This is a genomic window from Pseudomonas sp. FW305-25 (genome assembly GCF_017351415.1).
Classification (GTDB): Bacteria; Pseudomonadota; Gammaproteobacteria; order Pseudomonadales; family Pseudomonadaceae; genus Aquipseudomonas; species Aquipseudomonas chlororaphis.
On the sequence record NZ_JACNDE010000023.1, the window covers coordinates 1 to 103,926 of the forward strand.

General features: G+C 63.9%; 97 protein-coding genes. 44 read left to right on the forward strand and 53 right to left on the reverse strand.

What is annotated here, in order from left to right:
• The 5 genes from J4E58_RS20445 to J4E58_RS20465 form a co-directional block, all read right to left on the reverse strand.
• Window positions 1-1,337, reverse strand: a 1,337-nt coding sequence (locus J4E58_RS20445; protein WP_207255326.1) for a type I secretion system permease/ATPase, incomplete at its 3' end; no start/stop codon positions are given.
• Window positions 1,338-1,555: 218 nt separating this feature from the next.
• Entirely contained in the window at window positions 1,556-2,176 is a 621-nt protein-coding gene (locus tag J4E58_RS20450) for a heme acquisition protein HasA (protein WP_007928863.1), read from the reverse strand.
• A gap of 81 nt (window positions 2,177-2,257) precedes the next feature.
• Complete coding sequence (locus J4E58_RS20455; protein ID WP_087091923.1) at window positions 2,258-4,942, reverse strand: TonB-dependent receptor; 2,685 nt, start codon at window positions 4,940-4,942, stop codon at window positions 2,258-2,260.
• A gap of 132 nt (window positions 4,943-5,074) precedes the next feature.
• Complete coding sequence (locus J4E58_RS20460) at window positions 5,075-6,079, reverse strand: FecR family protein (RefSeq protein ID WP_087091922.1); 1,005 nt, start codon at window positions 6,077-6,079, stop codon at window positions 5,075-5,077.
• A gap of 63 nt (window positions 6,080-6,142) precedes the next feature.
• Complete coding sequence (locus J4E58_RS20465) at window positions 6,143-6,661, reverse strand: RNA polymerase sigma factor (protein ID WP_007928868.1); 519 nt, start codon at window positions 6,659-6,661, stop codon at window positions 6,143-6,145.
• A gap of 256 nt (window positions 6,662-6,917) precedes the next feature.
• Between J4E58_RS20465 and aroQ the strand changes: the two genes are divergently transcribed.
• Window positions 6,918-7,367: a type II 3-dehydroquinate dehydratase gene (aroQ, locus tag J4E58_RS20470; protein ID WP_053262762.1), complete on the forward strand. Its 450-nt coding sequence runs from the start codon at window positions 6,918-6,920 to the stop codon at window positions 7,365-7,367.
• Window positions 7,364-8,218, forward strand: coding sequence for a shikimate dehydrogenase (locus tag J4E58_RS20475; protein WP_087091921.1), 855 nt, complete (start codon window positions 7,364-7,366; stop codon window positions 8,216-8,218). The genes aroQ and J4E58_RS20475 overlap by 4 nt, the downstream gene beginning before the upstream one ends.
• 86 nt (window positions 8,219-8,304) lie before the next feature.
• On the opposite strand, the gene J4E58_RS20480 is transcribed toward J4E58_RS20475, so the two are convergent.
• Window positions 8,305-9,504, reverse strand: a complete 1,200-nt coding sequence (locus J4E58_RS20480) for a benzoate/H(+) symporter BenE family transporter (RefSeq protein ID WP_087091920.1) — start codon at window positions 9,502-9,504, stop codon at window positions 8,305-8,307.
• A 134-nt stretch (window positions 9,505-9,638) separates the two neighbouring features.
• Here J4E58_RS20480 and J4E58_RS20485 point away from each other — a divergent pair, with 134 nt between their 5' ends.
• Window positions 9,639-11,126 carry a PLP-dependent aminotransferase family protein gene (locus J4E58_RS20485; RefSeq protein ID WP_087091919.1) on the forward strand — a complete coding sequence of 496 codons (1,488 nt, stop codon included), beginning with the start codon at window positions 9,639-9,641 and terminating at the stop codon, window positions 11,124-11,126.
• Window positions 11,127-11,130: 4 nt separating this feature from the next.
• On the opposite strand, the gene J4E58_RS20490 is transcribed toward J4E58_RS20485, so the two are convergent.
• Together J4E58_RS20490 and quiC are read right to left on the reverse strand one after the other, a co-directional pair.
• Window positions 11,131-11,808, reverse strand: coding sequence for a TetR/AcrR family transcriptional regulator (locus J4E58_RS20490; protein ID WP_007928882.1), 678 nt, complete (start codon window positions 11,806-11,808; stop codon window positions 11,131-11,133).
• Window positions 11,809-11,912: 104 nt separating this feature from the next.
• Complete coding sequence (gene quiC / locus J4E58_RS20495; RefSeq protein WP_087091918.1) at window positions 11,913-13,820, reverse strand: 3-dehydroshikimate dehydratase QuiC; 1,908 nt, start codon at window positions 13,818-13,820, stop codon at window positions 11,913-11,915.
• 646 nt (window positions 13,821-14,466) lie between these two features.
• On the opposite strand from quiC, the gene J4E58_RS20500 reads away from it, so the two are divergent.
• Window positions 14,467-15,804, forward strand: a complete 1,338-nt coding sequence (locus J4E58_RS20500) for an MFS transporter (RefSeq protein ID WP_087091917.1) — start codon at window positions 14,467-14,469, stop codon at window positions 15,802-15,804.
• A 116-nt stretch (window positions 15,805-15,920) separates the two neighbouring features.
• On the opposite strand, the gene J4E58_RS20505 is transcribed toward J4E58_RS20500, so the two are convergent.
• The 4 genes from J4E58_RS20505 to J4E58_RS20520 all read right to left on the reverse strand — a co-directional run bounded on the left by J4E58_RS20505 (window position 15,921) and on the right by J4E58_RS20520 (window position 19,812).
• Window positions 15,921-16,799, reverse strand: a complete 879-nt coding sequence (locus tag J4E58_RS20505) for a DMT family transporter (RefSeq protein WP_087091916.1) — start codon at window positions 16,797-16,799, stop codon at window positions 15,921-15,923.
• A gap of 130 nt (window positions 16,800-16,929) precedes the next feature.
• A complete protein-coding gene (locus J4E58_RS20510) occupies window positions 16,930-17,745 on the reverse strand; it encodes a sugar phosphate isomerase/epimerase (RefSeq protein ID WP_087091915.1) in 816 nt (271 codons plus the stop codon).
• A 2-nt stretch (window positions 17,746-17,747) separates the two neighbouring features.
• Window positions 17,748-18,803 (reverse strand): Gfo/Idh/MocA family protein, encoded by a 1,056-nt coding sequence (locus J4E58_RS20515; protein WP_087091914.1) that lies wholly within the window; start codon window positions 18,801-18,803, stop codon window positions 17,748-17,750.
• A gap of 232 nt (window positions 18,804-19,035) precedes the next feature.
• Window positions 19,036-19,812, reverse strand: coding sequence for an IclR family transcriptional regulator (locus J4E58_RS20520; protein ID WP_087091913.1), 777 nt, complete (start codon window positions 19,810-19,812; stop codon window positions 19,036-19,038).
• Between the two features lie 210 nt (window positions 19,813-20,022).
• On the opposite strand from J4E58_RS20520, the gene J4E58_RS20525 reads away from it, so the two are divergent.
• Window positions 20,023-21,750, forward strand: a complete 1,728-nt coding sequence (locus tag J4E58_RS20525) for an FAD-dependent oxidoreductase (RefSeq protein ID WP_087091912.1) — start codon at window positions 20,023-20,025, stop codon at window positions 21,748-21,750.
• A gap of 210 nt (window positions 21,751-21,960) precedes the next feature.
• Here J4E58_RS20525 and pcaG read toward each other — a convergent pair whose 3' ends face one another.
• The 3 genes from pcaG to pcaQ form a co-directional block, all read right to left on the reverse strand.
• Complete coding sequence (pcaG, locus tag J4E58_RS20530; protein WP_009045754.1) at window positions 21,961-22,566, reverse strand: protocatechuate 3,4-dioxygenase subunit alpha; 606 nt, start codon at window positions 22,564-22,566, stop codon at window positions 21,961-21,963.
• A 10-nt stretch (window positions 22,567-22,576) separates the two neighbouring features.
• A complete protein-coding gene (gene pcaH / locus J4E58_RS20535; RefSeq protein WP_087091911.1) occupies window positions 22,577-23,296 on the reverse strand; it encodes a protocatechuate 3,4-dioxygenase subunit beta in 720 nt (239 codons plus the stop codon).
• A gap of 103 nt (window positions 23,297-23,399) precedes the next feature.
• Window positions 23,400-24,329, reverse strand: coding sequence for a pca operon transcription factor PcaQ (pcaQ, locus tag J4E58_RS20540; protein ID WP_087091910.1), 930 nt, complete (start codon window positions 24,327-24,329; stop codon window positions 23,400-23,402).
• Window positions 24,330-24,468: 139 nt separating this feature from the next.
• Here pcaQ and J4E58_RS20545 point away from each other — a divergent pair, with 139 nt between their 5' ends.
• Both J4E58_RS20545 and J4E58_RS20550 read left to right on the forward strand, forming a co-directional pair.
• On the forward strand, window positions 24,469-25,365 hold the full coding sequence (locus J4E58_RS20545; RefSeq protein WP_007928902.1) for a neutral zinc metallopeptidase: 897 nt from the start codon (window positions 24,469-24,471) through the stop codon (window positions 25,363-25,365).
• Window positions 25,365-26,351, forward strand: a complete 987-nt coding sequence (locus J4E58_RS20550) for a hypothetical protein (protein WP_087091909.1) — start codon at window positions 25,365-25,367, stop codon at window positions 26,349-26,351. Before J4E58_RS20545 ends, J4E58_RS20550 begins: the two co-directional genes overlap by 1 nt.
• Before the next feature lie 111 nt (window positions 26,352-26,462).
• Here J4E58_RS20550 and J4E58_RS20555 read toward each other — a convergent pair whose 3' ends face one another.
• The 3 genes from J4E58_RS20555 to J4E58_RS20565 all read right to left on the reverse strand — a co-directional run bounded on the left by J4E58_RS20555 (window position 26,463) and on the right by J4E58_RS20565 (window position 28,593).
• Window positions 26,463-27,056 carry an HAD family hydrolase gene (locus tag J4E58_RS20555; protein WP_087091908.1) on the reverse strand — a complete coding sequence of 198 codons (594 nt, stop codon included), beginning with the start codon at window positions 27,054-27,056 and terminating at the stop codon, window positions 26,463-26,465.
• A complete protein-coding gene (gene tesB / locus J4E58_RS20560) occupies window positions 27,053-27,922 on the reverse strand; it encodes an acyl-CoA thioesterase II (RefSeq protein ID WP_007928905.1) in 870 nt (289 codons plus the stop codon). Before tesB ends, J4E58_RS20555 begins: the two co-directional genes overlap by 4 nt.
• 101 nt (window positions 27,923-28,023) lie before the next feature.
• Window positions 28,024-28,593 (reverse strand): GNAT family N-acetyltransferase, encoded by a 570-nt coding sequence (locus tag J4E58_RS20565; RefSeq protein WP_007928906.1) that lies wholly within the window; start codon window positions 28,591-28,593, stop codon window positions 28,024-28,026.
• A 74-nt stretch (window positions 28,594-28,667) separates the two neighbouring features.
• On the opposite strand from J4E58_RS20565, the gene J4E58_RS20570 reads away from it, so the two are divergent.
• Together J4E58_RS20570 and J4E58_RS20575 are read left to right on the forward strand one after the other, a co-directional pair.
• On the forward strand, window positions 28,668-29,588 hold the full coding sequence (locus J4E58_RS20570; protein WP_007928907.1) for a histone deacetylase: 921 nt from the start codon (window positions 28,668-28,670) through the stop codon (window positions 29,586-29,588).
• A 746-nt stretch (window positions 29,589-30,334) separates the two neighbouring features.
• The gene (locus J4E58_RS20575; protein WP_087091907.1) at window positions 30,335-31,576 is read left to right on the forward strand and encodes a TIGR03862 family flavoprotein; all 1,242 of its coding nucleotides are present in this window, start codon (window positions 30,335-30,337) and stop codon (window positions 31,574-31,576) included.
• A gap of 178 nt (window positions 31,577-31,754) precedes the next feature.
• Here J4E58_RS20575 and J4E58_RS20580 read toward each other — a convergent pair whose 3' ends face one another.
• Entirely contained in the window at window positions 31,755-33,089 is a 1,335-nt protein-coding gene (locus J4E58_RS20580; protein WP_009045762.1) for a DEAD/DEAH box helicase, read from the reverse strand.
• 213 nt (window positions 33,090-33,302) lie between these two features.
• Between J4E58_RS20580 and J4E58_RS20585 the strand changes: the two genes are divergently transcribed.
• The gene (locus J4E58_RS20585) at window positions 33,303-33,758 is read left to right on the forward strand and encodes a hypothetical protein (protein ID WP_087091906.1); all 456 of its coding nucleotides are present in this window, start codon (window positions 33,303-33,305) and stop codon (window positions 33,756-33,758) included.
• Between the two features lie 69 nt (window positions 33,759-33,827).
• Here the strand turns inward: J4E58_RS20585 and yedA are convergent, their stop codons facing one another.
• On the reverse strand, window positions 33,828-34,742 hold the full coding sequence (gene yedA / locus J4E58_RS20590) for a drug/metabolite exporter YedA (RefSeq protein ID WP_087091905.1): 915 nt from the start codon (window positions 34,740-34,742) through the stop codon (window positions 33,828-33,830).
• Between the two features lie 161 nt (window positions 34,743-34,903).
• On the opposite strand from yedA, the gene J4E58_RS20595 reads away from it, so the two are divergent.
• Window positions 34,904-35,356, forward strand: coding sequence for an Lrp/AsnC family transcriptional regulator (locus tag J4E58_RS20595; protein WP_087091904.1), 453 nt, complete (start codon window positions 34,904-34,906; stop codon window positions 35,354-35,356).
• Between the two features lie 123 nt (window positions 35,357-35,479).
• Here the strand turns inward: J4E58_RS20595 and J4E58_RS20600 are convergent, their stop codons facing one another.
• The 3 genes from J4E58_RS20600 to J4E58_RS20610 all read right to left on the reverse strand — a co-directional run bounded on the left by J4E58_RS20600 (window position 35,480) and on the right by J4E58_RS20610 (window position 37,523).
• Entirely contained in the window at window positions 35,480-36,091 is a 612-nt protein-coding gene (locus J4E58_RS20600) for a PolC-type DNA polymerase III (protein WP_087091903.1), read from the reverse strand.
• 32 nt (window positions 36,092-36,123) lie between these two features.
• Entirely contained in the window at window positions 36,124-36,603 is a 480-nt protein-coding gene (locus J4E58_RS20605) for an NYN domain-containing protein (protein WP_007929138.1), read from the reverse strand.
• Window positions 36,604-36,740: 137 nt separating this feature from the next.
• Window positions 36,741-37,523, reverse strand: coding sequence for a DUF2076 domain-containing protein (locus J4E58_RS20610; RefSeq protein ID WP_007929140.1), 783 nt, complete (start codon window positions 37,521-37,523; stop codon window positions 36,741-36,743).
• 179 nt (window positions 37,524-37,702) lie between these two features.
• Here J4E58_RS20610 and J4E58_RS20615 point away from each other — a divergent pair, with 179 nt between their 5' ends.
• On the forward strand, window positions 37,703-38,362 hold the full coding sequence (locus J4E58_RS20615; protein ID WP_087091902.1) for a hypothetical protein: 660 nt from the start codon (window positions 37,703-37,705) through the stop codon (window positions 38,360-38,362).
• Window positions 38,363-38,452: 90 nt separating this feature from the next.
• Window positions 38,453-39,532: an endonuclease/exonuclease/phosphatase family protein gene (locus J4E58_RS20620; protein ID WP_087091901.1), complete on the forward strand. Its 1,080-nt coding sequence runs from the start codon at window positions 38,453-38,455 to the stop codon at window positions 39,530-39,532.
• A 132-nt stretch (window positions 39,533-39,664) separates the two neighbouring features.
• Here the strand turns inward: J4E58_RS20620 and hrpB are convergent, their stop codons facing one another.
• Window positions 39,665-42,196: an ATP-dependent helicase HrpB gene (gene hrpB, locus J4E58_RS20625; RefSeq protein WP_087091900.1), complete on the reverse strand. Its 2,532-nt coding sequence runs from the start codon at window positions 42,194-42,196 to the stop codon at window positions 39,665-39,667.
• 117 nt (window positions 42,197-42,313) lie between these two features.
• Between hrpB and J4E58_RS20630 the strand changes: the two genes are divergently transcribed.
• Both J4E58_RS20630 and J4E58_RS20635 read left to right on the forward strand, forming a co-directional pair.
• Entirely contained in the window at window positions 42,314-42,733 is a 420-nt protein-coding gene (locus J4E58_RS20630; RefSeq protein ID WP_087091899.1) for a polyribonucleotide nucleotidyltransferase, read from the forward strand.
• Window positions 42,734-42,764: 31 nt separating this feature from the next.
• A complete protein-coding gene (locus J4E58_RS20635; RefSeq protein ID WP_087091898.1) occupies window positions 42,765-43,661 on the forward strand; it encodes a cation diffusion facilitator family transporter in 897 nt (298 codons plus the stop codon).
• Here the strand turns inward: J4E58_RS20635 and J4E58_RS20640 are convergent.
• Window positions 43,655-44,662 carry a DUF6515 family protein gene (locus J4E58_RS20640; RefSeq protein WP_087091897.1) on the reverse strand — a complete coding sequence of 336 codons (1,008 nt, stop codon included), beginning with the start codon at window positions 44,660-44,662 and terminating at the stop codon, window positions 43,655-43,657. The genes J4E58_RS20635 and J4E58_RS20640 overlap by 7 nt on opposite strands.
• A 443-nt stretch (window positions 44,663-45,105) precedes the next feature.
• On the opposite strand from J4E58_RS20640, the gene J4E58_RS20645 reads away from it, so the two are divergent.
• Entirely contained in the window at window positions 45,106-45,585 is a 480-nt protein-coding gene (locus J4E58_RS20645) for an Lrp/AsnC family transcriptional regulator (RefSeq protein ID WP_009045772.1), read from the forward strand.
• Between the two features lie 213 nt (window positions 45,586-45,798).
• Window positions 45,799-46,008 carry a DUF2788 domain-containing protein gene (locus J4E58_RS20650; protein WP_007927060.1) on the forward strand — a complete coding sequence of 70 codons (210 nt, stop codon included), beginning with the start codon at window positions 45,799-45,801 and terminating at the stop codon, window positions 46,006-46,008.
• On the opposite strand, the gene J4E58_RS20655 is transcribed toward J4E58_RS20650, so the two are convergent.
• From J4E58_RS20655 to J4E58_RS20670, 4 genes are all read right to left on the reverse strand, one after another.
• Window positions 46,003-46,644, reverse strand: coding sequence for a pseudouridine synthase (locus tag J4E58_RS20655; protein ID WP_053262786.1), 642 nt, complete (start codon window positions 46,642-46,644; stop codon window positions 46,003-46,005). The genes J4E58_RS20650 and J4E58_RS20655 overlap by 6 nt on opposite strands.
• Window positions 46,645-46,714: 70 nt before the next feature.
• Window positions 46,715-48,187 carry an AMP nucleosidase gene (gene amn / locus J4E58_RS20660; RefSeq protein WP_162270017.1) on the reverse strand — a complete coding sequence of 491 codons (1,473 nt, stop codon included), beginning with the start codon at window positions 48,185-48,187 and terminating at the stop codon, window positions 46,715-46,717.
• Window positions 48,188-48,352: 165 nt separating this feature from the next.
• Entirely contained in the window at window positions 48,353-50,002 is a 1,650-nt protein-coding gene (locus tag J4E58_RS20665; RefSeq protein WP_062824498.1) for an acyl-CoA dehydrogenase family protein, read from the reverse strand.
• 75 nt (window positions 50,003-50,077) lie between these two features.
• Window positions 50,078-52,459, reverse strand: coding sequence for a hybrid sensor histidine kinase/response regulator (locus J4E58_RS20670; protein WP_087091896.1), 2,382 nt, complete (start codon window positions 52,457-52,459; stop codon window positions 50,078-50,080).
• A 292-nt stretch (window positions 52,460-52,751) separates the two neighbouring features.
• Here J4E58_RS20670 and J4E58_RS20675 point away from each other — a divergent pair, with 292 nt between their 5' ends.
• From J4E58_RS20675 to J4E58_RS20690, 4 genes are all read left to right on the forward strand, one after another.
• On the forward strand, window positions 52,752-53,549 hold the full coding sequence (locus tag J4E58_RS20675) for a hydroxymethylpyrimidine/phosphomethylpyrimidine kinase (protein ID WP_007927070.1): 798 nt from the start codon (window positions 52,752-52,754) through the stop codon (window positions 53,547-53,549).
• A gap of 17 nt (window positions 53,550-53,566) precedes the next feature.
• Window positions 53,567-54,184 (forward strand): thiamine phosphate synthase, encoded by a 618-nt coding sequence (gene thiE, locus J4E58_RS20680; protein ID WP_009045778.1) that lies wholly within the window; start codon window positions 53,567-53,569, stop codon window positions 54,182-54,184.
• 24 nt (window positions 54,185-54,208) lie between these two features.
• On the forward strand, window positions 54,209-55,492 hold the full coding sequence (gene hemL / locus J4E58_RS20685; protein ID WP_007927075.1) for a glutamate-1-semialdehyde 2,1-aminomutase: 1,284 nt from the start codon (window positions 54,209-54,211) through the stop codon (window positions 55,490-55,492).
• Window positions 55,493-55,707: 215 nt separating this feature from the next.
• Window positions 55,708-56,262, forward strand: a complete 555-nt coding sequence (locus J4E58_RS20690) for a tetratricopeptide repeat protein (protein ID WP_007927077.1) — start codon at window positions 55,708-55,710, stop codon at window positions 56,260-56,262.
• A gap of 57 nt (window positions 56,263-56,319) precedes the next feature.
• Here J4E58_RS20690 and J4E58_RS20695 read toward each other — a convergent pair whose 3' ends face one another.
• The gene (locus tag J4E58_RS20695; RefSeq protein WP_007927079.1) at window positions 56,320-56,646 is read right to left on the reverse strand and encodes a DUF1820 family protein; all 327 of its coding nucleotides are present in this window, start codon (window positions 56,644-56,646) and stop codon (window positions 56,320-56,322) included.
• Window positions 56,647-56,781: 135 nt separating this feature from the next.
• On the opposite strand from J4E58_RS20695, the gene miaB reads away from it, so the two are divergent.
• The 5 genes from miaB to lnt all read left to right on the forward strand — a co-directional run bounded on the left by miaB (window position 56,782) and on the right by lnt (window position 62,172).
• Window positions 56,782-58,110 (forward strand): tRNA (N6-isopentenyl adenosine(37)-C2)-methylthiotransferase MiaB, encoded by a 1,329-nt coding sequence (gene miaB / locus J4E58_RS20700; protein WP_162235145.1) that lies wholly within the window; start codon window positions 56,782-56,784, stop codon window positions 58,108-58,110.
• A 178-nt stretch (window positions 58,111-58,288) separates the two neighbouring features.
• Window positions 58,289-59,308: a PhoH family protein gene (locus J4E58_RS20705; protein WP_007927082.1), complete on the forward strand. Its 1,020-nt coding sequence runs from the start codon at window positions 58,289-58,291 to the stop codon at window positions 59,306-59,308.
• A complete protein-coding gene (gene ybeY / locus J4E58_RS20710; protein ID WP_087091895.1) occupies window positions 59,301-59,795 on the forward strand; it encodes an rRNA maturation RNase YbeY in 495 nt (164 codons plus the stop codon). Before J4E58_RS20705 ends, ybeY begins: the two co-directional genes overlap by 8 nt.
• A 5-nt stretch (window positions 59,796-59,800) precedes the next feature.
• Complete coding sequence (locus J4E58_RS20715; RefSeq protein WP_007927086.1) at window positions 59,801-60,640, forward strand: HlyC/CorC family transporter; 840 nt, start codon at window positions 59,801-59,803, stop codon at window positions 60,638-60,640.
• An 8-nt stretch (window positions 60,641-60,648) separates the two neighbouring features.
• Window positions 60,649-62,172: an apolipoprotein N-acyltransferase gene (lnt, locus tag J4E58_RS20720; protein WP_087091894.1), complete on the forward strand. Its 1,524-nt coding sequence runs from the start codon at window positions 60,649-60,651 to the stop codon at window positions 62,170-62,172.
• 85 nt (window positions 62,173-62,257) lie between these two features.
• Here lnt and J4E58_RS20725 read toward each other — a convergent pair whose 3' ends face one another.
• Together J4E58_RS20725 and J4E58_RS20730 are read right to left on the reverse strand one after the other, a co-directional pair.
• The gene (locus J4E58_RS20725; protein ID WP_087091893.1) at window positions 62,258-63,025 is read right to left on the reverse strand and encodes a YdcF family protein; all 768 of its coding nucleotides are present in this window, start codon (window positions 63,023-63,025) and stop codon (window positions 62,258-62,260) included.
• Between the two features lie 127 nt (window positions 63,026-63,152).
• The gene (locus tag J4E58_RS20730; protein WP_009045783.1) at window positions 63,153-63,473 is read right to left on the reverse strand and encodes a hypothetical protein; all 321 of its coding nucleotides are present in this window, start codon (window positions 63,471-63,473) and stop codon (window positions 63,153-63,155) included.
• A gap of 260 nt (window positions 63,474-63,733) precedes the next feature.
• On the opposite strand from J4E58_RS20730, the gene leuS reads away from it, so the two are divergent.
• From leuS to J4E58_RS20755, 5 genes are all read left to right on the forward strand, one after another.
• A complete protein-coding gene (leuS, locus tag J4E58_RS20735) occupies window positions 63,734-66,340 on the forward strand; it encodes a leucine--tRNA ligase (protein WP_087091892.1) in 2,607 nt (868 codons plus the stop codon).
• An 88-nt stretch (window positions 66,341-66,428) separates the two neighbouring features.
• Window positions 66,429-67,034 (forward strand): LPS assembly lipoprotein LptE, encoded by a 606-nt coding sequence (gene lptE, locus J4E58_RS20740; RefSeq protein WP_053262795.1) that lies wholly within the window; start codon window positions 66,429-66,431, stop codon window positions 67,032-67,034.
• A 39-nt stretch (window positions 67,035-67,073) separates the two neighbouring features.
• Entirely contained in the window at window positions 67,074-68,111 is a 1,038-nt protein-coding gene (holA, locus tag J4E58_RS20745) for a DNA polymerase III subunit delta (RefSeq protein ID WP_087091891.1), read from the forward strand.
• A gap of 155 nt (window positions 68,112-68,266) precedes the next feature.
• On the forward strand, window positions 68,267-68,428 hold the full coding sequence (arfA, locus tag J4E58_RS20750) for an alternative ribosome rescue factor ArfA (protein ID WP_007927093.1): 162 nt from the start codon (window positions 68,267-68,269) through the stop codon (window positions 68,426-68,428).
• Window positions 68,429-68,489: 61 nt separating this feature from the next.
• Entirely contained in the window at window positions 68,490-69,812 is a 1,323-nt protein-coding gene (locus J4E58_RS20755; protein ID WP_087091890.1) for a lytic murein transglycosylase, read from the forward strand.
• Between the two features lie 78 nt (window positions 69,813-69,890).
• Here J4E58_RS20755 and J4E58_RS20760 read toward each other — a convergent pair whose 3' ends face one another.
• The 13 genes from J4E58_RS20760 to J4E58_RS20820 form a co-directional block, all read right to left on the reverse strand.
• Complete coding sequence (locus tag J4E58_RS20760; protein WP_087091889.1) at window positions 69,891-70,838, reverse strand: LD-carboxypeptidase; 948 nt, start codon at window positions 70,836-70,838, stop codon at window positions 69,891-69,893.
• Between the two features lie 168 nt (window positions 70,839-71,006).
• The gene (gene lipA / locus J4E58_RS20765) at window positions 71,007-72,029 is read right to left on the reverse strand and encodes a lipoyl synthase (RefSeq protein WP_007927101.1); all 1,023 of its coding nucleotides are present in this window, start codon (window positions 72,027-72,029) and stop codon (window positions 71,007-71,009) included.
• A 1-nt stretch (window position 72,030) separates the two neighbouring features.
• Entirely contained in the window at window positions 72,031-72,678 is a 648-nt protein-coding gene (gene lipB, locus J4E58_RS20770; protein ID WP_025807692.1) for a lipoyl(octanoyl) transferase LipB, read from the reverse strand.
• A complete protein-coding gene (locus J4E58_RS20775) occupies window positions 72,678-72,953 on the reverse strand; it encodes a DUF493 domain-containing protein (RefSeq protein WP_007927103.1) in 276 nt (91 codons plus the stop codon). Before J4E58_RS20775 ends, lipB begins: the two co-directional genes overlap by 1 nt.
• A gap of 80 nt (window positions 72,954-73,033) precedes the next feature.
• Window positions 73,034-74,191 (reverse strand): D-alanyl-D-alanine carboxypeptidase family protein, encoded by a 1,158-nt coding sequence (locus J4E58_RS20780; protein WP_007927104.1) that lies wholly within the window; start codon window positions 74,189-74,191, stop codon window positions 73,034-73,036.
• Between the two features lie 185 nt (window positions 74,192-74,376).
• Entirely contained in the window at window positions 74,377-75,378 is a 1,002-nt protein-coding gene (locus tag J4E58_RS20785) for a septal ring lytic transglycosylase RlpA family protein (RefSeq protein ID WP_087091888.1), read from the reverse strand.
• Window positions 75,378-76,391 carry a lytic murein transglycosylase B gene (gene mltB / locus J4E58_RS20790; RefSeq protein WP_009045789.1) on the reverse strand — a complete coding sequence of 338 codons (1,014 nt, stop codon included), beginning with the start codon at window positions 76,389-76,391 and terminating at the stop codon, window positions 75,378-75,380. The genes J4E58_RS20785 and mltB overlap by 1 nt, the downstream gene beginning before the upstream one ends.
• A gap of 17 nt (window positions 76,392-76,408) precedes the next feature.
• Window positions 76,409-77,512, reverse strand: coding sequence for a rod shape-determining protein RodA (rodA, locus tag J4E58_RS20795; protein ID WP_051003959.1), 1,104 nt, complete (start codon window positions 77,510-77,512; stop codon window positions 76,409-76,411).
• 31 nt (window positions 77,513-77,543) lie between these two features.
• Window positions 77,544-79,439, reverse strand: coding sequence for a penicillin-binding protein 2 (gene mrdA / locus J4E58_RS20800; protein ID WP_007927109.1), 1,896 nt, complete (start codon window positions 79,437-79,439; stop codon window positions 77,544-77,546).
• 12 nt (window positions 79,440-79,451) lie between these two features.
• Window positions 79,452-79,919: a 23S rRNA (pseudouridine(1915)-N(3))-methyltransferase RlmH gene (gene rlmH / locus J4E58_RS20805; protein WP_003185785.1), complete on the reverse strand. Its 468-nt coding sequence runs from the start codon at window positions 79,917-79,919 to the stop codon at window positions 79,452-79,454.
• A 9-nt stretch (window positions 79,920-79,928) separates the two neighbouring features.
• Window positions 79,929-80,351, reverse strand: coding sequence for a ribosome silencing factor (gene rsfS / locus J4E58_RS20810; protein WP_007927111.1), 423 nt, complete (start codon window positions 80,349-80,351; stop codon window positions 79,929-79,931).
• 60 nt (window positions 80,352-80,411) lie between these two features.
• Entirely contained in the window at window positions 80,412-81,056 is a 645-nt protein-coding gene (gene nadD, locus J4E58_RS20815; RefSeq protein ID WP_007927112.1) for a nicotinate-nucleotide adenylyltransferase, read from the reverse strand.
• On the reverse strand, window positions 81,056-82,321 hold the full coding sequence (locus J4E58_RS20820; protein WP_087091887.1) for a glutamate-5-semialdehyde dehydrogenase: 1,266 nt from the start codon (window positions 82,319-82,321) through the stop codon (window positions 81,056-81,058). The genes nadD and J4E58_RS20820 overlap by 1 nt, the downstream gene beginning before the upstream one ends.
• A 176-nt stretch (window positions 82,322-82,497) precedes the next feature.
• Here J4E58_RS20820 and J4E58_RS20825 point away from each other — a divergent pair, with 176 nt between their 5' ends.
• Both J4E58_RS20825 and J4E58_RS20830 read left to right on the forward strand, forming a co-directional pair.
• Entirely contained in the window at window positions 82,498-83,184 is a 687-nt protein-coding gene (locus tag J4E58_RS20825; RefSeq protein ID WP_007927114.1) for a DNA-3-methyladenine glycosylase, read from the forward strand.
• A 95-nt stretch (window positions 83,185-83,279) separates the two neighbouring features.
• Window positions 83,280-84,596 (forward strand): bifunctional DedA family/phosphatase PAP2 family protein, encoded by a 1,317-nt coding sequence (locus J4E58_RS20830; RefSeq protein WP_087091886.1) that lies wholly within the window; start codon window positions 83,280-83,282, stop codon window positions 84,594-84,596.
• Window positions 84,597-84,756: 160 nt separating this feature from the next.
• Here the strand turns inward: J4E58_RS20830 and J4E58_RS20835 are convergent, their stop codons facing one another.
• From J4E58_RS20835 to J4E58_RS20845, 3 genes are read right to left on the reverse strand one after another with little or no spacing between them, the layout of a single operon-like run.
• On the reverse strand, window positions 84,757-85,347 hold the full coding sequence (locus tag J4E58_RS20835; protein WP_007927116.1) for an LON peptidase substrate-binding domain-containing protein: 591 nt from the start codon (window positions 85,345-85,347) through the stop codon (window positions 84,757-84,759).
• A 10-nt stretch (window positions 85,348-85,357) separates the two neighbouring features.
• Window positions 85,358-86,074, reverse strand: a complete 717-nt coding sequence (locus J4E58_RS20840) for an LrgB family protein (protein ID WP_007927117.1) — start codon at window positions 86,072-86,074, stop codon at window positions 85,358-85,360.
• Window positions 86,071-86,433 carry a CidA/LrgA family protein gene (locus J4E58_RS20845; RefSeq protein ID WP_009045794.1) on the reverse strand — a complete coding sequence of 121 codons (363 nt, stop codon included), beginning with the start codon at window positions 86,431-86,433 and terminating at the stop codon, window positions 86,071-86,073. Before J4E58_RS20845 ends, J4E58_RS20840 begins: the two co-directional genes overlap by 4 nt.
• A gap of 183 nt (window positions 86,434-86,616) precedes the next feature.
• On the opposite strand from J4E58_RS20845, the gene J4E58_RS20850 reads away from it, so the two are divergent.
• The 3 genes from J4E58_RS20850 (at window position 86,617) to J4E58_RS20860 (ending at window position 89,564) form a co-directional block, all read left to right on the forward strand.
• Complete coding sequence (locus tag J4E58_RS20850; RefSeq protein ID WP_087091885.1) at window positions 86,617-87,072, forward strand: MaoC family dehydratase; 456 nt, start codon at window positions 86,617-86,619, stop codon at window positions 87,070-87,072.
• Window positions 87,073-87,175: 103 nt separating this feature from the next.
• On the forward strand, window positions 87,176-88,894 hold the full coding sequence (locus tag J4E58_RS20855; protein WP_087091884.1) for a C13 family peptidase: 1,719 nt from the start codon (window positions 87,176-87,178) through the stop codon (window positions 88,892-88,894).
• A gap of 28 nt (window positions 88,895-88,922) precedes the next feature.
• Entirely contained in the window at window positions 88,923-89,564 is a 642-nt protein-coding gene (locus J4E58_RS20860; RefSeq protein WP_009045797.1) for an oxidoreductase, read from the forward strand.
• Between the two features lie 154 nt (window positions 89,565-89,718).
• Here J4E58_RS20860 and J4E58_RS20865 read toward each other — a convergent pair whose 3' ends face one another.
• The 4 genes from J4E58_RS20865 to J4E58_RS20880 all read right to left on the reverse strand — a co-directional run bounded on the left by J4E58_RS20865 (window position 89,719) and on the right by J4E58_RS20880 (window position 94,172).
• Window positions 89,719-90,006: a YceK/YidQ family lipoprotein gene (locus J4E58_RS20865; protein WP_009051050.1), complete on the reverse strand. Its 288-nt coding sequence runs from the start codon at window positions 90,004-90,006 to the stop codon at window positions 89,719-89,721.
• Window positions 89,999-90,631, reverse strand: coding sequence for a flavin prenyltransferase UbiX (gene ubiX, locus J4E58_RS20870; RefSeq protein WP_007927126.1), 633 nt, complete (start codon window positions 90,629-90,631; stop codon window positions 89,999-90,001). The genes J4E58_RS20865 and ubiX overlap by 8 nt, the downstream gene beginning before the upstream one ends.
• Window positions 90,628-91,977, reverse strand: coding sequence for a UDP-N-acetylmuramate:L-alanyl-gamma-D-glutamyl-meso-diaminopimelate ligase (mpl, locus tag J4E58_RS20875; protein ID WP_087091883.1), 1,350 nt, complete (start codon window positions 91,975-91,977; stop codon window positions 90,628-90,630). Before mpl ends, ubiX begins: the two co-directional genes overlap by 4 nt.
• Window positions 91,978-92,255: 278 nt before the next feature.
• Entirely contained in the window at window positions 92,256-94,172 is a 1,917-nt protein-coding gene (locus tag J4E58_RS20880) for a sigma-54-dependent Fis family transcriptional regulator (protein WP_087091882.1), read from the reverse strand.
• A gap of 429 nt (window positions 94,173-94,601) precedes the next feature.
• Here J4E58_RS20880 and J4E58_RS20885 point away from each other — a divergent pair, with 429 nt between their 5' ends.
• The 8 genes from J4E58_RS20885 to ppa all read left to right on the forward strand — a co-directional run bounded on the left by J4E58_RS20885 (window position 94,602) and on the right by ppa (window position 103,137).
• Window positions 94,602-96,122: an aldehyde dehydrogenase family protein gene (locus J4E58_RS20885; protein WP_007924088.1), complete on the forward strand. Its 1,521-nt coding sequence runs from the start codon at window positions 94,602-94,604 to the stop codon at window positions 96,120-96,122.
• 227 nt (window positions 96,123-96,349) lie between these two features.
• A complete protein-coding gene (eat, locus tag J4E58_RS20890; protein ID WP_087091881.1) occupies window positions 96,350-97,720 on the forward strand; it encodes an ethanolamine permease in 1,371 nt (456 codons plus the stop codon).
• 104 nt (window positions 97,721-97,824) lie between these two features.
• Window positions 97,825-99,219, forward strand: coding sequence for an ethanolamine ammonia-lyase subunit EutB (locus J4E58_RS20895; protein ID WP_087091880.1), 1,395 nt, complete (start codon window positions 97,825-97,827; stop codon window positions 99,217-99,219).
• A gap of 10 nt (window positions 99,220-99,229) precedes the next feature.
• Entirely contained in the window at window positions 99,230-100,054 is an 825-nt protein-coding gene (eutC, locus tag J4E58_RS20900; protein WP_087091879.1) for an ethanolamine ammonia-lyase subunit EutC, read from the forward strand.
• A gap of 107 nt (window positions 100,055-100,161) precedes the next feature.
• Window positions 100,162-100,620 carry an N-acetyltransferase gene (locus tag J4E58_RS20905; protein WP_009045805.1) on the forward strand — a complete coding sequence of 153 codons (459 nt, stop codon included), beginning with the start codon at window positions 100,162-100,164 and terminating at the stop codon, window positions 100,618-100,620.
• Window positions 100,621-100,873: 253 nt separating this feature from the next.
• Window positions 100,874-101,530 (forward strand): DedA family protein, encoded by a 657-nt coding sequence (locus tag J4E58_RS20910; RefSeq protein ID WP_007924093.1) that lies wholly within the window; start codon window positions 100,874-100,876, stop codon window positions 101,528-101,530.
• Between the two features lie 5 nt (window positions 101,531-101,535).
• Window positions 101,536-102,345, forward strand: a complete 810-nt coding sequence (locus J4E58_RS20915; RefSeq protein ID WP_087091878.1) for a zinc-dependent peptidase — start codon at window positions 101,536-101,538, stop codon at window positions 102,343-102,345.
• Between the two features lie 264 nt (window positions 102,346-102,609).
• Window positions 102,610-103,137, forward strand: coding sequence for an inorganic diphosphatase (gene ppa / locus J4E58_RS20920; protein WP_003228599.1), 528 nt, complete (start codon window positions 102,610-102,612; stop codon window positions 103,135-103,137).
• Window positions 103,138-103,725: 588 nt separating this feature from the next.
• Here the strand turns inward: ppa and J4E58_RS20925 are convergent.
• A partial coding sequence (locus J4E58_RS20925; protein ID WP_207255327.1) for a hypothetical protein occupies window positions 103,726-103,926 on the reverse strand: 201 nt, incomplete at its 5' end.

Consider the following 103,926-nt stretch of genomic DNA (forward strand, 5'->3'; position numbering starts at 1 on the left):
CCGGCCATCTGCGCCGCCGCCAGGACCTGGTCAGAGTTCACCTCGCCAAAGCGCGCGATGTTCTCGGCGATGCTGCCGGCGAACAGCTGGATATCCTGGGGCAGGTAACCGATGTGCGGGCCGAGTTGCTGGCGGTCCCACTGGCTCAGTTCCGCGCCGTCGAGGCGGACCTTGCCGGCCAGCGGCGTCCAGGCCCCCACCAGCAGCCGCGCCAGGGTCGACTTGCCGCAACCCGAGGGGCCGATGACTCCCAGCACCTGCCCGGCCGGCAGGCTGAAACCCAGGTTGGCCAGGGCCGGACGGCGACTGCCGGGGGCGCAGGCGCTCAGTTGCTCGACGCTCAGTTCGCCCTTGGGCGTGGGCAGGCTCATGCGCGCCGGGCGTGGCGGATTGGCCTGCAGCATCTCTGACAACCGCGCATAGGCCAGGCGCGCCGAACTCCACTGTTTCCACACGGCAATCAACTGGTCGATGGGGCTGAGCACCCGGCCCATCAGGATCGAACCGGCGATCATCATCCCCGGGGTGATTTCCCCCTGCACCGCCAGCAGCGCGCCAAGGCCCAGCACCAAGGATTGCAGGGCCAGGCGCACGCCCTTGGACCAGGCACTGATCAGCGCGGTCTTTTCACTGGCCAGGTTCTGCTGGGCGAGGAACGCCTGGTGCCCACCGAACCAGCGCGCGCGCAGCGCGGCAAGCATGCCCATGGCTTCGATGGCGTCGGCGTTGCGCAGGTTGGCCGTGGCCTGCTGGCTGGTGCTGATGGACAGCCGGCTGGCCTCGGCCAGCGGCGCCTGGCAGATGTGCTGGTTGATCCAGGCCAGGGCCACCAACAGCAGCGCGCCGCCCAGGGCCAGCAGGCCAAGCCAGGGGTGAAACAGGAAGATCACCAGCAGGTAGACCGGAAACCACGGCGCGTCGAAAAACGCGAACAGTGCATTGCCGGTGGCGAACTGGCGCAGGGCCGTCAGGTCATTCAGGGCCTGGCCGGCGGCTTGCGGGCTGCCCTTGAGCTGGGCCTCGAAGGCCGCGTCGTAGACCCGCTGGTTCAGGCGCATGTCCATCTGCGTGCCCAGGCGGATCACCACCTGGCTGCGCACCCACTCCAGGGCCCCCATCAGGCCGAACAGGCCGACGATCATCAGCGTCAGCATCAACAGGGTCATCTGGTTGCCGGACGCCAGCACCCGGTCGTACACCTGCAGCATGTACAGCGCGGGCGCCAGCATCAGCAGGTTGATCACCGCCGAGAACAGGCCGATGTTGAAGAAGCCGCTTTTATAGGCGGCCAGGGCCGCCAGCGTCTCGGAACCGGCAAGTGGGTTCGGCCTGCTCATCGAGGTGTCCTGTTGGAAGTCGAGAAATACACCACCACCCGCTCCGGCGGAGCGGGTCGGCAAGAGGCGCGCCGCACGCGTTGACAGCCATCGCGGCGCTCCCCAGAATTTGCCACCGCCGCCGCCCTGGCCTTCGAAAACTCGGGCGACGGGGGTGATTCAAGCGAACGAATGGAAGAGCGATCTTTCATTCGTTTTTTTATGCCTCAAGCGGCCATTCAGGCTGCCAGCGCCCAGTCCTGGGCCACGTCCTGCACACCCACCAGACCAATGTCGGCCGCGGCGGCGGATGCCGGGGCAACGTGGGCGACACCGGCCGCGGCCAGGTCGTCGAACGTCGAGTTGACCGACAGGTTCGGGCTGATCGCCTTGAGCAGGGCATCGATCTCGCCGGCCAGCGCCGAGCTGTCGCCGCTCATCAGGCCATACACCACCTTGTGCACTTCGCCGGCACGGCCTTCGTCGCGCAGGCTGTTGAGGCCCAGGTTGGTGAAGCTGACTTCCTGGCTGACCAGGTCGTAGCCGCCGGCGCTCGGGCCACCGGTCAGGGTGTCACCCAGCGAGACGGTGTTCAGGTTGCCCCACAGGGTGTGGCTCGGGCTCTCGAACAGGGTGTAGTTCAGGTTGCCTTCGGCCACGAACGCGGCGTCGCTGTTGGTGCTTTTCAGGGCGTACTCGGTACCCGAGAACGGGCCCGGGTTGAAGCCGCCGGTGTTGGTGCCATCGACCACCTGGCCCGGGCGATGGTTGACGTCGCCAAAGTAGGCCGACCAGTCATTGAGGTAGTTCGCAACGCTGACGCCGCCGTAGGTAGCGCTGTAGGAAATGGAAATGCTCATGCAAAACTCCAGTACATAGGTTGGTCACTCCGCAGCGAGCCGATGCCCGCTACGGTTTTGCCCTTCTCTGGGCAAAAGCGGTCAGAACTGATATTCGAGGGTGCCCTGCAAGGTGCGGCCACGCCCCAGGGTGAAAGCCAGCACGTCGCCCATGGGCACCAGATAGGCGCGGTCGGTGACGTTCTCCATCGCCAGGCGCAGGGTCAGTTCTTCGGTAGCGCGGTAGCTGCCGTACAGGTCGTAAACGGTGTAGGACTTCCAGTCCGCGGGGTAGACGCTGGTGGTGGTACGGGTGTTGCTGCCGCCTTCCGAGTAACCCGCGCTGTAGCGGGCTCGGGCGCCGATATCCAGCTTGCGTTCGAAGAACCGCGCACCCAGGGTCAAGGTGCCACGGTCCATCGGCATGTGTTCGGCCGAGCCGAGGATCGCGCTGCAATGGCTGGCGCTGTTGGCCTGTGCGTCCGGGCGCATGCCGACCACCGGGGCGCGGCCGGCCGTGCTGTTCTTCACGGTCTGGGTCACCCCGCCCAGCCATGCGGTCTTCGAGCAGAAGTCGTTGCTGCCGATCATATGGGTGTAGGCCAGTTGCCCGTAGGCGCGCCCGGCGTCGTAGTCGAGCTGGTACTCCACGCCCTTGAAGCGGGTGTCCTGCAGGTTGTTGACGTAGGCGCTGTTGCCGATCCCGGCCATGCCGTAGCCGGGGGGCTGCACGCCCATGTTCATGAAGATGAAGTCTTCGACGCGGGTGTCGAAGTACGCGACCTTGATCCCCAGCCGGTCATCGTCGAACCACAGGTTTTCCTTGAACACATTGACCCCGGCTTCCCAGGTGGTGGAACGCTCCGGGCGCAGTAAGGGGTTGGGGTACATGCTTTCGGCGCCACCGCCGTGGGGCCGGCCGGTGATCAGGGTCTCGGTGATCGCCGGCGGACGCCAGCCCTTGCCGTAGCTGGCGAACAGTTGCAGCCAGTCCACGCCGGGCTTGATCGACAGGCCGAAGGTCGGCGAGAAACGCCCTTCCTCGGTGTCCACGTCATAGTTGACCGGCACCGTGGTTTGCCGGGTGGTGCCGAGAATGAAGGTGCGGGTATTGATCCCGGTATCGCCGCGCAGCCGGTAACGGTCGTAGCGCAACCCGGCGTTCAGGTTCAGCCAGCCGTCGTAGTCGTAGTCCAGGCGCGCGAACAGGCTGCCGAGTGCGCGGTCGCCCTTGGGTGTCATGCCTTCCGAGGCCGGGGCGTTCACCGCCGAACCGCTTGCCACCGGCTGGCTGGAGTCCGGGCGCACCTTGTCGTAGAAGAACTCCAGGCCGTAGTTGGCCTTGAGCGTCGACAGCTCGCCGAGGGCGAAGGTCGAGGTGTTCTGCGCCTGGGCGCCGTAGGTGTCGGTCTGGTAGGTGATCGAATATCCGGGAGTGATGCCCCGTTGCAGGGTGCTCTGATCGTTGCGATTGTCGACGTAATAGAGCTTGGCCTTGAAGTCCACCAGCGGGTTGTCCGGGGTGTAGCTGTAGTCGAGGGCGAAGTTCTGCGAGCGCACATCGCTGCTGCCCAGCTTCTCCCACAACTGATCCTTTTCGGTGTTGAGCATGTTGGCGTCGTCGTAGGACACCTGGGTGGTCAAGTAGCTGAACTGCAGGCGCTGGTCCTGGGGCAGGTTCAGCCCGAGCTTGGCCAGGCGCGAGCGCATCACCGAAGCGGAATAGGCCACCGGCGAGTTCTTCACCCGGTCGTTGATCGAAGGGTCCCGCCAGCCGCCGGTGCGCAGTTCGCCGATGCTGCCGCGGGTTCCTGGGTCGTAGTCGCCCAGGTGCCGCTCGCTGGCGGCGACCAGCATGTCCCAGGCTTCAGTGCCGATGGCGAAGGCCGAACTGCCGATAAAATGCGTGCCGTTGCTGCGCCCGCCCAGGCCGCTGGTCAGGCGGATGCGCCCGCCCATTTCCTCGCCTGGCTTGATCAGGTCGCGGGCTTCCAGGGTGCGGAAATTGGCGATCCCGCCGATCACCCCGGCACCGCCCATGCTGGAGGTCGCGCCCTTCTCGATCACCACCTCGGAGAGCAGCTCGGGGTCGACATACAAGGTGCCGTTGCGTTGCTGGTGGCCGCTCTGCTGGTAGTTCTGGCGCATGCCGTCGACCGCCATGTTGACCCGCCCGTAATCCTGGATGCCACGGATGTTCACCGACAGGCCGGGGTCCTGCTGGCTGACCGCCGAATACACGCCGCTGGTTTCTTCCAGCATGTCCGCCGCGTGCCGGGGCGGATTGCGGTCCAGCTGCTCGCGGCTGACGACGCTCACCGAACGCGGCGCGCTGTAGACCCAGTCGCTTTTGCGCCCTTCGAGGTTGCCGGACACGGTGGTGGTGGCCAGGGCCAAGGCCCCCTGGTGCTCGGCGGCGACGCGGTTCAGGGTGACCTGGCTGTCGCCGGTGAAGCGGTATTCCACCGGCGCGTTGCCCAGCAGCCGCGCCAACCCTTCCTGGACGCTGTAGCTGCCCTTGAGCGGCGAACTGTGCAGGCCCTTGAGGCGCTGGCTGTCGAACAGCACTTGCAGCCCGGCCTGTTCGGCGAAGGCCAGCACGGCGCTGTCCAGGGCCTGGGCAGGAATGTCGAACATCAGGCGGCTTTGCTGCTCGGCACCGGCAACCGCGGCCCCCTGCGCCGCATGCGCCAACCCGGTATCGAGCAGCAGCCCCGCGGCGCCCAGATGAATAGCCAGGGCCAACCGGCTTGCGGCATGAACTCCAGTGCGACTGCTTACCCTCATATCCGTATTCCTGCGCTGGCTGCTTTTTATTGATGCGAATGCATCTCAATTAGCTAGACGTGCCAGGCAGGAAAACTCAGTAAGGTTTTTTCCAACTATTTTTCACGGGGAGGAAAGCGGCGGCGCCAGGCCTCAGTAAATCAGGCTGACGCCGGCCAGATCGAAGTGCCGCACCTGCAGTTCCCGGGTCAGGGTGGCCAGGGCAGTGTCAAGCATGTCCAGGCGGAACACGCCGCTGACCTGACGCTGGGCCAGGGCTTCGTTACCCAATACCACCCGGCCGGGGCGATAACGATTGAGCTGTTCGATCACCAGCGCCAGCGGCTGGCGATCGAACACCAGCACGCCACGCCGCCAGCTCGTGGCCCGTTGCAGATCCAGGCCATCCAGAGTGACCACCCCCGACAGCGGGTTGTAGCGGGCGCTCTGCCCTTCCTGCAGGACCCGCTCGGAAGCGCCCTGCTGCGCCGGCGTATCCAGGTTTACGGCAACGCTGTGTTGCAGCACGCCGACCCAAGCCTGCTGGCTGCCTTCACGCCCCACCACGAAGCGCGTGCCCAGGGCGCGGGTCTGCCCGCCGGCACTCTCGACCACAAAAGGGCGGGACTCCTCGCCGCCCATGGGCGCCACGTCGAACACCGCGGAGCCGGCGAGCAAATGCACCTGGCGCTGGGCCTGGTTGAAATCGAGGCGAATGGCGCTGGACGAATCCAGCTCCACGGTGCTGCCGTCGGCCAGGTGCACTGTGCGCACTTCGCCTTTGCCGGTGAGATAGTCGGCCTGCATCCGCAGCAAGGCGTGCGGCCCTTGCCACCAGCCGAGCGCGACAGCCAGCACCAGCACCGCCGCGCTGGCCGCCCGTGGCAGGAAACGCCGGCGGCGCGGCCGCTGAACCGCCGTGACCCAGGCGGCGGGCGCGCGACGCGGCTGCGCCAGTTCCGGCTCCAGGCGCAGCTCACCCAGCGCGTCCCAGGTCCGCCGGGCAAACGCCAGCGCCGGGGCGTGGCGTGGGTCCCGCGCTTGCCATTGCTCCAGCTCGGCCTGCTCGGCGGCGCTCAGTCCACCGGCATGCAAACGCACCGCCCAGTCGGCGGCGGCCTCAGTGATACTGCGCTCTTGCGGACCCTGGCTATTCACGTGTGAATCTCGATTTCTCGTTATATATAAGCAGTGACGACTGACCCCGGGGTTTACCGTAACTCACTCGTCGGCCGCCCGACCGCCGGTAGCCAGGCGCTGCATCACATGGGCCAGGGCCCTGGACAGGTGTTTCTGCACCGAGCTGTCGGAAATCTCCAGATGCCTGGCCACTTCGGCGTGGGTCATGCCTTCGATCCGGTTCAAGCGGAAGATCTCCTGAGTGCGCGGCGGCAACTCCAGAATGGCCTGCTTCAATGCCTTGCGCTGTTGCTGCGCCATCGCCTGAGCCTCCAGACCGGCCTGCTCGTCTTCGATCTCGGCCAGGGCTTCATGGGGCACGGTGTCGGTCTTGCGCCGCGCCTCCTGACGGACATGGTCGATCAGCAGATTGTTCGCCGTGCGGTAGAGATAGCCCTGGGAATTGTCGATGCGCTCGCCGCGCGTCTGTTCGGCCAGCCGCAGGAAACTCTCCTGCACCAGATCAGCGGCCAACTGCGGGTCCCGTACCTTGCGCGCCAGGTACCCACGCAAGGTAGCGGCATGCTTGAGAAACAGCCCCTTGAGATCCACGTCCGACAAACCGACTCCCTGGAACTTGAAGGAAATTGGCCGGCATCTTACGGCTTACTAAGAATTATTTTCAATTGATATGAATACGCATCCTCTGCCGAGAAGGTGAAAGAACTTCTCCGCTTATCCGGGTAGTGTTCGATTATCGAACCATTATTTCGGGGCTGTCCCCCGGCTCATTGACCAAATTAACTAGTTAGTACAATTTAGCCCCAGCCGCTGGCCGCTCAAGCCACGTCCACAATAACAACGGAGAATTCCCCCCATGCGCCCTATCGTTCTGGTGCTCAACGGCCCGAACCTGAACCTGCTCGGCACCCGCGAACCCGCCACCTATGGTCACGAGACCCTGGCCGACATTTCCGCCCAGTGCGGACGTGCCGCCGAGGAGTTCGGCCTGACTGTGGAGTTTCGCCAGACCAACCACGAAGGCGAACTGCTGGACTGGATTCACGGCGCCCGTGGCCGTTGCGCCGGGATCGTGATCAACCCGGCGGCCTGGACCCACACCTCGGTGGCGATCCGCGATGCCCTGGTGGCCAGTGAGTTGCCAGTGATCGAAGTGCACCTGTCGAACGTCCACGCCCGCGAACCGTTCCGCCATCATTCCTTTGTCTCGGGCATCGCCCTGGCAGTAATGTGCGGCTTTGGCAGCCATGGCTATCGCCTGGCACTGGCGCATTTCAGCCAGCGCTTTCAAGGAGCCCAGGCATGACCCAGCAGCACACAGTACTGGCCGGACTGATCGGCGCCGGCATCCAGGCCTCGCGCACCCCGGCGCTGCATGAGCACGAAGGCGACGCCCAGGGCCTGCGTTATCTGTACCGGCTGATAGACCTGGACCAGCTGCAGCTCGACAGCAACGCCCTGCCCGACCTGCTGCTGGCCGCCGAGCGCATGAACTTCACCGGGTTGAATATCACCTTCCCGTGCAAGCAAAGCATCATCCCGCTGCTCGACGAGCTGTCGCCGGAAGCCCGCGGCATCGGCGCGGTGAATACCGTGGTGCTCAAGGATGGCAAGCGCATCGGCCACAACACCGATTGCCTGGGTTTTGCCGAAGGTTTCCGTCGCGGCTTGCAAGGCGTGGCCCTGTCGCGCGTGGTGCAGATGGGTGCCGGCGGTGCCGGTGCCGCGGTGGCCCATGCGCTGCTCAGCGAAGGCGTGCAACAGTTGCATATCTTCGATGTGGAAAGTGCCCGCGCCCAGAGCCTGGCGGATAACCTCAACCAGCATTTCGGCCCCGGCCGGGCCAAGGCCGGCGTCGACCTGCCCGCCACCCTGGCTGCCGCCGACGGCCTGGTGAACACCACACCCGTGGGCATGGCCAAGCTGCCGGGCATGCCGGTACCGGTCGAGTTGCTGCGCCCCGGATTGTGGGTCGCGGAGATCGTCTACTTCCCCCTGGAAACCGAGCTGCTGCGCAACGCCCGAGCCCTCGGTTGCCGCACCCTGGACGGCGGCAACATGGCGGTGTTTCAGGCGGTGAAGGCATTCGAGCTGTTCAGCGGCGTGGCGCCGGATGCCCAGCGCATGCTCGCGCATTTCCAGAGCATGAATGGCTGACAGTGCCTGACCGGGTCAGTGCGGGGCTGTGATCGGCTCCGCTCTCGGCAGGTGCCTGCCGCACTCCCCACGGCCATGCATGGCGATTAGGCGCGCTCATGGCGACCGGCTGGCCGCAGCCGTCCGTGCATCACGCCGTGCGCCAGCAACCCCGCCAGCAAGCCCCAGAATGCGCCGCCCAACCCGAACAAGGTGATATTGGCGGCGGTCGCCAGGAAGGTGATCAAGGCGGTTTCCCGGCCACTCGGCTCGACCAGCGCGGTGGCGAGGCTGCCGCCGATCGCGCCCAGCAGGGCCAGGCCCGCCAGGGTGGTGATAAAGGTCGCCGGCAGGACCACGAACAGCGCCGCCAGGGTGCTGCCGAAGATCCCCACCAGCAGGTAGAACACCCCACACGCGAGTCCGGCCAGATAACGCTTGGCCGGTTCTTCATGCGCCTCCTTGCCCGTGCAGATGGCGGCGGTAATGGCGGCGACGTTGAACGCATGGGAACCGAACGGCGCCATCAACAAGGAGCCCAGGCCGGTCGCCGTGAGAATCGGATTGGCACTGGTCTTGAACCCATCGTTGCGCAGCACCAGCATGCCGGGCATGTACTGCCCGGTCAGGGTGATCAGAAACAACGGCAGGGCCACGCTCAGCAGCGCATTCAGCGAGAACACCGGCACGGTCAGCACCGGCAGGGCCGGCTTGAATTCGAGGCTGGCGAAACTGACTTGCCCCAACCCGAGCAACAGCACGATGCCAATCAGCAACACCCCGACAATCGCATAACGCGCGGTAAAGCGGCGTAGCAGCACATAGCTGAGCAGCAGCGCGCCCACCAGCAAAGGATCGACCCCAGCGCCGTCGAAAGCGCCAATCCCGAAGCGCAACAGAATGCCCGCCAGCAGGCCCGCCGCGATCCCCGGCGGGATCAGCTTCACCAGCCGCTCGAAATAACCCGACATGCCCAGCACCACGAAGCCGGCAGCCGACAGCATGAAGGCGCCGATCATTTCCGGGTAAGGCGTACTCGGCAGTACCGCGATCAGGAAGGCCGCGCCCGGTGTCGACCAGGCGGTAATGATCGGCTCGCGGTAGCGATAACTCAGCCAGGCGCCGGTCAGGCCGACGCCGATCGAGATCGACCAGATCCACGAAGCGGTCTGCTCCGGGCTCAGCCCGGCCGCCTTGGCCCCCTGGAAAACCAGAATGAAGGTTCCCCCGTAATTGACGATGACCGAGATCAGCGCGGCAACGCTTGGATGCAGCAGGTCAGCGATTCTGATGCTGGCGGTTTTCATCGGGGAAACCCTCTGGCTGTGTTGGCAAGGCGAGGGAGTATCCGCAGGTAATGGCCTGTATAAAATATCCACTTTCGATCAATATCCCAGACCACTTTTCCAGCTGCCGCCGACCGGCAATCCACAGGCCCCCGATGAAAACCCGCAAAACCGCCTATCCCATCTGGAACCGTCTGCAACTGGCCAAGGACGGCCACTTGTCCTTGCGCGAGCAATTGTTGCTGTTCCTGCGCAAAGGCATCGCCGACGGCAGCGTCAAGGCCGGGATCCGCCTGCCGGCTTCACGCGTGCTGGCGACACAATTGGGGCTATCGCGCATGACCGTGACCGAGGCCTATGGGCAGTTGATCGCCGAGGGGTTCCTGGAGGCCCGGACAGGTTCGGGGACCTACGTCATGGCACGGATCGCCGAGCAAACGGCCTCACCGCCCGCCCGGACAGAGGCCCCCGTCGGCTCCACCCGGGCCCGGGCGCTGACGGGGACCGACTCGATGTCCGTGGCCCGGGCCGCCTGGCCGCTGACCCCGGGCCTGCCGGCGCTGGACGCCTTTCCCTATGCGCTGTGGGGGCGCCTGGAAGGCCGCTTCTGGCGACGCCGGCCACTTCCCGACCTGTCCTACGGCGACCCGCAGGGTTTCCTGCCATTGCGCGAAGCCCTGGCGGCATACCTCGGCGCAGCACGCGGAGTGGTCTGCCAGGCCAGTCACATAGTGATTACTCCCGGTGCCCAGGCGGCGGTGTCGATTGCCACCCTGGCGCTCACCGACCTGGGAGAGCGGGTCTGGGTCGAAAACCCCGGCTACGATGCGGCCTACCGCAGCGTGCTGCTGGCCGGTGTGCAGGCCGTGGGCGTTCCGGTGGATGCAGAAGGCCTGGATGTACAGGCCGGCCGCCGGCTCGCGCCCGACGCCAGGCTGGCGCTGGTATCACCTTCGCACCAGTATCCCCTGGGGGTCGGCATGAGCCTGGCGCGACGCCTGGCCTTGCTGCAATGGGCCCACGATGCCGATGCCTTCATCCTCGAAGACGATTACGACAGCGAGTTCCGCTACGGCGGCGCGCCAACACCGGCGCTCAAGGCCCTGGACGGCCATCAGGGGCGGGTCATTTATGTCGGGACCTTGAGCAAGCTGCTGGCGCCGGGCCTGCGCCTGGGCTTCCTGGTCGCCCCCGAGGCGGTGGTGGAGGTGTTGCGCAACGTGCGCAATGGCAGCGGCCACCGCGTGCCTTTGTCGCTCCAGGCGACGGCGGCGGAGTTCATCGGCAATGGTCACCTCGGCAGCCATATCCGTCGTAGCCAGGCGGTTTATGCGCAGCGTCGCGCCGCCTTGCTGGCGGCCATTCACAACGCCGGCAGCGAGCGCATGACGGTAGCCAGCAGCGCCAGCGGATTGCACCTGCTCGCCGAACTGCCCGATGGGCTCGATGACCAGGCGATCGCGGCCGCCGCCCATGCCCGGAAAATCGGCATCGCGCCGCTGTCAGGTTTTTTCGTGGGTGCCCAGGGCGGGTCACGCCCGGGCTTGCTGATGGGCTTTGGCAATACCCGGGCGGAGTCGATGCCGGATGCGGTTGAAACCTTGTGCCGGCTGATCGACCGACAACGGGATTCAACCCTCTAGGCGATCAGGCCTGCAAGTAGCGCAGCACCGACTCGCAGATCATCTCGCGGTGGCGCTGCTTGATCGCCTCGTCAGGCAGGTCGATCTGGAAGATCTCGCCGAAAGTGTGGCGGTTGGACACGCGGTAGAAGCAGAACGAACTGATCAGCAAATGCACGTCCAGCGGATCCAGGCCGGCGCGGAACACGCCCTCGTCGGCCCCGCGCCGGAGGATCTCGCCCAGGGCATGCAGGATGGTGTTGTTCATCGCCTTGATCGCTTCGGAGCGCTTCACGTATTCGGCGTTATGGATGTTCTCGATGCTGACGATGCGCACGAAATCGACGTTGCGGTCGTGGTGATCGAAGGTGAACTCCACCAGCCGGCGAATCGCCTCGCGCGGCGCCAGCTCCGCCAGGTGCAGGCGGCTTTCGGTGTTGCGGATATCGCCGTAGAGCTTCTCCAGCACCTCGACGTACAGCTGCTCCTTGCTGCCGAAGTAGTAATAGATCATGCGCTTGGAGGTGTGGATGCGCTCGGCGATGGCATCCACCCGAGCACCGGACAGGCCCTGCTGCACGAACTCCACAATGGCTTCTTGCAGAATGTTCTCGCGGGTCTTTTCCGGGTTGTTCTTGCGACTCTTGCGTGGCTCGATCACGGGCTGCTCGGGCGCTACGGAGAGTTCTGTGGTCATTGTCATTCTGGGGCTCACGGCCATCGCTGCACACGCGGGCGATTATGGGCCGCCTCGCGCAGCGAAGGAAAGCAGGACGGCGGCCCTTTGCCGCCGCCGTTACGAAACTCCTACAACTTCGCGTGCCGCACCCCGCCACTGCGCGACTTGGCCATGGCCGCCAGGCGTACCGCGACGTTCGCCGCGCCATAACCGACATAGCCATTCTTGCGCTGGATGATCTCGAAGAAGAAGCGCCCCTCGAACGGCTCGGTGTAGACATGGAACAGCTCGCCACCCTGGGCGTCACGGTCGTAGAGCACGTTGTAGTAGGCCAGCTCGCTGAGGAACTCGTCGTCGAAATCGAAGCGCGCCGCCAGGTCGTCGTAGTAGTTGAGCGGGATGTCCAGCAACGGCACGCCCGCCTCCTTGGCCCGGCTGACTTCGGCAAAGATATCGTCGCAATCGAAGGCGATGTGATGCACGCCCGAGCCGCCGTAACTGGACAGCGCATGGGAGATCGCGGTCTTGCGGTTCTCGGAAATGTTCAGCGGCAAACGAATGGTGCTGCAACGGCTGCGCAGCGCCCGACTCTTCACCAGGCCGTAGGGGTCGGGCAGCACCACTTCGTCGTCGGCGGTGAAATCCAGCAGGCTCTTGTAGAACAGCACCCAGCTGTCGAGGCTGTCGGCCGGCAACGCCATGGCCATGTGGTCGATGCGCTTGAGGCCGCCCTTGGCCACCACGCCCGGGAGCATATTGAAATCGGTGTCGTACAGGTTCCCGCCCTGCTCCTGGTCCACCAGGTAGATCAGGCTGCCATCCAGCTCGCGTACGGCGGCCAGTTCCAGTTCGTTGGGGCCCACCAAGCCGCGGTACGGCTGGCCCTTGTAGGCCACTGCGCGCTCCAGCGCCTTGGCGCTGTCCTTGACCCGGATCGCCGTGGCGCACACCGAGGGGCCGTGGGCCTCGAAGAAGCTGTGGGCAAAGGAATAAGGCTCGGAGTTGAGGATCAGGTTGATATCGCCCTGGCGCATCAGGCTGACATTCTTCGAGCGGTGCTGGCCGGCCCTGGCGAACCCCAGGCGTTCCAGCCAGCCGCCAAGCTTGGCGCCCAGCGCTTCGTCCACGGCGAACTCGAGAAACTCGGTGCCGCCATATTCACTGGCCGGCGGCGGCGCGAACAGCGTATCGATATTGGCCACCGGCGTGGCTTCCTGCGCCAGGCGCTGGCGGGTTTTCTCCTCGAGGTACAGCAGCGAGCGCAGGCCGTCCGCGGCGTTGGCCCGGGGTGGCGCGGCGCGGAAACCGTCGTTGAAGATCTCCAGGGACAAAGGCCCGGTGTAGCCGCTCTTGATGATCGGCGCGAGGAATCCCGGCAGGTCGAAATCGCCCTGCCCCGGGAAGCAGCGAAAATGCCGGCTCCACTCCAGCACGTCCATGGCCAGGATCGGCGCGTCGGCCATCTGCACGAAGAAGATCTTGTCCCCGGGAATCTCGGCGATTGCCGCCGGGTCGCCCTTGAGCGACAAGGTGTGGAAGCTGTCGAGCAGCACGCCCAGGCTCGGATGGTCGGCCTCACGGACGATGTCCCAGACCTGCTGATAAGTATTGACGTGCCGGCCCCAGGCCAGGGCTTCGTAGCCGATTCGCAGGCCACGGCTGCCGGCGTGCTCGGCCAGCAGGCGCAGGTCGTCCACCAGGATCTGCCGGTCGCCGACGCTGTCGGCCGCGGCATTGCTGCACACCAGCACCAGGTCGGTGCCCAGTTCCTGCATCAGGTCGAACTTGCGCTCGGCGCGTTCCAGGTTGCGTTGCAGGCGGTCGCGGCGGCAGCCTTCGAAATCGCGAAAAGGCTGGAACAGAGTGATGGCGATGCCCAGGTCCGCGCACATCTGGCGGATTTCCCGCGGGCTGCCGTCGTAGTAGAGCAGGTCGTTCTCGAAAATCTCCACACCGTCGAAACCGGCGGCGGCAATGGCTTCGAGTTTTTCCGGCAGGGTACCGCTCAAGGAGACGGTGGCAATGGAACGCTGCATGTTTCAACTCCCGGTAATGACCACAGATCGGGCGCCGTGCCTGTGGCCGCTGCCGCAGGTCCTCCAGCGCCCTGAAGATCCCGCGCCCGCTTCGCGGGCGATCGCAGCCTGCGGCAGCGGCTACAGGTACGTTTGTTATTGGATGGGGCGGATTATTGAGCCGGGCAGTACAGACAGCAATTCAAAGTGTACGAACCAGTTAGTTTTTCGTGCGATTATCGAACAAAATGGCCGTTGGCGAATTGACGATTTTTCGTCCGCTGCGCACCATCGACAGCACATTGAGCCGGCACCTGACCGCCGGCTTCAATCGCCCAAGACCCAGAACACACCATAAAAATTTCAAAAATCGGGTACATCCTCATGCTTGCACTCAACGCCACACCTCTCTGCCTGGCCCTCTGGCTCTCACCTGGCCAGACCTCCAACAGCCGCCTTCAGACGGACGCACTACGGCCCCTGGGCTGACCATGCCCGCACGCTGACCAACCCGCTTTCCACCGCCGCGCCCGATGCGCGTCGACCAAAGCACTCAGCCGATCGATCATCGAGTTCACCCGCGGTCCGTCCGCACAGTCGACAATCGATCACGCGCCCTTGAGTCCCGACGAGTTGTCCCTCGTCAGTCATTGAACGGATGGCACACATGATTCCTTCTCAAAGCTCCCGCATGGCCCCGAGCCTCGGCACCGCCTCCGGCGGCATCGGCGACAAGATCCGCGGCGCCATGGCGGTCGGCAAGACCCGCTGGGGCATGCTCGCCCTGGTGTTCTTCGCCACCACCCTGAACTACATCGACCGCGCCGCCCTGGGTGTGATGCAGCCGATCCTGGCCAAGGAAATGAGCTGGACGGCGATGGACTACGCCAACATCAACTTCTGGTTCCAGGTCGGCTACGCCGTCGGTTTCGTCCTGCAAGGACGGTTGATCGACCGGGTCGGCGTCAAGCGCGTGTTCTTCTTCGCCGTGCTGTTGTGGAGCCTGGCCACCGGCGCTCACGGCCTGGCCACTTCGGCCGCGGGCTTCATGGTCTGCCGCTTTATCCTCGGGCTGACCGAGGCCGCCAACTACCCGGCCTGCGTGAAGACCACGCGCCTGTGGTTCCCGGCCGGCGAACGCGCCGTGGCCACCGGCATCTTCAACGCCGGGACCAACGTCGGCGCCATGTTCACGCCAATGCTGCTGCCGTTGATCCTGCACGCCTGGGGCTGGCAGGCGGCATTCCTGTGCATGGCTGCGCTGGGCGGCATCTGGCTGCTGTTCTGGGGCCTGAAGTACTTCAACCCGGAAGATCACCCGAGCGTCAAACAGTCCGAGCTCGAGTACATCCAGAAAGAAGTCGAACCGGAGCAGGCCCGCGTGCCTTTCTCGCGCATCCTGCGCATGCGCGGCACCTGGGCTTTCGCCCTGGCCTACGCGATCACCGCGCCGGTGTTCTGGTTCTACCTGTACTGGCTGCCGCCGTTCCTCAACCAGCAATACAACCTGGGCATCAACGTGACCCAGATGGGCATCCCGCTGATCATCATCTACCTGACCGCCGACTTCGGCAGCGTCGGCGGCGGCATCCTCTCGTCGTTCCTGATCGGCCGCGGGGTCAACCCGATCAAGGCGCGCCTGATGTCCATGCTGCTGTTCGCCTGCTGCATCGTCGGCGTGGTCATGGCCGCCGGCGCCAGCAACCTGTGGCTGGCGGTGTTCGCCATCTCCCTGGCCATCGGCGCGCACCAGGCCTGGACCGCCAACATCTGGAGCCTGGTGATGGACTACACGCCCAAGCACATGATGAGCACGGTGTTCGGTTTCGGCGGCATGTGCGCGGCCATCGGCGGCATGTTCATGACCCAGCTGGTGGGCCATATCCTGACCGTCACCAACAACAACTACACCGTGCTGTTCACCCTGATCCCGGCGATGTACTTCATTGCCCTGACCTGGATGTACTTCATGGCTCCCCGCAAGATTCCAAAAATAGAAGACTGACGCTTTCCTCTCGCAGGCCCGGTTCCGGGCCTGCTTTTTTTCTCCCCCTTCTCTCAGTCGATACCGGCGCCCCCGTTACCAACGCCACTCAGCGCCGCCGCTGTTACCAACGCCACTCAGCGCTGCCGCTGTTGCCAGGCAGCCGCCAGGCCGCTGAGGCAGATCACCGCGATGCCCAGCTGGGTGATCGGCTGCGGCGTATGGCTGAACAACAGCCAGCCCAGCAATCCGGCGAAGACGATCTGGCAATAGCCGAACGGCGCCAGCAGCGCCGGCGCCGCGTGGCGGAAGGCCTGGGTCAGGAACAGGTGGGCGGTCATGCCGCAGGCCCCCAGCGCCAACATCAGCGCGCCATGGACAAAGCTCGGTACCTGCCAGAACAACGGCACCAGCGCGCTCATCACCAGGGTGTTGCACAGGCCGGCGAAGAAGTTGCTGGTGGTCGGGCTGTCGTGCTCGGCGAGCTTGCGGGTCAGCAGTTGGTAAAAGCAGAAAAACAGTGCCGAGCAGAAAGGCAGCAGCACCGCCGGGGTGAACAGGTCGCCACCCGGGTGAACGATGATCAGCACCCCGATAAAACCGCAGATCACCGCCAGCCACTGGCCCTTCGTGACCCGCTCGCCCAGCAGCGGCACCGACAGCGCGGTGACCAGCACCGGCGCCAGGAAGTTGACCGCCGTGGCTTCCGCCAGCGGGATAAACAGCAGCGCCGAAGTGAACAGCAGGCTGGTGCCGAGCAGGCACAAGGCCCGCGCCAGTTGCAGCAACGGCCGCTTGGTGCGCAACACCCGCAGGCCCGATTGCGGCAGGAAGATCCCGGCCATCAGCAGGGTATGAACCAGGTAGCGGGCCCAGACCACCATCACGATCGGATAGAACCCCGAAAGGTATTTCGACAGGGCGTCGTGACTGGCGAACAGGAAGGTCGCCACGACGACCAGCAGGATGCCCTTGAAGGGCTGGTTGACACCGGAAAGGGGTGTGCTGAGGGTCATCCGCGGGGTCTCTCAAGATAGGGTTTGTTTGTAGAAAAACAGCTTCGCGGGCAAGCCTCGCTCCTACAAACGCATCTGTTCTTCTGTAGGAGCGAGGCTTGCCCGCGATTGGGGTTATACGGGCTACCAACTAGAGCCGCGCCAACAACGCCCGGGTCTTGTCCAGGGCCATCTGCGCCCGCTCCAGGGCGCCGACGCCCTGCTCGAGCAATTTCACCGTGGGGATCTCCAGGCTCAACGGCAGGTTGGCCGGCAGGCAATGCAAGAGCCCCGCCAGGTCGCAATCGCCATCCCCGGGGAAACGCCGCTCGTTGCGGGCCTGGCGCAGGATCTCCTGCATATCGTCCGGTCGCGGGCCGGCCACGTCGCACAGCTGGGCATAACGCAGCCGCGCCGGCGCGACCTTTGCCAAATCCTCCAGGCGCGAGGCCGAGCGATCGAAGTGGAATGCATCCACCAGCACGCCGGCGTTGTCGCGGCCGGCGTTCTCTACCACCCGCACCGCCTGCTCCAGATTGCGTGCATCGGTCCAGGGCATGAACTCCAGGTGCGGGTGCAGGCCGTAGATCGACGCCAGGTCGCACAGTTCGGCGAAGCGCTCGGTCATGCGCCCCTCGTCGGGGTCGTTGCCGGCCACCAGCAGCTCGCTGGCACCGAACTCCGCGCCGACCGCCAGCACCGCTTCGAAATCCGCCACCCGGGTGTGCGGCTCGAGCCGCAGGATCTCCACATCCAGCACGCCGACGCCGGTGTCGCGCAGGCGGCTGAGGGTCTGTCGGCGCAGCTCGGCATCGGCCACCAGGGCAAAGTGATGCTCCTGTGGCGTCGCCGGTACCAGGCGCAAACCGACGTGGCTGTAACCGGCACGGGCCGCCACCTCGACCATCTGCGGCGGTGAAACCTCCAGCACCGTGAGGCTGGCCAGGGACAGAATACGTTCGCTCATGCTCATCCCTCGATCAGCGCCGGGGCACAGGCCCGACCGGTCACCGCCGCTTCGCGGATCGCCTCGATCAGCGCCAGGGTCCGCGCCGCATCGGCCACGCTGACCAGCGGCTCGACCTCGCGCCGCGCCACTTTGACGAAATGCTGCAACTGCAGGCGCAGGGCCTCGGCGGCGGTGAAAGGTTCCTCGATCGCCAGCAACGGCTGATGCCAGCCAGCGCCAGCCTCGGCGTACTGCCAGCGCTTGAGTTGCGGAATGCTCAGGGCGCCACCGGTGCCAGCCAGCAGGTAGCACGGCTGATCGGCCTGGCGCGGGTACACCGGGTTCTCGCCGGAATCCAGCTCCCAGCTCCAGGGCGCCGCCACGGCGTCGGAACCGGTCAGGCTGCCCAGGGCACCGTTGGCGAATTGCAGCAGGACGGCGGCGCAATCCTCGTTGGCAAAACCACGCACCGCGTTGCTGGTGACGGCCTGCACCTGATGCACCTCGCCGCACAGATGACGCAGCAGGTCGAGGTCGTGAATCAGGTTGGTCAGCAGCATCCCGGCCCCAGGTTCGCGGCGCCAGGGAATCTCGAAATAGCTGTCGGGCTTCTGCAACTGCCAGAGCGCGGTGACCGTGGTCAGCCGGCCCAATGCCCCGCCCCGCACCAGCGCATGGGCGCGAACGATCAGCGGATTGTGGCGCCGGTGATGGCCCACCAGCACCGGAACACCGCTGCTTTTCACCGCGGCCACCAGTTCGCGCGCTTCATCCAGATGCACGCCGACCGGTTTCTCCAGCAGCACCGGCACCCCGGCCGCCAGGCAATCCAGGGCGGTGCCGACGTGCAGGTTGTTCGGGTTGGCGACTATCACGGCGTCGGGGCGGGCCTGTTCGAGCATCAGTCCATGGTCGGGGTAATACGGCACCTGCCATTGCGCGGCGATCCCGGCGGCTTGCGGACCGGGATCGGCCACGGCGCAGAGCCTGGCCTCGGTGAGGGTCTTGAGGTGCTGGTAATGCTGCTGGCCCATGTTGCCGGCGCCGATCAGGGCAATGCGCAAAGGCGAGTCCAAGGCGGGATCCTCTTGTGATTGTTATGGGAACGCGAAATTTCAAATATTTAGAACTCGGTTCCACTTTCACACAAGAGCAAAACGAAATAGTGTCCGATCAGCGAACAGCTTTAAGGCTGACTTGAATGTGTAGGAGCGAGGCTTGCCCGCGATCAGGGCAGCGAGGCACGGCAGAAGGCGCGTCACGCCTATCGCGGGCAAGCCTCGCGCCTACACAAAAAGAAAATATGGCTCAGCTGAAGAGTTCGGAGGCCTGGCTGGCGGCCGAGAGTTCGTCGGTGAACCTCAACAGCAGCGGCGCCAGTTCATGCAGGCGCGCCAGCGGCATGCGCGCGCTCGGGCCGGCGATGCTCAGCACTCCGACCACCCGGCCGTCGACCGGATGACGCACCACCACGGCCACCGCCGAGGTGCCCACCGCCGAACTTTCCTCGACCCAGGCGTAGCCCTGTTCCCGGGTCAGGCGCAGGCGTTCGAGCAGTTCGATGTTCGAGCGCGGCGCGTTCGGGCCCAGGTCCGCGGGGATCTCGGCCGCCTGGCGCTCCACCAGCGACAACGCCTCGGCATCGCTCAGGCAGGCCAGCCAGGCATGCCCGGAAGCGGTATAGAACAACGGCGCCTCGCGGCCCATGTCGGGGTCGTAGCGCAACCCGGAACGGGCGCCCTGGGACTTGGCGATCCAGGTCTGGCGCTCGTCCTCGATCACCCCGAGGCGCACCAGCTCGCCGGTTTCCTGGGCCAGCCGGTCGAGCACCGGCTGGACGATATCCGCGCCGCTGCTGGACAGGTAGCGAAAGCCCATGGCCACCAGCTTGGTCGACAGGTGATAGCGCAGGTTGTCCGGGTTCTGGCGCACGTAGCCCAGGCGGATCAGCTCCGCCAACAGCCGGTGGGTGGCGCTTTTGGGGATGCCCAGCTGCTCGGCCAGGGTCTGCATCGGCAGGCCGCGGGGGTCGCTGGTAAGACTTTCCAGAACGCTGAAGACGCGCTCGATTTGACTGCCGGCCATGGTCGGGTCCAGACGAAATTTGGCCGATTCTAGTGACAACCGGCGCAATGGGGAAACACACCGCGGCCTCGTTCGGTAACCGCCCATAAAAACCTCGGCACGGCGCAGATGATCCTGCCCTCGCCTTGCTGCCGACTATTCGACTCCGTATATTTTTTGGAATCAAGTTCCAAAAACAATAATCATTCGTTTAGCGGAGTTGCTTCTTCCATGCCTGCCACCGCCTCCCTGCACCACCCCGATATCGATTGCGACGTGCTGGTCGTCGGCTCCGGCGCCGCCGGCCTTTCGGCGGCCGTGACCGCGGCCTGGCATGGCCTGAAGGTCATAGTGGTGGAGAAAGACCCGGTGTTCGGCGGTGCCACCGCCTGGTCCGGCGGCTGGGCCTGGGTGCCGTGCAACCCGCTGGCGCGACGGGCCGGCATAGTCGAGGACGTGGAACTGCCGCGGACTTACCTGAAACATGAACTGGGCGAACGCTACCGGCCAGCAATGATCGACGCCTTCCTCGAAGCCGGCCCGCGCATGGTGTCGTTCTTCGAGCGCCATACCGCACTGCAATTCGCCGACGGCAACGCCATCGCCGATATCCACGGCGATACGCCGGGCGCCGGCACCGGCGGACGCTCGGTGATCGCCGCGCCCTACGATGGGCGCGAGGTCGGCACGCTGCTCAAGCGCCTGCGCAAGACGATGCGCGAAACCTCGTTCATCGGCATGCCGATCATGGCCGGCGCCGACCTGACGGCCTTCCTCAACCTGAGCCGTTCGCTGCCGGCAGCCTGGCATGTGAGCAAACGCGTCGCTCGCCACCTGCGCGACCTCGTCACCCATCGCCGCGCCCTGCAACTGGTCAATGGCGTGGCGCTGGTGGCGCGCCTGGCCAAATCGGCGCAGGACCTTGGCGTGCTGCTCTGGGAGTCGACGCCGGTCACCGAATTGCTGCGTGACGGCGACGCGGTGACGGGGGCGATTGTCAGCAGCGCCACCCGGGGGCCCATTCGTATCCGCGCCCGCAAAGCGGTGGTGCTGGCGGCCGGTGGCTTCGCCAATGACATCGAGCGGCGCAAGGCACTGTTCCCACGCACGCCCACCGGCCACGAGCATCTGGCCCTGCCGCCGCTGGCGGTCTCGGGCGACGGCTTGCGCCTGGGGGAAGGCGTCGGTGCCCGGGTCGATACCGACATGGAATCCCCCGTGGCCTGGGCCCCGGTCTCCGCGGTGCCCTACCAGGACGGCAGCCGCGGACATTTCCCGCACATCATCGAACGCGGCAAGCCGGGAGTCATCGGCGTCTTGCGCAACGGCCAGCGCTTCGTCAACGAAGCCGACGGTTACTACGACTATGTGCGAGCGATGGTCGCGGCGGCGCCCGAGAGCGAAGAAGTGGCGTCGTGGCTGATCTGCAGCCACGGCTTCCAGCGCCGCTATGGCCTGGGCATCTCCCGGCCCTTCCCGGTGCCGCTGGCGCCCTTTATCCGCAGTGGCTACCTGAAGCGTGGCGCGAGCATCGAGGAACTGGCCCAGGCCTGCGGCATCGATGCGGACGGCTTGCGCGCCACCCTGGCGGAATACAACCGGCATGCCCGACAAGGCCAGGACCCGCTGTTCGGCCGGGGCTCGACGCCCTACAACCGCAAGCAGGGCGACCCGCGCCAGCAACCCAACCCGTGCGTGGCGCCCATCGAACAGGGGCCGTTCTACGCGGTGAAAGTCCAGCCGGGCTGCTTCGGCACGTTCGCCGGGCTCAAGGTCAACCCCCACGCCCAGGTGCTCGACGGCCAGGGCCAGGCCATCGCCGGCCTGTATGCCGCCGGCAGCGACATGGCCAGCATCATGGGCGGCCACTACCCCGCCGGCGGCATCAATCTCGGCCCGGCGCTGACCTTCGGCTATATCGCCGGGCGGCACATCGCGGGCGCCAGCGCTTACGAATAAGGCGGCAATCAACTTCGAAAAGGGTGTGGTTCCTGAGATCGCTTGAAGGCCCTGCGGACCTTATCGCAGGCTGCGCCAGCGGCTACAGAAAGCACGTAGCCCTTGTAGCCGCTGCCGAGCCCCGCGAGGCTGCGATCGGCTCCGCAGGAGACGCAAACCGGCCGCTGCGGCAGACCAGACCGCCCGGGGAGAGCGGTTACGGATGGCCAATCAGAAATCGAAGAACACCGTCTCCCCTTCCCCCTGGATGCGGATATCGAAGCGGTACGCCCGCTGCCCGTCCACGTCACAGGGATGCGCCAGCAGGGTGTCGCGCCGCTGCGGCTGCTCGATCAGGTTCAGCACCGGGCAGGCGGCGTTGGCTTCCGGCTCGTCGGCGAAATACAGGCGCGTGTGCAGGTGGATGTTGATCCCCCGGGCGAACAGCGCCACGTTGATGTGCGGCGCCATCGGCACCCCGGCGGCGTTGTTCACCACGCCCGGCTTGACCGTGTGCAGCGTCCACTCGCCGGCATCGAAGGTGGTGGCCGTGCGCCCGAAGCTGTTGAAGGCTTTCTCCGAATCGAACACAGGGTCGTAGACGCCCTCGTGGTTGGCTTGCCAGAACTCGAGGAACGAGTCGCGCACCAGATGGCCGTTGCCGTCGTACACATGGCCGATCAGCAGGATCTTTTCCCCCTGGGCGTCGGGCCCGGCCATCCGGTTCCAGATCTCGTCGCTGCGGGTCGGGTTGCCCGCGGCGGCCAGCGCCAGGCCGATGTGCACATATGGGCCGGCCGTTTGCGAAGGGGTTTCGGGCAGCAATTGGATAGGCATGGCGGGCTCCTCAGCAATTCTCGAAGTGGGTCTTGCGCTGGCCGCGCAACACGATGTCGAAGCGATAGGCCAGGCAGTCCATCGGGTTGGCGCTGCTCATGTCCAGACGCGCGATCAGGCTCTGCACCGCGTCCGGGTTGGCGATCGACTTGACGATCGGGCACAGCGGGATCAGCGGGTCGCCCTCGAAATACAGCTGGGTGATCAACCGCGTGGCGATCGCCGGCCCGCTGATGGAGAAGTGGATATGCGCCGGGCGCCAGTCGTTCGGGCCGTTGCGCCACGGGTAGGGGCCGGGCTTGATGGTGCGGAAACTGTAGTAGCCATCGCGGTCGGTCAGGGCCCGGCCGACACCGCCGAAGTTCGGGTCCAGAGGCGCCAGGTAGCGGTCGTTCTTGTGCCGGTAGCGGCCACCGGCGTTGGCTTGCCACATCTCCACCAGGGTGTGGGGAATCGGCTGGCCGTACTGATCGCAGACCCGGCCGGCGACGATAATCCGCTCGCCCACCGGCAAGCCGCCGTTATTGAAATTGAGCAGCAGGTCGTTGTCGAAACGCCCGGTCTTCAGATGGGAGAAATCGGGGCCGCTGGTTTCGCTCAGCGATTGCGGGATGCTCACCAGTGCCTGGCGTGGCGAACGGGCCACGGAGGTCTTGTAGTCGGGGGTCAGGGCCTTGGGATGCCAATTACGGTCACGGATAACGAAACGACTGCTGTCTGCATCAGACATGTCGGTCTCCTGTTGTTTGATTTATGGAGCGCAGCCCGCGCAGTTTCAAACAACAGCAGCCCGGCGACTATTGAAAAGCCCCCTCAACAACATAACCAAAAGGTTAGGGATAACGCCCCTCGCGATAGGCCTGCCCGACCTCCCGCAGCACCTCCACGCACCATTGCGCCGCCAGCGACAGCGGCAGGCTGGCGTTGCTGGAGATGCCCACCGAGCCGCCCGGCTCACGCTGCCCGAGCTCGATCTCGCGCAGCTCGCCGTTGGCCAGGTCCAGGCGCACCGCATCCAGCGGGGCGATCCACAGCGCATCGCTGGACAGCGCATAGCGCCGGCTCAAGGCCACCGAAAGGGTTTCCAGGCGCTGGCGCGACTGGCTGATGCCGCACTGCACGAACAGGCTGTCGGCGAACTTGCGGATGGTGGTGCCGGCCAGCGGCAGTACCAGCGGGTAGCGCTCCAGCACATGCCGATCCAACGGCCCGTGCAGCAACGGATGATCGGGGCGCGCCACCAGGGTCATGGACTCGCTGTACAGATGCTCGAAGCTCAGGCCTTGGATCTGCGGGCTGTCCGTCATGCGCCCGACCACCAGGTCGACATCGCCGACCCGCAACTGCGACAGCAGGTAGGCGCTGGGGCCGGTGACCACGCTCACCACCAGCGCCGAATGCCGTTCGTGCAGGCGCCGCACCACCTCCGGCAGCAGCAGGCTTTCGGCGGTCGAAAGCACACCCAGGCGCACCACACCGGCGGCATATTCGCCACCGCGCAAGGTGTTCACCCCTTCGCGCAGGGCCTGCACCGAGGGCCCGGCGTAACGCAGAAAGGCCATGCCGGCCTCGGTCAGGCTGAGCCCGGCCTTGCTCCGGGCGAACAGCCGGGTGTCGAGCAGTTCTTCCAGTTCCTTGAGGGTTTTCGACATCGCCGGCTGGCTTACCGCGAGCACATCCGCCGCCCGTGCCAGGCTGCCCTGGCGAGACATTTCAAGAAAACATACGAGGTGACGGAATTTGATGCGGGTATCGATGTTCAAAGGAGGCCCCGGATGTGTCGCGACAGGATCGATGCGGCTGCGGGCAATGGTAGCGTGCATGCAAAAGGCTGACGACCGGACTGGCGTCTGCCCTACTCACCAGCAACACTGATCAGCAAATTAGAACGAGGATTCACCCATGCTTTGGAAGAAAGGACGGCGCAGCGACAACGTGGTGGATGCTCGCGATGACAGTGGCGGCGGTGGAGGCGGCGGTCTGCGCTTTGGCGGTGGCAAGGGCCTGAGCCTGACCGCCATCATCCTGATCGTCGGCATCGGCTGGGTCACTGGCCAGGACCCGCTGCAAATCCTCGGGCAACTCGCCGGGCAGATGGACCAGTCCTCGGCGCCCGCCACCACCCAGCAGACCCGCCAGGCGCCGCCGGCCAACGACGAGCAGGCGGAATTCGTGCGCTCCATCCTCGGCGACACCGAAGACACCTGGGGCCAGATCTTCCAACAGGCCGGACGCGCCTATCAGCAACCCAAGCTCATTCTGTTCCGTGGCCGGGTGAACTCCGCCTGCGGATCGGCGACCTCCGCCACCGGCCCGTTCTACTGCCCGGCCGACCAGCAGGTGTACCTGGACATGGACTTCTTCCGCGAGATGGACCAGCGCTTCTCGGCCGCCGGCGACTTCGCCCAGGCCTACGTGATCGCCCACGAAATCGGCCACCACGTACAGACCCTGCTCGGCGTCTCGGCGAAGATCCAGGCGGCCCGCCAACAAGGCCGGCAGATGGAAGGCGACGGCGGCCTGCTGGTGCGCCAGGAACTGCAGGCCGACTGCCTGGCGGGTGTCTGGGCCAACCATGCGCAGAAACGCTTGAACTGGCTGGAGCCGGGGGATATCGAAGAAGCCCTGAACGCCGCCAATGCCATCGGTGACGACCGCCTGCAACAGCAAGGCCAGGGCCGCGTGGTACCGGACTCCTTCACCCACGGCAGCTCGGCGCAACGGGTACGCTGGTTCAAGGCCGGTTTCACTCAAGGCCAAGTCGGCCAATGCGACACCTTCGCGGCGAAGAGTCTGTAATGCGCCGGGTACTGGTGCTGCTCACGTTATGGATGATCTGCGCCGGCGTGCAGGCAGCGGAAAATGGCGTCAAGACGATCAGCCCCGCGCGGCTGAACCTCGAAGGCGGCGAACTGGCCATCGGCCTGAGCCAGGACTGGCAGCGGCCGCTGCCCGAGGTCCAGCGGGCGCTGATCATTGTCCACGGGCGCCTGCGTAACGCCCAGACCTACCTGCAAAGCGCCGAACAGGCCGCCAGCCAGGCCGGGCAAAGTGCGTCCACCCTGGTGGTCGCCCCGCAGTTTCTCAACCAGAGCGATATCGAGCGTCACCAACTACCCGGTTCGCTGCTGCGCTGGCAGGGCAATGACTGGATGGCCGGCGAGCCGTCCAGCGGGCCCAGGGCGGTCAGTTCCTATGCGGTGCTGGACGCGATCATCACGCGGCTGAGCGATCGCCAGCAGTTCCCGTCCCTGACCGAGATCGTCATCGCCGGCCACTCCGGTGGCGCCCAGGTGGTGCAGCGTTTCGCCCTGCTCGGCCAGCATCATCCGAGCCTGGAGGATGACGGCATCAAGCTGCGCTATGTCATCGCCAACCCGTCGTCCTATGCCTACTTCGACGAGCAGCGCCCGGTGAAGGTCGATGCCGGCGCGTGCCCCGGTTTCAACCACTGGAAGTACGGCCTGCTCAAGCTGCCGGCCTACGCCGCCGGCCAGACCGCGCAGCAGTTGGAACAGAGTTACGTCAAGCGCGATATCACCTACCTGCTGGGCAAACAGGACACCGACCCGCACCACCCGGCGCTGGACACCAGCTGCGCCGCCGAGGCCCAGGGCGCCTACCGCTTGATTCGCGGGCACAACTATTTCAACTACCTGAAACAGCGCCATCCCCAGGGACTGCAACAGCAATTGATCGAAGTGCCCGGGGTCGGGCATGACGGCGACAAGATGTTCACTTCGCCCGAGGGGCAGAAGGCATTGTTCGGCCAGCAGGCACAGTGAAATCAGCAATGACGCTATCGCGGGCAAGCCTCGCTCCTACAGATTCGTTGTCGTACCCGGCAGAGGGCTACACCGCAGATCCGTAGGAGCGAGGCTTGCCCGCGATGCTTTTTAAGCCAGCACCATCCGCCGCAGCGCGCGGCAATCCTCGGCATGCCAGTCGGCCAGCTCCGGCCACGGGTTATCCGGCAGGTTGACCAGCACCGTGTGGGTGCCCGCCGCGCGACCGCAATCAAGGTCGAAGCGGTAGTCGCCGACCATCACCATTTCGGCGGGCGCCACCGCCCAGGCCGCGGCCAGCTTCAGCAAGCCGCCCGGGTGAGGCTTGGGTGGCGCTTCGTCGCGCCCCAGCACGTCCTCGACGGCAAAGCAGTCGGCCAGGCCGATGGCCTCCAGGGTGACATGGGCCAGCTCCCGCGCATTGCGGGTCAGGATGCCCAGGCGATAGCCCCGCGCCGCCAGCTCCCGCACCAGTTCCACCGCCCCTGGCGCCGGGCGCGAACCCAGCGCCAGGTCGCGTTCGTGCTCCAGCAGCCAGGCGTGTTTCGCCGCGGCTTCGGCGGCGGGTAAGGCCGCGAGGTGGGTCAGGATGTCGTGCTCCGGCGGGATCCCCAGCGCTTCGCGGATGGCCGCGAAATCATGCACGGCCACCGTCAGGGTGCCGTCCATGTCGAACACCCAATGCCGCACCTCGGCCAGGCTCATGCCCAGTCCTTGCGGTGGCGGATCAGGCCTTCCTGGGTCACCGACGCCACCAGCTGGCCGGCGCGGTTGAACACGCTGCCACGGGAGAAACCGCGGGAATTGCCGGCCCACGGGCTGTCCATGGCATACAGCAGCCAGTCGTCGGCGCGCAGGTCGGCATGGAACCACAAGGCGTGGTCGAGGCTGGCGACCTGCATGTCCTTCTGCCACACCGACTTGCCGTGGGGCAGCATCGAGGTGGTCAGCAGGCCGAAGTCCGAGGCGTAGGCCAGCAGGTATTTATGCAGCGCGGGAATGTCCGGCAGGCTGCCGTCGGCGCGGAACCAGACGTATTTGATCGGGTCCGCCGGCTGCGGGTTGTAGGGGTCTTTCTCGGTGACCGGGCGCACTTCGATGGGCTTGGGGCACAGCAGTTTCTCGCGCATGTGCTCAGGGATCAGGTGCGCACGCTGCTGGGTGATCTCCAGCTCCGACGGCAGGTTTTCCGGGCCGACCACCTGGGGCATGGTGTCCTGGTGCTCGAAGCCTTCCTCGTCGTACTGGAACGAGGCGCTGCAGGTGAAGATCGGGTTGCCCTTCTGGATCGCCGTCACCCGGCGGGTGCTGAAACTGCCGCCATCGCGTACCCGATCGACCTGGTACACCACCGGCAACGCCGCGTCGCCCGGGCGCAGGAAATAACCGTGCAGCGAATGCACATGGCGGGCCTCTTCGACAGTCTGGCTGGCCGCGGACAGGGACTGACCCAATACCTGGCCGCCGAACAGCTGGCGGAAACCCAGGTCCTGGCTGCGACCGCGAAACAGGTTTTCCTCGATCGGTTCCAGGGTCAACAGGTCGACCAGATCATCCAACACGTGGCTCATTCAGACTCTCCTCACACAGAGCAATGCCGCGCAGTCTTCGCTGCTGCGGTCGATTCAATCGGGTTCACACACATGGGCACACTCCAGATGCCCCCGACCTGCTATCCATGCAAGGTTTCCAACCATTGTTCGCGGTTGATGCGATACAGCACATGATGACGCAGCGGATGCTCGCTGCCGAGCTTTGGGTGATCGAAATCGTCATGCGCAGCGTGTTGCATGCCGATGGCCTGCATGACTTTCTGCGACGGCAGGTTGCTGGTGGTGGTGAAGGCGACGATCTCCTTCAGGGCCAGGCGATCGAAACCACAGCGCAGCGCGGTCCAGGCCGCTTCGCTGGCATAGCCCAGGCCCCAGTGCTCGCGCGCCAGGCGCCAGCCGATTTCCACCGCCGGGGTGAACGGCGCCTCGAAGCCCACCACGCCCAGCCCGGTAAAACCGATAAAGGCCCCGGTATCCTTGCGCTCCAGCGCCCACGTGCCAAAACCGTGCTCGGCGAAATGCCCACGGATCCGACCGATCAGCGCGGCGCTTTCCAGGCGGCTCAGGGGGGCCGGAAAGTAACGCATCACTTGCGGATCGGCACACATCGCCGCGAACGCCGGCAAATCCTCGTCGCGCCACTGGCGCAACAGCAGTCGAGCACTTTCGAGTTGCAGTATCGGCTCCATCGTCCCCTCCATTTCCATGCGTGCCAGTCTACATCGCTGGTAGGATCCTTTTCGGATTCCTACATGAAATTGCCATGCCACTGCCGCTGATCTACCACGAAGACTACAGCCCTGAGTTCCCGGCGGAGCACCGCTTCCCCATGGACAAGTTTCGCCTGCTGCGCGACCACTTGGTGGACAGCGGCCTGACCCGCGATGCCGACCTGCTGCGCCCGGAGCTGTGCCCCAGGGAAATTCTCGCCCTGGCCCACGACCCTGGGTATATCGAACGCTATATGGCCGGCGAGTTGTCGCGGGAAGACCAGCGGCGCCTCGGCCTGCCCTGGAACGAAGCCCTGGCCCGGCGCACCGTGCGCGCCGTCGGCGGCTCGTTGCTGGCCGCCGAACAGGCCCTGGAGCATGGCCTGGCCTGTCACCTGGCAGGCGGTACCCATCACGCCCACTACGACCACCCGGCGGGCTTCTGCATCTTCAACGACCTGGCGGTGATCAGCCATTACCTGCTCGAAGCGGGTCGGGTCGGCCGGGTGCTGATCTTCGACTGCGACGTGCACCAGGGCGACGGCACCGCGCGGATTCTCGAACATACCCCGGATGCCGTGACTGTCTCGCTGCACTGCGAAAAAAACTTCCCGGCGCGTAAGGCCAGCAGCGACTGGGACATCCCCCTGCCGATGGGCATGGGCGACGCCGACTACCTGAAGGTGGTCGACGATGCCCTCAATTACCTGCTGCCGCTGTACCAGCCGGACCTGGTGCTGTACGACGCCGGGGTGGATGTGCACCAGGACGATGCCCTGGGTTACCTGAAGCTGACCGACCAGGGCGTCGCCGCCCGCGACGAACAGGTGATGCGCCATTGCCTGGGCCGCGATATCCCGGTGCTCGGGGTGATCGGCGGCGGCTACAGCAAGGATCGCCAGGCCCTGGCCCGGCGCCACGGCATCCTGCACCACAGCGCGCAACGGGTATGGACGTCATTGGGTTGCCATTGAAAAATGAGCGCCGCCGCATCATCAGGTTGTCATCAAAAGCTGGGCGTCTTACCCCCAACCGCTGTGGAGCCGCTTGTGGATAACCTGCGCGTAAGCCGCTGCACGCCAGGCAATACAAGCCCTCCAGCCAACTGCTCATTTTTCGACCAACACCTGTAGCCGCTGCCGCAGGCGGCGATCGACCGGAACGCTCGCTGGCGTCGGCACTGGTGCTTGAGGTCCTGCGGACCTGTCGCAGCCTGCGGCAGCGGCTACGGAAATGGGGCCTGTCGCGTCATCAGGTTGTCATCAAAAGCTGGGCGTCTTACCCCCAACCGCTGTGGAGCCGCTTGTGGATAACCTGCGCGTAAGCCGCTGCACGCCAGGCAATACAAGCCTTCCAGCCCACTGCTCATTTTTCGACCAGCACCTGTAGCCGCTGCCGCAGGCGGCGATCGACCGGAACGCTCGCTGGCGTCGGCACTGGCGCTGGAGGTCCTGCGGACCTGTCGCAGCCTGCGGCAGCGGCTACAAAAACCTTCATCAGGCGGTCATGAAATTGTGAGCGCCTTACCCCCAATCTCTGTGGAGCGGCTTGTGGATAACCTGAGTGCAAGGGTCTGCAGGCCATGCCGTACAAGCCCTGCAGAGCACTGAACGTTTTTTGATCAACCCCCTGCATAAGCCGCTGCGGGACGCATGGAGCATTGGCGACGGGCCGGCCTCGGGTAGAATGCCTGGCTTATTCCGCCACGCCGCCGCCCGCCATGACCTTATCCAGCACCACCCTGCCCCATCACGTCGCCATTATCGGTGGCGGCCCCGCCGGCTTGATGGCGGCCGAGGTGCTGAGCCTGGCGGGCCTGCGCGTCGATCTCTACGACGGCATGCCATCGGTAGGCCGCAAGTTCCTGCTGGCCGGGGTCGGCGGCATGAACATCACCCATTCCGAGGCCTACCCGGCCTTCCTCTCGCGTTATGCCGAACGGGCCCCACAGATTGCCCCGCTGTTGCGCGAGTTCGGCAGCGAGGCGTTGTGCCAATGGATTCACGGCCTGGGCATCGAGACGTTCGTCGGCAGCTCGGGCCGGGTATTCCCCACCGACATGAAAGCCGCGCCGCTGCTGCGCGCCTGGCTCAAGCGCCTGCGCGATGCCGGCGTGGTTATCCACACCCGTCATCGCTGGCTCGGCTGGAATGTCGATGGCAGCCTGCGCATCCACAGTCCGGAAGGCGAAAAATCGGTTCAGGCCGACGCCGTGTTGCTGGCGCTGGGTGGCGGCAGCTGGTCGCGCCTGGGTTCGGATGGCGCCTGGATGCTGCCGCTGGAGCAGCGCGGCGTGCAACTGGCGCCCCTGCAACCGAGCAACTGCGGGTTCGAGGTGCAGGACTGGAGCGATCTGCTGCGCAGCAAGTTCGCCGGTGCCCCGCTGAAGAACGTGGCCATTGGCCTGAACGACGACATACCCCGCCTCGGCGAGTGCGTGATCACCACCACCGGGATCGAGGGCAGCCTGATCTACGCGCTGTCGGCGCCGATTCGCGAGGCAATCAACGAGCACGGCACCGCCACGGTGCATATCGACCTGTTGCCGGGCAAACCCCATGACCGGATCCAGGCCGCGCTGAGCAAGCCACGGGGCTCGCGCTCCATGGCCAAGCACCTGCACAGCCAGCTGGGCATCGATGGGTTAAAAGCCGCGCTCTTGCGTGAGCTGACCAGCGCCGACTGCTTCGCCGACTCGGCGCTGCTGGCCAAGGCGATCAAGGCCCTGCCGTTGACCCTGGTGAAAACCCGGCCCCTGGACGAAGCCATCAGCAGCGCCGGCGGCGTGACGTTCGAGGCCATGGACCAACGCCTGATGCTCAAGCAATTGCCCGGCGTGTTCTGCGCCGGGGAGATGCTCGACTGGGAGGCGCCCACCGGCGGCTACCTGCTCACCGCGTGTTTCGCCAGCGGGCGGGCAGCGGGGTTGGGGATGCTCGAGTGGTTGCGGGAAAAGGCCTGAACCCGGCCTACGCCCTGTAGCCGCTGCCGAGCGAAGCGAGGCTGCGAACGGCCGCGCAGCGGCCGCCAAAGCAAACGACCCGGCTTCTCCAGGAGAACCGGGTCGTTTGGTTTTACGAGGACTGCGTCCTCGATCGCAGGCTGCGCCAGCGGCTACAGGGGCGGTGTTGGCCTCTGGCTTACGGCTTGCGCTTGCGCGGCCCGGTGTTGAACGCCGGCACCTTGCGCACCGGTTTCACCGCCGGGGCTTCGGCCACTTCGCCGCTGTCCACCCACTTGCCCAGGTTGCGCTTGCCGCCACCGCCGGAAGTCTTGGGTTTCTTCGGCTTTTTCGGCTTCTTGATCACCTGGCCGCTGGCGTCGGTTTCCGGCACCCGGTGCTCCGGAATGAAGTCCGGTTCGTCATGACGCTTGAGGGTCTGGCGGGTCAGCATCTCGATGGCCGACAGCAGGTTCACTTCATCGGCGCACACCAGCGAGATCGCCTCACCGGTGGAGCCGGCGCGGCCGGTGCGGCCGATGCGGTGGATGTAATCCTCGGCGACGATCGGCAGGTCGAAGTTGACCACCAGCGGCAAGTCCTCGATGTCCAGGCCACGGGCCGCGACATCGGTGGCCACCAGGATCTGGATCTCGCTGGCCTTGAAGCGGTCCAGCGCCCGCTGGCGGGTGGCCTGGGGCTTGTCGCCATGGATGCCGTCGGCGTTCACGCCCTGGCCCTGCAGCCTTTCCACCAGCGCGTCCACGCCGTTGCGGGTCTTGGCGAACACCAGCACCTGCTTCCAGCGGTTCTTGCGCAGCAGGTGGCTGAACAGCTCCGGCTTGCGCTTCTTGTCCACCGTCACCACCCATTGCTTGACGGTGTTGGCGGCAACGTTGCGCGGGCTGACTTCGATGCTCAGCGGGTCGTTGAGCATCTGCCCGGCCAGCAGGCGGATGTCATCGGAGAAGGTCGCGGAGAACAGCAGGGTCTGACGCTTTTTCGGCAGGGCGCGATAAATGTTCGCCAGCTCTTCGGAAAAGCCCAGGTCGAGCATGCGGTCGGCTTCGTCCAGCACCAGGGTCTGCAACTGGTTGAACTTCAGCGCGTTCTGGCGAAACAGATCGAGCAGGCGGCCCGGCGTGGCCACCAGCAGGTCAACGCCGCCGCGCAGCTTCATCATTTGTGGATTGATGCTGACGCCGCCGTATACCGCGTAAGTGCGCAGCGGCAGGTTCTCGGCGTACTGGCGCACCGCTTCGTGCACCTGTTCAGCCAGTTCGCGGGTCGGCACCAGAATCAGGGCGCGCACCGAGTTGGCGGTGACTTTCGGCCCTTCCATGGCCAGCAACTGCAACAGCGGCAAGGCGAAGCCGGCGGTCTTGCCGGTGCCGGTCTGGGCCGCGGCCATCAGGTCGCGACCGCCCAGCACCGCCGGAATGGCTTGCGCCTGTACCGGTGTCGGGGTCTGGTAGCCAAGCGTTTCGAGGGCGCGCAGCAAGGGTTCGATCAGGCCAAGAGTGGCGAATGTCATGGGGATACCGTAGGGAGATTGTCAGCGCAGGTGTGCAATGGGCGGCAGTTTACCCTAATTCAGGCGGGTTTCTTTGGGCTGACGAGTTGTCCCGCAACAGGTCGCCAGCTGGCGGGCAGGAAGAATGCGGGTGGACGCGCCTTGAGATACGGGAGGAGAATTCAGCCCCTTTTTTCCCTATCGCATCTTTGAAGATCCAGGAGCCTGACCTGTATGGATACCCCCAACCCCTTCCAGACACCGACCGCCGAATTGCAGACTCCGGCGGCGACTGCGCCATTGCGCCTGTACAGCATCAACGCTGTCGGCCTTGCCACCTTCCTCGGCACTTCCGTGGCGGGGTCCTACATGATCGCCGCCAACCTCAAGGCGCTCGGCCGTGAAAGCGAAGTGAAGAAGGCCTGGTACATCGGTATCGGCCTACTCATCCTGATGACGGTGCTGGGCGCGGTGCTGCCGGAAAGCGTTCCAGCCGTGGTCTTCGTACTGCCACCGATTTTTGCGATGAACACCTACGCACGCCAGCTCTTCGGTCCGGTCGTCATCGAACACAAACTCAGCAAGGGGCCTTTCTTCTCGTTGTGGCGCGTCGCCGGGATCAGCCTGCTGTTCATGCTGGCCTTCGTCGTGGCGCTGATACCGCTGGTGATGCTGTTCAACCCGGCCTGATTACGACTGGCTGGAACAAAAAACGCCGGGCAATGCCCGGCGTTTTTGATCGTGCGCCAACCGGTCACTTCAAGCGGTGGCTTCTTCCTGTATCGCGGCGGCTTTTGGCTTGCGCCACTGCGGCAGGCCAATCAACACCACGGCACTGATGATCACCACCATCGCCAGCGCCTCCTCCAGGCCGATGGTCTCGCCGACAAACACGATCCCCAGCAGCACCGCTACCGCCGGGTTGACGTAGGCATAGCTGGTGGCCGCCGCCGGACGCACATGCTTGAGCAAGTACATGTAGGCGTTGAAGGCGATGATCGAGCCGAAACCGATCAGGTACGCCAGGGCTGCCCAGCCTTCGATCGGCGGAACGGCGGCCAGTTGCTCGCCGCTCAACCAGCTACCGATCAGCAGCACCACGCCGCCCACCAGCATCTCGACGGCACTGGCCATCGCCCCTTGCGGCAACGGCAGGTGCTTGCTCCACACCGAACCGAAGGCCCAGGCCGCCGCCGCGAATACCAGCAAGGCCGCGCCGGTCGGGCTCGACTGCAGGTTGGAACCGAGGTTGAGCATGGCGATACCGATCAGCCCGAGGACGATCCCGGCCCATTCCAGGCGAGTGTTGCGCGCGCCCCAGAAGTAACCGCACAGCAGGGTGAACAACGGCACCGTGGCCACCGCCAGGGCCGCCACTCCGGACGCCACGCCCATGTGTTCGGCGACAGTGACCGCGCCATTGCCGCAACTCAGCAGCAGGATGCCGATCACCCCCGCCGCCCGCCATTGCGCCCAGGTCGGCGCCGGCGCCCCGCGCCAACGCAGGAAGCCGTACATCAGGCTGCCGGCGATCACGAAACGGATGCCGGCGAGCATCAACGGTGGCCAGTATTCGACACCGATACGGATCACCAGGTAGGTCGACCCCCAGATCACGTACAACGCAAAAAAGGCGGCAATCAGGGGCAAGGGAAAACGGCGTAGGCCAGGCATGGGAAGCTCGAAGACAGGACGAGGGAGAGGGTTATTCTAGAAAGCCGGCCGGCGGAACTTAAGTTACAAAACCTGTTTAAAGCATCGGTACACTTTTCAAAACATGGAGATTCTGGCTATAAACCATGCTTTCGAAAGTCGCTGAGTTTGGGAGCCTTATCATGGATAAATATGACCGCATGCTCCTCGCCGCCCTGCTGGAAAATGGCCGGGCGAGCTACGCCGAGCTGGCGCGCAAGGTGAATCTCTCCGCCCCCGCCGTGGCCGAACGGGTGGCCAAACTCGAAGCCAGCGGAGTGATCACCGGTTACCAGGCCAAGGTCGACCTGGCCAAGCTCGGGCTGCCGATCCAGTGCGTGATCGAACTGCGCATGGCCCAGCACGGCAATCAGAAGGCCTACGACGAACTGAGCCGGATCCCGCAGCTCACCGAATGCCAGCGGGTCACCGGCGATCCGTGCGTGATCATGCGCGCCGCCGTCAGCTCGATGCCGGAGCTGGAAGAACTGATCAACCGCGTGGCGAAGTACGGGTTCAGCAAGACTTCGATCGTGCTCTCCAGCGCCATCGAACAGCGCGTGCCGCTGGGGCATCTGGAGAGCAACGGCAAGTGAACCCAGCCAGCACCGACTGTAGCCACTGCCACAGGCTGCGATAAGGCTCGAAGAGCCTTCCGAGACCCTCAAGAGCGCGTCTCCTTCGGAGCCGATCGCAGCCTTCGGCAGCGGCTACAGGAGTCAGGTGTCGCGATGGCGCTTGAGGTGTTCGCCGATCTTGGCGGCCGGCACTTTCTGCAATTTGCACAGGAAATCGTGGGACAGCTCGCGCAGCCCGTGTTTCTGTCGCAGCTCCAGCGCCAGGTGGGCGGTGAGGTTGGCGGCCATTTCCGCATCGGCCATGGCCCGGTGAGCCTGGCCGGTATGGGGCAGGCTGGCGAACGTGGTGAGGGTGCCGAGCTTGTGGTTGGGCGCCGCCGGCATCAGCCGTCGCGCCAGCAACAGGGAACAGGCGAAGTTCTGCAAGCGGGTGCGCTTGATCCGGCCGAGTTCGTAGTCCCAGAACTTCTGGTCGAACGCAGCGTTGTGCGCCAGCAGCGGCGTGGTGCCGACGAACTCGTTGACCTCGTTCATCACCTGCTCGGCCGGCGGTGCGCCGCGCAGCATGGCGTTGCTGATGCCGGTCAGTTGTTCGATGAAGGCCGGCACCCGCACGCCGGCGTTCATCAGGCTCTGGTAACGCTCGACGATGCGCCCCTGCTCAAGGATCACCACGGCGATTTCCGTGGCCCGGCAACTGCTGCTCGGGGAGATCCCGGTGGTTTCAAAGTCGATGACTGCGATGCGTTCCAAACCTGTCCAGCTCCGTACAAAAAATAGTCAGCTCAGCTTTTGAGCAGTAGCGCGCCTTCGATCGGCACGTAGCGCGTGGCCGCGCGAATCAGCGAATTGGCGGTCAGCCCCGGCACGCCATAGGCCACCGCTTCGACGCCATGCTTGCTGATGATGCGCTCGAGCAACAGGTCGAAATCGCCGTCGCCAGAGGCCAGCACCACTTCGTCGACATGGGCCGCGGCGTCCATGATGTCGATGGTGATACCCACGTCCCAGTCGCCCTTGGCCGAGCCGTCGCTGCGCTGGATATAGGGTTTGAGTTTTACCGTGAAGCCCAGGTTGCGCAGGATCTGCTGGAACTGCTGCTGCTTGCTGTCGCCCCGGTCGATCGCATAGGCGTAGGCCTCGACTATCTGCCCCTGCTGGCTGATATCGGCCCACAGGGCGGCATAGTTGAAGTGGCAGCCATAGGCCTGGCGCACGGTGTAATAGAGATTCTGGACATCGGCGAACACAGCGATTTTTTTCACCGCTTATCCTCATGGCGCTCACGCGCGCGAACTGGGCCGGGACTCAAACCCTGAAAAGTCGCCCAGTATGCCAGCCAGAAGGAAGGTTCCGCGAATAATCGGTCCGGGGCGCTGTTGCGTTCCGGACCGATGGCGGATCAGACGAAGGAATCGTCGTCGGAAAAGAACGAGCTGTCGTCGTTGCCGTAGTCGGCATCGCTGAAACCACCCTGGTCGTTGTTGCCCCAGGAGTCGTTGTTGGCCATGCGCTGCTCGTCATTGCCCCAGCCACCCGCGTTGTCGCTGGCGGGCGCCGGTTCTTCCTTGATCACTTCGACGATTTCCTGCGGCTGCTGGTTGCCGTGGAACAGGCTGCTGAGGCCTTGCGCCAGCATCACGCCACCCGCCACGCCGGCGGCGGTTTTCAGCGCGCCGCCGAGGAAGCTGCTGCCAGCCGCGGCCGGAGCCTGCTGGGGTGGCGCGGCGTAGTTCTGCTGGGGATAGCTCTGTTGAGGGTAGTTCTGCTGCGGCTGCGGGTTGAACGCCGGCCGCGCCGGTTCGCGCCAGCCACCGCCGGACGAGGCCGGAGCGCTTTGCGTCGGCGCCGGCTGCGGATCGCGGGAACCGCTGCCGAAGATGCTCGAAAGGAAGCCGCCACCGCTGCTGGGCGCCGGCGCCGCGGCCTGGGATCTGGCCTGCTGCAGCTCGGCCTGCAGTTGCTGGACTTGCTGGGTGAGTTGCTTGTTCTGCTCGTCGAGGCTCTTGATTGCCGCCTCTTGCACCAGAATCGCCTGGGTCATGAAATACCCGGCGGCAGGCTGCCGGGTCAGATGCTCCTTGATCCGCGCCTCGGCCTGGGCGTCGCGCGGGGCTGAATCCTTCTCGGCTTGCTGCAACCGTGAAAACAGTCCATCGATCAGGGTTTGCTCTTCGCTGTTCATGGCGACCTCTTTAGATTGCCGGTAAAAAACGGGGCCTTGTCGTCATGCACAAGGTGCAACCAGTAATGGGGCTGCCCAGCGAGCTTTCAATGGCCTTTACCTAACGTTTACGTTTGCTCGCCCCGGGGCTGCATCGGTTAAAGTGTCCAACCGCTTTTTGTGATCTGCGATAACCACTGATGAATCCGTTAACCGTTCTGCGCGACTCCCTGTACTTCTGCCAGCGCAACCTGGGCCGTATCGTCCAACTGTGCCTGCCGCTGGTGGTCCTCGAAGCGCTGCTACAGCAGGCGGTCGACAGCTCGCTGGGCCCCGAGGCCTTTCCCGGCTACAGCGTGATCGTCGGCCTGTTGATCTACCCGCTCTACACCGGGGTACTGATCCTGTTCCTCGATGCCCGCAGCCGTGGCGAATCGCCATTGGCCCGCGACCTGCTCGCCGCGACCGTCAGCCTGTGGCCACGCTTTGCCTTGCTGACCGCCATCAACACCCTGCTGATCCTGCTGGGCCTGTCGCTGTATTTCCTGCCCGGGCTGTGGCTGATGGTGACCCTGGCCTTCGCCGAATACCTGCTGGTGCTCAAGGGCCTGCAACCGCTGGCCGCGATCAAGGAAAGCTTCCGCCTGACCCGCGGACACTTCCTGCGGATCCTGGTCTGCATCCTGGCCGTGATGGCCCCGCTGTGGGTGCTCAAGGGCGCCAGCCTGGCGGCGTACCCCGAGCCGGGTCCGATGCTGTCGCTGCTGATCGAAAGCGCCCACAGCTTCCTGCAGTTGTTCACCAGCGTGGTGGTATTTCGCCTGTTCATGCTGATCGGCGACTCGCCTGACCGGCAATGACCCCGGGGGGCCGACCGCTCTACCCCTTGGGCCGCGGCCCCGCTCTCGGTTATGCTCGGGCTCAATCCAGCAACGCCATAAGCCGAGCCGATGCCCCGTCTATTTCGCTTCATCCTCCTGGGCCTGCTGATCAGCGCAGGCCTGTTGTCAGCCCTGGTCTACAGCCTGACCTGGCGCCCCGACGCCAAGGAGCCGCTGCCGGTCGCCTGCACGGGCAAGGTGCCCAGCCTGGTGCCGGGCCAGGCGCTGAAGGTGATGACCTGGAACGTGCAATACCTGGCAGGCAAGCGCTACGTGTTCTGGAACGACCAGGCCCGGGGGCCGGACGAGCGCCCGACCCCGGAAGACATGGCCTTCAGCCTGGACGAAGTGGCCCGGGTGATTCGCGATGAACAGCCGGACATCGTGCTGGTGCAGGAGCTGGACGACGGCGCCAAGGCCAGCGACTACCAGGACCAGCTCAAGCTGCTGCAGGAACGCCTGACCGACCTGTATCCCTGCAGCACACAGGCCTTCGACTGGAAGGCCGACTTCGTACCCTCCCCGCACATCTTCGGCAGCGTTGGCCGGCAACTGGCGACTTTGAGCCGCTACCGCATCGAACACGCCGAACGCCTGCAATTGCCGGTGCCCGAGGCCAATCTCCTCAGCCGCCAGTTCCAGCCGAAAAACGCCGTGCTGGTCAGTTACCTGCCGTTAAGCGACGGTGGGCAGATGGCGGTGCTCAACACCCATCTGGAGCGCGCGACGAAACCCGACGACACCCTGCAAGCCCAGGTGAACGCGGTCACCAGGATCCTCGACCGCTTCGAAGCCCGTGGTACGCCCTGGCTGATCGGCGGCGATTTCAGCCTGCTGCCCCTGGGCCAGTACCAGCGGCTCGCCCCCGAGCAACGCACGCCCTACTCCGCCGACAGCGCGCTGCACACGCTCTGGGACAAGTACCCGATGATTCCCACCAACAACGAGGCCAGCGGTATCGACCGCGCCCTGTGGCTGACCCACTACCCCAACGACCCGGCCCTGAGCGGCCCGGATCGCACCGTCGACTACCTGTTCCACAGCCCGCGGCTCAAGCGAGTCGAGGCCCAAGTACGGCAGGACGACACCCTGCGCATCTCCGACCACCTGCCACTGATCGCCCGCTTCCTGCTGCCCGCCGCACCGTAGCCGCTGCCGCAGGCTGCGATCGGCTTGGGCGGCATTCCGATGCAGCGGACGCAAAACCTGAGTCCTGACATGAACCGGGATGGCGAGCGCTACGCGCTCGATCGCCGCCTGCGGCAGCGGCTACACACTGGGTTACTTGCGCGGTTTGGCGCGGGCCGTGGCTTCGGCCACCAGCGGGTCGTCCGGCCAGTAGTGTTTCGGGTAACGGCCCTTGAGGTCCTTCTTCACCTCGGCGTAGGTGCTGCGCCAGAAGTTCGCCAGGTCCTGGGTGACCTGTACCGGCCGCCGCGCCGGGGACAGCAGGTGCAGCTTGACCACCTGCCGGCCACCGGCGATCCGTGGTGTTTCCGCCAGGCCGAACAGCTCCTGCAGACGCACCGCGAGAATCGGCGGTTGTTCACTGTAATCAAGGCGGATCGACGAGCCGGACGGCACCGTCAGGTGGTGCGGCGCCAGCTCGTCCAGGCGCTGCGGCAACGGCCAGGGCAGCAGGCTGTGGACAATGCTGGCCAGTTCCAGGTTGGCGAAGTGGCTGAGGCGCGAAACCTTGCCCAGGTACGGCAGCAGCCAGCTTTCCAGGCTCTTGAGCAGCGCCGCGTCACTGACGTCCGGCCACTGGCTTTCGCCCTTGGCCTCTAGATCGAGCTGGCGCAACAAGGCCACCCGGGCCTGCCACTGGCGCAGCTCCGGGGTCCAGGGCAACAGTTCCAGGCCCTTGCGCCGCACCAGATTGACCAGCGCCTGGCAGCGCGCCGCCTCGTCCAGGCCGGTCAGCGGCTCGCGGCTGAGCACCAGTTCGCCGACCTTGCGCTGGCGCTCGGCACGTAACACTCCTTCGCGCTCGTCCCAATCAAGCTGATCGACGCAGCGCACCTGCTCGGCCAGGACCGAGTCGAACAGCGCCGGGTCGAAATCCGCCGCCAGGTAGATGCGCTCTTCCCGCTGCCCCTGGCGACTGCCCAGGTCGGCGATCACCAGCCAGGGTTGCTTCATCAGGCTGTCGGTCTCGCTGAACAGCGCCGCGCGGCCGTTGGCCAGCCGGTATTCGGCGCCGCCGGGACGACGTTGCTGGGCGACCCGGTCCGGATAGGCCAGCGCCAGCAAGGCGCCCAGCCAGCGCGGGTGATCCGGGTCCGCCACCGCCTGGCTTGGCTGGCCGCGCAGATAACCACGGTACTGCCGGGCCAGCTGCCGAGCCCGCTGGACCCCGCCTTGGGCGCCACGGGCCGCGCGCTCTTCGCCGGACAGCACCACCAGGCGGCTATGCAAGTCGGCACCGCCGCCACGCAGGATGTCGCGCTCACCGAGCAAGGCGGCGACGTCGCAGGCCATATTCGCCAGCCCCAGGGCCTGGCCGCGCAACAGCAGATGGGCAATGCGCGGATGGGCCGGCAACTCGGCCATTGCCTGGCCATGGGGCGTCAGCTTGCAGTCCTCGCCAGCCGTGGCCGTCAGCGCTCCGAGGCGTTCGAGCAAGTCCTGGGCCTGGGCATAGGCCGCACCGGGCGGCACATCCAGCCACACCAGTTGCGCCGGTGTCACACCCCAGCGGGCCAGTTGCAGGGCCAGGCCCGCCAGGTCCGCCTGGAGAATCTCCGCGCTGCCATAGGCCGCCAGTTGTTCATGCTGGTCCTGGGACCACAGGCGATAGCACACGCCCGGCTCCAGGCGCCCGGCCCGACCGGCGCGCTGGGTGGCGCTGGCCCGGGAAATACGTTGGGTGTCGAGACGGGTCATGCCGCTGCCCGGGTCGAAACGCGGCACCCGCGCCAGCCCGGCATCGACCACCACGCGCACACCGTCGATGGTCAGGCTGGTCTCGGCGATATTGGTCGCCAGCACCACTTTGCGCTTGCCCGGCGGGGCCGGCTCGATGGCCGCGCGCTGCGCCGCCAGGTCCAGTTCACCGTGCAACGGACAGAGCAGAATCTCCGGGCGCTCGCCCAGGGCGTCGGCCAACTGCTGGTGCACCCGACGGATCTCGGCCTGCCCCGGCAGGAACACCAGGACGCTGCCGCTTTCATCGTTCAGCGCTTCAAGAACGGTCTGCACCAGCCGCGGCTCGATGAACTCGCCCGGCTGGAAGGGCCGCCCCCAGCACACATCGACCGGGAACATGCGGCCTTCGCTGCGCAGGATCGGCGCGTCGTCCAGCAGCCCGGCCAGACGCTCGCCTTCCAGGGTCGCCGACATCAGGAGGATTTTCAGCGGCTGCTCGTCGCGAAACAGATCGCGGCCATTGAGGCTCAAGGCCAGGGCCAGGTCGGCGTCGAGACTGCGCTCGTGGAATTCGTCGAAGATCAGCAAGCCGACGCCTTCCAGCGCCGGATCGTCTTGCAGGCGGCGGGTCAGGATCCCCTCGGTAACCACCTCGATGCGGGTGTTCGGGCCGACCTTGCTATCCAGACGGATACGGTAGCCCACGGTTTCGCCGACCTTTTCCCCCAGCTCGCTGGCCAGCCGTTCGGCCGCCGCCCGCGCCGCCAGGCGCCGTGGTTCGAGCATGAGAATGCGTTGTCCGGCCAGCCAGGGTTCGTTCAACAGGGCCAAAGGCACGCGGGTGGTCTTACCGGCGCCGGGCGGTGCTTCGAGCACGGCCTCGTGGCGTGTCGCCAGGGCTTCACGCAGGGCGGGTAAAACTTCATCAATTGGCAAAGAATTCATACTGGCTCCCAAACAGAGGCGCGAGTATAACGGCGAACTGCCTGGCGTTAATCACGGTCTGAATTCATACCGGCAACGCTTCAGCCTTGCTCTTTCGTGTCTGTTCAGGAGATTTACATGCGTATTCCTTTCCGCATCATCGGTAGCGTCCTGGTTGCCACCCTGCTGACTCAGCTCACCGCCTGCGGCTCGATCTTCTTCCCCGACCGGCGCGGCCAGATCGACGGCAAGATCGACCCGCTGGTAGCCGTGCTCGACGCCGTGGGCCTGCTGTTTTATGTGATCCCGGGGCTGATCGCCTTTGGCGTCGACTTCGCCACCGGCGCCATCTACCTGGAACCGGGCAAGACCGCGCAGGTCGACCCGCACAAGCTGCAGCAAGCCATAGGCGCCGACGGCCAGGTCGATAACCACAAGTTGCAGGCTATCCTCGAAAGCGAGCTGGGCCGCAGCTTCCCTCTGGACGATCCACGCCTGATCCAGCACAAGGGCAGCGCGCAGCAACTGGCCCTGTACGGTCTGCAACCGGCAGCCTGACCCTCGCGTTTCTTGAAGGAACAAGCCTTGTATGAGCAGTAGCCCGGAACACGCACGCCTGTTGCGCCTGGCCACCCGCGCCTCGCTGGCGGTGGCCAGTATCCTGATCGTGGCCAAGGCCATCGCCTGGTGGCTGAGCGGCTCGGTCAGCCTGCTGGCCGGCCTCACCGACTCGCTGCTCGATGGCGCCGCGTCGTTCCTCAACCTGCTGGCCGTGCATTACGCCCTGCGCCCGGCCGACGAAGACCACCGCTACGGCCACGGCAAGGCCGAATCGCTGTCGGGCATGGCCCAGGCGCTGTTCATCGCGGTGAGCGCGGTGCTGATCGGGGTACAGGCCGTCGAACGCTTGCAGAACCCGGAACCGCTGGGCGCGCCCTGGGTCGGTATCGGCGTGATGCTGTTGTCGCTGGCGCTGACCGTGGCGCTGCTGATGGTGCAACACCGGGTGATCCGCGAAACCGGCTCCACCGCGGTACGCGCCGACTCGCTGCACTATCGCTCCGACCTGCTGCTCAATGGCAGCATCCTGCTGGCGCTGGTGCTGGCCAGTTTCGGCTGGCAGCAACTGGACGCCTGGTTCGGCCTGGCGATTGCCGTCTACATCCTGTGGAGCGCGATCCAGATCGCTCGGGAAAGCGTGGCGGTGCTGATGGATGAGGAACTGCCGCCCGAGGTCAGCCAGCACATGCTGGAACTGGTATGCGCCGTGCCCGGGGTACTCGGTGCCCATGACCTGCGCACACGGATTTCCGGCAACCACTGGTTCGTGCAACTGCATCTGGAATTACCGGGGGAACTGACCCTCTCGGTGGCCCATGGCATCAGCGATCAGGCCGCCGAGGCGATTCATGCGGCCTATCCGCGGGCCGAGGTGCTGGTACACGCCGACCCGCAGGAAGCGGTGCTCGCCGCCCGGGCTCAGTAAGTCACCTGATAGCCGCGCGAGCTCAGGCAACCGCCCTGGGCCTGGCGGTAGGTCTGGACCACCTGCGGCGCCGGGGGATAGGTCATCGCCGCCGGGTCGAAGCCGCTCTGCTGCACCGCCCAGCGATAACAGTCGTAGCGGTCCTGATTGATCTGCTGCGGGCTCTGTCCGCTGACCGGGTAGGCCAGCACGTTGTAATCATTGCCGGCCTGCGGCGGCGGGCTGGCCACCGGCGGCTCGACCACCACGTACTGCTGGGTACTGGCCTCGTAGCTGTAGTAGGCACCCGCGGCCAGGAAGAACAGTGCGCTGCCGATCCACACCTCGCGCGCGTAGTCCGGCAGGTAGGCCACGCGAATCCCGTAGGGTGGGCGCACCACAACGTAACGCGGCCCCTCTGGGCGGTACCAATAGCCACCGGAGAAGTAATAGTCCCGGCCGCGATAAGGCACACGGTCATGCCGGTCCGGGAAGCGATCGATCACATAACCCGGCCGATATTGCGGGCCTGGCCCCCAGCCATTGCCACGACCCTCCGGACGGCCCGGCCAGCGATAGTCGTAGGGACGCGAGCCCGGCCCGCCGGCCTGCCAATGCGGGTTGTAGTCGTTACGGCGCGGGATGTCCTGGTAATAACCCTGGCGCGGTTCCTGGGTCTGGCGGACGGTATCGGGGCGGCCCTGGATCGGCAGGTTGGCGGACGGCTGTGCCTGTCGTCCCCGCCCTTGATCATTCGGCCCGTGGTTCTGCCAGCGCCCGTTCTCGACGTTGCGCTCGAACTGCTGGCTGTTGTCGCCGCGAATGATTTCAGTCTGCTGGCGCGGCGGCTGGTTTTCGCCGCGTCCCTGCCCCCTGCCCGGGTGCCCCTCGCCACCGCGCTGGCCGCCATCGGAGCCACCGCGACCGTCATTGCGGTTATCGCGGTCATCGGCGAGCACCTGCGCACTGACGCTCACACACAGCAAACCAACACCTGCCAAACGCCAGATGCGCGATTTCATGCTATTCCTCACTACGGATGGGGGCCTGTAGATAAGACTGGAAAAGCCCAGGCCGGTTCTGCCACAGGTTATCAGTCGCAACACTTATTTATTGAGGCGCCACGGGATATTTCCTGGCACGCAGGCAATAAAAAAGGGGGACCCGTCGGTCCCCCTTTGAGAATTTCGTCCGTGCTCGACGCTTATGGCGCCGGCTCACCTCACGCCGTCTTCTGGACAGTGTGTAGCCCGGGGGCCGGCTCAACCCTGTGGGATTGGCGGCCGCGGCAGGCCTGATTCGGCGGGCCGCAGTGGACTCTATGTCCGGGCAGTGATTCTGGTGATAAGAATAGGCCTGGCGCGCCGACAGAGGATTGCGAAGATTGCTCTAATAAACATGACTTGCGCAATTTTTAACTCAGGATAGATAATATTGCGCAATAGTTATTAAAAAGGCCTGCCCCATGAGCAAACTCGACCGATACGACCTCAGCATTTTGGCGGAATTGCAGCGCGACGCCCGCATCTCCAATCAGGAACTGGCCGAACGTATCGGCCTGTCGCCTTCGCCGTGTTCGCGTCGGGTCAAGCAACTGGAAGACGACGGCTACATTTCCCGCCAGGTCGCCCTGCTGGACCGCAAGATGCTCGGCCTGAGCCTGACCGCCTACGTGCTGATCGGCATGGACCGCCACACCCCCGAGCGTTTCGAGAACTTCGAGGCGGCGATCCGCAGCCTGCCGCAGGTCCTCGAATGCAGCCTGGTGACCGGGATGGACGCCGACTATCAGCTCAAGGTGGTGGTGCCGGACATGGATCACTACCAGAAACTGCTGCTGGGCCATCTGACCCGCATCGAAGGCGTGACCAGCGTACGCTCCAGCTTCGTGCTCAACCAGGTGCTCAACAGCACCGAACTGCCGCTGACTCACCTGCGCAACTGAGCGCTATCTCTTCTGTAGGAACGAGCTTGCTCGCGATAGAAATGTCCGGCCGCAACCGATGTCTGGCCTGGAATATTTATCGCGAGCAAGCTCGCTCCTACAAGGACATGCAGAGCCTGTGACGACGAAGCGCACCTGGATCAATGCCCGGTCGCGCCCCCTTGGCGTATACTCGCCCCCGCCTTTTAGCCTTGCCCGCGCTGGAGATGTTCGATGGATCCTGCAGTATTCGAAGAGTGGATGATGACCGGCCTGGTGACCATCCTGATCATTTTCATGGCCTTCATCGTCTGGGATCTGGCGAAGAAGTCCAAGGCCGGACGCTTCGGCTCGTTCATCCTGTTCTTCGTCCTGGGCCTGGGCGTGGCCGCGTTCATTATCAAGAGCGTGGTGATCGGCCTGATCGAATCCGGCGCTTTATAAGCGCGCCGGAACCTCCTTCCACTGGCCCTGGTCGAGCCCATCGATCGTCCAGTCGCCGATCCTGACCCGCACCAGGCGTAATGTCGGCAAGCCCACGGCGGCGGTCATGCGCCGCACCTGGCGATTGCGCCCTTCACGAATGATCAACTCCAGCCAACTGGTGGGCACGCTCTTGCGAAAGCGCACCGGCGGGTTGCGCGGCCACAGTTGCGGCTCTTCCAGCTGCCGGGCTTCGGCCGGTAGGGTCATGCCGTCATTCAACTCCACGCCATCACGCAGACGCTGCAATTGCTCGGCCGTGGGCTCCCCTTCTACCTGCACCCAATAGGTCTTGGCCAACTTGTGCCTGGGGTCGGCGATGCGCGCCTGCAACTGGCCGTCGTTGGTCAGCAGCAGCAAGCCTTCGCTGTCGCGGTCCAGGCGCCCGGCCGGGTAGATGCCGGGGATCGCGATGAAGTCCTTGAGGGTCGCCCGCCCTTCGCCGTCGCTGAACTGGGTCAGCACATCGAAGGGTTTGTTGAACAGGATCAGCTTCGGCTCGGCCGGTGGCGCCTTGGCAACACGGCGCGGCGCGGAAGACGACGAAGGACTCTTCACGCCAGGGCGGCGGGAAGCGGGACGAGGAGGACGAGACATGGCGAAAAGAACATCTAACGGTCAGGGCCGACCATGCTAGTGGCCCGACCGTTAAATGACCATCCCGCGATCAGCGGAACGGCGGCTCGTCGAAGCTGCGCAGCTTGCGCGAGTGCAGCGAGTTGAGCTCAGTGCGCAGCAGATCCACCGCGGCGATACCGATCTTCAGATGCTGGCTGACCGCGCGCTCATAAAAGGCGTTGGCCGAACCCGGCAGTTTGATTTCGCTGTGCAGCGGCTTGTCCGAGACACACAGCAAGGTGCCGTACGGCACCCGCAGGCGATACCCCTGGGCGGCGATGGTGCCGCTTTCCATGTCCACCGCCACGGCGCGGGACAGGTTGATCAGCGGACGCTCCTGGGCCCAGCGCAATTCCCAGTTACGGTCGTCGTAGGTCAGCACGGTGCCGGTGCGCAGGCGTTTTTTCAGGTCGTCGCCCTTCTCGCCAGTGACGTTGGCGGCGGCCTGCTGCAACGCCAGCTGCACTTCGGCCAGGGCCGGAATCGGAATGTTCGGCGGCACCACGCGATCGAGAATGCCGTCGCGACGCATGTAGGCGTGGGCCAGCACATAGTCACCGATGGTCTGCGACTGCCGCAGGCCGCCGCAGTGGCCGATCATCAGCCAGCAGTGCGGACGCAACACCGCCAAATGGTCGGTAATGTTCTTGGCGTTGGACGGGCCGACCCCGATGTTCACCAGGGTCACGCCGTGGCCGTCGCTGGCCAGCAGGTGATAAGCCGGCATCTGGTAGCGGTGCCAGACCACCCCAGCGGCGATCGACGAGGCTTCGCCGTGGTCCATGCCCTTCTCGATGATCACATTGCCCGGCAGGACCATGCGCACGAACCGCGGATCGCTGCGCAGCTGTTCAAGACCGTGGGTGATGAACTGGTCGACATAGCGGTGGTAGTTGGTCAGCAGGATCCACGGCTGCACATGGCGCCAGTCGCTGCCGGTGTAGTGCACCAGGCGGCGCAGGGAGAAATCCACCCGCGCGGCATCGAACAGCGCCAGGGGCAGCGGATTGGTGTTTTCCCAATCGTACAGCCCGTCGGCGATGCCATCGGTGGCGGCGGACAGGTCGGTGCTGGGGAACACCCGCGCCAGCACCGCGGCGGTGACGCCGGAACCGGCCAGTTCATCGCCCTGCTCGACCACGTACGGATACGGGATGTTCTGCTCGCTGACACCCACTTCCACGGTCACGGTGAAGTCGTGCATCAGAGGCACCAGCTGTTCCAGCAGGTACTTACGGAAGGCGGCGGGATGGGTGACCGTGACGCTGTAGGTGCCCGGCAACTGGACCTTGGCGTAGGCCCGGGTGGTCTGCGGGACTTCGCCCTGGCAGAGATAGGTCAGGCGCAATTCCGGGTAACGAAACAGGGCGCGCTGTTCGGCGTCCGGTTCGACACGATCCTTGAGGTAACGCTTGAGCGCCTGGCTCAGCGACGTGGTGGCCCGCTCATGCAAAGCGGCAAGCCGGTCCACGGCTTGCTCGGCGGTTTGAACGACAATAAAAGCTTCGGTCACGGTAAGCATCCTGTGTTCTGATCTTGCAGGCCTTCATCTTGCCTGCAACGCCGTCTCACGGGAACAGCGGAATATGCGTAGGAGCGAGCTTGCTCGCGAAAGATCTTTCAGGCCCCAGCCGATCGGTAGCCTGGACTATTTATCGCGAGCAAGCTCGCTCCTACAACAAACCAGTCAGAAGCCTGCCGGGGTCGAGCGCGCGACTATCGCTTCCACATCCAGCCCTCGCGGCAAGGTGCCGTAGACCCTTCCTGCCGAACCCAGGCGACTGGCGATAAAGGCATCGCTGACCACCGCATTGCCGGCTTCCAGCAACAGCTTGGCCTGCAGGCCCAGGGCGATGTCCTCGGTCAACTGGCGGGCGCGGTACTGAATGTCGTCGGTGTCCTGGAAGGCGCCTTTCAGGTTGGCGATATGCGCGGCCAGGCGCCTGTCGCCATGGCCATCGCCCAGCTCGGCGAACAGCACATCGAGCACGCCCGGCTCCTTGGACAAGGCGCGCAGCACATCCAGGCACTGCACGTTGCCGGAACCTTCCCAGGTCGAGTTGACCGGCGCTTCGCGGTACAGCCGCGGCAGAATGCTCTCCTCGACATAACCGGCGCCGCCCATGCACTCGGCGGCCTCGTTGATCATTGCCGGGGCCCGCTTGCAGATCCAGTATTTGCCCACCGCCGTCACCAGTCGCGAGAACATGGCTTCTTGCGGGTCATCCAGGTTATCCAGCGCGCGGCCCATGCGCAGGCTCAAGGCCAGCGCCGCCTCGCTTTCCAGCGCCAGGTCGGCCAGCACGTTCTGCATCAAGGGTTGCTCGCTGAGCACACGCCCGCCCACCAGCCGATGGGCACAATGATGGGCGGCCTGGGTCAGGGCCTGGCGCATCAGCGAGCTGGAACCGACCATGCAATCGAAGCGGGTCATGGCGACCATTTCGATGATGGTCGGCACGCCGCGTCCTTCTTCACCGATCATCCACGCCAGGGCCCCACGGAACTCCACTTCGCTGGAGGCATTGGAGCAGTTGCCGAGCTTGTTTTTCAGGCGCTGGATATAGAACTGGTTGCGGCTGTCGTCCGGACGATGGCGAGGCAACAGGAAGCAGGTCAGGCCTTTTTCGGTCTGGGCCAGGGTCAGGAAGGCGTCGCACATCGGCGCCGAACAGAACCATTTGTGGCCCACCAGTTCATAAGCCTGCCCCGGCCCCGTAGCGCCCACCGGATACGCCTTGGTGGTGTTGGCGCGCACATCGGTACCGCCTTGTTTCTCGGTCATCGCCATGCCGATGGTGACACCGGCCTTGTGGGCCATGCCGACATTGCGTGGGTCATATTCGGTGGCGAGGACTTTCGGCAGCCATTGTTCGGCGAGATCCGGCTGCAGCTTCAACGCCGGCACACAGGCGAAGGTCATGGTCAGCGGGCAACCGCTGCCGGCCTCGGCCTGGCTGTGCAGATAGGTCATGGCGGCGCGCGCGACATGCGCCCCGGATTGCGGATGAGCCCAGGGCAAGGACGTCAGGCCGTGCTCGATGGCGGTGCGCATCAGCTCGTGATACGCCGGATGAAACTCCACCAGGTCGAGGCGATGCCCGTAACGGTCATGGCTGGTGAACACCGGTTTGTTCTGGTTGGCCAGGAACCCCGCCTCCATCAGCGGCCCACCGGCCAGAGCACCGTAGGCGTCGATCCGCGCTTCGGCCCAACCAGCGCCGAAACGCCGTGCCCACTCCTGCAACGGCAGATCGATTCGATAGAGGTTGGTACCGTCCAGGGAAGGTGGCTGGTTGGTGACTTCGTGGGTCTCAGCGAACTGGTGCAGGTTCATGTCGGGGCTCCTTGAGGGGTGTGCCAGAACCTCAGTTAAGCACCCCCTCCCCACCGAACAAAGTGGCATATACGCCTAAATACCGGCGCTTTCGCCCTGTTCCGAGGCCAGCACCCGACGCGCCAGAACATCTTGCAACTCCTCGAATTTCACCGGCCGGGAGAGGTAATCGAGCAGGCAGCGCTCAGCCTCCACAGCGTACGCCGAGGCCGATACCAGCAGCACCGGTAAGTCGGCGCAACCCGGCATGCCGCGCACCTGATCGCACAGCTTGAGCGCCTCGGCCTGCTCGATCTGGCAATCGAGCAGCACCGCATCCACCGACTCCCGGCGCAACAACGCCAGCGCCCCGCGAGCGTTCTCCGCCGTGCGTACCTGATAACCCAGCTTGAGCAACATGCCGCGGATCACCAGTTGATTGATGCTGTTGTCGTCCACCAGCAGCACGCTGCAATCCTGCGGCATGCGCCGGACGGCGCGGACCCGCAAGGCCGGCTGGGAGGCCATCGGCTGCTCGCCGTCCAGATCGAAGGTCACCTCCAGGCGGAAACAGCTGCCACGCCCCGGCTCCGATTCATGGGTCAGCTGGCCACCCAGCAGATCCACCAGTTGCCGACAGATCGCCAGCCCCACGCCCAGTCCGCCGTATTCACGGGTCATCGATCCATCGAGCTGGAAGAAGCGCTGGTACAACGAGGCCTCATCGAGGTTGACGAAACCGATGCCGGTGTCGATTACCGCGAAGGTCATCGCCACTCGCCCGGTTGCCACCGGCTTGCCAGTCACTCGCAGGACCAGGCCACCCACCCGGGTGAACTTGATGGCATTGTCCAGCAGGCACTCCAGGCACTGGCTCAACTTGCCGCGATCGCCCAGCAGCCGATCGGGCAACCCGGCGGCCAGGTCGACATCGAAGCCCAGCCCCTTGGCCGAGGCGTTGGCGCAAAACTGGCCCAGCAAGGCATCGAGCAGCGAACGCAGACTGAAAGTCTCGTGCTGGGCGCTGAGCTTGCCGGCCTGCAGCTCGGTCAGGGTCAGGATGCCATTGACCATGCGCATCATGTCCCGGGCCGAACCGGCGGCAGTCTGCTGGTATTGCTCCAGCTCCGGATCGAGATCGACGGTCTGCATCAGTTCCAGGGAACCGATCACCCCATTCATCGGCGTGCGCAGTTCGTGGGTCAGGGTGGCGAGGAACTCATCCTTGAGCCGGTTGCTGTGGGCCAGCTGCTGGTTGAGCACTTCGAGCTTCTGCCCGGCATCGAACAGGGTCTGCGCCTGCTGCTCGCGCATCGAGTTGATGCGGTCGGCCAGGGCCAGCGACAACAGCGCCACCTCGATGGCCGAACCGATCTGGCTGGAATACATGGTCAGGAACATGTTCGGCAGATAACCCAGCACCATCAGGGTATTGATGATCCCACCCACCAGGAACGCCGACCAGGCGATGATGAAGTAGCGCGCCACGCGCATGCCGCGGCACCAGGCGACGATGCCGGAGACGAAGATCACCACGGTAAAGATCAGCGCCAGGGCCGTGGCCAGACGCAACGCCAGGGCGTAGCTGGTCATCAGCGACAAGGCCACCACCACGGCGCTGCACAGGATCAGCACCAGCAGCAGGCGATCGACCCAGCGGCTGTGGCTGGCGGTCTGCAGGAAACTGCGGGCGAACTGGCTGCCGAACAGGGCCGCCGCGCCAATGAAAAATGGCGTTGCCGCGTTGGCCCACCACGGGTTGTCCGGCCAGAAGTACTCCACCGCGGCGCCGTTCACCGACAGTTGGTACAGCCCGAACGAGGCGATGTAGAGGATGTAATAGAGGTAACTGGTGTCGCGCACGCTCAGGTAAATGAACAGGTTGTAGACCAGCATCCCCAGCAGCACGCCGTAGATCAGGCCGAGTACATACAGGCGCACCGGCTGCGCTTCCAGGTACGCCGTGCTGGACCAGAGCGTCACCGGCGCCTGGACCGAGCCCTGGCTCTGCAGGCGCAGGAACAGGGTCTTTTGCTCGTAGGGCGCGAAGCTCAGGTCGAACAGGTAATTGTTCTGGCGGATCTGCCGGCTGTCGAACGGCAAGGCATCGCCGGTGCGCTGGGCCAGACGGTAGCCCCCGGTTTCATCGGGCACATACAGTTCCAGATGATCGAGCGGCGGATAGGCCAGCTCCAGCAGCCAGGTGTGTCGTATGGAAGGGTTGGCGGGACGGTAGCTGAGGTGGATTTTCAGCCAGAATGCCGAGCGGGAGTAACCGGCGTTGAGGGTGGGCTTGTCATGGGTCTTGAAACTACCGGCCATCGCCGCTGTGCTGACATCCGCGATCGTTGCCTGACCACTCGCGTCTTCAAACACCTGCATCACTCGACCCAAGGGCAGGCTTTGGGTGAACTCGTCGAACTCGACCGCGCCAGCCAGCATCGGCAAGCTCAACAGCAACATCAGCAAATAGCGCATAAAGCCCCAGCGTGGCCTGTCCGGTTGTGTCAGGAAGCCCCCCATTTCCCTTTGAGTAGACGTAAAACCGGCATGACCTGTTATTGGTTTGGATCCACTCTAGCATAGCCGTTGATAGCCAAAGAACACCATGAAAAGTTTTAGTTTAAAGGCTCTAGAACGGGCGTTTCAGCGCTATCCATTGATCTAGAGCTGTTGCCTCGGTCAACTTGTCGGCAAGGCGGAAAAACCAGCCCCGGCCGACACGCGAGGAGCCGTGCAAAAAAGACGTTTGGTGGTAAGCTCGCGCACCATGAATATCTACAGCTCTCGCCCCGTTGTCCTCTGTCTCTCCGGCCACGACCCCAGTGGCGGCGCCGGCCTGCAGGCAGATATCGAAGCCCTGCTCGCCCAGGGTTGCCATGCAGCTCCCGCTGTGACCGCGCTGACCGTGCAGGATACGGTCAACGTCAGCGACTTCCGTGTGCTGGATCGCGAGTGGGTGCTGGCCCAGGCCAACGCCGTACTCAACGACTCCACGGTCGCCGCGGTCAAGCTGGGCATGCTCGGCTCGCTGGAAATGGTCGACACTGTGGTCGAGCTGTTGCAGGCGCATCCGCACCTGCCGATGGTCTGCGACCCGGTATTGCGCGCCGGCGGCGGCGGACGCCTGGGCAAAGACGAGGTCGGTTACGCCATGCGTGAACGCCTGCTGCCACTGGCGACCATCGCCACCCCGAACCTTCCGGAAGCACGAATCCTCGCCGAGTTGCCCGAAGGCACTGCGGACCAATGCGCGGAAAAGCTCCTGCCGTTTGTCAAACACCTGCTGATCACCGGCGGCCATGGCGACGAGCATGAAGTGCATAATCGCCTGTACAGCCGCGACGGCAGCCGTCACACCTACACCTGCCAGCGGCTGCCGGGCAGTTATCACGGTTCCGGTTGCACCCTGGCCAGCGCCCTGGCCGGACGCCTGGCCCAGGGCGAAAACCTGGCCAGCGCCGTGAAGTCGGCCCTCGATTACACCTGGCGCACCCTGCGCGACGCCGAGCAACTGGGCCAAGGCCAGTTCGTACCGCGCCGCCTGCCGCTGGACTTCTGCTCGTAAGCCATGAGGCTCGCTCGATGAAACTACGTGGTCTGTATGCCATTACCGACAGCCAACTGTTGGCCGGCAAATTCCTGCAGTACGTGGAGGCGGCGCTCGACGGTGGCGTGACCCTCCTGCAATACCGCGACAAGAGCAGCGACGAGGCCCGCCGCCTGCGCGAAGCCGAAGCCCTGCACAGCTTGTGCGAGCGCTACAAGACGCAACTGATCATCAACGACGACGCCGAGTTGGCCGCGCGCATCGGTGTCGGCGTACACCTGGGTCAGACCGACGGCCCGCTGACGCCGGCCCGTGCCCTGCTCGGCCGCCAGGCGATCATCGGCTCGACCTGCCACGCCCAGCTGGAGCTGGCCGAGCAAGCCGCCAAGGAAGGCGCCAGCTATGTCGCCTTCGGTCGCTTCTTCAATTCCAACACCAAGCCCGGCGCGCCGACGGCCAACCTGGAGCTGCTGGACCAGGCCCGCGCCCGGCTGCACTTGCCGATCTGCGCGATCGGCGGCATCACCCTGGAGAACGCCGCGCCGTTGGTCGCCCATGGCGTCGACCTGCTGGCCGTGGTCCATGGCCTGTTCGGCGCCGACAGCGCCCAGGAAGTGACCCGCCGCGCCCGCGCCTTCAACGCCCTCTTCTAACCGCTGATTTTCGAGAGTCCGATCATGTCTCGTTCCGAAACCCTGTTTGCCAATGCCCAGAAACACATCCCCGGCGGCGTGAACTCGCCCGTGCGTGCGTTCAAGAGCGTGGGCGGCACACCGCTGTTCTTCAAACACGCCGAAGGCGCCTACGTCACCGACGAAGACGACAAGCGTTATGTGGACTACGTCGGTTCCTGGGGGCCGATGATCCTTGGCCACAGCCATCCGGATGTGCTGGACGCGGTGCGCAAGCAGCTGGAACACGGTCTGTCCTACGGCGCCCCGACCGCCATGGAAACCGAAATGGCCGATCTGGTCTGCTCCATCGTGCCGTCCATGGAAATGGTGCGCATGGTCAGCTCCGGCACCGAAGCGACTATGAGCGCGATCCGCCTGGCCCGCGGTTTCACCGGCCGCGACAGCATCATCAAGTTCGAAGGCTGCTACCACGGCCACTCCGACAGCCTGCTGGTCAAGGCTGGCTCTGGCGCGCTGACCCAGGGCGTGCCCAGCTCGGCCGGCGTACCGGCGGCTTTCGCCAAACACACCCTGACCCTGCCGTTCAACGACATCGACGCGGTCGAGAAGATGCTCGCCGAGGTCGGCCAGGAAGTGGCCTGCATCATCGTCGAGCCGGTGGCCGGCAACATGAACTGCGTGCCACCGGCCCCGGGCTTCCTCGAAGGCCTGCGCAGCCTGTGCGACAAGCACGGCGTGGTGCTGATCTTCGACGAAGTGATGACCGGTTTCCGCGTCGCCCTGGGCGGTGCCCAGGCGCACTACGGGGTGACCCCGGACCTGTCAACCTTCGGCAAGATCATCGGCGGCGGCATGCCGGTGGGTTGCTTCGGCGGTAAACGCCAGATCATGGAACACATCGCGCCGCTGGGCCCGGTCTACCAGGCCGGCACCCTGTCGGGCAACCCGCTGGCCATGGCCGCCGGCCTGACTACTCTGCGCCTGATCAGCCGTCCGGGCTTCCACGCCGAGCTGAGCGACTACACCAGCCGCCTGCTCGACGGCCTGCAGCAACGCGCTGACGCCGCCGGTATCCCGTTCGTGACCACCCAGGCGGGCGGCATGTTCGGCCTGTATTTCAGCGGCGCCGACGATATCGTCACGTTCGACGATGTGATGGCCAGCGATGCCAACCTGTTCAAACGCTTCTTCCACCTGATGCTCGAAGGCGGTGTCTACCTGGCCCCGAGTGCCTTCGAAGCCGGCTTCACCTCGATCGCCCACGGCGACGCCGAGCTGAAACTGACCCTGGACGCGGCCGAACGCGCTTTCGCTGCCCTGAAGTAACCTTCCCCGCCAAACCGGCGCCACACTTGCTGGCGCCGGTTTTACGCCGCATTCGCGCCCCAACTCCCGAAACAGCCCCGAAAGCGGCGGATATCGCGCCCGCGCAGCAGAAAAACGAGTAAAGACTTTGTAAGGTTGGCCCTGCTTATTTCATAATGCGCGCTTATTGGATCCCTCGATGGGTCCGCGCGCCCTTCAGAGGTAAGTCGATTCCCATGAACCGCACCGGCCGCGCCCTTGCACTGGGCTGCCTGTTGCTCCTTCAGCCCCTGCTCGCGCACGCACAAGCAGGCGGCAACTCGTTGTTGATCCCAGCGATGGGTCGCTGCACCCTCAATACTCAGTCACAGGATCTGTCCGAGGCCCTGGCGGTCTGCCAGAAGGCGGCTGACGAAGGGGATGCGCAAGCGCAATACGAGCTGGGCGAGTTCTACTACGAAGGTAAAAATACCCCGCGCGATCTCAATCAGGCCTTGAGCTACTTTGAAAAGGCCTCGCTGCAAGGCCACGCCCAGGCGCAATTCAAACTCGGCACCATGTTCTTTCGCGGCGAAGGCGTACCGGCCAACAACGTTCAGGCCTATATCGTGCTGAAGATGGCGGCGGTCAACGGTGCCGAAGAGGCACTGGACACGGCCGACGAAGTGGCCGAGCACATGCAGCGCGATGAGCTGGAAGTCGCCACCCAGGTGCTGGGGCAGATTTTCCGCAAATACCTGATGGAATTGCAGAGCGCCGACGGGCGTTCGCCCTTCTCCCCCCTGCCTTGAGCGCATCGCGAGCACACTTGCCCGCGATGGAATGCGACGTTCTTCTCGATACAGCCCTTACTTCTCAGGCATCGGCATCGGAAACGGCATGACGTTGCTCACGCCACGCGCCTCGCTGATCTTCGGCGTGCCCAGGCGCTCGACCTCGTCGATGCGCACGATCGAATGCATCGGCACAAAGCTGCGTACCACGCCTTCGAACTGGGCCTTGAGCTTCTCTTCGCTCGGATCGACGACCACTTGCGTGCGCTCGCCAAAGACGAACTCTTCCACCTCCAGGAAACCCCACAGATCACTTTGATAGATCTGCTTGGCGTACATTTCGAACACCTGTCCCTGGTTGAGGAAAATCACCTTGTAGATTGGAGCTTCACGTTTGGTCATGGTGGGCGGGTAACACATCGGGGGATATAAAAGAGGGCGCGAACTATAGCATAGCCACCGGACGCGCAGCGGTAGGAACCTCAGGCCATGTTCCCTATAATGCGCGGTTCTTTGAATCACGTGATGACTCCGTCCATGGCCAAGAAGCTCTACATAGAAACCCACGGTTGCCAGATGAACGAGTACGACAGCTCGCGCATGGTCGATCTGCTGGGTGAACACCAGGCCCTGGAAGTCACCGCCCGCGCCGAAGACGCGGACGTCATCCTGCTCAACACCTGCTCGATCCGCGAACGAGCCCAGGACCGGGTGTATTCCCAACTGGGTCGCTGGCGCGAGCTGAAGCTGGCCAACCCGGACATGGTCATCGCCGTCGGCGGTTGCGTGGCCAGCCAGGAAGGCGCAGCCATCCGCGATCGTGCGCCCTATGTCGACGTGGTCTTCGGCCCGCAGACCCTGCACCGCCTGCCGGAAATGATCGATGCCGCCCGCAGCAGCAAGCTGCCGCAGGTCGACGTCTCGTTCCCGGAAATCGAGAAATTCGACCACCTGCCAGAGCCGCGCATCGACGGCCCGAGTGCCTATGTCTCGGTGATGGAAGGCTGCAGCAAGTACTGCACCTTCTGCGTGGTGCCCTACACCCGTGGCGAGGAAGTCAGCCGGCCGTTCGACGACGTGATCTGCGAGATCATTCACCTGGCGGAAAACGGCGTGCGCGAAGTCACCCTGCTGGGGCAGAACGTCAACGGTTACCGTGGCCAGACCCACGACGGCCGCCTGGCCGACCTCGCCGAACTGATCCGTGTGGTCGCGGCGGTCGATGGTATCGAGCGCATCCGCTATACCACCTCCCATCCGCTGGAATTCTCCGACAGCCTGATCCAGGCCCACGCCGAAGTGCCGGAACTGGTGAAACACCTGCACTTGCCGGTGCAATCGGGTTCCGACCGGATTCTCGCGGCCATGAAGCGCAACCATACGGCGCTGGAATACAAGTCCAAGCTGCGCAAACTGCGCGCCGCCGTGCCGGGCATCTGCATCAGCTCGGACTTCATCGTCGGCTTCCCCGGCGAGACCGAAAAAGACTTCGAACAGACCATGAAGCTGATCGAAGACGTCGGCTTCGACTTCTCCTACTCGTTCGTCTACAGCCAGCGCCCGGGCACCCCGGCGGCCGACCTGGCGGACGACACCCCGGAAGAGTTGAAAAAGGAACGCCTGAACGCGCTGCAACATCGGCTGAATCAGCAAGGATTCGAAATCAGCCGACAGATGGTCGGCTCGATCCAGCGCATCCTCGTCACCGACTACTCGAAGAAAGACCCGGGCGAACTGCAGGGGCGGACCGAGAACAACCGTATCGTCAATTTCCGCTGCGACAACCCGACGCTGATCGGCCAGTTTGCCGATGTGCACATCGACTCGGCCCAGCCTCACTCGCTGCGCGGATCGCTGCTGCAATAACCTCCTGCCGATGCTGGCTGACCAGCGGTAGTGGCCTCGGGCACGCCATCGCCGGGAAGCCGGCTTCCAAGGAAAATGTGGCGAAAGACATTGCTTTGTATAAGAGCTTTCGCACCCAGGCCGCTGGCGTTATCCTTGAATTCATCCCTTATTGCCGTTGGGCGGCTAAAAAACGACCTTGAACGCACCCATAGAACCACATCGTTTCATCCTCGAGCCCTTTGAGGCTCGCCGCTTCGCCAATCTGTGCGGGCAATTCGACGAGCATTTGCGCTTGATCGAGCAGCGCCTGACCATCGAGATCCGCAACCGCGGCAATCAGTTCGAACTGATCGGCGAACCCAAGCACACCACCTCCGCGGAAAACCTCCTGCGCCGCCTGTACCGGGAAACCAAGGGTACCGAGCTGTCGCCGGACATGGTGCATCTGTTCCTCCAGGAATCCGCCGTCGAAGAACTGGACAATCACCCTGTCGCCGAAGCGGCCGTGGCCCTGCGCACCAAAAAAGGCATGATTCGCCCCCGCGGCTTGAATCAGCAGCGCTACGTCAAGGAGATCCTCGGCAACGACATCAACTTCGGCATCGGCCCGGCCGGTACCGGCAAGACCTACCTGGCCGTGGCCTGTGCGGTAGACGCACTGGAGCGCGAGCAGGTACGACGCATCCTGCTGGTGCGTCCGGCGGTCGAAGCCGGTGAGAAACTCGGCTTCCTGCCGGGCGACCTGGCCCAGAAGATCGACCCGTACCTGCGCCCGTTGTATGACGCACTGTATGAAATGCTCGGCTTCGAACACGTCGCCAAGCTGATCGAGCGCCAGGTCATCGAGATTGCGCCGCTGGCCTACATGCGCGGCCGTACGCTGAACAACAGCTTCATCATTCTCGACGAAAGCCAGAACACCACCGTCGAGCAGATGAAGATGTTCCTGACCCGGATCGGCTTCGGCTCCACCGCCGTGATCACGGGCGACATCACCCAGGTCGACCTGCCCAAGGGCACCAAGTCCGGCCTGGCCCATGTGATCAACGTCCTCAAGGACGTCCCGGGCATCAGCTTCACCCACTTCATGCCCAAGGACGTGGTGCGCCATCCGCTGGTGCAACGCATCGTCGAAGCCTACGAGCGCTTCGAGCAGCGCGTGGCCGACGAGTCCGCCCAGTCCGCCGCGGAAAAAGGCAATCGCCACGATGCTTGAGCTTGATCTGCAACTGGCAAGCGAAAAGCCTGCTCCCAGCGAAGCCCTGTTCCGCCAATGGTGTGAACTGGCCCTGCGCCAGCGCACCGCCGACTCGGAACTGACCATCCGCCTGGTGGACGAACCAGAAGGCCGCGAACTGAACCGCACCTGGCGGCAGAAGGACTACGCCACCAACGTCCTATCGTTCCCCGCCGACGTGCCGGACGAACTGCTGGACATTCCATTGCTCGGCGACCTGGTGATCTGCGTCGAAGTGGTCGAGCGCGAAGCCGCCGAACAAGGCAAGGACCCCCAGGCCCACTGGGCCCATCTGGTGATTCACGGCTGCTTGCATCTATTGGGTTACGACCATATAGATGACGACGAAGCCGAAGAAATGGAAGCACTGGAACGAACGTTGCTTGCAGAACTGGGTCATCCCGACCCTTATGCGGACGACGAAACCGAAGAACATCCATCTGTAACAACCAAGGATTTAGAGTAATCGCTATGAGCGAAGACCGATCGAGCAGCGGGCAAAAGTCGTGGCTGGGTAAACTGACCCAGGCTTTTGCCCATGAGCCGAAAAACCGCCAGGAGCTGCTGGAGCTGCTGCGCGAAGCCCATCAGAACAAGTTGCTGGACAGCGAAGCGCTGGCCATCGTCGAAGGCGCCATCCAGGTCGCTGACCTGCAGGTACGGGACATCATGGTTCCGCGCTCGCAGATGATCAGCATCAAGGCGACCCAGACTCCCCGCGAATTCCTGCCGTCCGTCCTCGATTCCGCGCACTCGCGTTATCCGGTGATCGGCGAAAGCCATGACGACGTCATGGGCGTCCTGCTGGCCAAGGACCTGCTGCCGCTGATCCTCAAGGAGAACGGCGACAGCTTCAACATCAAGGACCTGCTGCGTCCGGCGACCTTCGTTCCCGAATCCAAGCGCCTGAACGTGCTGCTGCGTGAGTTCCGCGCCAACCACAATCACATGGCCATCGTCATCGACGAGTACGGCGGCGTGGCAGGCCTGGTGACCATCGAGGACGTGCTGGAGCAGATCGTCGGCGACATCGAAGACGAGCACGACGTCGAGGAAGACAGCTACATCAAGCCCCTGCCAAGCGGCGATTTCCTGATCAAGGCGTTGACGCCGATCGAGAACTTCAACGAGTTCTTCGACAGCGAGTTCTCCGACGACGAGTTCGACACCGTCGGCGGCCTGGTGATGAGCGCGTTCGGGCACCTGCCTAAACGTAACGAAATCACCGAAATCGGTGCCTATCGCTTCCGTATCCTGAATGCCGACAGCCGTCGGATTCATCTGCTGCGACTAACGCCTATCCCCCGCTAAGGATCGACATGCTGCGCTTAACCCGCCCCGGCTGGCCCGGTAACCTGCTGGCCATGGCGGCTGGCGCAATCACCACCCTGGCCCTGGCGCCGTACGACATCTGGCCGCTGGCACTGCTGGCAGTCGGCTTCTTTTATGCCGGCCTGCGCGAGCTGAGCCCGCGTCAGGCGCTGTGGCGCGGCTGGTGTTTCGGTTTCGGCCTGTTTGCCGCCGGCACCAGTTGGATCTACGTCAGCATCCATACCTACGGCGGCGCCTCGGTGCTGCTGGCCGGTTTACTGATGCTGGCCTTCATTGCCGCCATCGCCTTCTTTTTCGCCCTGCCGGCCTGGCTCTGGGCGCGTTGGCTGCGTCGCAATGAAGCCCCTCTCGCCGATGCCCTGGCCTTCGCCGCCCTTTGGGTGGGCCAGGAAGCCTTCCGCGGCTGGTTCCTGACGGGTTTCCCCTGGCTCTATTCCGGCTACAGCCAACTCGACGGCCCGCTGGCCGGCCTGGCCCCTCTGGGCGGCATGTGGCTGATCTCCTTTGCCCTGGCGCTGACCGCCGCCCTGCTCTACAACCTGCCCGGCCTGATCCGTGCCGGGCGCAAGGGGTTTATCGCCGCCGGCCTGGTGCTGCTGGTCGCCCCCTGGATGATTGGCACCGCGCTCAAGGGACATGCCTGGACCAGCCCGTCGGGCGAGCCGCTGACCGTGGCGGCGATCCAGGGCAATATCGAACAGAGCCTGAAATGGGACCCCGCGCAACTCAACTCCCAGCTGGCGCTGTACCGCGACATGAGTTTCAGTTCCAAGCGCGTGGATCTGCTGGTGTGGCCGGAAACCGCGGTGCCCGTGCTCAAGGAGTCGGCCGAAGGTTATCTGAACATGATGGGCAATTTCGCCGCCGACCGGCATTCGGCGCTGATCACCGGCGTACCGATCCGCCAGGAAGTGCACCATCAGAAGCGCTACTTCAATGGCATTACCGTAGTCGGCGAAGGCGATGGCGAGTACCTCAAGCAGAAGCTCGTGCCATTCGGTGAGTACGTGCCCCTGCAGGACTTGCTGCGCGGCCTGATTGCGTTCTTCGACCTGCCCATGTCGGACTTCGCCCGCGGCCCCGCCGACCAGCCTTTACTGCAAGCCAAGGGTTACCAGATCGCGCCGTTCATCTGCTACGAGGTGGTTTACCCGGAATTCGCCGCCAGCCTGTCAGCCCGCAGCGACCTGCTGCTGACCATCAGCAACGACACCTGGTTCGGCACTTCGATCGGCCCGTTGCAGCACTTGCAGATGGCCCAGATGCGAGCTTTGGAAGCCGGCCGCTGGATGATCCGCGCCACCAACAACGGGGTGACCGGCCTGATCGATCCGTTCGGCAAGATCACCGTGCAAATTCCGCAGTTCGAACGCGGAATCCTGTACGGCGAAGTGGTGCCGATGCACAACCTGACGCCTTATCTGCAGTGGCGCTCGTGGCCCCTGATCATCCTGAGCCTCCTGCTGTTCGGCTGGGCCCTGCTGGCCAGCCGGATCGCCAAGACCGTCTGACGTCATCGCGAGCCATCGAACGTCGAGCGGCTGCTCCTGTCAGGAATTTGCGATTCCTGCAGGAGCGGGCTGGCTCACGATGAATCTACTCTCCACGATAAAACAGCTTGTAGCCCACCAGCCCCACCGCCTCGTTCAACAACTGGCCGCTCTGCCAGATCGACTTGAACTCCGGCATCCAGCCACCCAGCGGCCTGGCGTTATCCACCCCGAGGAACCCCACGGGCGCCGGCACCACGGTGAATCCTGCCTGTTCGAAACTCCAGACAGCCCGCTGCATATGCCAGGCCTGGGTGACCAGCACCACACGCTTGACGCCCTGCGGCTTAAGCACTTGCGCGGTGAATTGGGCGTTTTCCCAGGTCGTGCGGCTACGCCCTTCCTGCCAGCGCACCGTCACGTCGAAATCGTTCAGCAACGACTCGGCCATCAGCGCCGCTTCCGTTGGCGGCGTGCCGTAGTGCAGGCCACCGCTGGTCAGGATCGGCAACCCGGAAGCCTTGGCCAGGCGCGCCGCATAGCGCTGGCGCTCCAGGCCAACACCGGTCGGCTGGTCGGAACCCCAGGCCGGATCGCCACGTTCACGCCCCGACCCCAGCACCACAATCGCATCGGCCTGTTTGGCCAGGGTCGACCACTGGCTTTGCGTCAGCGCCGGCTCACTTTCCAGGGCACTGGCGCCCCACTCCACCATCACAGGCAGGCTCATCAACCAGAACCCGCCCAGGCCGAGAGCAAAACACACACCGGCCAGTCGCGGCTTCGAGCGGCGAAACCACCAGGCAAGCAGAAGCAGCAGCAACAGAAGACCTGGCGGCAGGAGTAGTTGTTTGACGAAATAACGAAAAGGCATCGAGCATCTCCAAAGATGCTCGAAGCCTAAGTGGGTAAAAGCAAAGCGACAACAGATACGAAACAGATTTCACGCACAAGGTACGCGGCGTTGACGCTGCGCAGATGCCCGCATGGGCTGCGCAGACTCACTTGAACTGCAGGGATCGGACCTTTACCGCATCCCGGGCGGGCACCTTGTCTTTCAACCAGATGACCTTGGCCGAATGTGGAGTCACTTCGTGCCTCAGGCATTCGAGCACGCTCAATTGCGTCTCACGCTCGCTACGATCCAGATAGGCTTTGATCACCTCGAGCTCGGCGTGACTCAGGCCCCGCAACTCCAACTCCGCAGGACGCTCATTACGCAAGCTCCCTGCTGTTTTCGCTGTATCCAAGGCCAAAGCCAGACGATCTATCAATCGTTCGTACAACTCGGGTTTTGTAACTTTTCGCTGCGACTCAACCATCCACTCACCTCATGAAAGTAAGAATCACTCCCCCTTTTTGAGCTTAGCCGCACTGCCGAAACCGGCAGGGTGCCGCGACCAACGGCCCACGGCGCGTAATCAGGGTTTCCCTCGGTAGAGCGCGGTCATGTATGCTACGGCGCTTCCTGTAACTCCACTTCCAGCTCGACTGGGTAGCGAAAACGCCATATCTGGCGTCATCACCGCCCAACGTTGCATTGAAGAGGATTAGGCCACCCCTATTCAGTTCAAAAGTAGCCATGCACGAACACTATCAGCCCCGTGAAATCGAAGCCGCCGCCCAGTCGTTCTGGGATGAGCAAAAGTCCTTTGAAGTCAGTGAACAGCCAGGCAAGGAAACTTACTACTGCCTGTCGATGTTCCCTTACCCCAGCGGCAAGCTACACATGGGGCACGTGCGTAACTACACCATCGGCGACGTGATCTCCCGCTACCAGCGCATGCAAGGCAAGAACGTACTGCAACCCATGGGTTGGGACGCCTTCGGCATGCCGGCGGAAAACGCCGCGATGAAGAACAACGTCGCACCGGCCAAGTGGACCTACGAAAACATCGCCTACATGAAGTCCCAGCTGCGTAGCCTGGGCCTGGCGGTGGACTGGTCCCGCGAGGTCACTACCTGCAAGCCGGACTACTATCGCTGGGAACAGTGGCTGTTCACTCGCCTGTTCGAAAAAGGCGTGATCTACCGCAAGAACGGCACCGTGAACTGGGACCCGGTCGACCAGACCGTCCTGGCCAACGAACAGGTGATCGATGGTCGCGGCTGGCGTTCCGGCGCGCTGATCGAAAAACGCGAAATCCCGATGTACTACTTCAAGATCACCGCCTACGCGGATGAGCTGCTGGAGAGTCTCGACGAACTGCCGGGCTGGCCCGAGCAGGTCAAGACCATGCAACGCAACTGGATCGGCAAATCCCGTGGCATGGAAGTGCAATTCCCCTACGACCAGGCCTCTATCGGCGAAGCGGGCGCACTGAAAGTCTTCACCACCCGCCCTGACACCCTGATGGGCGCGACCTACGTCGCCGTGGCCGCCGAGCACCCGCTGGCCACCCTGGCGGCGCAGAACGACCCGGCGCTGCAATCCTTTATCGCCGAGTGCAAGGGCGGCAGCGTCGCCGAAGCCGACATCGCCACCCAAGAGAAGAAAGGCCTGCCGACTTCGCTGTTCGTCGAACACCCGCTGACCGGTGAAAAACTCCCGGTATGGGTCGCCAACTATGTGCTGATGCACTACGGCGATGGCGCGGTGATGGCCGTTCCGGCACACGACGAGCGCGACTACGAATTCGCCACCAAGTACAACCTGCCGATCAAGAACGTGGTGCGCACCAGCGCTGGCGACGAAACGCCTGCGCCTTGGCAGGACGCCTACGGCGAGCACGGCGAACTGATCAACTCCGGCGAGTTCAACGGCCTGGATTTTGCCGGCGCCTTCGATGCCATCGAAGTTGCCCTGCTGAAGAAAAACCTCGGCCAATCCCGCACCCAGTTCCGCCTGCGCGACTGGGGCATCAGCCGCCAGCGCTACTGGGGCTGCCCGATCCCGATCATCCACTGCGACAGCTGTGGTGATGTACCGGTACCGGAAGACCAACTGCCGGTAGTGCTGCCGGAAGACGTGGTGCCGGACGGCGCCGGTTCGCCACTGGCGCGCATGCCCGAGTTCTACGAATGCAGCTGCCCGAAATGCGGCAAGCCTGCCAAGCGTGAAACCGACACCATGGACACCTTCGTCGAGTCCTCGTGGTACTACGCCCGCTATGCCTCGCCAAAATACGAGGGCGGCCTGGTCGACCCGGCCGCGGCCAACCACTGGCTGCCGGTGGACCAGTACATCGGCGGTATCGAACACGCGATCCTGCACCTGCTCTACGCCCGCTTCTTCCACAAGCTGATGCGCGACGAGGGCCTGGTCAGTTCCAACGAGCCGTTCAAGAACCTGCTGACGCAAGGCATGGTGGTCGCCGAGACCTACTACCGCCGCGAAGCCAACGGTGCCTACACCTGGTACAACCCGGCCGATGTCGAGCTGGAGCGTGACAGCAAGGCCAAGATCGTCGGCGCCAAGCTGATCAGCGACGGCCTGCCGGTGGAAATCGGCGGCACCGAGAAGATGGCCAAATCGAAGAACAACGGCGTCGACCCTCAGTCGATGATCGAACAGTACGGCGCGGACACCTGCCGCCTGTTCATGATGTTCGCTTCGCCGCCTGACATGAGCCTGGAATGGTCCGACTCCGGCGTCGAGGGTGCCCATCGCTTCCTCAAGCGCGTCTGGCGCCTGGCTCAGGCTCACGTAGCCCAGGGCCTGCCGGGTACACTGGAGCTGGGTTCGCTGAACGACGAACAGAAAGTCATTCGTCGTGCCATCCACCTGGCGATCAAGCAAGCCAGCCAGGACGTCGGCCAGAACCACAAATTCAACACCGCCATCGCTCAGGTCATGACGCTGATGAACGTGCTGGAAAAAGCACCGCAAGCCACCCCGCAGGACCGTGCCCTGTTGCAGGAAGGCCTGGAAACCGTGGCCCTGCTGCTGGCGCCGATCACCCCGCACATCAGCCACGAGCTGTGGAGCCAGCTGGGTCGCAGCGGCGCCATCATCGACGCCGGCTGGCCGGTGCTGGATGAGAACGCCCTGGTTCAGGACAGCCTGCAGCTGGTCATTCAAGTGAATGGCAAGCTGCGTGGCCAGATCGAAATGCCGGCCAGCGCCAGCCGTGAAGAGATCGAAGCCGCCGCCCGGAGCAACGAGAACGTGCTGCGCTTCACCGAAGGCCTGACGATTCGTAAAGTGATCGTCGTGCCTGGCAAGCTGGTCAATATCGTCGCTAGCTAATTGGATCAGGCGTCAGCCCAAGGCTGACGCCGAATAAAACCTCCAGGGCCGCCCTGTCGGCCCATATGGTTTCAAGGGGAGCAACAAGATGATCAAACGCAACCTCCTGGTGATGGGCCTGGCCGTACTGCTGAGCGCCTGCGGCTTTCAGCTGCGCGGTACCGGCACCACCGAACTGGCGATCAAGGAACTCGACCTGAGCGCCCGTAACGCTTACGGCGAAACCGTGACCCAGCTGCGCCAGGTTCTGCAGAGCAGTGGCGTCAAGGTCTACGCCGGTGCACCCTACAAGCTGGTGCTGACCCGCGAGCAGGAATCCCAGCGCAGCCTCAGCTACGCCGGTGCCGGTCGTTCGGCCGAATATGAAATGACCACCGTGCTGAACTACGAGATCCAGGGCCAGAACAACCTGACCCTGCTCAGCGACAAGCTGCAAGTGCAGAAGGTCTACATCCATGACGGCAACAACCTGGTGGGTTCCGACCAGGAGTCGCTGGAAGTGCGCAAGGAAATGCGTCGCGACCTGGTGCAGAACATGATGCTGCGCCTGCAACTGCTGACCCCGACCCAGCTGGATCAACTGCAGCAGACCGCGGATGCCCGCGCCAAGGCCGAAGCCGAGGCGCTGGAAGCCGCGCAGAAGGCTGAGGCGGAAACCCCGCAACAGTCGCCCATGCAGCTGCCGAACCAGTAAGCCTTGTGGGGCGCCCAGGCGCCCCGCTTGCCCCTCCCTATGAAACTCGCCCCCGCTCAGCTCGGCAAACACCTGCAAGGCATGCTCGCACCGGTCTATGTCATCAGTGGCGACGACCCGTTGCTGTGCCAGGAAGCCGCCGACGCCATTCGCACCGCCGCCCGCCAGCAAGGCTTCGATGAACGCCAGGTATTCAGCGCCGACGCCAATTTCGATTGGGGAACGCTGCTGCAAGCCGGCGCGAGCATGTCGTTGTTCGCCGAAAAACGCCTGCTGGAACTGCGCCTGCCTTCGGGCAAGCCCGGTGATAAAGGCGCCGCGGCCTTCATCGAATACTGCTCACGGCCGGCCGAAGATACCCTGCTGCTGATCAGCCTGCCCAAGCTCGATGGCAGCGCGCAAAAGACCAAATGGGGCAAGGCCCTGATCGATGGCGAGCAGACCCAGTTCATCCAGATCTGGCCGGTGGATGCCAACCAGTTGCCGCAGTGGATTCGCCAACGCCTGTCCCAGGCCGGGCTTTCCGCCAGCCAGGACGCCGTGGAGCTCATTGCGGCCCGGGTAGAAGGCAATCTGCTGGCCGCGGCCCAGGAAATCGAAAAGCTCAAGCTGATGGCCGAGGGTGGCCAGATCACGGTGGAAACCGTGCAAGCGGCAGTCGCCGACAGTGCGCGCTTCGATGTTTTCGGGCTGGTGGACGCCATCCTCAATGGCGAGGCCGCGCATGCCCTGCGCATGCTCGAAGGCCTGCGCGGCGAAGGTGTCGAGCCGCCGGTGATTCTCTGGGCACTGTCCCGGGAGCTGCGGGCGCTGGCCAATATGTCGCTGCAGTACAGCCAGGGCACTCCGCTGGATAAAGTGTTCAGCCAGGCCCGTCCGCCCGTCTGGGACAAACGCAAGCCGTTGATGAGCAAGGCCCTGCAGCGCTATTCCGCGCCGCGCTGGGCGCAATTGCTGCTCGACGCCCAGCGTATCGATGCGCAGATCAAGGGGCAGGCCGCCGGTTCGCCCTGGAGCAGCCTGAGCCGCCTGTCGCTGTTGATGGCCGGGCAACGTCTGCCTCTCCCAGCCGAGTAACCCCAACGCCCTGCAGAAGCAAGCAAGCTCGTTCCTACAGGGAATGGGGGAATCCGTGAGGTTTGCTGAAAAACCCTACACATCACAGGGCTGGACAGCAGGGTCAAGCTGGCCGATCATCTGCCGCGCAAACCCACCTCAAGCGAGAACCGAAAATGAGCAAGCCATCCAAGCATGGCCCCAACAAGGCCAAATCCATCATCGCCCAGCCACTGTTCCGCAGCCGTCAGGAACGACCCGCCAAGGGCAAAGGCAGCTACCGCCGCGAAGCCTTCCAGTCTAAAAGCTGGGAGGCTTCTTACTTTCTGGCTGCATAAAGCGGAGAACCCCGCCGGCGTGATAAGGTCTGTATCTGATTCGTATTCTCTGGACCTGTGCATGCCCTTTTGTCTTTCCCGTCGTTGGCACCTGCGCCAACTGATCGCTGCCTCCAGCCTTGCCCTGCTCGTCGCCTGCGCGGAAAAACCCACCGCCGCCGATGCCCAGCCACTCCAAAGCATTCAAGCCGCCCCTCTCGCCGCGCCTGCAACCGTCGCTCCGCTGGCCGTCGACAACCTGGACATCCAGCCAACCCAGACCTTTGCCCAATGGCAGGCAGGCTTCCGTGTCGAAGCCCTGAACGCCGGGATCCGCGCCGATCTTTTCGACCGTGCATTCGCCGGTATCACCCCGGACATGGGCGTGATCAAGGCCGACCGCAGCCAGCCGGAATTCACCCGGCCGGTATGGGAATACCTGGACGGTGCCCTGTCGCCGCTGCGCGTGCGCAAGGGCCAGGCACTGCTTAATCAGTACGCCGACATCCTGCAGCAGATCGAACAGCGTTATGGCGTCGATCGCCAGGCCCTGGTGGCGGTCTGGGGTATGGAAAGCAACTTCGGTGAGTTCCAGGGCAACAAATCGGTCATCCGTTCCCTCGCGACCCTGGCCTACGAAGGTCGCCGTCCGGCCTTTGCCAACAGCCAGCTGCTGGCCGCCCTGCAGATTCTCCAGCACGGCGACATCCAGCCCGAGAAGATGCTCGGCTCCTGGGCCGGCGCGATGGGGCAGACCCAGTTCATCCCGACCACCTACAACACCCACGCCGTGGACTTCGACGGCGATGGCCGCCGCGACATCTGGAACAGCCCCGCCGACGCCCTGGCCTCGACCGCGCACTATCTGCAAAGCTCCGGCTGGCAGAAGGGCCAGCCATGGGGTTTCGAAGTGCAGCTGGCGAACGGCTTCGACTATGCACTGGCGGATGGCGCGATCCGCAAACCGGTAGCCGAATGGCTGCGCCTGGGCATGCAGCTGCCCAACGGCGCCAGTGTTCCGGTCGGCGCCGAGCAGCTTTCGGCGGCCTTGCTGTTGCCGGCGGGTTATCGCGGTCCGGCGTTCCTGATCCTCGACAACTTCCGCGCCGTTCTGAAGTACAACAACTCCTCGTCCTATGCCCTGGCGGTAAACCTGCTGTCACAACGCTTCAACGGTTCAGGCCTGATCAACGGCGTCTGGCCGAAGGACGACATGCCCCTCAGCCGCTCCGAGCGCATCGAGCTGCAGAGCCTGCTCAGTGCCAACAATTACGATGCCGGCAACCCGGATGGCATTATCGGCGCCAATACCCGCAAGGCGATTCGCAGCGCCCAACAATCGCTGGGCTGGCCTGCCGACGGCTATCCGACCCACAAGCTGCTGGAGAGCCTGCGCTCGCGTTGAGCCAGGCCTGCGCGCCGAATCATAGGGGCGCCATAGTTGAGCAAGCTCGCTCCCACAAGGGCAGCGAGCACGGGCTGATCAGCCGAATACCACATCCTGTTCCAGGATCAACTGCTTCTCCCCCGCATCCAGCCTGACCATCGCCCCCAGCGGCAGAGTCAGGTTCGGATCGCAGTGGCCACTGCGCCATCCCGCCAACACCGGGATGCGCAAGGGTTCGAAGGTCTGCTTGAGCAGTCCGGCAAGCGCCTGGGGCTCCACTCCTGCCACATCCCCCACCAGCACCCCGCGAAGCCTGTCGAGCTTGCCCGCCAGGCGCAGGTGCGTCAGCAGACGGTCGATCCGGTACAGCGGCTCGTTGATGTCTTCGATAAACAGAATGATGCCGTCAGCATTGATCTCGTATGGCGTGCCCATGGTCGCGGCGATCAACGACAGGTTGCCTCCCAGCAACTGACCGCAAGCGATGCCAGGCTCGACGGTGGTCAAGGGATAAGCCGCCGGATGCGGCAGCAGGCTGCCAGCCTTCAACTGCCCCCGGAGCAGGCTGAACAGCGAGGACTCGGTAGGTGGCTGCTTGTCACCCAACAAGTCGGCATTGAGCATCGGCCCGTGAAAGGTCACGAAACCCGCATGACGATTGATGGCCAGATGCAGCGCGGTGATGTCACTGTAGCCGACAAACGGCTTGGCATGGCGGCGTAGCAGGTCGTAATCGATCCGGTCGAGCAAGCGTGGGCTGCCATAGCCGCCCCGCAGGCACAGGATGGTATCGACATCATCATCGGCGAAAGCGGCGTGCAGGTCGTTCAGGCGGACCTCGTCGCTACCGGCCAGATAGCCGTCCTTCTGTTGGACACCAGGATAAATCCGCAGCGAATAACCTCGAGCGCGCATCCAGCGGGCGGCTTGCTCGGTGTCCAGGGCCGCGGGCCCGGCGGGTGCAATCAAGCCGATCAGCCCTTGCGAAGGCAGCGCCGGCACTGGCCGTTGCGTACAAAGGACATCAGTCGGTTGGCGGGTCATCCAGTGGTTCTCCCTGTGTGGATTCTCTAGTGCACAGTAGACATGAAAGCGGGCAAACAGAAGTGCCGAAACGCCACGGCGCTTGCAGGAAAAGTCTATGAAGGGAGGGAGACGCAGGCGTAACGGAAGATGACGCCCGCAAGGAAAAGACCTTGCGGGCGTATTACATCAGGAGACCAGGCCTTCTTTGGCCAGCTTCGCCTGCTCGTCGGCGTGGTAGGAGGAACGTACCAGCGGGCCCGAGGCGACGTTCTTGAAGCCCATCTTGTAACCTTCCTCGGCGAACCAGGCGAAGGTGTCCGGGTGCACGAAACGCTGCACCGGCAAGTGGCTGCGGGACGGTTGCAGGTACTGGCCGAGGGTCAGCATGTCGATGTCGTGCTCGCGCATGCGCTTCATGACCTCGATGACTTCGTCGTCGGTCTCGCCCAGGCCCAGCATCAGGCCGGACTTGGTCGGTACGTGCGGCACCAGCTGCTTGAACTTCTGCAGCAGGGTCAGCGACCACTGGTAGTCCGAACCCGGGCGCGCGGCCTTGTACAGGCGCGGCACGGTTTCCAGGTTGTGGTTGAACACATCCGGCGGCTCGGCCGCGGTGATTTCCAGCGCCACATCCATGCGGCCACGGTAGTCCGGGACCAGGGTTTCCAGCTGCACGTTCGGCGACAGCTTGCGGATTTCGCGGATGCAGTCGGCAAAGTGCTGGGCACCGCCGTCGCGCAGGTCGTCGCGGTCGACCGAAGTGATTACCACGTACTTCAGGCGCAGGTCGGCGATGGCCACTGCCAGGTTCATCGGCTCATCGACGTCCAGAGGCTTCGGACGGCCGTGACCGACGTCGCAGAACGGGCAGCGACGGGTGCAGATGTCGCCCATGATCATGAAGGTCGCGGTACCGCCGGAGAAGCACTCACCCAGGTTCGGACAGGAGGCTTCTTCGCAGACGCTGTGCAATTTGTGCTTGCGCAGCAATTGCTTGATCCGGTCGACTTCCGGGGAAACCGGAATACGCACGCGAATCCAGTCCGGTTTCTTCGGCAGTTCGGTGGTCGGGATGATCTTCACCGGGATACGCGCGACTTTCTCGGCACCGCGCAATTTAACGCCGGTTTCAACTTTCGCACGGGCCGGGCGCTCGGAAACATCCAGCGTCGGGATCAGGGTTTGCACAGCGTCTTGCGCAGTAGTCATATCAGTCGATTCCGCCCGTTAGGGTCGTCTGCTCAGCATAGTCGAGGTGTTTGACGAGCTGCGCACGCAGCCGGGCACTTACCTCGGCAAATTCAATCGGTCCTGTGTGGTCGCTCAGCTGGGTCATTGCCAGCCCGGCATAGCCACAGGGGTTAATCCGTCGAAACGGCTGCAGATCCATGTCCACGTTCAAGGCCAGGCCATGAAAGGAACAACCATGGCGGATCCGCAGGCCCAGGGAGGCGATTTTCGCGCCATCGACGTAAACGCCGGGGGCATCCGGCTTGGCCGCCGCGGCCACGCCATAGCTGGCCAGCAGCTCGACCAGGCACTGCTCCATCCGGCTGACCAGGTCGCGCACGCCAAAACCCAGGCGGCGCACGTCCAGCAGCAGATAAGCCACCAGTTGGCCAGGACCGTGATAGGTCACCTGGCCACCCCGGTCGACCTGCACCACCGGGATATCCCCGGGAAGCAACAGGTGTTCGGCCTTGCCCGCCTGGCCCTGGGTAAAGACCGGCGGATGCTGCACCAGCCAGACTTCATCGGGAGCGTCGGTGCCGCGTTCGTTGGTAAAGCGTTGCATGGCCTGCCAGACCGGCTCGTAGGCCATCTGGCCGAGCTCGCGAAAGCCCAGCGTTTGAGGCATCACAGCACCATGTGCACGAAGCCGGTGGCCCGCAACTCGCTGTTGATGTCGTACAGCTGTTCTTGACCGGTGGCAACGATGTGCAACTGGATGGTCGTGTACTTGCCGTTGGTGCTCTGGCGCTCGGCCAGGGTCTTGTGGTCAACGGTCGCGTGTTTTTCAAGGATCGCGATGATCTTGTCCTTGAAACCCACGCCGGTATCGCCAATCACCTTAATCGGGTAATCCGCGCAGGGGAATTCGATCTTTGGCGCCTTTACTTCGGTGTCTGTCATGGCGTAACGGCCTCGTAAGCCGTGGCGACGGACGCGGCCCCCGCTCTATTTCAGAGCGAGGGCCGCGCGGGTCGACAATATCAGTTGAACAAGCCGTAGAAGAATAGACGGATGCTATCCCACATGCGGCGGAAGATACCACCTTCGTCGACCGCGTCCAGAGCGATCAGATCGGCGCTGTGCACCACCTTGTCGTCCAGTTTCACTTCGACTTTACCGATCACGTCGCCCTTGGCGATAGGCGCGATCAATTGTGGATTCATGGTCATGCTGGCAGCGAGCTTCTTCAGCTGGCCTTTGGGCATGGTCATGGTCAGGTCCTGGGCCAGGCCGGCCTTGATCTGGGAGGTGGTGCCTTTCCAGACAGGGGCCTGAGCCAGCTCGGTGCCCTTCTGGTAGAAGGTCTGGGTTTCGAAGAAGCGGAAACCGTAGGTCAGCAGCTTCTGGGTTTCGGCCGCGCGAGCCTGCTCGCTGTTGGTACCGAACACCACGGCGATCAGGCGCATGCCGTCACGCACGGCCGAGGACACCATGCAGTAGCCGGCTTCGTCGGTGTGACCGGTTTTCAGGCCGTCGACGGTCTTGTCGCGCCACAGCAACAGGTTGCGGTTAGGTTGCTTGATGCCGTTCCAGAAGAACTCTTTCTGCGAGTAGATCGCATAGTGAGCCGGGTCTTCGTGAATGATGGCGCGAGCCAGTACCGCCATGTCGTGCGCCGACGAGTAGTGCTCGGGGTTCGGCAGGCCGGTCGGGTTCATGAAGTGGCTGTTGCTCATGCCCAGATCGCCAGCGGTCTTGTTCATCATGTCGGCAAAGGCGTCTTCGCTGCCGGCGATGTGCTCGGCAACCGCGACGCTGGCGTCGTTACCCGACTGAATGATGATGCCGTGCAACAGGTCGCTGACAGTGACCTGCGAGCCGACCTTGATGAACATCCGCGAACCGCCGGTACGCCAGGCGTTCTCGCTGACGGTCACCGGGTCGTTCTCGCCGATCTGGCCGCGACGGATTTCCAGGGTCGCGATGTAGGCCGTCATCAGCTTGGTCAGGCTGGCTGGCGGCAGGCGCTGGTCACCGTTGTTCTCCACCAGCACGTTACCGCTGCTGGCATCCATGAGCACATAGGACTTGGCGGCCAGCTGCGGTGGCGACGGCATCACTTCTACCGCCCAGGCGGCAGGCGTGATGATCAGCGGGACAAGCAGACACAGGCGTTTGGCAAAGGTGGTGATGTTCATCCGTCTCTCGAAATTGCTAATGGAAACTTGTCCTCGCGGACAAAACTATTCAGACAGCCTTCTAAAGGGCTGTCGCGTGTTCAGTTGTTCACTCACTGACCCTTGCCGGGCTTTTGTTGTACGACGAGCCAACAACCTGGGTTCACCCCCCAAATACCGCAGGCGAACCATGAATCAATGTCCGATTACTCGGCAGTTACCAGGCTCGGCTGCCCCAGATTGGCCAGCCGGACACTGTTCTGCACTTGCTGGATCTCACCCGGCGAGCCGATCGGCCCCAGGCGCACCCGGTGCAGAGTCTGTTGATTGCGCACGATCGAACTGATGAACACCGGAGCGCTCACCATCCCGCTCAGCTTCGAGCGCAGGAGCTCGGCAGCGTCCGGGTTGGCGAAGGCGCCCACCTGCAGATACTGGCCAGAGGCTTGCGCAGAAGCGTTTTTTTTTGCATCCAGTTGCACCGGCACAACGGCCGCGGCGTGCTGCTGCGCAGGTGGCGTCCATTGCTCGACGGTCCCCGTGGACGCCGTCATCACTGGCGCGGCTTTCGGCTCATTGAGCATCAAGGGTGCCGGCCGACCGCGCTGGGCCCACCATTCCTGCGGGTCGATGCCCTCGACCTTGACCCGGGCGGTGCCGATCTCGGCATAACCGAGCTTCTTGGCCGCGGCGTAGGACAAATCGATGATCCGGTCCGAATAGAATGGCCCACGGTCGTTGACCCGCAGGATCACGCTTTTGTGGTTATCCAGGTTGGTCACCCGGACATAACTCGGCAATGGCAGGGTCTTGTGCGCGGCACTCATGCCATACAGGTCATACACCTCACCATTGGCGGTGTTCTGCCCGTGGAACTTGGTGCCGTACCAGGAAGCCGTGCCCGAAGCGACATAACGCTTGGATTCGGCCATCGGGAAATAGGTCTTGCCCAGCACCGTATAAGGGTTGGCCTTGTACGGGCCAGTGTGCAGGGTCGGCGTGGCGTCGGGGATGCGCGATACATCGACGTCCCACCAGGGTGCGCCGTCTTTGTGGGCACGGTTGATGTCCAGGCCCGGCGTCGAACGTACGGCCGTCGTCGGGCCTTTCTGTTTCGGCGCCTGGGTTGACGAACAACTGACCACCAGCAAGGACAACGCGGCAAGAGCCACCAGCTTCAGGGGGTTGCGGTTTGGCGATGCCAGCATTACTTGACGCCCCGTGCTTGGACCAGCTGTTCAGAGAGCTGATGTACGGCCATGGCGTACATCACGCTGCGGTTATAACGCGTGATCGCGTAGAAATTCTTCAGGCCCATCCAGTATTCGGGGCCATTGTCACCTTCCAGGCGGAAAGCCGTGACCGGCATATCATCGCGCAGCGCATCATGACTCGACCAGCCCAGCGCCCGCAACTCCCCGACGGTTTTCGTCGGCTCGATACCGGTGGTCAGGCCTTCGTCGACCTGATCGCCACGCACTTCGGCCCGGCTGACCACCGGCTGCCCGGCCTCCCAGCCGTGACGCTTGAAATAACTGGCGACGCTGCCGATGGCATCGTCCGGATTGGTCCAGATATTGATGTGGCCATCACCGTCGAAGTCCACAGCATAGGCGCGAAAACTGCTCGGCATGAACTGCGGCAAGCCCATGGCACCCGCGTAGGAGCCTTTCAGGGTCAGTGGATCGACCTGTTCTTCACGGGCCAGCAGCAGGAATTCGCGCAATTCCTTGCGGAAGAACTCGGCACGTGGCGGGTAATCGAAGCCCAGGGTCGACAGGGCATCGATCACCCGGTAATTGCCGGTGTTGCGCCCGAAGAAGGTTTCGACGCCGATGATCGACACGATCACCTGGGCCGGCACACCGTATTCCTGCTCGGCACGGGCCAGTACCGCTTCGTGCTGGCGCCAGAAGTCCACACCGCGGGCGATACGCGCGTCGGTAATGAACATCGGCCGATATTCTTTCCACTGCTTGACCCGCTCGGCGGGCCGGGAAATGGCGTCGAGGATCGACTGCTTGCGCTCGGCCTCGCGAAACACGCCCATCAGCTGTTCGCCCGCGAAGCCATAGTCGCGAGTCATTTCGCCCACGAATTCGGCTACTTGGGGGGAACCTTCGTATTCGCCGCCGGCCAGCGCTTCCTGCGCCGCACCAAGGATGCCTACCAGACCGACCCACGGTGCATACCGAGCAGTCCAGCCACGCATTACTTGCATTGAATTCTTCACCTTATTCAAACCTGCGCGATCCACTTACGATGGGTATGGATCGACATCAAAACCCCAAACGCTGACAGCAGCGTCACCAGCGAAGTTCCTCCGTAGCTAATGAACGGCAACGGCACCCCCACGACCGGCAACAGGCCACTGACCATACCGATGTTGACGAAAACGTAAACAAAAAACGTCATGGTCAGGGCGCCGGCGAGCAATTTGCCGAACAGCGTCTGCGCCTGGGCGGTGATCACCAGCCCCCGACCGATCAGCAGCAGATAGATCAGCAGCAGGGCGCAAATGCCCACCAGGCCGAACTCTTCGCCCATGACCGCGATAATAAAGTCGGTGTGGCTCTCGGGCAAAAAGTCCAGGTGGGACTGAGTGCCCAACAACCAGCCCTTGCCGAAGACGCCGCCGGAGCCGATGGCCGCCTTGGACTGAATGATGTTCCAGCCAGTGCCCAGCGGATCGCTTTCCGGGTCGAGGAAGGTCAGGATCCGCTGCTTCTGGTAGTCGTGCATGATGAAGAACCACATGGCGATCGCCACCGGTACCGCGGCGGCCAACACGCTGAGGATCCAGCGCCAGCGCAGCCCGCCCATGAACAGCACGAAGGCGCCACCGGCGAGAATCAGCAGCGAGGTCCCGAGGTCCGGCTGGCGCACGATCAGAATGAACGGAATACCGATCAGGACCAGGCTGATGCCCACATGCTTGAGCTGCGGCGGCAAGGTGCGCTTGGCCAGGTACCAGGCGATGGTCGCCGGCATGATGATCTTCATGAATTCCGAGGGCTGGAAGCGAATCACCCCGGGGATGTTGATCCAACGGGTGGCGCCCATGGCGTTGTGGCCCATGACATCCACCACCACCAGCAGTATCACGCCGAACACATAGGCCAGCGGCACCCAGCGCGCCATGAATCGGGGCTCGAGCTGGGCAATGACGATCATCGACACCAGGCCGATGCCGAACGAGGTCGCCTGCTTGCCCAGCAGGTCCCAGCTCTTGCCGCTGGCCGAATACAGGACGAACAGGCTGCCGGCCGCCAGGGTCAGCAGCAGGATCAACAATGGGCCGTCGATGTGCATGCGCTGCAGCAACGTCGCCCGGCGACGCATCACATCCTCGCTGGACAGGATGCGATCGAAATTACTCTTCACGGGCCGTAGCCTCCGCACTGATAGGGCCGGCAAACTCAGGCTTGAGCAGGCCATCCGGACCGAGGAGCCAGGCGTCCATCACCTGGCGCACCACCGGGGCCGCCACGCCGGAACCGGACTCGCCGTTCTCGACCATGACCGAGACCACGATTTTCGGGTTTTCCGCCGGCGCGAAGCCAACGAACAGGGCGTGGTCGCGATGGCGCTCCTGGACCTTGGAGCGGTCGTACTTCTCGCCCTGCTTGATCGCGACCACCTGGGCCGTACCACTCTTGCCGGCGATCCGGTATTGCGAGCCGATGGCCGCCTTGCGCGCCGTACCACGGGCGCCGTGCATCACCTGCTGCATGCCGTGATTGACCTTCGTCCAGTCCGACGGATCGCGCAGGATGATGTCCGGCATCGGGTTTTCGTCCACAGGCTTTTCGCCCTCGATGGTCTTGGCCAGGTGCGGACGATTCCATTTGCCCTTGTTCGCCACCAGCGCCGTGGCCTGGGCCAGCTGCAACGGGGTGGACTGCATGTAACCCTGGCCGATCCCGAGAATCAGCGTCTCGCCCGGGAACCAGGCCTGGCGACGGGTGGCACGCTTCCATTCCCGCGACGGCATCAGGCCCGGCGACTCCTCGAACATGTCCAGCGAGACCTTCTGGCCGATCCCGAACTTGTTCATGTAGGCCGACAACCGATCGATCCCCAGCTTGTGGGCCAGGTCATAGAAGTAGGTGTCGTTGGACCGCATGATCGCGGTGTCGAGGTCGACATAACCGTCACCGCTGCGGTTCCAGTTACGGTACTTGTGATCGTAGTTGGGCAGTTGGTAGTAGCCCGGGTCATAGACCCGCGTGGAGGCCGTCACCACCCCGGAATCAAGACCGGCGATGGCCACCGCCGGCTTGATGGTCGAGCCCGGCGGATACAGGCCGCGCAGTACCCGGTTGAACAGTGGACGGTCAATGGAATCGCGCAGCTCGGCATAGGCCTTGAAGCTGATACCGGTGACGAACAGGTTCGGGTCGAAGCTCGGCTGGCTGACCATGGCCAGCACCTCCCCGGTGCGAGGGTCCAGCGCGACCACCGCGCCACGCCGGCCGCCCAATGCTGCCTCCGCGGCTTCCTGCAGCTTGATGTCCAGGCTCAGGACAATGTCCTTGCCGGGAATCGGGTCGGTACGCTTGAGCACCCGCAACACACGGCCGCGAGCGTTGGTCTCGACCTCTTCGTAACCCACCTGGCCGTGCAGCTCGGGCTCGTAGAAGCGCTCGATACCGGTCTTGCCGATGTGGTGGGTGCCGCTGTAGTTCACCGGGTCCAGGGTCTTCAGCTCTTTCTCGTTGATCCGCCCCATGTAGCCCACCGAGTGCGCGAAGTGCGCGCCCTGGGGGTAATGACGGACCAACTGCGCCACCACTTCCACCCCAGGCAGGCGGAACTGGTTGACCGCGATCCGGGCGATCTGCTCTTCGTTGAGCTCGAACAGGATCGGCACCGGCTCGAACGGCCGACGCCCCTGCTTCATGCGCTTCTCGAACAGGACCCGGTCTTCCGGCGTCAGCTCCAGCACCTCGACAATGACATCGAGCACCTGGCGCCAGTCGCCGGAACGCTCGCGGGTCATGCTCAGGCTGAAGCTCGGCCGGTTGTCGGCCACCACCACGCCATTACGGTCGAAGATCAGGCCGCGGGTCGGCGGAATCGGCTGGACATGAACCCGGTTGTTTTCCGACAGGGTCGAGTGATAGTCGTACTGGATCACCTGCAGGTAATACAGCCGCGCGATCAGCACCCCGATCAGGCAGACCACGGCAATAGCCCCGAACACGACCCGGCCACGCACCAGACGGGCGTCTTTTTCGTGGTCCTTGATACGGATCGGCTGGGACATTAGGGGCGCGGGCTATTTGTGATAAGGGTGCCCGGACAGGACTGTCCAGGCGCGATACAGCTGTTCACCGATCAGGATCCGTACCAGCGGGTGTGGCAAGGTCAGCGGCGACAGCGACCAGCGCTGGTCCGCCCGCGCGCAGACTTCCGGCGCCAGCCCCTCGGGGCCGCCGACCATGAAATTCACGGTACGCGAGTCGAGGCGCCAGCGATCCAGCTCCACCGCCAGTTGCTCGGTGCTCCAGGGCTTGCCGTGGACCTCGAGGGTGACGATCCGCTCGTTCGGGCCGACCTTGGCCAGCATGGCCTCGCCTTCCTGACGGATGAAACGAGCCACATCGGCGTTCTTGCCACGGGTATTGAGCGGTATTTCCACCAGTTCCAGCGCCAGCTCGGATGGCAGACGCTTGGCATACTCGTGCCAACCCTCTTCCACCCACTTGGGCATGCGTGAACCGACAGCGATCAGACGCAGGCGCACAGCCGTCCCTTATTGCTGGTCTTTGTTGAGCTTGGTGAAGTGCTCATGGGTGTGCTCCGGGCTGTGGTGCTTGCCATCGGCCGCACGGCTCTGCTCGGCGCCCTGCCACAGACGTTCCAGGTCGTAGAACTGGCGCGCGGAGGCGGTCATCATGTGCACGATCACGTCGTCCAGGTCCAGCAGTACCCAGTCGCTGTCGCCCTTGCCTTCTTCACCCAGCGGCTTGACGCCCTGGGCCTTGACCATCTCGCGGACCTTTTCCAGCATCGCGCCGATCTGGCGGTTGGAAGTACCGGTGGCGATGATCATGTAGTCGGTGATGCTCTGCTTTTCGCGAACATCGATCACCAGGACGTCCTGGGCCTTGACGTCTTCCAGCGCGGCGACTGCCACCTTGACCAGATCTTCGCCTTTCATTACTTGGTTAGTCATATAAAACTCGTTCAGCTCGTATGTGTGGCGCGTTGCACGGCATCAGCCGGCAGCGCGCCTTCAGTTCGGCCCACGGTAAAGACCGTGTGCATCGATATAGGCCAGGACCGCATCAGGCACCAGGAAACGTACCGACTTACCGCTGGCCAGCAGTTGACGGATCTGGGTGGCGGACACCGCGAGCGGAGTCTGCCAGACGAATGCAATGTGTCCTCCGGGCCCTTGCAGGGCCAGGGGATCGCTCACCGAGCGCGCCGCCAGCAGGTTGCGCAATGCATCCGGCGGCTCGCTGTCGGCATCCGGGCGTTGCAGCACCAGGATGTGGCAATGCTGGAGCAACTCTTCCCAGCGATGCCAGGTAGGCAGGCCGCAAAAAGCGTCCCAGCCCAGCAACAGGAACAACTGGTCATCCGCGGCCATCTCGGCCCGCATCTGTTCCAGGGTGTCTAGGGTGTAGGACGGCTTGTCCCGTTTCAGCTCACGGTCGTCCACCACCAGGGGTGAAACGCCCGCCACCGCGCACTCGACCATCGCCAGACGGTCCAGCGCCGACACCTGCGGTGCATCGCGATGCGGCGGCCGCGCGCTGGGGGTCAGGCGCAGCTCATCGAGCCCCAGCGAATCGGCCACCTCCAGCGCACTGCGCAGGTGACCGATGTGCACGGGGTCGAAGGTACCGCCCAGCAGACCGATACGTTTGCTCATCAAGTGCGCACATGGCCGTCGCCGAAGACGACATATTTCTCGCTGGTCAACCCTTCCAGGCCGACCGGGCCACGGGCGTGCAGCTTGTCGGTGGAAATACCGATCTCCGCGCCCAGGCCATATTCGAAACCGTCGGCAAACCGGGTCGAGGCATTGACCATCACCGAGCTGGAATCCACCTCGTTGAGGAAACGCCGGGCGTCGGTGAAGTTCTCGGTGACGATGGCGTCGGTGTGGTGCGAACCGTAGGTGTTGATGTGCTCGATGGCCGCGTCCAGGCTGTCGACCACCAGGACCGACAGGATCGGCGCGGTGTACTCGGTACTCCAGTCTTCTTCGGTGGCTTCGATCACATCGTCGCCCAGCAAGGCACGGGTACGCGGGCAACCGCGCAGCTCGACTTGCTTGTCGCGATAGATCGCCGCCAGCGGCGGCAGTACGCGCTCGGCAATACCTTGGTGGACCAGCAGGGTCTCCATGGTGTTGCAGGGTGCGTAGCGCTGGGTCTTGGCGTTGTCGGCGATGCGAATCGCCTTGTCCAAATCGGCCGCCACGTCGATGAACACATGGCAGACGCCGTCCAGGTGCTTGATCACCGGCACCTTGGCGTCGCGGCTGACCCGTTCGATCAGGCTCTTGCCGCCACGCGGCACGATCACGTCGACGAATTCGGGCATGGTGATCAGCGCGCCAACGGCCGCGCGGTCGGTGGTTTCCACCACCTGCACCACTTGCGCCGGCAGGCCGGCCACCACCAGCCCTTGCTGAATGCAGGTGGCGATGGCACGGTTGGAATTGATCGCCTCGGAGCCGCCACGCAGGATGGTGGCGTTGCCGGACTTCAGGCACAGGCTGGCCGCATCGATGGTCACGTTGGGGCGCGACTCGTAGATGATGCCGATCACGCCCAGGGGCACGCGCATCTTGCCGACCTGGATACCCGAAGGCAGGTAGCGCATATCGCGGATTTCACCGATGGGGTCAGGCAGCTTGGCCACCTGACGCAGGCCTTCGATCATTTCGTCGATACGCACCGGAGTCAGCGCCAGACGGTCGAGCAATGCCGGTTCCAGACCATTGGCCCGGCCGTTGGCCAGGTCCTGCTCATTGGCGGCGCTCAGCTCGGGGCGAGCAGCGTCCAATGCATCGGCAGCCGCCAACAATGCGCGGTTTTTCTGCGCAGTGGTGGCACGAGCGATTACCCGCGAAGCTTCGCGGGCAGCGCGACCCAAACGGGTCATGTAGTCAAGAACGGACTCAGTCATGGTCTGCTGTGGTCTTGGCAAAGAGGAAAGCGGCTGATTATAGCTGTCGCGCCGGTCCACGGACAGCGGTCACGGGCGGATGGTCGAAATGGACGGCAAATACCTCTCGTTCAGCCTGAATTAAGCCTGGAATTGATATCATTCCGACCCAATTCCCGTCATCGCTCCTGGCTATCATGTCCATTCTGTCCACCCCGACGCTGCCCAAGGCCCTGCCCGACCGCTTTTTCGATCGTGATGCCCAGGTTCTGGCCCGTGAACTGCTCGGCAAAATAATCCGCCATCGGGTCGGCGATCTGTGGTTGTCGGCGCGCATTATCGAAACAGAAGCCTATTACTGCGAGGAAAAAGGCAGCCATGCCTCCCTCGGCTACACAGAAAAGCGTAAGGCTTTGTTTCTGGACGGCGGCCACATCTATATGTACTACGCCCGTGGCGGCGATTCGCTGAACTTCAGCGCCCAGGGGCCGGGCAACGCAGTGCTGATCAAGTCGGCCTACCCCTGGGTCGACGAAGTCTCCGGCCCCGCCAGCCTGGCGCAGATGCTGCTGAACAATCCCGATGCCAGCGGCCGGCCGCGCCCCTCGCAAAAGCTCTGCGCCGGCCAGACCCTGCTGTGCAAGGCCCTGGGCCTGAAAGTCCCGGTATGGGATGCCAAGCGCTTCGACCATGAAGTGCTGTTCGTCGAGGATGTCGGCACGCCCGTCGCCAGCATCATCCAGACCACTCGCCTGGGCATTCCCCACGGCCGCGACGAACACTTGATGTACCGCTTTGTCGATGCCGCCTACGCCCCCTACTGCACCCGGAACCCGCTACGTCGCGGGCAGGTCGAAGGTCGCGACTATCTGTTGCTCGATTGATCCCTTTCGCAGGAGCCGGTGTGCCCGCGGATGGCCTGATCGCGAGCAAGCCCGTTTCTACAGTTGAACCACCGAATAACCGGAGTTGAAAACCTATGGGCCAATGGCTCGATGGAATAACCGGCTGGCTGACGATGAACCCCCAATGGCTGGCGGCAGCCGTATTCATCGTCGCCTGCGTCGAATGCCTGGCGATTGCCGGCCTGATCGTACCCGGCACCGTGCTGCTGTTCGCCATTGCCGTGATGGCCGGCAGCGGCGCGCTGTCCCTGGGTGAAACCCTGGCGCTGGGGTTCTTTGGCGGCTTGCTTGGGGACGTGGTGTCTTATCTGCTGGGCCGGCGTTTTCACCAGAATATCCGCCGCCTGCCGGGGCTGCGCCATCACCCGGAATGGATCAACGGCGCCGAAGCCTATTTCCAGCGGTATGGCATCGCCAGCCTGTTGGTCGGGCGCTTTATCGGTCCCTTGCGGCCCATGCTGCCAATGGTCGCCGGCATGTTCGACATGTCGTTCCCGCGCTTTTTCGCCGTCAGCCTGCTGGCCGCGGCCGGCTGGACCGTGGCCTACCTGCTGCCAGGCTGGGCCACGGGCGCGGCGATCCGCCTGCCCTTGCCTGAAGGTTTCTGGCCGCAGGCAGGAATAGTCGCCGCCAGCATCGCCGTGCTGCTGGGCCTGAGCATCAACAGCACCGTGCGCCGCCATCGCAAGGCCAGCCCGCTGGTAGCCGGCCTCAGCCTGGCGATCCTGGCGGGGCTGTTCATCGGTTACCCCTACTTGAACCATTTCGACCAGGGCCTGATGGCGCTGGTCCAGGAGCACCGCAGCCCGGCACTGGACGAGGTGATGGTGGTGCTCACCCAGTTCGGCGAATTCCGCACCATGCTGTTCGCCAGCGCCCTGGTCACCCTGCTGTTGCTGGTTGCCCGGCAATGGCGGCAGGCGATTTTCGCGGGCGCCACGCTGTTGTGTACCGCACTGGCCAACACCGGCACCAAGCTGTTCTTCGCCCGCGTGCGCCCGGAAGTCCTGACCGACCCACTGACCAGCTACAGCATGCCCAGCGGCCACAGCTCCGGTTCGTTCGCCCTGTTCCTGACCCTGGCGATACTCGCCGGTCGCGGCCAGCCGCCACGCATGCGCCTGACCTGGCTACTGCTGGGCTGTCTGCCAGCGGCGGCGATTGCCGTGTCACGGATTTACCTGGGCGCGCATTGGCCCTCCGACATCCTTGCCGGCGCCATGCTTGCCGCCTGCGTGTGCTCCGCCAGCCTGTGGGTCGCCCAGCGCCAGACCCCGCTGGAACCCATGCCGGCCAAGATCTGGTGGCTGGTATTGCCGGCGCTGATCGCGTTGTTCGGCTTCGAAGCAGTCAGGCATCTACCGCACGCCATGTTGCGTTATGCCTACTAGATAGAGCGAACGCCCCTGTAGCCGCTGCCGCAGGCTGCGACAGGCCGAAGGCCTTCAGCGGTTTCGGAATCTGCGCCCACTGTGTGAGCGATCGCAGCCTGCGGCAGCGGCTACAGGATCAGGATCAGGATCAGGATCAGGATCAGGATCAGGATCAGGATCAGGCGAACAGTTCGCCCTGCAACTCGTCCAGCAAGGCCTGGATCGCATCCAGGCGTTGCTGCGGATCGTCCAGTTGCAGCAGGTCGATCTTGTCCAGCTCGGAGAACGGCAACAGGTAGGCCAGCTGGTTGGCCAGCGACTGCTGGCCGGTGGCTTCGGTGCCCATGTTCAGGGCTTCGACCATCGGGTGTTCGGCCAGCGCCTTGAGCAAGGCGATCAGGTCCCCGTCTTCATCCTGCAGCGGCCGCTCCGGCGCCTCGTCCAGCCACTCGACTTCAGCCACCCGCAACTGATCGCGCTGCACTTCGCTGCTCAGCACCCGAAAACGCCGCCCGCCCTTGACCCGAATCCCCAACAGGCCGTTGTCCTGCTGATGGAAGTCGGTGATCAGCGCTTCACAGCCCACCCGCGCAAAACCTTCCGGGGCGATGCCCACCTCTTCGCCTTCGAGGATGCACACCACTCCGAAGCCGCTGCCCTGTTTCATGCAGCGACCGATCATGTCCAGGTAGCGCGCCTCGAAAATCTGCAAGTCGAGAATGCAGTCGGGGAACAGCACCGTATTCAGCGGGAAAAGCGCCAGGCTCATACAGGTTTCCTTAAACCACCAACGACACCGCCAACGGCAGGAAGACCGCCGTGGCCACACCCATCAGACTCATCGCCAGCGCCGCGAAAGCACCGCACTCGTCACTTTCCTGCAAGGCCACCGAAGTGCCCACCGCGTGAGCCGTCATGCCCAGCGCCATGCCCCGGGCTTCCGGGCTATGTACCTGCAGGCGGTTGAGGATGGCCGGACCGAAAATCGCCCCGATCACCCCGGTGATCAATACGAATACCGCGGCCAGCGCTGCGACACCGCCAATCTGTTCGGCCACCAGCATGGCGATCGGTGAGGTCACCGATTTCGGCGCCATGGTCATCAGGATCATGTTCTCGGCACCGAACCACCATCCCAGCAGTACGCCCAGGCCGGTGGCGACCACCCCTCCAATCACCAGCGTAGTAAATATCGGCCAGAACAACTGTCGAATCCGCCGCAGGTTGAGGTACAGCGGTACGGCCAGCGCCACCGTGGCCGGCCCCAGGAGAATGCTCAGGATCTCCGTGCTCTTGCGGTACTCGGCGTAGCTCAAGCCACAGCTCAGCAGCACGCCGATCACCAGCAACATGGAGACCAGCACCGGTTGCAGAAAGATCCAGCGGGTTTTCTCGAAGGCCGCGAGCACCAGTTGATAGGCGCCCAGGGTAATGCCGATGCCGAATAATGGATGGTGGATCACCGACGCCCAGGCGCCCTGCCAATCGAACATCATTGGCCGCCCTCCCGATGTCCGTGGCGCTTGACCAGCCGCTGCATCAGCACGCCGACGAAGGCCATGGAGATCACCAGCGACAACACCAGCGCGCCGACTATCGCCCAGAAGTCCGCGGCGATATCCGCCGCGTACACCATCACGCCCACCGCGGGCGGCACCAGCAACAGCGGCAGGTAACGCAGGAGGCTGGAGGCGGCCAGGTTCAGCGGCTCGCCCACCTCGCCGCGCGCCACCAGGAAGATCAGCAGCAACAGCAGGCCGACAATCGGCCCCGGCAGGATCGGCAGGAACAGATGATTGATCGCCGTGCCGAGCAATTGAAACAGCACCAGCCATGTCAGACCGCGTAACAACATCTCTCATCTCCCCCCGAAAAAACGCCGGGCATTATAAGCACGCGAACGCTATGGGCCGGCATTCGCCAAAAGCATGGAAGGTTGACCGGAGCAAACCCCCATGATGATCTACAGTGGGTGGTCAGGGGGTACGCCCCCCGTCCGTTTAGAACGATAAAACCGATGAACCCAAGGAGAGTCTCAATGCCGTATGTTCCTGTTGCAGAGCTCAAAGATTATGTCGGAAAGGAACTAGGACGTTCCGAATGGCTCACCATCGATCAGCAGCGTATCAACCTGTTCGCCGAAGCCACGGGTGACTTCCAGTTCATCCACGTCGACCCGGTGAAAGCCGCCCAGACGCCGTTCGGCAGCACCATCGCCCACGGTTTCCTGTCGCTGTCGCTGATCCCGAAACTGATGGAAGACATCCTGATCCTGCCCGAGGGTCTGAAGATGGTGGTCAACTACGGCCTGGACAGCGTGCGCTTCATCCAGCCGGTCAAGGTCGATTCCAGGGTCCGCCTCAAGGTCGACCTAGTGGACGTCACCGAGAAGAAACCCGGCCAATGGCTGCTCAAGGCCACCGCCACACTGGAAATCGAAGGCCAGGAAAAACCAGCCTACATCGCCGAGCCCTTGTCCCTCTGCTTTGTCTGAAACCTTCCTGATGCGAAACAGCTCACGCTGTTTCGCGCAGCCTCTCTATATATAAGCCTCGTTGCTGCGGCATACTCGGTCCCCTAATTATCCGGATCCCGCTATGCACCCACTTGTACCCCTGGCTCTGACCCTGTTGCTCACCGCATGTGGAGACGGCGAATCGCTGCTGCCTCCCGATGCCCGTCTGCCGGACGGTGGCCGCTACCGCGGTGATGTGGTCAACGGGTTGCTGCAAGGCCAGGGGCGCATCGACTACCCCAACGGCAGCTGGTATGCCGGCCAGTTCGACGCCGGCCAGTGGCACGGCCAGGGCGAATGGCACGGCAGCGACGGCGAGGTCTACCGCGGTCAATTCCAGCAGGGCCTGTTCCACGGCCAGGGCAGCCTGACCACCAAGGACAGCAGCTACACCGGCGGTTTCAAACTGGGCCGGCGCGACGGTGAAGGCACCCTCAAGGAACGCGGCATGACCTACCGCGGCGAATTCAAGTCCGACCTGTATTCCGGGCTCGGCCGTCTCGAACTGGAAGACGGCAGCCAGTACCAGGGCCAGTTCTCCCGCGGCAAACCCAACGGCGAAGGCCAGCGCAGCGATGCCAGCGGCAACCAGTTCAGCGGCCACTTCGTCGATGGCCAGCTGGAAGGCAACGGAACCTTCAGCAGCGCCGAGGGCGATCTTTACGTCGGCGGCTTCAAACAGAACCAGCTCAGCGGCAAGGGCCGCTACGAAAACGCCGACGGCGATGTCTGGATCGGCCAGTTCAAGGAAGGCGCCCTCAGTGGCAAGGGAGAGCTGATCGGCGTCGACGGCAGCCACTACATCGGCCGTTTCAGCGACTGGCGCTTCAGCGGCCAGGGCCGCCTGAACCTCAGCGACGGCAGCTTCTATATCGGCGGCTTCGAAGGCGACAACTACCAGGGCCACGGCGTGCTGGTGCTGCGCGATGGCACCGTGCAAAGCGGCGACTGGATCAATGGCCTGCGGGTTCGCGATGCCGACGGCCGACTGTTGCCCGACCCACTGGAGACCGGCCTGTTGGCCCAGGGCCGCCTGCTCGACGACGCCCTCAGCGCGGTGCCGGCGTCGACCCCCGCCATCGAGCTCTACAGCCTGACGCTGGCCGGCGATGGCAAGCAAAGCGTGTTTCTGCGCGAGGCCGACTATGTCAGCAACATGCTCGCCACCCGCTTCGGCGCCTACGGGCAGATCCGCCTGGTCAACCACCGCGACCGCCTCGACAGCCGCCCCATGGCCACCCGGGAAAACCTGCGGCGCGCGGTACAGGTCCTGGCCGAACGCAGCAGCCCGGAAGACCTGTTGTTTCTCTACCTGACCAGCCACGGCACCAGCGAACACGAGCTGGTGCTCGACCAGCCGCGCCTGGAGCTGGCCGACCTGCCGGCTGACGAATTGGCCGCGGTACTGGCGCCACTGAAAAACCGCGACAAGATCATCGTGATCTCGGCCTGTTATTCCGGCGGGTTCATTCCCGCGCTCAAGGATGAGCGGACCCTGATCATGACCGCTTCGCAGGCCGACCGCGTATCGTTCGGCTGCTCGGAAGAAGCCGACTTCACCTACTTCGGCGACGCCCTGTTCGCCCAGGCGCTGAACCAGACCGACGACCTGGAACAGGCCTTCAAGCTGGCCCGGGCGACCGTGGCCGAACGCGAACAGGCGGACAACTTCGAAGCATCCGAACCGCAAATCTGGGCGCCCAAGGGGGTCTTGGCGCACTGGCAGCATCTGCGCAAGCAACAAGCACGAAAGGCGCTGCAAAGCGCCGCCAACGACAGCAAGGAAGCAAAGAGCAACTAAGCTGAAACAGTATCAAGGGGGAAACATTATGTACTTGACGCCTCAGCATATCTTGCTCGCCGGCGCGACCGGCCTGACTGGCGAGCACTTGCTCGACCGCCTGCTCAACGAACCCACGGTAACCCGCGTACTGGCGCCCAGCCGGCGCCCCTTGAGCGAACATCCGCGCCTGGAAAACCCGGTCGGCGACCCGGCGGTACTCTTGCCGCAGCTCAGCGGCCGGGTGGACCTGGCGTTCTGCTGCCTGGGCACCACGATCAAGAAAGCCGGCTCCGAACAGGCGTTCCGCGCCGTCGACCTGGACCTGGTGGTAGCCTTCGGCAAACGCGCGCGGGAGATGGGTGCGCGGCACCTGGTGGTGATCAGCGCCCTGGGCGCGGACGCGAAATCCTCGATTTTCTATAACCGGGTCAAAGGCGAAATGGAACAGGCGCTGAAGGCCCAGGACTGGCCGCAACTGACTATTTGCCGGCCGTCGCTGCTGCTGGGCGAACGCATCGAACCGCGTCTCGCCGAACAGCTGGCCGGCCCGCTGTCCAAGCTGATTCCCGGCAAATACCACGGCATCGAAGCCTGCCATCTGGCCCGGGCCATGTGGCGCCTGGCGCTGGAAGAGCAGGATGGCGTGCGGATCGTCGAGTCCGACGAGTTGCGCAAGCTGGGCAAATAAACGCCATGGATCGCGCCTGTAGCCGCTGCCGCAGGCTGCGATCGACTGCGCAGCAGGCGCAATCCTGACGACGCGATTTGCCGCACCACCGCGCCGCCCGCCTCTACGGCCGCTACGCGACCGATCGCAGCCTTCGGCAGCGGCTACAAGGTGGTTACAACCCGCCTGTAGCCTGGAACCCAACCCCCAATACCGTCAGCACCGATAGCGGCAACAGCAGCGTGTCGAGCAAGGCGCTGGCCGGCAGATCGACCCCCGGATAGCTCGGTGCTTCGGCACCGAAGCGATCCATCGGGCAACAGCCGCCCTGCATCACATACAGATCCAGGCGCGTCCCGGAATACACCACCGGCGCGCCCGGCTTGGCCGCGTTCAGCGTGCGTGCCGTGGCGCAGCCGCCCAGTTGCAGGGCGACCAGCAGGATCAGCAGCGACTTACTCATCGCTGCTCAGATGATGCTCGCCCCACCGCGGCAGCATGTCTTGCGGGATATTCAACAGGTTGAGAATCCGCGCCACGACAAAATCCACCAGGTCGTCGATGGTCTGCGGCTGGTGATAGAAACCCGGAGAGGCCGGCAGAATGGTCACGCCCATGTTCGACAGCTTCAGCATATTCTCCAGGTGGATGCTCGAGTAAGGCGCCTCGCGTGGTACCAGGATCAACTGGCGGCGTTCCTTCAGGGTGACATCCGCCGCCCGCTCGATCAGGTTGTTGCAGGCGCCCGTGGCGATGGCCGACAAGGTACCGGTGGAGCAAGGCACCACCACCATCGCCGCCGGCGAACCGGAGCCCGAGGCCACCGGCGACATCCAGTCTTCCTTGCCATACACGCGGATCTGCCCGGCTGCCGCACCGGTGTACTCGGTGAGGAAAGCCTGCATGGTCTGCGGCTTGGATGGCAGGGTCACGTCGGTCTCGGTCGCCATCACCAACTGCGCGGCCTTGGAGATCAGGAAGTGCACTTCACGATCTTCGCGCACCAGGCAATCGAGCAGGCGCAGGCCGTACTGGGCGCCCGAGGCGCCGGTCATCGCCAGGGTGATGCGTTCCGGGCCGTTGTTCATCGCAGTGCCTCGGCCAGCTTGCCGTGCAGGCCGCCGAAGCCGCCGTTGCTCATGATCACCACGTGGGTGCCCGGCTTGGCCTGGCTCTTCACCCGCTCGATGATGCCTTCCAGGGAATCGCTGACAATCGACGGCACGCTGCACAGCGCGGCGGTGGCGCCCAGGTCCCAGCCGAGGTTGGCCGGCGCGTACCAGACCACCTGATCGGCCTGGTTGACGCTTTCCGGCAGCCCGTCACGGTGGGCGCCGAGCTTCATGGAGTTGGAACGCGGCTCGATGATCGCGATCAATGGCGCATCGCCGATGCGCTTGCGCAGGCCATCCAGGGTGGTGGCGATGGCAGTCGGGTGGTGAGCGAAGTCGTCGTAGATGGTGATGCCATGCACTTCAGCCACCTTCTCCATCCGTCGCTTGACGCTCTTGAACGCGCTCAGCGCAGCGATGCCCATGGCCGGCACCACACCGACATGGCGCGCCGCGGCCAGGGTGGCCAGGGCGTTGGCGACGTTGTGCTGGCCGGTCAGGTCCCACTCGACCACGCCTTGGGCCTCGCCTTCGAACATCACTTCGAACTTCGAGCCGTCTTCGCTGAACAGCTTGACCTGCCATTGGCCGCCCGCTCCGGTGGTTTGCACCGGAGTCCAGCAGCCCATGTCGATCACCCGTTGCAGGGCCGGCTCGGTGGTCGGGTGGATGACCAGGCCTTCGCTCGGGATGGTCCGCACCAAGTGGTGGAACTGCCGCTCGATCGCCGGCAGATCTGGGAAGATGTCCGCGTGATCGAACTCGAGATTGTTCAGGATCGCCGTACGCGGACGGTAGTGCACGAACTTCGAGCGCTTGTCGAAGAAGGCGCTGTCGTATTCATCGGCCTCGATCACAAAGAACGGCGTGCCGCCCAGGCGGGCCGACACCGAGAAGTTCTGCGGCACGCCACCGATCAGGAAGCCCGGGCTCATGCCCGCATGCTCCAGCACCCAGGCCAGCATGCTGCTGGTGGTGGTCTTGCCGTGCGTACCGGCCACCGCCAGCACCCAACGGCCTTGCAGCACATGATCGGCCAGCCATTGCGGGCCGGAAACATAGGGCAGGCCCTTGTTCAGCACATATTCCACCGCCGGGTTGCCGCGGGACATGGCATTGCCGATCACCACCAGGTCCGGTGCCGGGTCAAGCTGGGCCGGGTCGTAGCCCTGGGTCAACTCGATGCCCTGGGCTTCGAGCTGGGTGCTCATGGGTGGGTAGACGTTGGCATCGGAGCCGGTGACATGATGGCCCAGTTCTTTGGCCAGAACCGCCATCGAGCCCATGAAGGTGCCGCAAATACCGAGAATATGAATGTGCATAGAAGGCCTCGTAAAACATCGAGGCAGGTTAGCGTAGAGGGCTGCAAATCGCACTCTTTAGCTGATGGGGGAACAGGCTGTTGTCGCTGCCGGAGGCTGTGACGAGTTCTGTGGGGCTTTTGACGGGGAATCGCTCGAACGCGGCTGGAGCCTTGGACTGCGGTTACCGATGTATCGGCGGCTGCGCCGCCTATCGCGAGCAAGCTTCGCTCCTACAGGTGCGCACTGCTTTGTAGGAGCGAAGCTTGCTCGCGATGAACGATAACGCGGCACCGCGCCTAGCGAGCGATCCCATGCTTGCGCAGCTTTCTATAGAGGGTGTTGCGGCTCACCCCCAACTGCTCGGCGGTGTGGGTCATATGCCAGCGATGTTGTTCCAGGGCATTGAGCAAGGCCAGGCGTTCGGCATCGTCCAACGGGTATCCGCCCGCCTCCTCGGCAGCTGCCGGCATTGGCGCCGGGCGGCCCTGGCGAATCATCGCCGGCACATCCTCCAGGCCGATGCGTCCGTCATCGCAGAGCGCCGCCAGGGTGCGCAATACGTTGCGCAGTTGCCGCACGTTGCCTGGCCAGTGGAAGTCCAGCAGGGCCTGGCGTGCCGGGCCGTCGAGCGAGACCTGCTGGTCGCCGGCCTCTTGCGCCAGGAGAAAATCCAGCAGCTGGGATTTGTCGCTGCGCTCGCGCAGCGCCGGCAAGGCGATTTCCAGGCCATTGAGCCGGTAATACAAATCCTCGCGGAAGCTGCCGTCCCGCACCCGCTCCAGCAGGTCCCGGTGAGTGGCGCTGATGATGCGCACGTTGACCGCCTGCGGTTCGCCGCCGATAGGCACCACCATGCGGTCCTCCAGCACCCGCAACAGGCGGGTCTGCAAGGCCAGCGGCATATCGCCGATTTCATCGAGGAACAGCGTGCCACCATCGGCCTGCTGCAACTTGCCGCGCATGCCTTCCTTGCGTGCCCCGGTGAAGGTGCCGCCGCGATAACCGAACAACTCGCTTTCGATCAGGCTTTCGGGAATGGCCGCGCAGTTCAAGGCAACGAAGGCTTTCTCCGCCCGCTGGCTGGCATGGTGCACCGCCTTGGCGAACGCCTCCTTGCCGGAGCCGGTTTCGCCGTTGATCAGCAGCGGCACATCGCGCTCGAACACGCGCAAGGATTTACGGAAGTCATCTTGCAGGGCCGCATCGCCCAGGCAGATCTCGGGCAGACGCGGACGCTCCAGCGCCAGCGCCCTCGGCGGCAGCGATTTCGGCACGCTGCGCGGCTGGCCACGCAACACCGCGAACAAATGCCGCCCATCACGGGTGCGCAGCGGCCAGCTGGCGCTGGCATTGACACTGGCGCGGCACAGCAACTCGTCCAGCGAGCAGTCGAAAAAGGCTTCCACCGGCTTGCCCAGCAAGCCGCCGCGAATATGCCCCAGCAGGTTCAAGGCGCTCTGGTTCACCGCACTGATCCGCCCTTCCCCGTCGAATGCCAGCAAACCTTCGCTGAACAAGCCGACGGACTCGGCCTGCAGGTGAAAACGCAGCAGCCATTGATTGTCGAAATAGCGCAGGAAATAGCAGCTCTCGATCATCTTCGCCGAGAGATTGACCAGGGCCATGGTGTGGAACTGGCTCTGGCGCGACACATCCGGGCGCGCCGAGGAAACGTCAAGCACCGCCAGCAGTTCACCGTGAGGATCGAACACCGGGCTGGCCGAGCAAGTCAGGCCGGTATGACGGCCGCGGAAATGTTCGTCCTGGTGGATGGTCAGGGACTGGCGCTCCACCAGGCAGGTGCCGATACCGTTGGTGCCCTCGCAGGCCTCGCTCCAGTCGGCGCCGAGCCAGAGCCCGGCGCGCTCGAAAATCTTGCGCTCGGCGGGCGCGGTGACGCAGTTGAGGATCACCCCGCGGGCGTCGGTCAGCAGCACCGCATGTCCGGCGCCGGACAGCTGCTGGTGCAGGCTGGTCATCTCGTTGCCGGCGATCTGCAGTACCTGTTGCAAGCGTTCGCGGCTTTCCAGCAGACGGCCGTGCTCGAGCACGGTGGGCGCCATGCTCAGGGCCGGGTCGAGGTGATAGTCTTCCAGGCAACGCAGCCAGGAGCGGGCGATGGAAGGATCGCTGCCGGGCCCCTGCAGATGGGCCTTGCCTTGGGTCACGGTCAGCACTTGCTGGGCGTGCCGGGTGAGGTGATTGCTGTGCATTTCTTATTGTTCTCCTGCTGCGCTGACTGCTCAGAAGGCACCCACCTGTAGCCGCTGCCGCAGGCTGCGCCAAGCCCCGCAGGGGCTTCCGCGATCTGAAGAGCAGCGCCCGCTTCGCGGTCGTTCGCAGCCTGCGGTAGCGGCTACAGAAGAGTTCTTCAGATCCTCGCGGCCCACCAGCATCCTCCAGCCATGGATGCATTGCAATGCTGCTTCGACCAATGAGTCACAGGCTGTGCCACAAGCGGTACAAAGTGTCACCCAGCCTGTGCCACAACTGCCACATACGCCCGGTACGCAGCCGCTGAAACATTCGTAAACCATTGATTTTACTGGCCTGCAACGCAGTGGCCCGGGCTTTGCTCTACGCTTTTACAAGCGCAACAGCGCGTCCTCCCCTATAAGCACAAAAGCCAGGAGATACCCACCATGCGTTATGCACACCCCGGTACTGAAGGCGCTATCGTTTCGTTCAAGAGCAAATACGGTAACTACATCGGCGGCGAATTCGTCGCGCCTGTCAAAGGTCAGTACTTCACCAATACCTCGCCAGTAAACGGCCAACCGATCGCCGAGTTCCCGCGTTCCACCGCCGAAGACATCGAGAAAGCCCTGGACGCCGCCCATGCCGCCGCCGATGCCTGGGGTGCCACCTCGGCACAGGCCCGCTCGCTGATCCTGCTGAAAATCGCCGACCGCATCGAGCAGAACCTCGAACTGCTGGCCATCACCGAAACCTGGGACAACGGCAAGGCCGTGCGGGAAACCCTCAACGCCGACATCCCCCTGGCCGCCGACCACTTCCGCTACTTCGCTGGCTGCCTGCGGGCCCAGGAAGGCAGCGCCGCGGAAATCGACGGCAACACCGTGGCCTATCACATTCACGAACCGCTGGGCGTGGTCGGGCAGATCATCCCGTGGAACTTTCCGCTGTTGATGGCCGCCTGGAAACTCGCCCCGGCCCTGGCCGCCGGCAACTGCGTGGTACTCAAGCCAGCCGAGCAGACCCCGCTGGGCATCTGCGTGCTGATGGAGCTGATCGGCGACCTGCTGCCGCCGGGCGTGCTCAACGTGGTGCAAGGCTTCGGCAAAGAAGCCGGCGAAGCCCTGGCCACCAGCAAGCGCATCGCCAAGATCGCCTTCACCGGTTCGACGCCAGTGGGCTCGCACATCATGAAATGCGCCGCCGAGAACATCATCCCGTCCACCGTGGAACTGGGCGGCAAGTCGCCGAACATCTTCTTCGCCGACATCATGCAGGCCGAACCGAGCTTCATCGAAAAGGCCGCCGAAGGCCTGGTGCTGGCGTTCTTCAACCAGGGCGAAGTCTGCACCTGCCCGTCGCGCGCCCTGGTGGAAGAGTCGATCTACGACGAGTTCATGCAAGTGGTGATGAAAAAGGTCGAGCAGATCAAGCGCGGCGACCCGCTGGACACCGACACCATGGTCGGCGCCCAGGCGTCCGAGCAGCAGTTCGACAAGATCCTCTCGTACCTGGAAATCGCCAAGGGCGAAGGCGCGCAGTTGCTGACCGGCGGCAAGGTGGAGAAACTCGAGGGCAACCTGGCCAGCGGTTATTACATCCAGCCGACCCTGCTCAAGGGCAACAACAAGATGCGTGTGTTCCAGGAAGAAATCTTCGGCCCGGTGGTGAGCATCACCACCTTCAAGGACGAAGCCGAAGCCCTGGCGATTGCCAACGATACCGAGTTCGGCCTTGGCGCCGGCCTCTGGACCCGCGACATCAACCGCGCCTACCGAATGGGCCGGGCGATCAAGGCCGGTCGTGTGTGGACCAACTGCTACCACCTGTACCCCGCCCACGCAGCGTTCGGAGGTTACAAGAAGTCCGGCGTCGGCCGTGAAACCCACAAGATGATGCTCGACCACTACCAGCAGACCAAAAACCTGCTGGTGAGCTACGACATCAACCCGCTGGGCTTCTTCTAAAACCCCGTGGCGACACCGGGGCTTCGGTGTCGCCTGTTCAACCGCCTTTGCAGGTAAGCCTGCAAAGGCGTCCCCAATGACCTGACACACACGGCCTGGCCGCTCTGGCACGGGCCTTGCGTACCTGTCGTTCAGTATCCGCCGCTGCGTGAACAGCTTCCATCCACCTCAAACGCTGCACCTGAAAGTCCAACAGATCGAACAATAAAAAGAGACAGAGAGGACTTATGACTTCTACCACACAGCTCAAACCCACACTCGGCACCCTGCACCTGTGGGGCATTGCCGTCGGCCTGGTGATTTCCGGCGAATACTTCGGCTGGAGTTACGGCTGGGGCACCGCCGGCACCCTGGGCTTCCTGGTCACGGCCCTGATGGTCGCGACCATGTACACCTGTTTCATCTTCAGTTTCACCGAACTGACCACCGCAATCCCCCATGCGGGCGGGCCGTTCGCCTACAGCCGCCGAGCCTTCGGCGAGAAAGGCGGATTGATCGCCGGCATCGCCACCCTGATCGAGTTCGTGTTCGCCCCGCCCGCCATCGCCATGGCCATCGGCGCCTACCTCAACGTGCAATATCCGGGGCTCGACCCGAAAATCGCGGCGGTCGGCGCGTACTTTGTGTTCATGACCCTGAACATCCTCGGTGTCAGCATCGCCGCGACCTTCGAACTGGTGGTCACCGTACTGGCGGTGGCCGAACTGCTGGTATTCATGGGCGTGGTCGCACCGGGCTTCAGTTTCAGCAATTTCGTGCTCAACGGCTGGTCGGGCGCCAACGAGTTCACCCTGGGCTCTATTCCGGGGATCTTCGCCGCTATCCCGTTTGCGATCTGGTTCTTCCTCGCCATCGAAGGCGCGGCCATGGCCGCCGAGGAAGCCAAGGACCCGAAACGCACGATTCCCCGGGCCTATGTCAGCGGCATCCTGACCCTGGTGTTCCTCGCCATCGGCGTGATGGTGATGGCCGGCGGCGTCGGCGACTGGCGCACCCTATCGAACATCAACGACCCGCTGCCCCAGGCGATGAAAGCCGTGGTCGGCAACAACTCGACCTGGATGCACATGCTGGTGTGGATCGGCCTGTTCGGCCTGGTGGCAAGCTTCCACGGGATCATCCTTGGCTACTCGCGGCAGTTCTTCGCCCTCGCTCGCGCCGGCTACCTGCCCAAAGGGCTGGCCAAGCTGTCGCGCTTCCAAACCCCGCACCGGGCCATCATCGCCGGCGGCGTGATCGGCATCGCAGCGATCTACAGCGACGGCCTGGTCAACCTGCAAGGCATGACCCTGACGGCGGCGATGATCACCATGTCGGTATTCGGCGCGATTGTGATGTACATCATCAGTATGCTCAGCCTGTTCAAACTGCGCAGGACCGAACCGAATCTGGAGCGCACCTTCCGCGCGCCGGGTTATCCGGTGGTGCCGGCCATCGCGCTGTTCCTGGCGCTGGTGTGCCTGGTGGCGATGGCCTGGTTCAACACCCTGATCGGCTGTGTGTTCCTCGGTTTCATGGCCGCCGGTTACCTGTACTTCCAGCTGACCGCCAAGCAACGTTCCGAAGCACCGGCGGACGCTATGCTCGAAGGAGTGTGAGTTGCACCGGCACCGGGCCCAGTGCCTGGTGCCTGCCTTATAGAAGTGCAAGCCCGCCCCCCACACGAAAGCAGAATGAAATCTTGATTGGAGGATCTCGCACCATGGCTGCATTTGCCCACACCATCGGCGCCCAGACCTACCGCTTCGACAGCCTCAAGGAGGTCATGGCCAAGGCCAGCCCGGCGCGTTCCGGGGACTTCCTGGCCGGCGTCGCCGCGCTCAACGACGGCGAGCGGGTCGCCGCGCAAATGACCCTGGCGGATATTCCGCTCAAGCACTTCCTCGAAGAGGCGCTGATCCCCTACGAAACCGATGAAGTCACCCGGTTGATCATCGACACCCACGACAAGGTCGCCTTCGCCACCGTCAGCCACCTCACGGTCGGCGGCTTTCGCGACTGGCTGCTCAGCGACGCCGCCGACGAACAGAGCCTGCGTGCCCTGGCACCCGGGCTAACCCCGGAAATGGCCGCTGCCGTGTCGAAGATCATGCGCGTCCAGGACCTGGTGCTGGTGGCGCAGAAGATCCGCGTGGTCACCCGGTTCCGCGGCACCCTGGGCCTGCGCGGGCGCCTGTCGACCCGCCTGCAGCCCAACCACCCGACCGACGAACCGGCGGGCATCGCCGCGAGCATTCTCGACGGCCTGCTCTACGGCAACGGCGACGCCATGATCGGCATCAACCCGGCCACCGACAGCATCGCCTCGATCTGCGCCCTGCTGGAAATGCTCGACGCCATCATCCAGCGTTATGAAATTCCCACCCAGGCCTGCGTGCTGACCCACGTCACCACCTCCATCGAGGCGATCAACCGTGGCGTGCCGCTGGACCTGGTGTTCCAGTCGATCGCCGGCACCGAGGCGGCCAACGCCAGCTTCGGCATCAACCTCAATGTGTTGCAGGAAGGCTACGAGGCCGGCCTGAGCCTCAAGCGCGGCACCCTGGGGCAGAACCTGATGTATTTCGAGACCGGCCAGGGCAGCGCGCTCTCGGCCAACGCCCACTTCGGCGTCGACCAGCAGACCTGCGAAACCCGCGCCTACGCCGTGGCCCGGCACTTCAAGCCGTTCCTGGTGAACACCGTGGTCGGCTTTATCGGCCCGGAGTACCTGTACAACGGCAAGCAGATCATCCGCGCCGGCCTGGAAGACCATTTCTGCGGCAAGCTGCTGGGCGTGCCCATGGGGTGCGACATCTGCTACACCAACCACGCCGAAGCCGACCAGGACGACATGGACACCCTGCTGACCCTGCTGGGCGTGGCCGGGATCAACTTCATCATGGGCATCCCCGGCTCCGACGACATCATGCTCAATTACCAGACCACCTCCTTTCACGACGCGCTCTACGCCCGCCAGACCCTAGGCCTGAAACCGGCGCCGGAGTTCGAGCAGTGGCTGGCGAAAACCGGCATCTTCACCCAGCCCGACGGCAAGGTGCAGTTCGGCCACAACCTGCCGCCGGCCTTCCGCCAGGCACTGGCACAGCTTCAGTAAGGACAGGCTCATGGACAAACATCCGACCGACAGCCAGAACCCCTGGCTGGAGCTGCGCCGCCTGACCCCGGCGCGTATCGCCCTGGGCCGCACCGGCACCAGCCTGCCCACCGGCGCCCAGCTGGACTTCCAGTTCGCCCACGCCCAGGCCCGCGATGCGGTGCACCTGCCCTTCGACCATGCCGGGCTGAGCAGCCAACTGGCCGAACGCGGCCGCGACAGCCTGCTGCTGCACAGCGCCGCCAGCGATCGCCACAGCTACCTGCAACGCCCGGACCTGGGGCGCAAGCTCAGCGACGAGTCGGCCCAGGCCCTGCGCGATCAGGCATCCGCCAATCCGGGCGGGGTAGATCTGGCGGTGGTGGTGGCGGACGGTTTGTCGGCGCTGGCAGTGCATCGCCATACCCTGCCGTTTCTCGCCCGTTTTGAAGAACAGACCGCGGCCGAAGGCTGGTCGCTGTCGCCGGTAATCCTGGTGGAACAGGGCCGGGTGGCGGTGGCCGACGAAATCGGCGAGCTGCTCGGGGCGAAAATGACCGTGATCCTGATCGGCGAACGCCCGGGCCTCAGTTCACCGGACAGCCTGGGGCTATATTTCACCTACAACCCGAAGGTCGGGCTCACCGATGCCTATCGCAATTGCATTTCCAACGTGCGCCTGGAGGGCCTGAGCTACGGCATGGCGGCCCACCGCTTGCTGTACCTGATGCGCGAGGCCTGCAGGCGGCAGCTCTCGGGGGTCAACCTGAAAGACGAGGCCCAGGTGAACACGCTGGACAGCGACTCGCCCGACACCACCAAGGGCAATTTCCTGCTGGGGCCTGCAAAGCCATGACTTTTCGAGACGATTGCGCTTTTTCCAGGCTTTAGGCAGCATCGAAACACGGCTGCCCGAGTAATGAACCGTTTGCCGTCGTATCCATTCGAAGTTGAGGACAACTCATGCGGATTACTCAAGCGACCCTCGAACACCTGGATCTGTTGACCCCCCTGTTCGTCAAATACCGCGAGTTCTATGGCGCCCTGCCTTTTCCGGACTCGTCCCGGGCCTTCCTGGAAAAGCGCCTGCGCCGCAAGGAATCGGTGATCTACCTGGCCCTGCCCGACGATGACGACAAGAAACTCCTCGGTTTCTGCCAGCTCTACCCCAGTTTTTCCTCCCTGTCCCTGAAGCGCGTGTGGATCCTCAACGACATCTACGTCGCCGAAGATGCCCGTCGCCAACTGGTGGCCGACAACCTGATCCGTACCGCGAAGAAAATGGCCAAGGACACCCAGGCCGTACGCATGCGTGTCTCCACCAGCAGTGACAACGAAGTGGCACAGAAAACCTATGAATCCATCGGTTTTCGCGAAGATACCCAGTTCAAGAACTACATATTGCCGATCAGCGACGACTAAGCCCCCTCTGCAACCGCCCGATCACAACCTTCGACAGTGCCTGGGAAGACGCTGCCGAAGGCCACGATCTTTCGCTTCTGGCCAGCCAGCGCCGTCAAGACATCCCTCGCTACAAACTCAACGCCAATTTCACCTATCAGGTCTTATAATGCCGACCTTTTCGGGGCGTAAGATGAATCTGCGCCAGCTGTAAGTTTTTTGCCCCAGTCATCGCACAGGCCCGCAGAGCCGGGCTGTCACCACAGGTGCCCCAATGGATTTCAACCCGATCGACCTCATCCTCCATCTCGACGTTTACCTCGACATGTTGGTGACCAACTACGGGCCATGGATCTACGCCATCCTGTTCCTGGTGATTTTCTGCGAGACCGGCCTGGTGGTGACGCCGTTCCTGCCTGGCGACTCCCTGCTGTTCATCGCCGGCGCGGTCGCCGCCGGTGGCGCCATGGACCCGGTGCTGCTCGGCGGCCTGCTGATGCTGGCGGCGATCCTCGGCGACAGCACCAACTACATCATCGGGCGAACGGTGGGAGAACGACTGTTCAGCAACCCGAACTCGAAGATCTTCCGCCGCGACTACCTGCAAAAGACCCACGACTTCTACGACCGGCACGGCGGCAAAACCGTGACCCTGGCGCGTTTCCTGCCGATCATCCGTACCTTCGCACCCTTCGTCGCCGGCGTGGCCAAGATGCCGTACCCGCGCTTCTTCGCCTTCAGCGTGGCCGGCACCATCCTGTGGGTCGGCGGTCTGGTGACCCTGGGCTACTTCTTCGGCAACGTACCGTTCATCAAGAAAAACCTGTCGCTGCTGGTGGTGGGCATCATCCTGCTGTCGCTGGTGCCGATGATCATCGGCGTGGTGCGCAGCCGCCTGGGCCGCTCGGCGGCAAAGGCCGAAAGCCACTGATCGCTATGTGGCCCCTCAGTACCTGGCGCCGCCGGCGTCGGCTGGCCAAGCACCCGGTTGCCGATGAAATGTGGCAACGGGTGCGCCAGCACCTGCCCTTTCTCGACGGCCTGAGCGATGCCGAGGATCAATGGTTGCGGGAAACCAGCGTCCTGTTTCTCGACGACAAGCACCTGAGCGCCCTGCCCGGGGTCGAGCTGCACCAGTTCGAACGCCTGCTGCTGGCCGCCCAGGCCCAGTTGCCGCTATTGCACCTGGGGGATTTGAACTGGTACCAGGGCTTCCACGAAATCGTCCTCTACCCCGACGACTTCCTCAGCCCCCAGCGCCATCGCGATGCCAGTGGCGTCGAACATGAATGGGACGGCGAACACAGCGGCGAAGCCTGGCAACAGGGCCCGATCATCCTGGCCTGGCCCGGCGTGCTCGCCAGCGGCGGCTGGGAAGCCTACAACCTGGTGATCCATGAGCTGGCGCACAAGCTGGACATGCTCAACGGCGACGCTAACGGCCTGCCGCCGCTGCACAGCGACATGCGCATCAGCGACTGGGCGCAGGTGATGCAGGCGGCCTACGACGACCTCAACCGCCAGCTCGACCACAACCCGGACGCCGAAACCGCCATCGACCCTTACGCCGCGGAAAACCCCGCGGAATTCTTCGCCGTCACCAGCGAATACTTCTTCAGCGCCCCGGATCTGCTGCATGAGGCCTATCCGAAGGTCTACCAGCAACTGCAGCTGTTTTACCGGCAAAATCCCCTGGCCCGGCTCCAGCAATTGCAGGCCAGCGACCCGCACTACCAGCAACACTGAAGCGCCCTGCCGGAACGCGCCCGCTGGCGAAATAATCGTCGATCCTGGCGGGTGTCTCTGAACTAAACAGGCTGCGGCGACTCTTCTTTTCGCAAGCAATCGAGCGTCGACCGACGGCTCCTGCACAGGGTTCGCGGCGTTTGGCCCAAGGCGTCCATACGTCCTTCGGTACGTGGCATAGCCCTTGGAATATGCCTATAATCGCCGCCACTTTTTGGTCAATCCGGCCAAGACATTTTGGTCAACTAACGGGGGCATCGCCCAATGAGCTACAGCAAGATTCCGGCTGGCAAAGACCTGCCGAACGACATCTACGTCGCAATCGAGATTCCGGCCAACCACGCGCCGATCAAATACGAAATCGACAAAGACAGCGATTGCCTGTTCGTTGACCGTTTCATGGCCACCCCAATGTTCTACCCGGCCAACTACGGCTACATCCCGAACACCCTGGCCGACGACGGCGACCCCCTCGACGTGCTGGTCGTGACCCCTTACCCAGTGGCTCCAGGCTCGGTGATCCGCGCCCGTCCGGTTGGCATCCTGAACATGACCGACGACGGCGGCGGCGATGCCAAAGTCATCGCTGTTCCACACGACAAGCTGTCCCAGCTGTATGTCGACGTGAAGGAATACACCGACCTGCCGCCGCTGCTGATTCAGCAGATCGAGCACTTCTTCGCGAACTACAAAGATCTCGAAAAAGGCAAATGGGTGAAGATCGAAGGCTGGGACGGCGCCGACGCCGCCCGCGCCGCGATCACGAAGTCGGTTGCCGCCTACAAAGGCTAAGCAGCTGCAAGCTTCCAGCACCAAGCTTCAAGAAAAAGCCCCGCTGACCCGGGGCTTTTTTGTGCCTGTCGAATGCCCCCTCCTCCGTAGGAGCGAGGCTTGCCCGCGATAGCAGCCCCCCATTCCCCACCAACAACGCCCTCCGATACAAAACACCCCTGCTTTTTGCCCTCGTCACAGGCTCCGGCTAACGCTTTGCGCTGGGAATTCTCTTCGAATATCAGTATGCTGCGCCCCACCTTTGCGCATCGACCTGTTCAACCGGTCAGATCCGCCCGACGCGGCAGATGATTTTCTCGCCAAGTCCCACAGCCAGCCGCAAGAGCTGGGTGTACGTTTTGCAGGCTGGTGCGGTTTACCAAAAATGAACCAAGCCAGTCCCCGAGAAGCCGGCCACAAGCCGGCTTTTTAATGCCTGGAAAACCCTGTTCAATGCGCAACCCGATGGGACCGGACAGGTCATCGGCAGCCGTTTCTGCCCCGGCAAAAGTAAGGCTCTTCGCTTTCTATTGAGCGACTTTTCCTAGAAACTCCCACCCGCTTGCGCCTGTGAAACCTGCTGTCTAGGCTCGGCCTGTCACTGCTTATTCAGTGATCGGGTTTAGCAGCTCGAAACATCACATTGGGCGCATCGATGTCACCGGTCGGTAGAAGTTTTATTCTGCCTGTCATGGTGGCTGTGCGCAGGGCATCTTCGGATGCGCCGGTTTTCCAATGTGACCGGCCTGCTAACCTGCGTACAGCTGCCACCCCATCGTTTAGCAGCGACATCTGGCAGCTCCACTCACG

Excerpts from the sequence above, each read along its gene's own strand:
- J4E58_RS20450 (WP_007928863.1), bottom strand. The coding sequence starts at position 2,176 with ATGAGCATTTCCATTTCCTACAGCGCTACCTACGGCGGCGTCAGCGTT.
- J4E58_RS20455 (WP_087091923.1), bottom strand. The coding sequence starts at position 4,942 with ATGAGGGTAAGCAGTCGCACTGGAGTTCATGCCGCAAGCCGGTTGGCC.
- aroQ (WP_053262762.1), top strand. The coding sequence starts at position 6,918 with ATGCGCCCTATCGTTCTGGTGCTCAACGGCCCGAACCTGAACCTGCTC.
- J4E58_RS20475 (WP_087091921.1), top strand. The coding sequence starts at position 7,364 with ATGACCCAGCAGCACACAGTACTGGCCGGACTGATCGGCGCCGGCATC.
- J4E58_RS20480 (WP_087091920.1), bottom strand. The coding sequence starts at position 9,504 with ATGAAAACCGCCAGCATCAGAATCGCTGACCTGCTGCATCCAAGCGTT.
- J4E58_RS20485 (WP_087091919.1), top strand. The coding sequence starts at position 9,639 with ATGAAAACCCGCAAAACCGCCTATCCCATCTGGAACCGTCTGCAACTG.
- J4E58_RS20490 (WP_007928882.1), bottom strand. The coding sequence starts at position 11,808 with ATGACAATGACCACAGAACTCTCCGTAGCGCCCGAGCAGCCCGTGATC.
- quiC (WP_087091918.1), bottom strand. The coding sequence starts at position 13,820 with ATGCAGCGTTCCATTGCCACCGTCTCCTTGAGCGGTACCCTGCCGGAA.
- J4E58_RS20500 (WP_087091917.1), top strand. The coding sequence starts at position 14,467 with ATGATTCCTTCTCAAAGCTCCCGCATGGCCCCGAGCCTCGGCACCGCC.
- J4E58_RS20505 (WP_087091916.1), bottom strand. The coding sequence starts at position 16,799 with ATGACCCTCAGCACACCCCTTTCCGGTGTCAACCAGCCCTTCAAGGGC.
- J4E58_RS20510 (WP_087091915.1), bottom strand. The coding sequence starts at position 17,745 with ATGAGCGAACGTATTCTGTCCCTGGCCAGCCTCACGGTGCTGGAGGTT.
- J4E58_RS20520 (WP_087091913.1), bottom strand. The coding sequence starts at position 19,812 with ATGGCCGGCAGTCAAATCGAGCGCGTCTTCAGCGTTCTGGAAAGTCTT.
- J4E58_RS20525 (WP_087091912.1), top strand. The coding sequence starts at position 20,023 with ATGCCTGCCACCGCCTCCCTGCACCACCCCGATATCGATTGCGACGTG.
- pcaG (WP_009045754.1), bottom strand. The coding sequence starts at position 22,566 with ATGCCTATCCAATTGCTGCCCGAAACCCCTTCGCAAACGGCCGGCCCA.
- pcaH (WP_087091911.1), bottom strand. The coding sequence starts at position 23,296 with ATGTCTGATGCAGACAGCAGTCGTTTCGTTATCCGTGACCGTAATTGG.
- J4E58_RS20545 (WP_007928902.1), top strand. The coding sequence starts at position 24,469 with ATGCTTTGGAAGAAAGGACGGCGCAGCGACAACGTGGTGGATGCTCGC.
- J4E58_RS20550 (WP_087091909.1), top strand. The coding sequence starts at position 25,365 with ATGCGCCGGGTACTGGTGCTGCTCACGTTATGGATGATCTGCGCCGGC.
- J4E58_RS20555 (WP_087091908.1), bottom strand. The coding sequence starts at position 27,056 with ATGAGCCTGGCCGAGGTGCGGCATTGGGTGTTCGACATGGACGGCACC.
- tesB (WP_007928905.1), bottom strand. The coding sequence starts at position 27,922 with ATGAGCCACGTGTTGGATGATCTGGTCGACCTGTTGACCCTGGAACCG.
- J4E58_RS20565 (WP_007928906.1), bottom strand. The coding sequence starts at position 28,593 with ATGGAGCCGATACTGCAACTCGAAAGTGCTCGACTGCTGTTGCGCCAG.
- J4E58_RS20570 (WP_007928907.1), top strand. The coding sequence starts at position 28,668 with ATGCCACTGCCGCTGATCTACCACGAAGACTACAGCCCTGAGTTCCCG.
- J4E58_RS20575 (WP_087091907.1), top strand. The coding sequence starts at position 30,335 with ATGACCTTATCCAGCACCACCCTGCCCCATCACGTCGCCATTATCGGT.
- J4E58_RS20580 (WP_009045762.1), bottom strand. The coding sequence starts at position 33,089 with ATGACATTCGCCACTCTTGGCCTGATCGAACCCTTGCTGCGCGCCCTC.
- J4E58_RS20585 (WP_087091906.1), top strand. The coding sequence starts at position 33,303 with ATGGATACCCCCAACCCCTTCCAGACACCGACCGCCGAATTGCAGACT.
- yedA (WP_087091905.1), bottom strand. The coding sequence starts at position 34,742 with ATGCCTGGCCTACGCCGTTTTCCCTTGCCCCTGATTGCCGCCTTTTTT.
- J4E58_RS20595 (WP_087091904.1), top strand. The coding sequence starts at position 34,904 with ATGGATAAATATGACCGCATGCTCCTCGCCGCCCTGCTGGAAAATGGC.
- J4E58_RS20610 (WP_007929140.1), bottom strand. The coding sequence starts at position 37,523 with ATGAACAGCGAAGAGCAAACCCTGATCGATGGACTGTTTTCACGGTTG.
- J4E58_RS20615 (WP_087091902.1), top strand. The coding sequence starts at position 37,703 with ATGAATCCGTTAACCGTTCTGCGCGACTCCCTGTACTTCTGCCAGCGC.
- J4E58_RS20620 (WP_087091901.1), top strand. The coding sequence starts at position 38,453 with ATGCCCCGTCTATTTCGCTTCATCCTCCTGGGCCTGCTGATCAGCGCA.
- hrpB (WP_087091900.1), bottom strand. The coding sequence starts at position 42,196 with ATGAATTCTTTGCCAATTGATGAAGTTTTACCCGCCCTGCGTGAAGCC.
- J4E58_RS20630 (WP_087091899.1), top strand. The coding sequence starts at position 42,314 with ATGCGTATTCCTTTCCGCATCATCGGTAGCGTCCTGGTTGCCACCCTG.
- J4E58_RS20635 (WP_087091898.1), top strand. The coding sequence starts at position 42,765 with ATGAGCAGTAGCCCGGAACACGCACGCCTGTTGCGCCTGGCCACCCGC.
- J4E58_RS20640 (WP_087091897.1), bottom strand. The coding sequence starts at position 44,662 with ATGAAATCGCGCATCTGGCGTTTGGCAGGTGTTGGTTTGCTGTGTGTG.
- J4E58_RS20645 (WP_009045772.1), top strand. The coding sequence starts at position 45,106 with ATGAGCAAACTCGACCGATACGACCTCAGCATTTTGGCGGAATTGCAG.
- J4E58_RS20650 (WP_007927060.1), top strand. The coding sequence starts at position 45,799 with ATGGATCCTGCAGTATTCGAAGAGTGGATGATGACCGGCCTGGTGACC.
- J4E58_RS20655 (WP_053262786.1), bottom strand. The coding sequence starts at position 46,644 with ATGTCTCGTCCTCCTCGTCCCGCTTCCCGCCGCCCTGGCGTGAAGAGT.
- amn (WP_162270017.1), bottom strand. The coding sequence starts at position 48,187 with ATGCTTACCGTGACCGAAGCTTTTATTGTCGTTCAAACCGCCGAGCAA.
- J4E58_RS20665 (WP_062824498.1), bottom strand. The coding sequence starts at position 50,002 with ATGAACCTGCACCAGTTCGCTGAGACCCACGAAGTCACCAACCAGCCA.
- J4E58_RS20670 (WP_087091896.1), bottom strand. The coding sequence starts at position 52,459 with ATGCGCTATTTGCTGATGTTGCTGTTGAGCTTGCCGATGCTGGCTGGC.
- J4E58_RS20675 (WP_007927070.1), top strand. The coding sequence starts at position 52,752 with ATGAATATCTACAGCTCTCGCCCCGTTGTCCTCTGTCTCTCCGGCCAC.
- thiE (WP_009045778.1), top strand. The coding sequence starts at position 53,567 with ATGAAACTACGTGGTCTGTATGCCATTACCGACAGCCAACTGTTGGCC.
- hemL (WP_007927075.1), top strand. The coding sequence starts at position 54,209 with ATGTCTCGTTCCGAAACCCTGTTTGCCAATGCCCAGAAACACATCCCC.
- J4E58_RS20690 (WP_007927077.1), top strand. The coding sequence starts at position 55,708 with ATGAACCGCACCGGCCGCGCCCTTGCACTGGGCTGCCTGTTGCTCCTT.
- J4E58_RS20695 (WP_007927079.1), bottom strand. The coding sequence starts at position 56,646 with ATGACCAAACGTGAAGCTCCAATCTACAAGGTGATTTTCCTCAACCAG.
- miaB (WP_162235145.1), top strand. The coding sequence starts at position 56,782 with ATGGCCAAGAAGCTCTACATAGAAACCCACGGTTGCCAGATGAACGAG.
- ybeY (WP_087091895.1), top strand. The coding sequence starts at position 59,301 with ATGCTTGAGCTTGATCTGCAACTGGCAAGCGAAAAGCCTGCTCCCAGC.
- J4E58_RS20715 (WP_007927086.1), top strand. The coding sequence starts at position 59,801 with ATGAGCGAAGACCGATCGAGCAGCGGGCAAAAGTCGTGGCTGGGTAAA.
- lnt (WP_087091894.1), top strand. The coding sequence starts at position 60,649 with ATGCTGCGCTTAACCCGCCCCGGCTGGCCCGGTAACCTGCTGGCCATG.
- J4E58_RS20725 (WP_087091893.1), bottom strand. The coding sequence starts at position 63,025 with ATGCCTTTTCGTTATTTCGTCAAACAACTACTCCTGCCGCCAGGTCTT.
- J4E58_RS20730 (WP_009045783.1), bottom strand. The coding sequence starts at position 63,473 with ATGGTTGAGTCGCAGCGAAAAGTTACAAAACCCGAGTTGTACGAACGA.
- leuS (WP_087091892.1), top strand. The coding sequence starts at position 63,734 with ATGCACGAACACTATCAGCCCCGTGAAATCGAAGCCGCCGCCCAGTCG.
- lptE (WP_053262795.1), top strand. The coding sequence starts at position 66,429 with ATGATCAAACGCAACCTCCTGGTGATGGGCCTGGCCGTACTGCTGAGC.
- holA (WP_087091891.1), top strand. The coding sequence starts at position 67,074 with ATGAAACTCGCCCCCGCTCAGCTCGGCAAACACCTGCAAGGCATGCTC.
- arfA (WP_007927093.1), top strand. The coding sequence starts at position 68,267 with ATGAGCAAGCCATCCAAGCATGGCCCCAACAAGGCCAAATCCATCATC.
- J4E58_RS20755 (WP_087091890.1), top strand. The coding sequence starts at position 68,490 with ATGCCCTTTTGTCTTTCCCGTCGTTGGCACCTGCGCCAACTGATCGCT.
- J4E58_RS20760 (WP_087091889.1), bottom strand. The coding sequence starts at position 70,838 with ATGACCCGCCAACCGACTGATGTCCTTTGTACGCAACGGCCAGTGCCG.
- lipA (WP_007927101.1), bottom strand. The coding sequence starts at position 72,029 with ATGACTACTGCGCAAGACGCTGTGCAAACCCTGATCCCGACGCTGGAT.
- lipB (WP_025807692.1), bottom strand. The coding sequence starts at position 72,678 with ATGCCTCAAACGCTGGGCTTTCGCGAGCTCGGCCAGATGGCCTACGAG.
- J4E58_RS20775 (WP_007927103.1), bottom strand. The coding sequence starts at position 72,953 with ATGACAGACACCGAAGTAAAGGCGCCAAAGATCGAATTCCCCTGCGCG.
- J4E58_RS20780 (WP_007927104.1), bottom strand. The coding sequence starts at position 74,191 with ATGAACATCACCACCTTTGCCAAACGCCTGTGTCTGCTTGTCCCGCTG.
- J4E58_RS20785 (WP_087091888.1), bottom strand. The coding sequence starts at position 75,378 with ATGCTGGCATCGCCAAACCGCAACCCCCTGAAGCTGGTGGCTCTTGCC.
- mltB (WP_009045789.1), bottom strand. The coding sequence starts at position 76,391 with ATGCAAGTAATGCGTGGCTGGACTGCTCGGTATGCACCGTGGGTCGGT.
- rodA (WP_051003959.1), bottom strand. The coding sequence starts at position 77,512 with ATGCGTCGCCGGGCGACGTTGCTGCAGCGCATGCACATCGACGGCCCA.
- mrdA (WP_007927109.1), bottom strand. The coding sequence starts at position 79,439 with ATGTCCCAGCCGATCCGTATCAAGGACCACGAAAAAGACGCCCGTCTG.
- rsfS (WP_007927111.1), bottom strand. The coding sequence starts at position 80,351 with ATGACTAACCAAGTAATGAAAGGCGAAGATCTGGTCAAGGTGGCAGTC.
- nadD (WP_007927112.1), bottom strand. The coding sequence starts at position 81,056 with ATGAGCAAACGTATCGGTCTGCTGGGCGGTACCTTCGACCCCGTGCAC.
- J4E58_RS20820 (WP_087091887.1), bottom strand. The coding sequence starts at position 82,321 with ATGACTGAGTCCGTTCTTGACTACATGACCCGTTTGGGTCGCGCTGCC.
- J4E58_RS20825 (WP_007927114.1), top strand. The coding sequence starts at position 82,498 with ATGTCCATTCTGTCCACCCCGACGCTGCCCAAGGCCCTGCCCGACCGC.
- J4E58_RS20830 (WP_087091886.1), top strand. The coding sequence starts at position 83,280 with ATGGGCCAATGGCTCGATGGAATAACCGGCTGGCTGACGATGAACCCC.
- J4E58_RS20835 (WP_007927116.1), bottom strand. The coding sequence starts at position 85,347 with ATGAGCCTGGCGCTTTTCCCGCTGAATACGGTGCTGTTCCCCGACTGC.
- J4E58_RS20840 (WP_007927117.1), bottom strand. The coding sequence starts at position 86,074 with ATGATGTTCGATTGGCAGGGCGCCTGGGCGTCGGTGATCCACCATCCA.
- J4E58_RS20845 (WP_009045794.1), bottom strand. The coding sequence starts at position 86,433 with ATGTTGTTACGCGGTCTGACATGGCTGGTGCTGTTTCAATTGCTCGGC.
- J4E58_RS20850 (WP_087091885.1), top strand. The coding sequence starts at position 86,617 with ATGCCGTATGTTCCTGTTGCAGAGCTCAAAGATTATGTCGGAAAGGAA.
- J4E58_RS20855 (WP_087091884.1), top strand. The coding sequence starts at position 87,176 with ATGCACCCACTTGTACCCCTGGCTCTGACCCTGTTGCTCACCGCATGT.
- J4E58_RS20860 (WP_009045797.1), top strand. The coding sequence starts at position 88,923 with ATGTACTTGACGCCTCAGCATATCTTGCTCGCCGGCGCGACCGGCCTG.
- J4E58_RS20865 (WP_009051050.1), bottom strand. The coding sequence starts at position 90,006 with ATGAGTAAGTCGCTGCTGATCCTGCTGGTCGCCCTGCAACTGGGCGGC.
- ubiX (WP_007927126.1), bottom strand. The coding sequence starts at position 90,631 with ATGAACAACGGCCCGGAACGCATCACCCTGGCGATGACCGGCGCCTCG.
- mpl (WP_087091883.1), bottom strand. The coding sequence starts at position 91,977 with ATGCACATTCATATTCTCGGTATTTGCGGCACCTTCATGGGCTCGATG.
- J4E58_RS20880 (WP_087091882.1), bottom strand. The coding sequence starts at position 94,172 with ATGCACAGCAATCACCTCACCCGGCACGCCCAGCAAGTGCTGACCGTG.
- J4E58_RS20885 (WP_007924088.1), top strand. The coding sequence starts at position 94,602 with ATGCGTTATGCACACCCCGGTACTGAAGGCGCTATCGTTTCGTTCAAG.
- eat (WP_087091881.1), top strand. The coding sequence starts at position 96,350 with ATGACTTCTACCACACAGCTCAAACCCACACTCGGCACCCTGCACCTG.
- J4E58_RS20895 (WP_087091880.1), top strand. The coding sequence starts at position 97,825 with ATGGCTGCATTTGCCCACACCATCGGCGCCCAGACCTACCGCTTCGAC.
- eutC (WP_087091879.1), top strand. The coding sequence starts at position 99,230 with ATGGACAAACATCCGACCGACAGCCAGAACCCCTGGCTGGAGCTGCGC.
- J4E58_RS20905 (WP_009045805.1), top strand. The coding sequence starts at position 100,162 with ATGCGGATTACTCAAGCGACCCTCGAACACCTGGATCTGTTGACCCCC.
- J4E58_RS20910 (WP_007924093.1), top strand. The coding sequence starts at position 100,874 with ATGGATTTCAACCCGATCGACCTCATCCTCCATCTCGACGTTTACCTC.
- J4E58_RS20915 (WP_087091878.1), top strand. The coding sequence starts at position 101,536 with ATGTGGCCCCTCAGTACCTGGCGCCGCCGGCGTCGGCTGGCCAAGCAC.
- ppa (WP_003228599.1), top strand. The coding sequence starts at position 102,610 with ATGAGCTACAGCAAGATTCCGGCTGGCAAAGACCTGCCGAACGACATC.